This is a genomic window from Enterococcus montenegrensis, from assembly GCF_029983095.1.
GTDB lineage: Bacteria > Bacillota > Bacilli > Lactobacillales > Enterococcaceae > Enterococcus_C > Enterococcus_C montenegrensis.
Window position 1 is genome coordinate 2,049,213 of record NZ_CP120467.1, and the last position, 115,343, is coordinate 2,164,555.

A 115,343-nucleotide genomic window follows, 5' to 3' on the forward strand; every position below is an offset into this window, starting at 1 on the left:
TTTAGTTCAATTAACAATACTCCTCGGAAATTGCGCATGACTAATAAATCCAACACTTCTTTTAAGGTTGGTACTTTAGTATTTTGATAGCTTTCAGAAAACCAACTACCGGCATTTAATTTTTTTATTTCAGCCAGGTTTTTTTCTCGAATCAAGCCTTTTCCATTTGTCGTTCGCTCAACGTCTTCATCATGCATCACAATTAAGTGACCGTCTTTTGACAAATGAACATCTAACTCAATCACGTCACTATCTGCCCGCACTGCTTCGGCAAAAGAAGGTAGTGTATTTTCCGGTCGGCTACCACTGGCACCGCGATGGGCTACGATTTGTGTCATCACCGTTGCCTCCTTATCTTTTTCTTCATTAGTAATTGTACCACTTCTATCTGTATTTTATGTACCAGACAGCTACTCTAACATGAAATAAATACCGCAAAAAAGATGAGAAGACACCTTGCATCAGCTTCTCATCTTTTTTTAAAATTATTACGCGCTAAAATAGGTCAACGTACTATCTGAAAGTCGCTTTAACTCTGTTTTTCTTTCATTGATCAATTCTGTTAAATCGTCGGAAAAATGCTCCATAATCACACGACCACCCTTATAAGCGTAACCTCCAACTTTAATCGTTTCATCTGGTGACAAAATAACTTTTCGTTGCGCAATATTTTTGAAAAATTCTTCTAAAATGTAGTTTGGTAAATAAAAATTATTTTGAGCTGCAAATGATTGCAAGTAAGCATAGTCATCAATTGTGATATAACAATCATCAAAGGCATCAAAGCTGACATATTCTTCCATTAAGACGCTACGCTTTTGTAAAATTTCATTGATTTTTTTATTTAATTGGTTTAAGGTTTCAATTTCTTTTACTTTGTGTTCCAAAGTTCGTCGTTTTTGCTCTTTTTTCTCGTCATAACGAATACGTAAATTAAAGGCAATGGTAACGATTAAAGCACCCACCAAAACACCAAAAAAACCGGCTGCTGCTACTGCTATCATATTTTTCCTCCTTAAATTCTCTTGTCTTTTATTTTAGCATAACTTCTGTGGGATTCGCATTTTTTAACTGTTTTTAGCCACCCTTTTGTTATCTATTTTGATCTGCTATTTTTGTTAGCAAAAAAATATTCATTCTCTGAGTTTTTCATTTGACCTATTTTGACCTATTGGTTATACTTCTTTTTAGAGGTTATCGCTTAAATGTGCTAAACTTGAGACGTACAATAATTAACGTCGATTTGATTAAAGGAGGACTTTACATTATGAATTTAATTCCAACAGTCATTGAACAATCATCCCGCGGCGAAAGAGCGTATGACATCTACTCACGTTTATTAAAAGACCGCATTATTATGCTAAGCGGTCAAGTTACTGACGACTTAGCAAACTCAATCATCGCCCAATTACTTTTCTTGGACGCACAAGATTCTGAAAAAGATATCTATGTATACATCAACTCACCCGGTGGTAGCGTAACAGCTGGGATGGCAATTTACGATACAATGAACTTTGTTAAAGCCGATGTGCAAACAATTGTAATGGGCATGGCTGCTTCAATGGGCTCATTTTTATTAACAGCTGGCGAAAAAGGCAAACGTTTTGCTTTGCCAAATGCCGAAATCATGATTCACCAACCATTAGGTGGTGCACAAGGCCAAGCAACTGAAATCGAAATTGCAGCGCGTCACATCTTACAAACCCGTGATCGTTTGAACCATATCTTAGCCGAACGCACAGGTCAACCACTAGAAGTCATTGAAAAAGATACTGATCGTGATAACTTTATGACCGCTGAACAAGCGAAAGAATACGGTTTGATTGACGAAATTATGGTGACAAAATAATTGATAAAAAAAGAATTGAGACTTTTGTCTCAATTCTTTTTTTGTTTACCTTTATTATAGTCACCAAAAATTCAATTTGTTAGATTACTTGTGCTGCTTTCTTTTTTTAATTAAAAGAGTGCCCTTTTATCATTTAGGATTGGGCGATAACGATTTTGCCAGCAGCTGGATGACCCGCAATTTTTTCGTGAGCCAAAATGACGCTGCGCAATTCAAAAGGCAAAACTTCTGCAATATTAACAACCAATTTGCCATCCCCATAAGCATTTAGCAAATATTCAAAAGCAGTTTGGTCCTGGTATTCTTTTTTAGGGGCAAAACTTAAATACGTCCCATCTTTACGATCTGCTGGATTTGGCAGTTCATTTAAAGCAACATATGTTCCGCCAGGTTTTAAAATTTTCAGACCAAGATCTGCACTTTTACTCCCTTTTGTCGCGTCAATTACAATATCCGCCTGTTCAAAAAATGTTTTTGCCGGACTCGCTGTATCATAGGCAACAAACTCATCTGCTCCCCAGTTTCTAATTTTCGCTTCATTTTTTTGGGCCGCACTTGCTAGAATATGATTTTTATTTTGATGCAACATTTGTACAAGTAAAGACCCCACTCCACCAGAAGCACCTAACACCATCACGGTTTGACTACTGTCAACCTGTAGGAGTTCAAAAAGTAAATTGTACGCTGTGATTCCGGTTGTAACTATGCTTGCTGCTTTGGGAAAACTCATTGTCTCAGGGATTTTTGCCGCTTTTTTATTTGGCAAAACGACCTCTTGCCCATAAGTTCCGCTAATTGGGTGAATCACTACGCGATCGCCAACAGCAAAATCTGTTTCGCCAGGAAAAATTTCTGTCACGATTCCAGCCGCATCATTGCCCATTACATAAGGAAATTTCAAACTGCGAAATTCTTGCTGCGCCCCACTTCGCAAAGAAATATCGTAAGGATTAACGGCAAAAGCCTGCACTGCTACCCGGATATGGCCTGGGGTAATTTCTCTTGGTTGGTCTGTAATCGTCTCAAATACATCATGGGGCTTTCCATAACCAGTTATAGCAAAACGTTTCATCAAAAATTCCTCCTTTTTACCTTTGTCTAAAGTGTAGCGAGGAAAGAAAAAAAGCGCAACGATTTGCGCTTTAACTGCTTTCACAAAACGATGAGTCAAATTTGATCTCCAAACTTGCAATAAGATCTCAGCTTTCGTTTAAATATTGAAACTTTGTTAAAAGAGCTCTTATCTTTACTGACTTACCTCTGAATATTTTCCTGCTTGAAATTCTTGGCCCAATTGACAATAGTGGGTGATATTGGCTTTATTTTTAGCAATTTCAGCTTGTGTTAAAGGGCGGATAACTTTGGCTGGTCGTCCAAAAGCCAAAACATTTGGTGGGATAACCGTTCCTTGCGTTACCAAAGAACCTGCGCCGATTAAACTATTTTCACCGATAACGGCGTGATTTAATACAATCGAACTCATGCCAATTAGTGCGCCTTGCTCAATTTTGCAGCCATGAAGCATGCATTGATGTCCCACTGTAACATCCTTTGCAATTTCTGTCGGTGCGTCATGGTCAACATGAATAATCGTACCGTCTTGAATATTGGTGCGATCACCAATCTTGATAAAATTACTATCCCCACGAATCACGCTGTTAAACCAAACAGTGACATCTTTGCCCAAGGTTACATCCCCAATGACAACAGCATTTTTTGCGATAAAGTTTTTCATAATTTTCTTGTCATCTCCAAAAATTTTTCTACATTATATCATAAGCAACTCCAGCTAACGCGAAAGATAATGAAAGCTTATATAAACCAAAAATAAGAGCAGGTCTACTTGCTTTACTTTTCAAATGACGCGATGAAAATCTATACATTTTTTATAAAAATACCGACCAGATTTCTCCAGTCGGTAGTGATCTAACGATGAGCATTCACTTCATGCTCTCATTTTTTATTTAATCGTAATCTCCATCTTCAGCAAACTGACTTTGATAGAGCTTGCTATAAAAGCCACCTTCAGCTAATAAGCTTTCATGGGTGCCTTTTTCAATAATTGAACCTTGGTTCATCACTAAAATTAAATCAGCATCACGAATAGTAGATAGACGGTGGGCAATAACAAAACTTGTGCGCCCTTCCATGACTTTGTCCATTGCCTTTTGAATTAAAGCTTCCAAACGGGTATCGACAGAACTTGTCGCTTCATCCAAAATTAAAATCTTCGGATCTGAAATAACTGCCCGCGCGATGGTTAACAATTGTTTTTGCCCCAAGGAAACATTATTTCCTTCTGCATTAATCATCATTTCATAACCGTCTGGCATCGTGCGGATAAAATGATCCACGTTGGCCGTCTTAGCGGCATCCACTATTTCATAATCCGTTGCATCTAATTTCCCAAAACGAATGTTTTCACCGATAGTTCCTTCATAAAGCCAAGCATCTTGCAATACCATCCCAAAAACCGAACGGACATCGCTACGCTTCATTTTTTGCGTATCGACACCGTCAATTTTGATGGCACCAGCATTTACATCATAAAAACGCATCAATAAATTAATTAGCGTTGTTTTCCCAGCTCCGGTTGGCCCAACAATTGCCACCGTTTGCCCTGCTTTTACAGTAAAATTCAAATCTTTAATCAACGGTTTATCTAAAGCGTAACTAAATGAAACATGGTCAAATTCCACATCACCTTTTACCACTGCTGGTAAAGGAATATCAGCATCATTTAATACTTCTTCTGCTTCATCTAAAATTTCAAAAACGCGGGTTGAAGCAGCTGATGCGCTTTGTAAAACAGAAGAAAGCTGTGTGATATTACCTAAAGGCTGACTGATTTGCCAAATATATTGAATAAAGGCTTGCAGTTGTCCAACAACAATTACACCGCCAATAACGTAATAGCTCCCTAAGACCGCCATTACAATATACGTGATATAGGCAGTCAGCGAAACAAGCGGCATCATAAGCCCCGAAATAAAGGACGCTTTAAACCCAAAATGTTTTAATCGGTGATTGACCGTTTTAAATCCGTCTAAGGTTTCTTTTTCCCGACCGTAGACTTTTAGCACACTAAAACCGGTCATATTTTCTTGGACGTAACCATTTAAATCTCCCAAAGCATTTTGCATTCCTTGGAAATATTTTTGAGACATTTTAATAATTCCTCGTGAAATCAGCATTGAAGCCGGAATCATAATAATCGATATCAGGGCCATTGGAACGTTGATGTAAAACATCATTGCAAGTGCCATTATAATTCCCAAAACCGCGTTGACAATTCCGATTAAGGCTTGTTGCATCGCACCACTAACCGCATCGACGTCATTGGTTACACGGGATAAAATATTTCCTTGTTGATTTTTATCAAAGTATGAAACTGGCAGACGATTAATTTTTTCATCAATATCTTGCCGCAGGTCATACATTGCACTTTGGACCACATTGGTTATCAGCAATCCTGACAGCAATTGGGCGATACAATAGCCCACCCCCACTGCAGTAATCCAAATCAAACATTTAAAGACATAATCAAAGTTAATCTTTTGTCCCTCTGCAATATTTTTAGCAACTTCTGTTGTGGGCAAACCTGCAACATAGGGCATTGCCGCATTTAAGGCCACCGTCAAGACGACAAAAAATAAAACTAAAAGAGCCGTAATTTTATAAGGACTCAAGTAACGAGCCAAACGTTTTAAAGAAGAGAATGATTTCATTGTGCCAATTCCTCCTCTGACAGCTGAGAAGCTGCAATATCATAATAAATACTGCAATTTTTCAGAAGTTCTTGGTGCGTTCCCATTCCAACAACATTGCCTTCATCTAAAACAATGATTTTGTCAGCATGCATAATTGTCCCAACTCGTTGCGCAACAATTAGAACTGTCGCGTGAGTCGTTTCTTTTTTCAAACGAGCCCGTAATTTGGCATCTGTTTGATAGTCCAGTGCCGAGAAACTATCGTCAAAAATATAAATTTCTGGATCGCGAATAATCGCGCGGGCAATCGCTAAACGTTGCTTTTGACCACCGGAAAAATTAGTGCCGCCTTCTGACAATTCGGCATCAAAGCCCTTTGGTGTTTGGCTAATAAAATCAGCAGCTTGCGCAATATCAACTGCCCGCTGCATATCAGCTTGGGTAGCGTCTAATTTTCCATAACGTAAGTTTTCAGCAATCGTTCCAGTAAATAAGAGCGCCTTTTGGGGAATGTAACCAATTTTTTGCCGTAAACTTTTTAAGCGGTAATCTTTTACATTGACCCCATCAATGACCACTTCTCCTTCACTTACATCGTAAAAACGCGGAATTAATTGAATTAAAGTGGATTTACCAGAACCAGTACTGCCGATAAAGGCGACTGTTTCACCGGGTTGTGCGGTAAAACTCACATTACGAATCACTGGGCTTTGGGCATGCCCCGGATAAGCAAAGGTAACATTTTTAAATTCGACATAACCCTTTGTTGCTGTTGTAGTAACGCCATCTTCTTTTTCAACAATTTCAGAAGTTGCATCTAACGCTTCTTGAATGCGGCGAGCAGAGACAGCTGCTCTTGGATACATCATAAAGACAGAAGCAAACAGCATGAAAGAAAATAAGGCATGGAAAATATATTCGATAAAAGCAATTAAGTCCCCAATTTGCAGACTGCCTTGGTCAATTTTGATTGTCCCATTCCAAATAATTAAAACCATCACGATATTAAATAAGAAGAAAAATCCTGGTTGTGCTACTGCCATTAAGCGAAACAAACTTTTTGAGCTAGATGCATAAGCCTTATTTACTTTTTTAAATCGATTTTCTTCAAATTTTTCATTAACAAAAGCACGAATTACCCGCAAACCAGACAAATTTTCTCGTAAAATAGCGTTGATTTTATCCAAATTCCCTTGTTGTTTTGTCGATAAGGGATCAGAGAATTTAGCAATTGCAATCACCGCTAAAAGTAAAATCGGTAAGGCCGCTAACACGTACCAGCTTAAAGATGGGCTCGTTCGAAAAATCATATATAAACTGACAATAAACATCATAGGTGTCATAAAACCAGTTCGCAAAATATTTTGCATGAATAACATAATTTGATAAGCGTCATTAGTCACTCTGGTAATTAAAGAAGACACCCCGATTTGTTCGTATTCATAATGGGAATATCCTTGTGTTTTTTCAAATAGATCATCGCGAATATCCGCCGTAATGTTGGTTGTAATACGGGTCGTGAAGTAGCCCAAGAGAATATTCATCACCACTCCCAACACAGTAATAATAACCATTAACAGCCCCAACTGCTGTACTTGACTAAAACTTTTGGCTGGAATAGCTGCATCAATCATCCGCGCTAAAATAGTTGGTAAACCCAGCTCAATGATAATAAAACCAAAGACACAGATGAAATCAAAAAGTAATAGTTTTTTGTAGCGCATTGTATAATGCCACATCAATTTCATTTCTTTTCCCCCTTTATTAAAATGAAGACAGGCACTGCCTGTAAACGCGTAAAATTAAAACAGATAGCTAATGAAAGAAAAATGGACACCCCTTTTAAAAACCTCAAAGAGTGTACCTGAGCATGAATAAATTTTCGCATTACCTTCACTATACCACAGTGAAATTTTTAATTGTAGATAAAATCAGCAGAAATTTACTGAATGTAACCCCTTTATGCCCTTTGCCTTTTCTATACTTATTGAAAAATCTATGCTAAAATATCAGTAATTGGGCGCAAAAAACGCCAAAGGAACGGTTGAATTAAAAAATAAGCGGAAAGTAAAGACGAGACTTTCTCTTTTTGAAAATCAGCTGATTTTCAAAAAGCATCCAAAATTTAGCGGAGAATTTGCTGACAATAAAAAGTTATTTGCTTTATCTATGCAAAAATTTTTTTCAAAAGTTGCTCCCTTATTTTTTGATTGCCATAATTCTCGTATTTGCCATCATTTAGATGCCATTTTTATACCGTTTAATTAATAATAAAGGAGTCAAACAGATGATCTACAAAATTTATTATCAAGAAACAAAAGTACGCAACCCAAAAAGAGAACAAACCCTATCGATTTACGTAGAGGCAGCCAATGAAGTCACTGCCCGCGCATTAGTTGAAGAACATACCCCATACAACATCGAATTTATTCAAGGGCTAGACGAAAATCATTTAGCTTATGAAAAAGAAAATGCCGACTTCAAATTGACGGAGTTTTAAAATGAAAGTCTCTTTGAAGAACAACGAAACCGGCGTCTTCGGAATCGGTGGTCTCGGTGAGATTGGAAAAAACTGTTATGGGGTACAATTCCAAGATGAAATCATCATCATTGACGCTGGAATCAAATTTCCAGAAGATGAATTACTTGGAATTGACTATGTCATTTCCGATTATAGTTACATCGTGCAAAACTTGCCAAAAGTTAAAGCCCTTGTAATTACTCACGGTCACGAAGACCATATTGGGGGAATCCCCTACTTATTGCGCCAAGCCAATATTCCAATATACGCTGGCCCACTTGCTTTAGCTTTAATTACCAACAAATTGGATGAACACGGACTACTGCGTGATGCCAAACTTCATGAAATTAATGAAGATACGATCATTCGTTTCCGTAAAACTTCCGTTAGTTTTTTCCGCACGACACATAGCATTCCAGATGCTTTAGGGATTGTAGTAAAAACACCATCTGGTAATATCGTTCAAACGGGTGATTTTAAGTTTGACTTTACACCCGTAGGAGAACCTGCAAACTTGCACAAAATGGCACGAATTGGGGAAGAAGGCGTTTTATGCCTTTTATCTGATAGTACCAATGCGGAAATTCCAACTTTTACCAAATCAGAGAAAATTATTGGCACTTCAATTTTAAAAATCTTTGAAAAAATTGAAGGACGAATCATTTTTGCCTCTTTTGCTTCCAACATTTTTCGACTGCAACAAGCTGCTGATGCTGCCGTTGCAACCGGACGCAAAATTGCAGTCTTTGGTCGGAGTATGGAAAATGCCATGATTAACGGTCAGAAATTAGGCTATATAAAAGTTCCCGATGGCACTTTTATTGATGCCCATGAAGTTAATCGCTTGCCAGCAAATGAAGTTTTAATTTTATGTACCGGCTCCCAAGGTGAACCCATGGCAGCTTTAAGTCGCATTGCCAATGGTACTCACCGACAAATTCAAATTCAGCCAGAGGATACCGTGATTTTTTCAAGTTCACCAATTCCAGGAAATACAACGAGTGTTAACCACTTAATCAACTTGTTGATGGAAGCTGGCGCAGAAGTAATTCATGGTAAAATCAACAACATTCATACTTCTGGTCATGGCGGCCAAGAAGAACAAAAATTAATGTTACGTTTAATGAAGCCAAAATACTTCATGCCTATTCATGGGGAATATCGGATGTTAAAAATCCATACGCAATTGGCTCAAGATACTGGCGTACCAAAAGAAAATTGTTTCTTAATGGAAAATGGTGATATGCTAGCTTTAACTGCAGACAGTGCCCGAATTTGTGGTCATTTCAACGCTGGAGATGTCTATGTTGACGGTAGTGGTATCGGTGATATCGGAAATGTTGTCTTGCGCGATCGCCATATCTTATCAGAAGAAGGATTAGTTTTAGCCGTTGCAACGGTTGATCTTGCTAAAAAAGAAATTTTAGCTGGTCCAGATATTTTATCCCGCGGTTTTGTTTATATGCGGGAATCCGGTGAAATGATTAACGAAGGTCAAACACTGCTTTTCAAAGCCTTAAGAGAAGCAATGAATCAGCCTGATTGTAATGAGTTCAAATTAAGAGAAGCAATGTCGAATGCTTTGCAACCTTATTTATTTGAAAAAACCGAGCGTCATCCGATGATTTTATCCATGATTATGACACCAGAAAATTAATTTAAAGTAACGACTACGGCACAGTTTAATATTTAAAATACCCCAGTACAAAAGAAAGAGCAAAGCTTAACACAGCTTATTCTTCTTTTAGTACTGGGGTATTTTTATTTAGCCTTAAAATAAGCGTTCCAACTCACCATTATTAAATAAAAAAATCCTCAGAATAAATTCTGAGGATAAAATGCCTATTTAAAAATAGTTTAGGCTTTTTCTACGTTAGTAGCTTGAGGACCGCGGTCTGATTCTTCAACGTCGAAAGTCACTGCTTGACCTTCTTCTAAAGTTTTGAAACCGTCGCCTTGGATTGCAGAGAAATGTACGAATACATCGCTGCCATCTTCACGTGAAATGAAGCCAAAACCTTTTTCTGCGTTAAACCATTTTACTGTACCATGTTCCATGGGTGAAAACCTCCTTGTGCTTTGCACGAATTGATGTGTAACGTTGTTGGCAAAGAATAGAGGTGACCCAAATGTTTCAACTTCTATCGCTAAACCGCTAAACAAAATTACACTAATATTTTACACTTGCCCGATTTTTTTTGCAAGCCTGCTAATTCCATAACCCTTCTTCCCGCAAGCTAATGTATTCGCTACCACCAATCACCAAATGATCCAATAATTCAATCCCCATCATTTCACCACATTCCTTTAGTCTTTTAGTAAAAACGATATCATTATGAGAAGGGGTTGGACTACCAGAAGGATGATTGTGGCAAATCACTATCCGGGCAGCCGCAATTTTTACTGCTATTTTAAAAATCTCACGGGGATGGGCAATCGATTGATTTAACGAGCCAATAAAAATTGTCTTTTTTTGTAAAATTTGATTTTTTGTATTTAAATAAATACACAATAAGTGTTCCTGCTCGTAATCTTTCATCTCCTCGGCTAACATACAACCCAATTCATAACTTGAAGAAACATGCCCGATTTTAGGACATGACGCTTTTCCTATTCGCTGTCCCAATTCAATTGCAGCCAGTAATTCTGCCGCCTTTGCTTCTCCAATTCCTGAAATTTTAGTTAATTCCTGTAGTTCTGCTCTTTTAAATTGATATAAATCACCAAAGTAATGCAATATTTCTGCAGCGAGCTCACCTGCAGTGGCTCCTTTATAACCTGTTCGCAAAATAATAGCTAATAATTCTTGTTCTGAAAGCACTTTTGCTCCTTTTTCCTTTAAACGTTCTCGTGGACGCATACTAAGTGGTAATACTTTTTTTCCCATCAAAAAACTCCTTTGCACTCTTTTAAATAAGATACGCAAAGGAGTTGTCATTCATTTTTAACTTAGATAGTTTTTTACTTCATGTAAAGAAGGTAAAACAGCGCGTGTCTTTGCTGCTAACACTTCATCTGGAGGAAGTAAATCCGGAATCATAATTACCGGAATATTCGCTTGAAATGCGGCTAAAACACCATTTTGTGAATCTTCTAAAACTAGTGTTTCTGCCTTTTTGGTCCCTAGAATAGCTTGTGCTGCTAAAAAAATTGCCGGATCAGGTTTAGCCCGCAGTACATCTTCACACGAGACAATCTTAGGAAAATGCTTGCTTAAATCGGCTCGAAACAATAATTCATCGATTACTTTACGTTGATTACTAGAAGCGATGATCCAGTCTATTTTTGCCGCTTGCAGATAAGCTAACAGCTCCATGACCCCCGGCTTTAAAACCGCCTGACCACTAGCAAACATCATTTTTGTATTCTCATAGGAAGCTGCAATAAAATCTGACACTTTTGTTTTACCGAATTTGTGATCAAACATTTCGTGATAGCGTTTTATTACCTCTTCATCTGAAATGCCGAGTAAATCTAGATACAAGTCTTTATCATAGGGAATGCCAAATTTATCAGCCGCTTTTTGGGCACCGGCATAATAAAGTTGCTCCGTATCAAAAATTAATCCGTCCATATCAAAGATAACACCTTTAACTTGCATGTGTGCCTCCCATTTCTAGCAATAAGCTTCTTACTTCTGAAACAAAATACAATGAGCCAGTTACAAGTAACAACGATTCATCATCCATTTTTTCTAAAATCTCGGCCAAGCCAAATTGCCATAAAGAAACAATCGACACCCGCTTATCATCGATATTGACAAAATCATCATCTAATTTGATTGCTCTGGGGTAATCAAATGTCGTTAAATAAATATGACCATTTTTTAGTTTTAGTAATTCTTGTAGCATTTCAGTGACATTTTTTGTCTCTAAAGCTGAAAACAAAATATGCAATTTGCGACCTTTGAATTCATCTTGCATGGATTCAACTAAGCGCTTCATAGCATGGGTATTATGTGCGCCATCTAAAATAATTAATGGTTCTGAGCTAAGTCGCTCCATGCGAGCTGGCCAAAACGTCTGTTGCAAAGCTTTTTTAATTTCTTTTTCCTGCCAATTAATCTTGTTTAATGCACAATACAATTCAAATAATTGAATTGCAACCCCCGCATTTTCCGGCTGATGACGTCCAATTAGCGCTGTTTTTAAATTTTTTAATTTTCCGTTTTGATTACGAAAATCAAACCATTCGCCCCAATTATCATCTGGATGCAAATAAGTGACCGCGTATTCTTTACCAAAGCGATAAATTTCGGCATTATTTTTTGTGGCGGTATCTATAATGACACCTAATGCATTATCTGCAATATTCCCTGTTACAACTGGAATGTTTGGTTTAATAATCCCGGCTTTTTGCGCTGCAATCTCCTCTAAGGTGTCTCCTAGAATTTCGGTATGGTCATAACCAATCGTCGTTATCCCAGTCAACATCGGCTCCACGATATTGGTAGAATCTAACAATCCGCCTAGACCTACTTCAATAATTGCAACATCGACTTTACCGACAAAGTAATCCAAAGCCAGCGCTGTTAATACTTCAAATTCCGTAATGCCGCTAACTGCTTCTTGCTGATCTAATTTTTCAACTAATGGTTGGTACTTATTTACCAATGTGACCAATTCTTCATCCGTGATAAATTTGCCATTAATGGCAATTCTTTCGTGGAAACTTTCAATATAAGGTGACGTGAAAGTGCCAACGACAATCCCTGCTTCTTGTAACATTTCTTTTAAATAGCTAACAGTTGAACCTTTCCCATTGGTACCGGCAATATGAATTGTTGGTACTTTTTTTTCAGGATGATCAACTAAAGCTAATAATGCTTTAACGCGCTCTAACCCTGGTCTTTGGCCAAAGGGTCTGCGACTGTGAATCCATTCAATTGCTTTACTTCCCGTTTCTACCATTTTTCCCACCTCACCGCTTCATTATAACAAACTCCTAGGTAAAGAAAAAAACAAATCGTTGCAATTAGAAAATACAGCTTAGTTTCATCTCACATTTTTACAACTAAAACCATTGCATCACCAGACACTTATTTTGTCTAATTTCATCACTGAACTTTCATTAACCATAGTGCTACTCCTTTTTAATCTCGATAAAAAAAGAGTAAGGACCTGTGCCCTTACTCTCTTATTTATTTGACGCCATATTTTTCGTTCTTTTAAAAATAAGCGATTTATTCAAATAGGTATAAAAATCACCTGAGCTTTTTTATTACTAAAACAAAACACTCATTTCTAATTTAGCTTGATAATACCAAGTGCTTTACTTAATCGTCCGCAATTGTTCAATTCGTTCACTAACTGCCTTTTGTTTATCCAAATAATCGGCTTCTTTGGCCCGCTCTTCTGCTACGACAGCCTCAGGAGCATTTGAAACAAAACGTTCGTTAGCAAGTTTACCTTGGACGCGTTTTACTTCATTGTTCCATTTTGACAATTCTTTTTCTAAACGTTGCAATTCTTCATCAATATTGATTAGACCTGTTAGTGGCAAGTAGATTTTTGCTCCCGTTAAAACAGCAGACATCGCAAGTTCTGGCGCGTCAACTTCACCTGAGATCACCAACTCTTCTGGGTTGCAGAAGCGTTCAATATAGTTTTTATTGGCAACTAGAAATTCATCAATTTCAGCATCTGTGGTATGAATTAACAAAGTAATTGGTTTAGATAATGGTGTATTCACCTCGGCGCGAATATTTCGTACCGCACGAATCAATTCAATTAAGAATTCCATGCCTTTTACAGCTGCTGCATCGTTAAATTCTGGTTGAACAACTGGATAAGCTGCTGTTACTAGTGACGCTCCTTCATGAGGTAATTTGCTCCAAATCTCTTCTGTTACAAATGGCATGATTGGGTGCAACAAACGCAAGATTTGATCTAGTGTGTAGACCAAAATACTCTTGTTCATTTGTTTAGAACCTTCATCTTCTCCGTATAAAACTTCTTTACTCATTTCAATATACCAATCACAGAAATCATCCCAAATGAAATTGTATAATTGACGACCAGCTTCACCAAATTCAAAGCGATCAAACAAGTCGGTTACTTTTTCAACTGTCTCATTTAAACGGGTTAAAATCCAGCGATCTGCCACTGTTTTTTCCCCATTTAGATTAATATCTGCAGCGGTCATGCCTTCGACATTCATCAAAACAAAACGAGCAGCATTCCAAATTTTATTGATAAAATTCCAGGCAGCATCCATTTTTTCATAACTAAAACGCACATCTTGACCAGGAGCAGAACCATTGGATAAGAACCAACGCAGGGCATCTGCCCCATATTTGTCAATGACATCCATTGGATCAATCCCGTTACCAAGTGACTTACTCATCTTCCGCCCTTGTTCATCCCGAATTAGCCCATGAATTAAAACGTTGTTAAATGGACGTTCACCAGTAAATTCCAAACTTTGGAAAATCATCCGGCTAACCCAGAAAAAGATAATATCATATCCGGTAACTAATGTATTGGTTGGGAAATAGCGCTTGTAATCTTCACTATCTGTATTAGGCCAACCCATAGTTGAAAATGGCCACAAAGCAGAAGAGAACCACGTGTCCAATACATCTGGATCTTGAACCCAGTTTTCACTATCGCTAGGTTCTTGCATACCGACATACATTTCTCCGGTTTCTTTGTGATACCAGGCTGGGATTTGATGTCCCCACCACAATTGGCGCGAAATTACCCAGTCATGAACATTATCCATCCAACGCAAGAATGTTTGATTAAAGCGTGGTGGGTAAAATTCAACGGCATCTTCTGTTGCTTGGTTTTCAATTGCTTCTTTGGCAAGAGGTGCCATCTTCACAAACCATTGTGTTGATAAGCGGGGTTCCACCACTACGCCGGTCCGTTCTGAATGCCCAACATTATGGTTCATTTTTTCAATTTTAACCAAGCGACCGATTTCTTCTAAATCTGAAACGATTAATTTTCGAGCAGCAAAACGATCCATCCCAGCATATTTTCCTGCTAAATCATTCATCGTCCCGTCATCGTTCATGACATTTACCCGTGGCAAGTCGTGACGATTTCCTACTTCAAAGTCATTGGGATCATGAGCTGGCGTAATTTTTACAACCCCAGTTCCAAATTCACGGTCAACATATTCATCGGCGATAATTGGAATTTCTTTATTCACTAATGGCAAAATAACGGTTTTGCCAATATATTGTTGGTACCGCTCATCTTCTGGGTGAACCGCAACCGCAGTGTCTCCTAACATAGTTTCAGGACGGGTTGTCGCAATTTCCAATTCACCTGTTCCATCACTTAAAGGATACGTCATATGATAAAAAGCACCTTCAATATCTTTATGAATCACTTCAATATCTGATAAGGCAGTGCGGGCTTGCGGGTCCCAGTTGATAATATATTCACCACGATAAATCAGATCTTTTTCGTATAAGGTAACAAAAACTTTGCGGACTGCTTCTGACAACCCTTCATCTAAAGTAAAACGTTCCCGAGAATAATCTAAAGAAAGACCCATTTTAGCCCATTGCTCACGAATATGATCGGCATATTCATCTTTCCATTCCCAAACGTTATCAATAAATTTTTCCCGACCCAAATCATAACGAGAGATTCCTTGTTCCCGCAATTTTTCTTCTACTTTGGCCTGCGTTGCAATACCGGCATGATCCATTCCTGGTAGCCATAACGTATCAAAACCTTGCATCCGTTTTTGGCGAATAATCATATCTTGCAAGGTTGTATCCCAAGCATGACCTAAGTGTAATTTTCCGGTAACATTTGGTGGTGGGATCACAATAGAATAAGGTTTTGCTTTTTTATCCCCACTTGGTTTAAATAAATCTTCGTCCAACCATTTTTGATAACGGCCTGCTTCCACTTCTTGTGGATTATACTTTGTTGATAAATTATCAGACATTTTTTTGCCCCCTTAAATTTAAAAAATTAACTAGCTTTTGCAAATCAAAACTTTAATCTCAACCGCCTGTAAACTAAACAATAAAAACTCCGCGCTTGATTTCTCGTATGAAAAATAATTTTTCATGCTAAACATCTTCGCTATAAAATGAATCCTTGCTACTTTAATAAACCAATAGAAATTATTCTTAAAACTTAAATCTGTTTAACAATAAAAAAAGTCCTAAGATGCCAAGCATCTTAGGACGTAAATTTACGCGGTACCACCTAATTTGTAGATCACTCTACCTCTTAAGCGTGAGTTAACGGTCACGAAACGTTTGATTTTACTAAAATTTCCAATCAAAGACTCCCAAGCTACCTTCACAAAACTTACGTGGAAATCTCCCAGCTGTGATTTCCTCTCTCAAACGCAGTCTTCTGCTACTCCTCTTGTTCAACGTCTGGGCTTATTCTACAATGAAGCATACCAAGTGTCAAATCAGAATTTTTAAATTAAACTTTTCGCCGCTGCTAGCGCTTTTTCATAATCTGGCTCTTGACTAATTTCTGGTACAATTTCTCGATATTGAATCACGCCTTCTTTATCCAAAACAAAAATAACGCGGGCATAGTGATTGGTTGCTGGAATTAATAAATGATAGTTTTCATCCATCGTATTATCCGGATCATGAAGCATTAACATATCTACGCCTTCTTGCCCACACCAAGCAGCTTGTTCTACTTTGGTATTATTTGAAATAGTGGCAAAATTAAGCTCTTTTATTTGGCTTGCTTCCATATTAAAACGTTTGGTTTGAATAGCACAAACACGGGTATCAATATCTGGCACAACACTTAAAATTGTTGGTTTATCTAAAAAATCGGTAACCGTATGTTTAACATCTTGCAAGTCTGCTAAAGTAAAAGCTGGCGCTTTTTCACCAACGGCTGGTTGTTCACCGGGTAATGTTACGGGTTGACCTTTTTTTGTTAATTCCATTTTATCTTCTCCTTTTACTGATGTCGTTAAATATCTTGCTACATTCAGTATAGATAAGGATCGGTAAAAAACCAAAGATACTGCTTAACTATTTGCCACCGCTGTTTTATCTTGATACGTTTGGTCAAAGAAAATCAACGTCTGTAATTCTGTCGTTAAGTCGATGTATTGCACATGCACATTTCCTGGTACGTCCACGCGGTCTGGTGCAAAATTTAAAATCGCCGTAATCCCCGCTTTTACAATCACATTTACTGCTTCTTGCGAGAACTGACTTGGCACAGTTGAAATTGCAACCGTCACACACTTTTCCCTGGCAATTGTATCAAATTCGGCCATGCTATAAATTTCATGACCATCAATCACTTTTCCGACTAAATCTGGATTATTATCAAAAACGGCAACAATATTCAAATTACTGTTACGCCGAAAATTGTTGTTTGCTAATGCTTTTCCTAGATTTCCAAAGCCAACTAAAGCAATTCTTTTTTCTTCATTGGTATCTAAAATACTATTAAAAACCTCAATCAAATAACTAACATCATAGCCATAACCACTTCGACCCAACTCCCCTAAATGGGAAAAATCGCGTCGAATAGTAGCAGAAGGAACTTGTGTGATCTCTGCAAATTCTTTTGATTTAATTCGTTTAATACCGGAGTCTTGTAACATATTTAAATAGCGTAAATATAAAGGCAAACGTTTCGCTGTTGCCTTAGGAATCTGTTTTAACTTACTATCTTCGACCATGATTGGCTCCTTTGTTCGTTTTTTCACATAGTCAGTGTATCATGCCACAGACATCCTCGCAAGTTATTTTGATAGCAAAACAAATTCACAAAATTTTTTTAATAACAAAAAATGATATATCTATCTGTTGGTCACAAAATTTAAAAAAAATATCAATTCAATTTGCCTCATATTTTTGCCTGAATCTCGCAGCAAGGCTTTTTTACGCAAAAAAAAGGAAAGCCGCAGCTTTCCTTTTTCAAGTATTAAATTTTATACTTCTTCGTTCACTTTAGATTTGCGGTACCAGATGAATGCACCTGCCATCAATGCCGCACCTACTGCTAGGAATGCGATGATACCAGTGCCACCAGTTGAAGGTAAAATACCTTTTTTAATATTTTCAACAGTTTTTTGATGGGTAGGGGAACCATTTTCTTCTAAATCTTTATACGTACCATGTGAAATTGTAAAGTTTACTGGAGCAGTAAGTGGTACATAATCTTCTTTTGCTGTAGTTTCATGCAATTTATAGGCACCTTTTAATAAACCACGGATCGTTAATTTACCACCTGCACCAGAAGTAATTTCAGTTGCTGCATCTTTACTTACTGCAAATCCATCGAATACCCATTCTTTAGAAGTTGCATCTTGCGTGAAGTTCACAAATTTCCCATCAGGCGCTTCAACTTTAAAGCCTACGCCTTCTAAAGTTTTTTCAGAATTTTTATCGATTTTTACAAAGTGGTAACCACCTGTATAACCATCAGGACCTTCTAAATCATGTACTTCGCTATCAAAGTTAATAGTCGCCTCATTGGTTGCAGGATCATCAGGAACAATTTCTTTTTCAACTGTCATTGTATAAGTGATTCGAACAGTTTTACCAACATATTTTTTTGCTTCAGCGATATCAAATTTAACCATAAAACCATTTTTATTATCGACTGCTTCATAGGTATTATTAGTGATTACACCCTTCTTGTCAGCAGTAATTGTGTATTTTTCAGAATTATAATTCTCATCTCCAACTTTAATGCTTTTCACTTCTTTAAATTTGAAACCATTTGTAGGAATATCGTTTACAAAGAAATGTGTTACTTTTCCAATTTTATCTGGAATTGGAACATCAATATGATATTGTAATAAATCTCCAACTGCTACATTTTTATGCTCTACCCCGCCAACGGTAAGTGTTGGCAAAGCTTTAACTGTAGTACCATCAACAATTCCATCTAATCCCTTTTCAGCATCAGCAATCAAGTTTTTAGGATAGATATGAATGTCTGTTAATGGGTTTTCATCTTTATCCAATAATGGTAAAGAAACCACCATCGGAGCGGCTCGACCTACAACATTTTTAGGTTGCGCCGTTTCAACGAATAAGAAAACACTGTCTTTTCCATTTGTTTTGCCAGGTAAATTCGCAAACTTAGCAATACCTTTTTCCTCACCAACAGTTGCTGTTGTTTTAGTATCTGCCAAGCTACCAAAATTAGCAAAAGTGCTAAAGCTTGTACCTTCTTCAGTTACAGGACCTTCACCATTTTGAATTTTAGTTGAAATTTCTACTACTTTTTTCACTGCCTCTTCAGCCGTTAATGAATCAGCAGTACGTGTAATCCACGAATAAACAATGTCTGTAATATTGTAGGCTTCAAATGTTACATCGTTTAAACCGGGGACATTTGCAAATTGATTCATCACTTCCCCATCATTTTTTATTGGTTCTTCTGGTAGAGTCGTAAATTCTTTTTTATGCAAAGTAATATCAACATTACCATCTGTTGCAGCCCCTCCAACAATTCCACCAACAAACATTGGTACTAACATCGTAATAATTGCCAACAGTCCAAACAACTTCGATTTGTGTTTCATTTTGTTTCCCTCCCTCTTTCTTTTAGCTAGACTTCATCATCTCTTCTTTTTGGATTTCTAACCTAAATTAATCATATCAGAGGATTTTATAGGGGGCAAAGTTTAGCCAAATGGTGATTCATCAACTGTTTTAAGCGCTTGCGTGTTTTTTTACAAAGAAAAAAAGAGGCGGGACGCCTCTTTCATCATTTTCTAATTGTTATTTAATTTTAGATAAATATCATTTCAAGCAAAATCAAGGAAAAATATTTCTAACTTTGATTGAAAATAACGTCATTTTTGCTGACATAATTTTTTATTGTTTCAAATAAAAATCACGCATTAACGCACTTTTTCGTACTTTTTACCTATAATAGATCAGCAAATTCTGCTTCTTTTTCACTGGTGGCATTAGGGGTGATTTCTTCAAATTTAAGACCGTTTAATGCGCGTAGAATCATACCATCAATATCTAATGCTTTCTCATAATGATGAACTTTATCTAAATTCGGACGCGTTTTCGGTTGGGGTGGGGCAAAAATTGTACAGCAGTCTTCAAAAGGTTGAATCGCCAATTCAAAGGTGTCGATTGCTTGTGCGATTTCAATGATCTCTAATTTATCCATTGTAACAACTGGACGAATAATCGGCGTTATGGAGACTTCATTAATAGCCACCATACTTTGTAATGTTTGAGAAGCAACTTGTCCCAGTGATTCACCATTTATAATGACTAGCCCTTTACGCGCCTCACGAATTGCATCGGTTAAGCGTAACATCATTCGCCGCGTTAAAGTCATCCAGTAACCTTGTGGCACTTTTTTCTTGATTTCTTCTTGAATTTCAGTAAATGGTACTTCGATAAATTGAATATTACCGACATAAGGTGTCAATTTTTCGGTTAAGTCTTTGGCTTTTTGTAATGCCTGCTCACTTGTATAAGGCGGACTAGCAAAATGTACTGCTTCGATTTCAACGCCGCGTTTCATAGCTAGATAACCCGCCACTGGTGAATCAATTCCGCCAGAAAGCATCAACATTCCTTTGCCACTGGTTCCAACCGGTAAGCCGCCAGCACCTTTAATGGTTTCATAAGACAAGTAGACACCATCTAAGCGAATTTCCACCCGCAAATTAATATCTGGCATTTTCATTTGGACTTTAATATCCGGATATAATGAAAAAACATAGCTACCTAATGTTTGATTTAACTCATTACTTGTCAATTCAAAATCATGGTCTGAACGTTTGGCGTTAATTTTAAAAGTTTCACTGCCAGTGTAGGCATAGGCCATAATTTGCGCGATACCTGCTTTAATTGCAGCGATATTTTTTTCCACCCGCAAGCTCGGTGAAAAATTTTGAATACCAAAAACTTTTTGCAACCGCTCAATTACAGGTTGACTATCTTCGCCATTTAATAAAATGTGCATCCGGTCTCGTTGGGCATCAATTTTTAAATTGGGATAAGCAGCCAGGGCGCTTTTTACATTGTCTGCTAATTGCCGAATAAAGCTGCGGCGGTTTTTCCCTTTTGTGGAAAGTTCCCCGTACCGCACCATGATTTCTGTGTAGTTCACCTTAAAACTCCTATTCTATTAATTGATTTTACTGAATTTTTGATAAAGCTGATGGAAAACAATTAAAAATTGTTCCACTTCAGCCATTGTGTTGCTTTCATCTAGACTAACGCGAATCGCAGTAGTTGCCAAATTAGCAGGTACATTCATCGCGTGTAAAGTACTGCTTTCAACATGTTTACGACTTGAGCAGGCACTTGTAGTAGAAACAAAAATTTGTTTTTCTTCTAAAGCATGAACTAAAACTTCGCCACGAATGTCTTTAATTCCAAAACATAAGATATGCGGTGCGTAATTTTCTTCCCCACTAAAAATAGTTACCTTCTCATATTTTACTAAAGCTTCATATAAGTATTTACGTAATGTTGGCACGTGATCCGGCCGCTTAGCTTTTTGCTCCAATGTTAAGCGCAATGCTTTTGAAGCCGCAACAATTCCTGGCACGTTTTCTGTACCACTCCGTTGATTATTTTCTTGGCCGCCTCCTGTTAATAGTGGAGCGATTCTGCGACCTTTGCGCCAAAAGATAAAACCTACGCCACGAGGACCGTGAAATTTATGTGCCGAAAAAGTGGCGAAGTCTACTCTTGGTGTTAACCACTCTTCTTGAGAAACTTTTCCAATAGCCTGCACGGCATCTACATGAAAGTGAATTTTCGGATAATCTTTTAAAACTTCACTAATTGCTTGAATTGGCTGTATGGCACCAACTTCATTATTAACCGCCATAACAGAAACTAAAATTGTATCTTTGCGGATTAAATCTTTTAATTTTCTAACATCGACTAGTCCATCTTTTCCTACAGGAGCTACACTAACTTCAAACCCATTTTCTGCTAATTGAGCGGCCGTTTCACTAACAGCTGGATGTTCAACACTGGAAATAATAATATGGCGTCCAAAGTCCTTTTTATCCAAAGCGGTACCTTTTAAAACCCAATTATCTCCTTCTGTTCCCCCAGAAGTGAAATATATTTCATTAGCCTGCACTGCTAGTAGCTCAGCGATTTGCTTACGGGCTTGTTGCAGTAAACGATTTGCCTGATTGCCTAAATCGTGAAGACTTGAAGGATTTCCAATAATCCGTTGACTCGTCTTCAGATAGGCATCCAGCGCAAGTGGTGCGATGGCTGTCGTCGCACTGTTGTCAAAATATATCATGAAAAAAACTTCCCTTCTCAAATTCTTTCCTATTATAAACGGACATTCGTCTGGTTTCAAGGTAACGTACTTTATCTTTTCCTAAAGAAAGTAGTTTCGCTGTGCATGTTGCCATTTTTAATCGTTACTTTTTTATAAATATCTGATAAAACTTACTTTTTGCGCCAAGCCGTTGGTGTCATGCCCGTTTTTTGTCGGAATACATTGGAAAAATAATGCTCATCAGAAAAATTTAACCGCGCAGCAATTTCTTGGACACTTAATAGTGTTTCTTTTAGCAATAATTGCGCAGACTCAATTTTTTTACTTAGATAATAGGCATACGGCGTCTGCTGAAAGTAGCGCTTAAATTGCCGTATAAGCTGTGATGGCGATAAACTGGCTACATTTGCTAACTTGTCTAAGGTAATATTTTCTTGCAGATGATTATCTAAATATTCTTTGACTGCTTGTATGTTGCTTGGTACCAAATGGTGTTGGTGTGGTTGCCCTTCAGCTAAAATAAGTAGAATTTCATGAAATAGTAGTGCGCATGTAGCACTGCGTTCTTGTGTCGTACCTTTTTTTTCGCAGGCAGTGAGCATTCTTTGCAAAACATTAAAAGTATCCGTTTGAAAGAAAACATATTGTCTTTGTAATTGATAGGTTTGCATCAATTGCTGGCACAACGCTCCAGAAACATTCACCCAGATTTTATGAAAAGGTTCCTTATCATCAGACCAATAGCGATGTTGGTGCCCCAGTGGTAATAAAAAGCTATCCCCGGCCTTGACTTCGTGTAAAAGCCCATCTACTTCGATCATTCCCTTGCCGGCGATAACATATTCCAAGCTATAGAGTTTTGAATCAACGCGATTCACAAAATAGCCTTTAAAAGGAAAAGTAATGCCAGCCAGTTCAACTCGAAATTGATCAGGGTTGGAAAACTGACTGGGTAAAAAGCTCAAAATATATTCTTTCATTTGCGTGTATTCCTCACTTAATTAGCTCTATTCTGCATTTTTTTAAATTCTTATGATTGTATACTATACATAACACAATAAATCGTCAATGGAGGAAAAAAATGACTACAACAATCCCTAGACCAGAACATCCCAATCCACAAAAAATGCGGGAAAATTGGCGCAATCTAAACGGAACTTGGAATTTTGCCTTTGATTTTGGCCGCAGTGGCCGCGATCGTAATTGGCATAAAGTCACTAATGATACGAAAAATACCGTCTTAAATACAAATGAAAATATTTTTGAGAATTGGCAAAGTGCGCCAAATGAAAATCCTTTTACGCAGCAGATCACCGTTCCTTTTTGCCCTGAAAGTAGCCTTTCTGGCATTGGCTACCAAGATTTTATTCCTGCTTGCTGGTACCAACGAGAAATTATTTTAACGAAAGAAGAAGTCACAAAATGCTGTCATTTACATTTTGGTGCTGTCGATTATTTTTGCGAAGTATTCGTTAACGGACACTCAGTTGGAACCCATCAAGGCGGCTACGCTTCTTTTTATTTTGATATTTCAAAAGTGATGCACGCTGGGAAAAATACTATCGTTGTTTATGCTGAAGACAATATGAAGGAAAATCGTCAACCGGTTGGGAAACAAAGTCGCTTTTTTTACTCCCGCGGCTGTGATTACACCCGTACAACTGGCATTTGGCAAACGGTCTGGCTCGAATTTTTGCCACCAAAACATATTAAAACATTGCGCTACTTTCCTAATATTGCTGAAGGTAAAATTGCAATTGAAGTCATTACCAATGGCAGCGGCAAGTTAAACGCAACTGCTTTTTATCAAGGTGAAAAGATGGGAGAAGCTACTAGCGTTTTAACAGGTAACCAGACCATGCTTGAAATTTCCTTAGCAAAAACCCACTTGTGGGAACTAGGAGCTGGTCGGTTATATGATATTACTTTTACTTTTGAAGAAGATATTTTACAAAGTTATTTTGGACTGCGAGAAGTTGCTATGTCTGGCTATCGCTTTTTGTTAAACGGGCGTTCTGTTTTCCAGCGGACTGTCTTAGATCAAGGATTTTATCCAGCCGGAATTTATACTGCTCCTAGTGATGAGGATTTAAAAAAGGACATTGAACTTTCACTTGCTTGTGGTTTCAACGGCGCACGTCTGCACGAGAAAGCTTTTGAATCGCGCTTTTTATATCATTGTGATCGCGCTGGTTATCTCGTCTGGGGTGAGATGGCCAATTGGGGATTAGATTTATCTGAGTCTGAAGCTGTTTTCCACTTTTTACCGGAATGGCAAGAATTACTCCAGCGCGATTTTAATCATCCAGCTATTGTAACTTGGTGTCCTATGAATGAGACTTGGGATGTCAATGGGCGCAAACAACGTGACGAGATCGTTGAACTCATTTATCATACGACCAAACAATTTGATCCTACCCGTCCAATTGTTGACACCAGTGGAAATTATCATGTTGTAACCGACATTTATGACCTTCATGATTATTGCCAAGACCCGGCAGTATTTAAGGAACATTTCACTGGTTCACTACAAGAAAATGGCGAGTTTTGGGATGAGCATCACCTGCGTCAAAGTTATCAAGAAGGTCTGCCTTATTGCGTAAGTGAATACGGTGGTATCAAATGGGACCCAGATAATAAGCCAGAAAACGCTTGGGGATATGGCGATGCTCCCCAAACTGAAGAAGAATTTTTTGCACGCTATCGCGGATTAACCGATGTTTTGTTGCAACATGAAAAAATATTTGGTTTTTGTTATACCCAACTTTACGACGTTGAACAAGAACGTAACGGACTTTATTATTACGACCGAAAGCCAAAATTTGATGTACAAAAATTCAAAGAGATCAATTCCCAACATGCCAGAATTGAAGACTGAGCTGTTATATGACACCAGTAGCTTTCTCCTATTTTACTAAAAAACTTTTTACTAATAGATTTGAAAGTGACTAAAAGCAAGCGACAGGTGATTTGAATTTAATTTTATTTGTCAAAAAGAGCCAAGGAACAATGAAAATGTTCCTTGGCTCTTTAAATAGAAAAAATGCGAGTCACTTTTAGACTCGCATTTTTATTAGACTAAATCACGATTTTTAAAATAGAAGTTTTCGATTCGTTTAAAAGCACCAGGCTCAACTCGTTCTAAGGCTGCCCCGATTTCATCTAAAGCATCTTGATAACGATATTCTTTATTGAACAATTCCAAAGCACCTTCAATTGCAGCTTTAATTTCTGCATGTGAATGACGATATCTGTTTGCGTATTGCATCATTTGTTCTGTTAAAGCAGCTGCATCCACTAAATCATGAGTGTAGCTATCCAAATCTTTAATATCGGCTTCACAGTTTTTCATGATTTTATTAACTTCTTCCATGTTCACCCGGATTTTATTTAACGCTTTGCCTAAATCTTCGACCCGATCTGTTGCCATGAAGAAAGCTTCCAAGTAATCATTAGGTAAACCTGGTAAGCGTTGTTTTTCCACGAAGCGTTTTAAATTGCGTAATTGGAATTCAAATTGTTCCACTTTTTCTTGGGCAACTTTCTCGCCTTTGCGCAATTCACGTAATTCATGGTCAATTTCAACTTGTTGATTTTCCAAATCATCCAAAATTTTATAAGCATCTTTGTAGAAGGCTTGAATTTCAGAAAATGGCATTTCATGAGCTTCCATTTTAGGTTCCAAATCTTTGTTACGACGGATCAATTCGTCGATTTCAGTTTGGAAGCCACGGACACGTCCTAATTCATTATGATTTAAAGTATACGTTTGTGCAGTATGATCAATTTCAATCATCAATTGATGATTGTTACGATGAGCATGGGTAATATAATCTGCAATCACTGGTTTGTTTTTCACGACATAACGACGGGCATTGATTTCTCTTTCCATTACTGCATATAAAGAATCAATTCCACTAGCTGTATCGCGATTGGCAACTTCAACTGTATCCACCTCTGTTTTTTCCAAATCACCCATTGAAGTTTCAACGCGTTTTTTCACACGATCAATTTCAGCTTGGAAGTTTTCTTCAGGGAAAACGTAATGGTCTTCTAAAAGTTTTTTATAGCCATCTTGAATTTCTTTTAACTGATCTGGGAAAGTTTTGTTTAATTCTTCGTAAGCCGCTGGAATACGTTTCATGCGGTCATCTAATTCATACGTGTGTTGTTCAGCACTTTCTAGCACTTCTCTGGCTTCAACTGGATCACCAGATGTATTTAAGGTAACAAATTGAGTGAATTCAATTTCAATGTTTTTAATTTGCTTTTGTAACTCAGAATATGCTGGACCAAACTCTTCCCCTTGCTCCCGCAATTTTTTCTTTAAGTCTTCATAGATGTCTAAAGCCTTTTGAACTTCGAGTGAATTACGTTCTTCACTTTCACGTAATTCTTTTAGACCAGCGCGAATTTCTTCAACTTCTTTTTCCATCGTATCCATAGTTTGTTCTGCATCAACAATGGCATTTTTTGCTTTGAAAAAGCGGAAAGTTTCATTTAAACTTTCAACTTCAAAAATTTGACTTTCAAGTTCGGCAAATGAAGAAGTAGAGATGTCATTCCATTTCTGGCTCCACTCACGGAAAGTATTTTGGCTTTGACCAACCAAATGCATCTTCTTAACATCATCAACTTCTTCTAAGACCGGCAAATCAAACAAGTGCTCCCTGCGGTCTTCCAGTGCTTGCAATCTTTCCTGATTTTTCTTTCTCATGAAATAACTAATCAGATACAAGATCGCTGCCACAACGATGATGGCGATGACTATTCCAATGATTACATTACTACTTCCCATTGATGGTTCCTCCACTTTCAAAAATAAATATCCGTATAATATGCTGTCTAGCAGCTTTTTTTATCCATTGAATACTATTTTTCTTCTATAGTATTTAAAATAGTATTTAAAATTTATCCATCGGTCCACAAGACGTCTACGCTAGATTATAACACAAAGAAAAAAGACTGGCACTAAAGAATAGCAAAATCTTTACAATTTTTTTCAGAAGCTTATTTTCACAAGCCTCTATCAAAAAAACTCTTTATAAACTCTTAAAAAGCTTTTTACCAGCTTTGACTTTGTGATTTTTTAATAATAACCCTTGCTTTTTTTACAGTTTTTTGTACCCTTATAGGAAATAATCTCGGCGTAACAAAATAAAAGTAGGTTTTTCAGCCTGAAAATTGCAAAAAGGAGATACTATTATGAAAGTAGTGAAGTTTGGCGGAAGCTCTCTTGCTTCAGCAACCCAAGTTCAAAAAGTCATCGATATCATTACCGATGATCCAAAAAGAAAATTCGTGGTAGTATCTGCCCCAGGTAAACGGGATAAAGAAGATACAAAGGTTACTGATCACCTGATTGCATTTTATGAAGCAAAAATAAAAGATCAAGATGTCAGCGAGTTAATTGCAACCATTGCGGCACGTTATGCAGCTATTGCCAAAGGCTTTAATGTGGATGCCAAAATTATTGAAGACATTACCGCCCGCTTACAAAAACTAGCAGTACTTCCAGTTGAGGGCAACGACTTTTTAAAAGATGAAATTTTGGCAAGTGGTGAAGATAACAACGCCAGACTAGTCGCTGGTATTTTACAAGCACAAGGTGTAAACGCGCGCTATGTAAATCCCAAAGACTTTGGCATCATTGTCTCAAGTGAACCTGGCAATGCCCGAATTTTATTTAAGGCTTATCAAAAAATGAAAAAATGGGCTGACACAAAAGAAGTTTTAATTATCCCTGGTTTCTTTGGTTATACCGAAGGGGGTCAAGTTTGTACTTTTTCCCGTGGCGGTTCAGACATTACAGGTTCCATCGTTGCCGCTGGGGTGAAAGCTGAGTTATATGAAAACTTCACCGACGTCGACGGTATTTATGCCGCTCATCCAGGTTATATTCACAAACCAGAAATTATCAAGGAGCTAACTTATCGTGAAATGCGTGAACTTGCCTATGCTGGTTTTACCGTTTTCCATGATGAAGCCTTGATGCCTTCTTACCGCGCCAAAATTCCGGTGGTGATTAAAAATACAAATAATCCTCTTTGCCAAGGAACAAAAATTACGACTACTCGGGATGCAGTTGATGAACCAGTAGTGGGAATTGCTAGTGATGAAGGTTTCACTATGATTTACATTAGTAAGTACCTTATGAATAGAGAAATAGGTTTTACACGTCGCGTCTTGAGTATTTTGGAAGACTTTGGCTTGAGTTATGAACATATGCCTTCTGGAATTGACGATATTTCAATTGTTCTACGGGCCAATCAGCTAGACAAAACATTAGAAGAAGAACTTTTACGAACACTTGCCTATGAGATTGATCCCGATGAACTGCGCATCACCCATGATCTTTCGATGATTATGGTAGTTGGTGAAGGCATGCGTCAACGAGTTGGTTGTACCGCAGAAAGCACTGCTGCTTTAGCCCGTAAAAAAATCAACTTGGAAATGATTAACCAAGGTTCTTCTGAGGTCAGCATTATGTTTGGGATTCATAAAGAACAAGAAAAATTAGCGATTCGTACCCTTTATTACACATTCTTTGATTAGTAAATAAAAAAACGTAACCCAACAGGAATTAACTTCCTCTTTGGGTTACGTTTTTTTGCCGTTTCAGTTCTGCTTTTATTTTTTCTTCTGGAGCATAATTTTCTTGCCAACTTGCTGGTTTTAATACCTTGTTGGTGATGGGATCATAATGGGGTTTGCCATCTGGAAAAAGTTTATTCATATTGGCGTCGTGCACAATTTCCATCATCGGTTGCGGGTCAACTTTCATTAAAGCAAATGAGCCGTAAGTTAAATAAAGTAAATCAACCAATGCATCCACCTGGCCTACTAATGGATCTGAATCAGCTTGGGTTTTAGTAGCTCGTTTTTGCAATACTTTTTCTTGTGCCGCATCAATGGCTTCATGTAATTTCTCAATACTACTTACAAAGTCACTGGAATTATCCTTTGTACTTTCATAGAGAAATTCAACTAATTCTTCTATTTTAAAACCAGAGCGAAAAATTGCTTCCGTCGCTGTGAATGCCGTCGGTTTTGCGGGGATGCGGGGATCAAAAATTTGGTGAAATTCCGTTGCCATTTCATAGGGGTTTTTCATAATTTGTCTGCCTCACTTTAGCTATCTATTAAAAATCTTCTTACGAAATAATATGATAATAGCGCAATGCTTGCGCAATGCCATTGTGATTATTCGTATCAGTCACATAATTAGCAGCTTCTTTAGTAATTCGCTTGGCATTGCCCATCGCAACTCCGACTCCTGCGCCTTTGATCATAGAAATATCGTTGTAATGATCACCAAAAACCATCGCTTCAGAAAGCGCAATGCCTTTATGCTGCAAGAAAACTTCAATCCCTTTTAATTTTGAACCACCCTTTGGCACAATATCAACCGAAAAAGAATTGGAACGGTGAAAACCACAGTCAGGTAATTCTGTTTTTAAAAGTTCTGTTTCAGATTCTGGGCTCAACATCATACATTGATAGATTGGCTGATTTAAGATTGTCATTTTTTCATAGTGATCATCTTTTTTATAAAAGCTTAAAACCTGCATAACATTTTGCATCGCTTTAACGGGGAATTTGCTGGGAATAAAACGCGCCAAGCGCTGAACAACAGCTGACTGCCCCAAGCGCATAAGACGACTGCCAGATACAACATTGCGGGTCCCAAAATTAATCGAACGATTATGAGTGTCAGCAAAACGCGTCACTTGTTCTAAAACTTCTGGTTTAAAAGACTGGGCATAAATGGTTTGCTTCGGCGTATAAACTAATTGGCCATTATAGGTGACAAACATATCTAATCCAACATCACCTAATAATTCTTTGACTTTTACGGGATCACGTCCCGTTGCTACGCCAACATATATATTTTTTTCTTGCGCTTTTTTTATCGCATCTTTACTACTAGCCAAAACCTTTCCATTATCTGCTAATAGTGTTCCGTCAATATCAAAAAAAATTGCTTTAATCATCTTTTTTTCCTTTTCATTTTACTATGTTTTAGTTTACCATACTGCTTCAAAATTGCACCAATTCTTAGAAGAGGAAAATCTAATTTCTGACTAGTTTATCTCAAAACAATCAGCTACAATAAACACTGTAAATCTTTTATTACTATTTAAAGTAAGGAAGGAAAAATCATGAAGAAATTACTTGTTTTGCATACAGGTGGCACCATTGCCATGAAAGAAGACCATTTAACGGGCGGCGTTAGTCCTGATGTGGCGAATCCTTTAATGGATGCTAATTTAGAAATTCCTGCTGACGTAGAGTTAGTAGTAGAAGATATCTTTAATTTACCTAGCCCTCATGTAACACCAAATGAGATGTTACAACTAAAAGAAAGGATCCAAGATGCCAAACTTAGCGGTTTTGATGGTGCTGTTATTACCCATGGGACAGATACATTGGAGGAAACGGCATTTTTCTTAGATACCACAATTGGAAATTTACTACCCATTGTCATCACGGGTGCCATGCGTTCTAGTAACGAACTTGGTAGCGACGGCCTATATAATTTTTTTTCGGCTATTCGCGTAGCCGCATGCAAAGAAGCTAAAGAAAAAGGTGTCCTAGTGGTGATGAACGATGAAATTCATTCTGCTCGCTATGTTACAAAAACACATACAACCAATGTCGCTACTTTTCGAACCCCAACATTAGGTCCTGTCGGTTTAGTAACAAAAAGTCGGATTATTTTTATGCAAGAGGTTTTACCTGCCACCCATATTGATGTGGACAGCGTCACGGGGATGATTCCAATTGTTAAAGCTTACGCCGGCATGCACGGTGACTTATTTGAAGCATTGGCCCATAGTAATATTGATGGTTTAGTTATTGAAGCTCTTGGTGCAGGAAATTTGCCTCCCGACACGATTCCCCCCCTCAAAAAATTATTGGCGCAATCAATCCCAATTATTTTAGTCTCCCGCTGCTTTAATGGTATCGCCGAAGCGGTTTATGATTATGAAGGTGGTGGCGTTCAGTTACAAAAAATGGGCATTATTTTTGCTAATAGTATCAACTCGCAAAAAGCCCGCTTAAAATTACTTATTGCCAAAAACCGGCAGCTTACTACTGCCGAGTTAAAAAATTTTATTGAAAACTAATCCTCTTTAGGCAATAAAATACGTCAAACTTATTCTAGCAGTACATTTAAATAAAATTTTACTAACCCTAACTTTTACAGACACATAAGACCTGTGACAAAATTATTGCCACAGGTCTTTTTTTACTTTTATTTTTCTATCCAACTGATATTGGCTTCACAATAAAGTTGTGTACCAATTTTAATTTCGTGACGACTTTCAATTGTGTCTTCTGCAATAATTTCATAATGACTCATGACTTCATTGCCGTATTCTACTTCTTTGTCAAAGCGGATATTTACTACTTGTGGGACATGGGTAGTCAAAAAATCAAAGCCCAATACATCAATCATCCAGTTAAAATACATCGCGTTATTCACGTGTTGATTACTATCGATGTCGTAAAATCTGACTCGATAAGGCAGGCTCTGGCCATTCGTTACTTTTGTAATAGCTGGGAATCGTTTAATACGTTTAATTTTTTCACTTTCAAAAGGGGCAATAATTTCTTCTGGCACGCTAGCCATTTTACGATTTTTTATATCCATTAAGACAAATACCGATTCAATCATTAACAATTCGTTGCCTTTTTCATCGTAAAACCAAAAATTTCGATAACAAAAATACTTGTTATACTCCATTGCCTGTGTCGCAATTTGAATAACTTCTCCAACCTTTGGTAACCGATTGATTTTAAAATGATAATTGGTAATCACCCAAGTCAGTCCAAATTGATGAACAAATTCTGCACTACGATTCAATGTATCACTTTGTTCTTCTGATGTCTTAATCGCAACCCCAATCATTGCGGGAAATGTCATTGTTTGATTTACATCACACTCGTAATAAGCGACTTCATGAGTGCGCGTATATTTTACTGCCACAAAAAATTCCTCCTAAATTGAAACTAGCCTTAAAAGCGATAAATTTTAGTCCAAGTTATCTTCTAAAGGGAGTAAAACTTTTCCCTCTATAAAGTAGCGCTAACTTTAAAAATATAAATTCAGCGATTACGCGATTACTTGTACCTGATTGTTGAAACTTCTAAGTCAAAATTAATTTTTTCTCCGGTTTTAAAAAGCTTGTAAAATTTCATCTACTTGCTCACCATAACTTTCACCAAACTGATTTAAATGAACGAGTAAATAATATAGTTGATAAATCGGCTGTCGCTGTTGCCAGCCCTCCTCTAAGGGAAATAAATCTTCATACGTCGCGATAAACTCCTGACGAAAACCACCAAAAAGCTGGCTCATAGCAATGTCCATTTCCCTGTCTCCATAAGAGACTGCAGGATCAATAAAAACCGGCTTACCCGTGGTATCAAAAAAGTAATTGCCACTCCAAAAATCGCCATGTAATAAACTAGGCATAACCTCGCGTTTTTGCCACGCCTGGTAAATATGTTCTTTTAGGCGTAAGTAGTACTCTTCTCGTTTGAGATTCCAAACATTGTGCAATTTAGCCAACTCTACTTGTACATCTAACCGACAAGTTAAAAAATAATCAACCCAGTTATTTGTCTGGGCATTTACTTGTGGCAAGACGCCAATATAATTATCTTCGTAAAAACCAAATAATTCTTGCGTATGATGATGAATCATGCTTAAAGCAGCCGCTAATTCTTCTTGGGTACCTTCTCCTGGTTCAATCCATTCCATGACCAAATAAGAACCTTCTGCCGTCTGTCCCCAATTATACACTTGCGGCACACGGATGAAGTCTGTGAGTTCTTTTAAGCCATTGACTTCTGCTTGAAAAAAAGACTGGTCAACCCCAGGATGAAATTTTAAAAAGTAATTATTTTCCGCAGTAATAATCCGGTATGATTGATTGACATCCCCGCCGGCAATCGGAATCGCTTTACCATCTATAGCCAAGGAATCTAAGATTTCTTTTGGCAGCATCTTCATCGCCCCCTTTTTATTTGATTAAATACAATTTTTGTAAGTCTTTTATTTCCCCTTCAGTAAAACCAAGTCCTGTTTTGACGTAATTTTTTAAACTACCGTAATGTTCTCTGGCAGCTGTATAACTTTCCTTTAAATAAAGAGCATCAGCTTTCATCAAGTCTTTAATCCCAGCTACTAATAAGTCTGGCGCCCCTTGTTCTTTGGCTTTTTTTACCATAGCAGATATCCGCTCATTTAAATAGTGATTGGTGGCTAAATAATCTGCCATAATTGTCTGGGCATCTACTTCTAATAAATCCAATACTAATGCCGCACCAAATCCCGTCCGATCTTTACCGGCAGTACAATGAAACAAAACACTCGTATTTTCTGTGTCGTTTTCTAATAGAATTTGCAAAAACTTGCGGTATGCTGCTTGGGCATGCTCATCTTCAATAAAATGACGATAAACTTTAATCATTTGCGCTTTGGCGGTCATTCCCTGTTCCAATTGCTTTAATAACTCTTTGGGTGAAATGGAGACTTTGGTTTCATCATGACCAAAAACCGGTAAAAAATATTCTGCTGCTTGGGGAATTGTTTTATCCGGTGCTTCTGTGGCTTCACTCGGTGAGCGAAAATCCACGACATCTTTTACGCCGTATTGTTGCAATTTTTCTTGATCGTTGAATGACAATTCAGATAAACTTGCACTTCTGATGACCTTGTTCATTCGGACAATACCATTAATAGCCTTATAGCCACCTAAATCGCGGACATTGGCTGCTTTTTCTAATTGAATAATCTGTTCCATTTTTTTCTGCCTCCTCTAAAGACAGGGATTTCCCTTGCGTCTATTTAATAAAAAGTATAACAGAAAAATCAAAGTGGCGTATTTATTTTCCTTTCCGGTAAAAGAACTTCTGCTATAAAAGAAGTAATAAAGGTTCCTTCTTCTAGCTTTCATAACAAAAAGGACTTATGATTGCCAACAATTGTCCACAATCACAAGTCCTCTTCTACACTAATCGTAGCTTAGTCTTTGTTTAACACTTCTATGCAAGAAAATTACGCTTATGCCAAAGCGCCCATTGGGTCCCATGGTGCCAAAACAGTTGGTGCTTTTTCATAAGCGGCCAATTGTTCTGGTGATAATAAATCTTTGCGAACGACGATTTGATACGTGTATTCGTCCATCCATTCATCACTCATTACAAAAAAGCCCTTTGTTCCAACTTTTTCACCCCAGCTATTTTCAACTTTCCATTTTGTTGATTGGCCAGCTACTAAATCAACACCTGTTAAAACCATGGCATGCGTCATTAAGCTTTCGCCATAATCTAGGCGTTGGGCTTTTGTCATAGTAAAATCGATATCAAATAGATCATTCATATCATAGGCATCTAGTGCCATAATTCCAGAATCTCTTGTTGAAGATTGACCTACGTCACAGCCAAACCAGACAGACTCTCCTTGCTCTAATTGAGCAATTGCCAATTTTTTAAAAGTAGCCATATCAACGTTTAAATATTTTACTTCTTTGCCTGCCACTACGTTTCCTAACATTTCCACCGTATACGACTGGTTGTAGGGTTTATCTGCAGTTGGTGCATTGATAATGCTGACATAGTCATTTAAGTTAACCCCAACATATTTTTCATAAAAACTTTGGGGCGTTAAATTTTGATCCAGATGATAATTTTTTTCTTCATCACGGTATTCAAAATCAAATGTTTCTGGTGGATTTCCTAAAGAAATCGCCAAAAAGTTATAAACTTCTTCCAACATTTTTTCTTTAACACTTTTAATTTCTGCTGCATCTTTTCCTTGGGCTACCAAGTTGCGTAGCGTCACCGCATCTTTACGTAATTTTTTGTTTAAATAATTGTTCAAATCACGAGAATTAGAAGAATTGCTACTTTCAGGCATAGCTGTTTTAGGAACGACGCCGTATTTTTCAAAAATAGAAACGATCATATCCCATTGCCCACCATCTTGTTGTGGTGTTTGCAATAAAAAGGCCACTTTACGGCTATTTAAATCTTCTGTTGCAGTCGCTAAAATATTTTCATAAAAATAGTTTGCTTTTTCATACTTATCCCAGAAAAAAGTGTAGTTTTGGGATAATTCAAAATCTTTTAAATTAAAAGCATTCAACATTTTATGGCGGAAAGTGTTTAGTGCAGCAAACATCCAGCAACGTCCTGATTGCATTTGATTTGCAACTTTCCCAGTGGCAAGATCAACAGAAAAGACTGGCACGTTATTTACGTGCGCGCTCATATTTTCTGCTGAGGCACTGATCCCATTTTTTACTACACCTCGTTGTAATGCGTTTTGCTTATTATTTTCTTTAAAGGCAGCAGCAAATTTGGCTGTCAATTCTTTTTTAATCGCTGACATTTTCTTCATCCTCTCGATTGAAATAACATACTTTTTCATTCTACCCCTGACAATTGAAAATTACAACTGATGTGAAAATTCTGACAAATCAGTTTGCTTTTATGATACAAAAAAAGACAAAAGTTTCAACCTCCCTTCATTAAACACCAAATTGAATCCCGCAATCTTGGTCCTGTACATAGAGTACTTTGGTATTTTGCAAAGTAGAAGGGTAACTTTTGTCTTATTTTTTATTCGCACCTTTTAGCCGTATTTTTTTAACGCCTTCTTTTGAATTCCTACTTTAACTTTAAGGTACAACTGCTGCCATTTAGAAGCTGCAAGTAAAAATGTTAAAAGGATACTAAAAAGAAGTACCCCGATAAAACCCATAATTCCCAAATTAATATCCGCAATATTTAGTGCCCGCAGCCCTTTTACGATAAAACCTTGTAATAAATAGACAGTTAACGTGTTTTTCCCCAAATCTGTATAAAAGGTCCTTTGTCTTGGCACGAGTAAGAGAAAAGACAGGATCCCAACAAATCCCAATATCATTACTAATAAACGAACAAAAGCTCCCAGTTGGGGCGCACTTAAAAAATCTTCATAAGGTTTTGAACCAAAAACTAAATACTTATTAAAGGTTTCAAATTGATTGATAAAAGCAAAGATACTCCCAAAACCAATTAAAGCTATGGAATAGCGGTGGTGTTTTCGAATTGCAACTAGTTTTTCCCACGAGAAATAATGACCAATTAAAAAGAAGGGTAAAAAAACAAAGGTGCGCTGCATGGCAAGATTACGATCAATAAATGGTAAATATCCCACAATTAAAGCAAGTATGGTACCAATGGTGAGTGCCAACCAAGGAGGCATTTTATTAAACAAGCCCAATGAACACTGCCAACAAAAAAGGCTGACTAAAAACCACAATGACCAATTGGGGACAAGAACATCCCAGGAAAAACGATTTTCTAATCCTATTAAGGCATAATAACTGGAATAAACCAATTGAAAAATCAGGTACGGGAGTAACGTCTTTTTCATTACTTTCCCTACTTTTCCCTTTTGCAATCCTTTCGAAAAATAGCCCGCAATCAAAATAAAGGCAGGCATATGAAACATAAAAATAAAATAGTACAGATTGTGATAACCTTGCCAATCTTCAATAAAAGGTTCCAATAAATGGCTAAATACCACCAAAATCATCAAGATAAACTTCGCATTATCAAAAAAAGCCATACGCTGCTTCATAACGCTCTCCTTTTTTATTTCATAGCTTAATTGTAACCAAAACTTGATTTGTGATGCAATTAAAAGGATAGCAGAGAAAACTTAAAGTTATCTTCAATTTGAATATCATTTACTTAACAGCTTTTTTACGAAAAAGACAAATACTTTACCTATGTTTTCAACTGTGCCAACAGACAGAAATTAGCCAATGAAGAACAAAAAAACTCTCGATTAAAAAATCGAGAGTTAAACTCCGGCAGTAGGACTCGAACCTACGACATCATGATTAACAGTCATGCGCTACTACCAACTGAGCTATGCCGGAATAATGTAATATTATGATAGCAATACTTTTAAATTTACGCAAGATAATTTTAAAAAATTTCTCCAGTTTTTTTAAAATACTTTTCTTTTCGCTCAAAGACGAGTAAAATGAATTGAATTTTGGAGGTTGAATTATGCGCGGACGTCATTTTAAGAATAAGAAAAAAAGATTGATTTATCCTATATTATTTTTGTTAATCTTCACTTTATTAGGCTACTGGCTGTACGGCAATCGACATAATCTCTTTTTTGCTACGGCTAGTACCACCGAGGCTAGTAAAGAAGCAACAATTGAAAGTAGCACCACCGAGCAGCCTGACCCTGAAAATGATCCGACTATCACCACGCCTCTTGCTGCGAATGATTATCAAAATCTAGATAAAGATGTTTTACTTGCCAGCAGCGATAACTATGATAATAGTTTAAAACTGGGCAACTTTGTCGGGACGGCGCTGATTGTAAAAAATGGGCAGATTATCTTGCACCAAGGATATGGTTATCAAAACTTTGCTGAACAAAAACGAAATAGTATTCATTCACTTTACCAAATTGGTTCTGTTCAAAAAAGTTTTACCGCTACTCTGATTTATAAGCAAATTGAAGCGGGCCGCTTAAGTCTAGAGACACCTTTAAGTCAGTTTTTCCCGCAGGTTTTTGGCAGTGAAAATATCACAATTCGTCAAATGCTACATATGACGTCAGGACTTACATTGTCAGAAATTCCTTTGACTGTGACCAATGAAGCTGAAGTTGTAAATTTTGCTGTCAATGATGCACAGTTAAAATACAGTGGCCGTTTCTTCTATTCTCCGGTCAATTATGTCTTATTAGCTGGTATTTTACGCCAAATTACCCATACTAGCTATGCACAACTTGTTGAAAATACTTTTAAGAGTCAATTAGGCCTTAGACAATTAGTCACCTATCCAAATTGGTATCAAACTGCTAATCATACCGTTTCTTATGGCGGTAAAGATGCAGCTGATTATAATCAAATCGTGACAGAAAAGACTGGGCAATTTGTCCGTGAATTAGGTACAGGTAATCTGGGCATGACAGCTGGAGATTTATATTGGTACTATCATCAGTTACTATCCGGAAATTTAGTAACGCCAGATGTTTTGAATGCGGCATGGCAGAGAGAAACCAAAGCAACTTATACTGGTGGACAGTATGATAAGGGCATGTACCTGCGAGCAAATGGCATGATTGCCTCCCAACATTGCATGGTACTTATTAGTAAAGATGGCAATGATGCCGTTTTTCTTTTGAGTAATCACGGGAATGTAACAAACTATCAAACCTTGATCGCTAACCTCTACACTGACTTAACCGGCGTATCGGCTAAGTTTTAAAAATCTTATTTTTAATAGCTAACAGCAACTCTTCTACTGCATGAGTTGCTGTTAGCTTTTCTAATTTTGAAACATGTCATGACCTTAATAAACTTTATCGATTATACCCAATCACGTAGCGTGACTAATTTATCAGCAAAAATTATTGACTTTATGATTTTGCTTAGCTATAATATTTCTTGTGCTTGAAAGAAATAACAATTTTGCCGCCTTAGCTCAGCTGGTAGAGCACCACCATGGTAAGGTGGGGGTCGCCGGTTCAAGCCCGGCAGGTGGCTCTTCTAAGAACCTTGATATATCAGGGTTCTTTTTTTATTTACAATTCCTTCAAGCTAGATAAAATGACATAAACTAATAATAATTTATCCCGCAGAAAAATATAGTCTGTTAACTTTTTAATTTTTTTAGTTTTTATATAGTTAAATTGTCGCTATATTCACAATACTATTACAATTATAAAGTCTAATCATTGTCTGCTAATCTATTTGCTTTTTCTTTCACAAAGGCCTCGATTTTAATTGTAATCGTATACATTTATTGTTATGCTCAATTCGTAAAAAAGAATAAGAGGAGTGAAAAAAAATGTTCAAAACAAAATCGTTGAAGAAATTGGGAATAACTTTGGCAATAACGGCCGCATCCTTAGCCATCTCTTCAACAGCAAATGCTTGTACAACGGTTTTAGTAGGAAAAGATGCCAGTAACGATGGCTCAACAATGATCGCCCGCAATGAAGATATGGGGACTGCTTGGGCCAAACACTTTGTCATTCGTCAAGCTAACACAAATCCGACTAATTATGTTTCTAAGGGAAATAAATTTGCCCTTACACTACCAAGCAAACAATTAAAATATAGTGCCACACCCGAATGGGATACTAGTGAGGGCCTTTACGAGGAAGCTGGAATTAACAGTGCTAACGTTGCCATGAGTGGTACAGAATCTGCTACCACAAAAGAAAAAGTATTAAAACTAGACCCGTTAGTTGAAAACGGCATTGCAGAAGATTCAATTGTAACCGTTGTCTTGCCTTATATTACTTCTCCTAAAGAAGGTGTTGCACGCTTAGGGAAAATCGTTGAAGATAAAGGCGCTGCTGAGGTAAATGGGGTAATTTTTTCAAATAAAGAAGAAATTTGGTATATGGAGATTGTTTCTGGACATCATTGGGTAGCCGTTCGCGTACCAGATAATCAGTATGCTGTCATTGCCAATACCCTGACGATTGGGGACATCGATACAACAGATCAAGGAAACGTTCAAGTTTCAACCGGCTTAAAAAACTTTGTTGAGACGAATAAACTCGCAAAAAATTCCGAAAAATTCTCTGTCCGGGATATTTTTGCAGATACAAAAGAAGATGCCCAGTACAATTTACCACGAATGTGGGACGGACAACGGATGCTGACGCCATCTAAAAAGAAAAAAATCACCGATACAGATTTCAATCTATTTGAGAAACCAGATGAACCAATATCTTTTGCTAAAGTTGCATATATCCTAACCCTTCATTTCAACGGGACAAAATACGACACCATGACAGGCTCAAAAGCTGATAAATATCGGCCGATTTCAGTACCGAATACGATGGAGTCTCATATTTTACAATTTCGTAGTGATGTTCCTGAAGAATTAAGTGGTATTCATTGGTTGGCATTAGGTGTGACAGATACAAGTAATTATGTCCCATTTTATAGTGGTATTACCAAAACGCCTGCCTATTATCAAGCAGGGACTGATCTTCCAGATGGAAATTCTGCTTACTGGACTTATCGCGTAACAAATATTTTAACAAAAACAAACTATCAAGAATTTAAAACAAAAGAAACATTACCGCTACGCCAAGAAGTACGTGACTATTTGGCAAAACAGGTAGCAAAAACCGATACAGAAGCTAAACAAATTATAAAAGATACTCCTGATAATCTTCCAACTTATTTAAATGAGCAAACTGAAAAATTTGCGAAGTACTCTTTGGAGAAATACAAAGAATTAAATAAACAACTACTTGTTAAAATGACCGAACTAACCCCAACAAAACACAATGACAATCTCTAATACCAGATAGTTGTTTCTATTTACAATTTTACTATAAAAAAGCCAAGTCAAACTGACTTGGCTTAATATTTGCGTGGCGACGTCCTACTCTCACAAAGGGAAACCCTTCACTACAATCGGCGCTAAGAAGCTTAACTTCTGTGTTCGGCATGGTTACAGGTGTATCCTTCTCGCTATCGCCACCACACTATTTAATTAAGTGAATTTCATTCACTCAAAACTGGATCTTGAAGTTTTTCAAAACTCTTCCGAGTTTTCTTTTACTTTGGTTAAGTCCTCGATCGATTAGTATCAGTCCGCTCCATACATCACTGTACTTCCACTCCTGACCTATCTACCTGATCTTCTCTCAGGGATCTTACTTTCTTTAAGAAATGGGAAATCTCATCTTGAGGTGGGCTTCACACTTAGATGCTTTCAGCGTTTATCCCTTCCCTACATAGCTACCCAGCGATGCCTCTGGCGAGACAACTGGTACACCAGCGGTAAGTCCATCCCGGTCCTCTCGTACTAAGGACAGCTCCTCTCAAATTTCCAACGCCCGCGACGGATAGGGACCGAACTGTCTCACGACGTTCTGAACCCAGCTCGCGTGCCGCTTTAATGGGCGAACAGCCCAACCCTTGGGACCGACTACAGCCCCAGGATGCGACGAGCCGACATCGAGGTGCCAAACCTCCCCGTCGATGTGGACTCTTGGGGGAGATAAGCCTGTTATCCCCAGGGTAGCTTTTATCCGTTGAGCGATGGCCCTTCCATGCGGAACCACCGGATCACTAAGCCCGACTTTCGTCCCTGCTCGACTTGTAAGTCTCGCAGTCAAGCTCCCTTCTGCCTTTACACTCTGCGAATGATTTCCAACCATTCTGAGGGAACCTTTGGGCGCCTCCGTTACCTTTTAGGAGGCGACCGCCCCAGTCAAACTGCCCATCTGACACTGTCTCCCACCACGATTAGTGGTGCGGGTTAGAGTGGCCATAACACAAGGGTAGTATCCCACCATTGCCTCCTTCGAAACTAGCGTCCCGATCTCTACGGCTCCTACCTATCCTGTACATGTGGTACAGACACTCAATATCAAACTACAGTAAAGCTCCATGGGGTCTTTCCGTCCTGTCGCGGGTAACCTGCATCTTCACAGGTACTAAAATTTCACCGAGTCTCTCGTTGAGACAGTGCCCAAATCGTTACGCCTTTCGTGCGGGTCGGAACTTACCCGACAAGGAATTTCGCTACCTTAGGACCGTTATAGTTACGGCCGCCGTTTACTGGGGCTTCAATTCGTACCTTCGCTTACGCTAAGCACTCCTCTTAACCTTCCAGCACCGGGCAGGCGTCAGCCCCTATACTTCATCTTTCGATTTTGCAGAGACCTGTGTTTTTGATAAACAGTCGCTTGGGCCTATTCACTGCGGCTGACCTTGCGGTCAGCACCCCTTCTCCCGAAGTTACGGGGTCATTTTGCCGAGTTCCTTAACGAGAGTTCTCTCGCTCACCTTAGGATTCTCTCCTCGACTACCTGTGTCGGTTTGCGGTACGGGCCGTTGTCTTCTCACTAGAAGCTTTTCTCGGCAGTGTGACATCAGAAGCTTCGGTACTATTATTTCCCTCCTCATCACAGCTTGTCCTTATAGAAATAAGCATTTGACTCATCTCAAGACTTACTGCTTGAACAGACATATCCATCAGTCTGCACTTCTTAGCCTCCTGCGTCCCTCCATTGCTCAAACAAATACAACGGGTACAGGAATATCAACCTGTTGTCCATCGCCTACGCCTATCGGCCTCGGCTTAGGTCCCGACTAACCCTGGGCGGACGAGCCTTCCCCAGGAAACCTTAGTCATTCGGTGGACAGGATTCTCACCTGTCTTTCGCTACTCATACCGGCATTCTCACTTCTAAGCGCTCCAGCAGTCCTCACGATCTACCTTCAACGCCCTTAGAACGCTCTCCTACCAATACACCTTCGGTGTACTCCACAGCTTCGGTAGTATGTTTAGCCCCGGTACATTTTCGGCGCAGGGTCACTCGACTAGTGAGCTATTACGCACTCTTTAAATGGTGGCTGCTTCTGAGCCAACATCCTAGTTGTCTGTGCAACCCCACATCCTTTTCCACTTAACATACATTTTGGGACCTTAGCTGGTGGTCTGGGCTGTTTCCCTTTCGACTATGGATCTTATCACTCACAGTCTGACTGCCGAATATAAATGAATGGCATTCGGAGTTTATCTGAATTCGGTAACCCGAGATGGGCCCCTAGTCCAAACAGTGCTCTACCTCCATCATTCTTAACTTCGACGCTAGCCCTAAAGCTATTTCGGAGAGAACCAGCTATCTCCAAGTTCGTTTGGAATTTCTCCGCTACCCACACCTCATCCCCGCACTTTTCAACGTACGTGGGTTCGGTCCTCCAGTGCGTTTTACCGCACCTTCAACCTGGACATGGGTAGATCACATGGTTTCGGGTCTACGACTACATACTCATTCGCCCTATTCAGACTCGCTTTCGCTGCGGCTCCGTCTCTTCAACTTAACCTCGCATGCAATCGTAACTCGCCGGTTCATTCTACAAAAGGCACGCTATCACCCATTAACGGGCTCTAACTTGTTGTAGGCACACGGTTTCAGGATCTATTTCACTCCCCTTCCGGGGTGCTTTTCACCTTTCCCTCACGGTACTGGTTCACTATCGGTCACTAGGGAGTATTTAGCCTTGGGAGATGGTCCTCCCGGATTCCGACGGAATTCCTCGTGTTCCGCCGTACTCAGGATCCTCCTAGGTGCCTTCCAAATTTCGCCTACGGGGTTTTTACCCTCTTTGACTGACTTTTCCAAGTCATTCGACTATCTGAAAGAACTACCATATTGGAGTCCTACAACCCCAAGATGCAAGCATCTTGGTTTGGGCTGTTCCCTTTTCGCTCGCCGCTACTTGGGGAATCGATTTTTCTTTCTCTTCCTGCAGGTACTTAGATGTTTCAGTTCTCTGCGTCTACCTCGTATACGCTATGTATTCACGTATACGTAACATCCTATAAAAGATGTTGGGTTCCCCCATTCGGAAATCTCTGGATCATAGCTTACTTACAGCTCCCCAAAGCATATCGGTGTTAGTCCCGTCCTTCATCGGCTCCTAGTGCCAAGGCATCCACCGTGCGCCCTTATTCACTTAACCTTATAAGACCTTACGGTCTGGTTTTGAGCAGTTCTTCTAGCGATAGAAACTTACTCAAGAAAATAAGCAATTGAACTTATTAAAAAACTCATTCAACGCGGTGTTCTCGGTTTGTTTTGATTTTTTTCTTCAAGTATCCAGTTTTCAATGAACAAAATAAAATGTTTGAGAGTAAACCTCTCAAAACTGAACAAAGACAAGTTACAAACTGTGTAGTTTCCGTAATATTCCTTAGAAAGGAGGTGATCCAGCCGCACCTTCCGATACGGCTACCTTGTTACGACTTCACCCCAATCATCTATCCCACCTTAGGCGGCTGGCTCCATAAAGGTTACCTCACCGACTTCGGGTGTTACAAACTCTCGTGGTGTGACGGGCGGTGTGTACAAGGCCCGGGAACGTATTCACCGCGGCGTGCTGATCCGCGATTACTAGCGATTCCGGCTTCATGTAGGCGAGTTGCAGCCTACAATCCGAACTGAGAGAAGCTTTAAGAGATTAGCTTAGCCTCGCGACTTCGCAACTCGTTGTACTTCCCATTGTAGCACGTGTGTAGCCCAGGTCATAAGGGGCATGATGATTTGACGTCATCCCCACCTTCCTCCGGTTTGTCACCGGCAGTCTCGCTAGAGTGCCCAACTAAATGATGGCAACTAACAATAAGGGTTGCGCTCGTTGCGGGACTTAACCCAACATCTCACGACACGAGCTGACGACAACCATGCACCACCTGTCACTTTGCCCCCGAAGGGGAAGCTCTATCTCTAGAGTGGTCAAAGGATGTCAAGACCTGGTAAGGTTCTTCGCGTTGCTTCGAATTAAACCACATGCTCCACCGCTTGTGCGGGCCCCCGTCAATTCCTTTGAGTTTCAACCTTGCGGTCGTACTCCCCAGGCGGAGTGCTTAATGCGTTTGCTGCAGCACTGAAGGGCGGAAACCCTCCAACACTTAGCACTCATCGTTTACGGCGTGGACTACCAGGGTATCTAATCCTGTTTGCTCCCCACGCTTTCGAGCCTCAGCGTCAGTTACAGACCAGAGAGCCGCCTTCGCCACTGGTGTTCCTCCATATATCTACGCATTTCACCGCTACACATGGAATTCCACTCTCCTCTTCTGCACTCAAGTCTCCCAGTTTCCAATGACCCTCCCCGGTTGAGCCGGGGGCTTTCACATCAGACTTAAGAAACCGCCTGCGCTCGCTTTACGCCCAATAAATCCGGACAACGCTTGCCACCTACGTATTACCGCGGCTGCTGGCACGTAGTTAGCCGTGGCTTTCTGGTTAGATACCGTCAAGGGATGAACATTTTACTCTCATCCTTGTTCTTCTCTAACAACAGAGTTTTACGATCCGAAAACCTTCTTCACTCACGCGGCGTTGCTCGGTCAGACTTTCGTCCATTGCCGAAGATTCCCTACTGCTGCCTCCCGTAGGAGTCTGGGCCGTGTCTCAGTCCCAGTGTGGCCGATCACCCTCTCAGGTCGGCTATGCATCGTGGCCTTGGTGAGCCGTTACCTCACCAACTAGCTAATGCACCGCGGGTCCATCCTCAAGTGACGCAAAAGCGCCTTTCAAATACTAAACATGTGTTTGGTATTGTTATGCGGTATTAGCACCTGTTTCCAAGTGTTATCCCCCGCTTGAGGGTAGGTTACCCACGTGTTACTCACCCGTTCGCCACTCCTCTTTTTCCGGTGGAGCAAGCTCCGGTGGAAAAAGAAGCGTTCGACTTGCATGTATTAGGCACGCCGCCAGCGTTCGTCCTGAGCCAGGATCAAACTCTCATAAAAAGTGTTTGAACAGTCATAGACTGTTAAGCTCAAATAAAAATTAACTTTGCTAGCTATTGCTTGCATGTTGTTTGCTTCTATAAAAGAAGCGCCCTACACATTGGTTCGTTTGCTTGCTTTGTTCAGTTTTCAAAGGTCTACTTGCAAAGTTAAATGTATTTATCTAACTTGCAGTTGGTTGCTTTTTGAAATGTTTCAGCAACTCTTATATATTATCAGCTGACTTGATTTCTGTCAACTATTTTTTAAAAAGTTTTAAAAACTTTTTGAAATGATATTTCAGAAGTTCGCCGCTCATCAAGCAACTTCGTTAGTTTAACAGTCGTTGTAGCAACTGTCAACAACTTTTTTCAAAAATGTTTCAAGTTGTTTTCAATCGTGTGACTGCCTTGCCAACGTTGATTAATTTACCACTTTAAGAAGTTCAGGTCAACCAAAAAGTTTAGAAAAATAAAGGAAGACTAACATACAATTTCCATCAAGCGATTCAATCATTCGTATTTCAAATATCAAAAAGTGAATTTCACAAAAAAAATTATTATATTGATATTATTTACGAATTAAAATCCACCTTATTACTATTTTATCCGTTAAATATTTTTTGAGTATTTATTTTTTGTACAAAAAAAGGAGATTTTGATAATCTCCTTTTGGTCATTTAAAAATAAGGTACACCTTCAATATCATAATGCCTAATAATTTCCCGAAATCTTTGTGGTTCTTCCCAACGAAAATCTTCAGGTAAATCACCAACTAACTTTTCTTCACTCGTTTCAAAAACAAACAGTGGAACGTTCTCTTTTTCAATTTGACCATTCGTCAATTCTACTAAGTCAATATTTTTCACATCGAGCTTAACGCTTTCTTTTAATAAGCTCAAAATATTAGCCAAACCAGTACGTTCGTTTGAAAAATCAGTAGACGCCAACTCCATTGTATCTCCTACAGTATGAACTAAAAATCGTTTAGAGCCATTTTGTAAATGCAACATTACTGTTCCAGCAACTTTTTTATTAGTCACGATACCACCTCGGCTGTTTTATCTGCTTTTATGATAGCACATTTTCAGAAAACATGCATAATTATTTCGCGCGATTTTCAGAATGCAAATAGGCTACAGCCTCATCAATCCAGTCTGGTAATACTTTTTTAATTGAGGTAAAACCAATTTTTTTATTTTTATTTGTAAAGTAGCGTTTTTTGTAATTGCGATTTGGAACATAATTTTTTTCTAGCGTTCGTTTAGATAAACTGATTTTTTGTGAATATTCATCAATATCAATAATTTGGACCTTTACTTTTTCCCCAACGGACAAAATATCATGAATATTTTTAGTATAACCAGACTGTACTTCAGAAATATGTATCAGTCCTTGGGTTTTATCATCCAAAGAAACGAAGGCACCATAAGGCTGAATACCTGTAACTTGACCTTCAAGAATATCGCCGATTTTATAAGACATTTGGTTTCCACTCCTTGCTTTATTCATTATACTGTAATTAGAGTTAAAAAAGAAGTTTAGAAATTTAGGAGGTCTTTTTATGTCAAGTTTTGATCAACGCAACGAACGCCGTCACACAAATAGCGTCAAATGGGATAGTATTGCAACAACTTACCACAAAGATGATCTATTGCCGTTGTGGGTAGCAGATATGGATTTTACTGCACCACCTTCTGTTAAACAAGCACTGCTTTCTTATGTAGAACAGGGAATTTACGGCTATACACTTTTTGGAGATGATCTATATGCTGCTATTATAAATTGGCAAAAAAAACGTCATAATTATGATATAAAAAAAGAGGATATCTTATTTTCCCCTGGCGTCGTACCAAGTATTGCTGTCAGTATTGAGGCTTTCACATCCAAAGGTGACAGCGTGATGATACACGATCCTGTCTATCCCCCTTTTGCCCAAATGGTAGAAGAAAACAAACGAAAATTAATTCGAAGTCCACTTAAAGTAGTCAATGGGCACTTTGAAATGGACTTTATCACAATGGAAGCGCAAATGATTAAAGAAGATGTCAAACTTTTTATTTTATGTAATCCCCATAATCCAGGTGGACGCGTTTGGAGCAAGACCGAATTAAAACAATTAGGTGACTTATGTAAAAAACATCATTGTTTGGTTGTAAGTGATGAAATTCATCAAGATCTGATATTTGCGCCTTATCAACATGAAACTTTCCATAATATCGATCCAAGTTTTGCTGATTTTTCTATTGTGTTAACTGCTGCTACCAAAACTTTTAATTTGGCAGGCATTAAAAACTCGATGATTTTTGTGAAAAACGCCAAATTAAAAGCCGCTTTTACCGCTGTTCAAGCAAAAAGTGAACAAGATACGATTAATACATTTGGACTGATTGGTACTAAAGCTGCTTATGAGGGTGGCGAAACATGGTTAACTGAACTGTTAGACTATTTACAAAAAAACAGCGCCTTTACCATTGAATTTCTCCAAAAAAATCTGCCGCAAGTAAAGATCATGCCCCCAGAAGGTACTTATCTTTTCTGGTTAGACTTTTCTGCTTATAATTTAACGGATACTGCGTTAAACAAGAAGATGATTGATGAGGCTGGTGTTGTTTTAAATGGAGGTTTTACATTTGGACCTAATGGAAAACAACACATGCGTCTAAACATTGCTTGTCCTAAATCCACATTACAACAAGGATTAGAGCAAATAGCACGGGCATTTAAATAATAAAAACATTTTGACCGTATCTTTTGATGCGGTCTTTTCTTTTTCTTTCTTGTTTTTATTACATTTGCCATGAAAATTTTGTTACACTAAAATAAGACAATGATTAAAAATAGTATTTTACAGACTTTTTTTAAAAAAATTTCTCTGTAAAATAAAAAAGGAGGACAAAGATGCCTGATTTTGCAAAACGTTTCATTCAATATGTCCCTGGGATTTTCATTTTAGCCTTGGGAACTGTGCTTTTTTCAAGTTGCCAACTAGGTGTCAGTTCTTTAGTTTCAGTACCTTTTACGACAGCGACCATTACCGGTCTATCCCTAGGTAATGCCACGAGTTTAGTCTTTGGCTTATTGGTTATCGTTGAGATTATCCTGGTCAAAAGTTTGCCATTAAAAATTCTTTTGCAATTACCTTTTTCATTTCTTTTTGGTGCAGTGGTAGATTTTTACAATGTCGGTTTAGGTTTGAAAGATTTTGTCGTGACAAGTCTAATTGGCAAAATTGCACTTTTAATTGCAGCCGTAATCGCTACTAGTGTGGGAGCCTTTTTGATGGTGAACTCCAAACTGATCTTAAACCCACCTGATGGTTTAGTAGAAATTATTGCGTTAAAAAAAGAAAAGCGCTTTGGTCAAGTCAAGTTCTATTTTGATTTAACGATGATTACCCTCGCCTTTTTATTGGGAATGATTTTTTTGGGCCAACCAAACGGGATTGGCTTTGGGACATTCACAGCTCTTTTATGTGTTGGACGTCTCATTCATTTTATCGAAGTAAAAACCTCCAAACATCCAATTGAAGAAACCAACGAATATGCGCAAATGGTAGCCCCCGATGACCCAAGTGATGTTAAAACGCCTTAACAGACAAACAAATACCCGAATAAGACACTGTTAAAAAAAACATTGGCTTATTCGGGTATTATTTTAACTATTTTAAATTAATCGGCTAAAATTTCAACCGTTTCAATGACCACATCATGAACTGGTTTATCTTGCGGGCCTCTTTGAACATTCGCAATTTCATCTACGACATCCATGCCTTCAACCACATGACCAAAGACAGTATGACGGAAATCTAACCACGGTGTGCCGCCTTGTTTATACGCTTCAATAATTTCAGAAGGATAACCCGCACCTTCTAATTGTCCCAGCATATTCCCTGGAACATTTTGGTTGTTCACAATAAAGAATTGGCTACCATTAGTATTTGGTCCGGCATTGGCCATAGACAACGCTCCCCGAACGTTAAACAATTCTTTTGAAAATTCGTCTTCAAAATTCCCACCAAAACTGCTTTCACCACCCATACCAGTACCGGTTGGATCGCCGCCTTGAATCATGAAATCTGGAATGACACGGTGGAAAATAACACCATCATAATAGCCTTTATTGGCTAATGCTTCAAAGTTTTGGACTGTTTTTGGGGCTAATTCTGGAAATAGTTGTACTAAAATGTTGCCACGGTTTGTTTTGATTAGTGCTTTGTGGCCAGTTTGGTTTTCTAATGTTAATTGTGGAAAATCGCTCACGATAATTCCTCCTTCTATTTAATGGATTAATTTCATGATAGCAGACTTCGCCTATTTTGCCACGTATTCTTGATTTTATTTTGCGATATTTGCTATACTTGCTGGAAACTAAACGCTCTACCAGGAGGTGCACCAATGAAAATTCGTCTAATCGAAAAAACAGATGATAAAACAATCGCCAAGATTATTCGTACAAGTCTTGAAGACTGCAACTTAGCAATCCCAGGAACTGCTTATTTTGATTCCGAACTAGACCAACTGTCTACTTACTATGCTGCTTCACCTAAACGAAACTATTTTGTTATCACAGAAAAGGATGAAATTCTCGGAGGTGTCGGAATTGCCGAATTTTATCCTGAAAAAAATATTTGCGAGCTGCAAAAGTTATACTTAACCAAAAAAGCACAAGGAAAAGGCTACAGCAATGAATTAATGGTTGCCGCTTTAGCCTTTGCAACAAAGGCTGGGTATCGCGCAATCTATTTAGAGAGCCACCACAGTTTACAAGCAGCATTAAGCCTCTATCAAAAATTTGATTTCAAAATGCTTAAAACACCCTTACTTCCCACTGCTCACAATGCAATGGATTGCTTTTTACTAAGAGAACTTTAAAAGATTTAAAGGTGTGAAAGCTATAATGCCTTTTAATAGAAAAAACAACTCTTTGCCCTTATACTAGGAGCTATTGCAGTGGTTTACTGCGACAACATGCAAGGAGGAAACAAGATGGAAGTCTATGATATTACCATTATCGGTGCTGGTCCAGCGGGGATGTTCGCGGGTTTTTATGCAGGGATGCGCAATGCAAAAACAAAAATTATCGACAGTCTCCCCCAATTAGGCGGCCAGTTATCCACGCTTTATCCTGAAAAAAATATATACGATATTCCCGGTTACGTTCAAATAAAGGCCAATGACTTGGTGCAAGTTTTGGAAAAGAAGTTACAAACATTTCCCCATACTTATTGTTTAGGTGAAGAAGTGATTCACCTTGAAAAACAAGACGATGTCATTGTCATTACAACAGATAAAGATACCCACTACACCAAAGCCGCTATTTTAGCATTAGGAAACGGCTCGTTTCAGCCTCGTAAACTAACCGTGCCAAACGCCAAGACCTTTGAAAAGCGTGGTTTGGATTATTATGTCAATGATTTAATGAAATATGCTGGTAAAAAAGTCGCGTTAGCCGGCGGTGGCGATTCTGCCATTGACTGGGCCTTAATGTTAGAACCCATTGCCGCTGAAGTTCATTTGATTCATCGCCGCGACAAATTTCGTGCTTTAGAACACAGTGTTGAAAATCTTTACCAATCATCGGTTAATATTATGACGCCTTATGTGATTAACGACGTACACGGCGCCGACTTTTTAGATGGCGTAAGTCTGCAACACGTTAAGACTAAAGAAAAAATTGAGTTAGCGGTGGATCACCTTCTGGTAAACTACGGCTTTACTTCTAACCTAAATGTGAAAGATTGGAATTTGGCTGGAACAAGACAAACCATCACAGTCAATTCTGACATGAGTACTTCTATTCCGGGAATTTACGCCTGTGGTGATATTGCCGGTTATGAAGGCAAAGTAAAACTGATCGCAACCGGTTTTGGCGAAGCCCCAACTGCTGTGAACAACGCTTTGCATTTTATCGACCCTAAAAATCGAACCCAACCTGCTCATAGTACAAGTTTATTTTAAAATCAAAAGACCTAAAAATTTTACTGCCTTATACTAGTTGCAAGCTAGTATAAAGCAGTAAAAATTTTTAGGTCTCATTTATATCAGAAAGTACAAATTTTGGACTTATGCCTTAGAGCTGAAGGTTTCCTTTAGCTTTTTTTATTTAGCTATTTAAAAATCATCCCACTCCGAAATAGCACCTTTGACTTTACTTAAAAGCTCTGACATCGTATCAGCTACAATGACTTCTCCTTCAACTATAACAAATAATTTTTCGGCACATAATTCACACATACTTAAACAACTGGTAATTAAAAAATCTGCCTTTTCCTTTAGTTCTTCATCTTCTAATAAAAGGTTGCCCTGCCGGCTTAGGTTTTGTTCACAAAATTCGATTAAAGGTTTCATGACGGTCTTCCTTTTCTTTGCTTGATGCTTTCAGATAGTATAACATAAAAGATGAGCTAACCTTAGCAAGAAGAATTGGAGGGATTTGAATGGTAATTGAAACAAAAACACTCGAAGAAAAAGCCCGTGAATTATTGACAAGTCGTGGTGTTTCCCTAGATGAAATTGGCGAGTTGGTAATGTTTTTACAAAAAGATTATATCAAAGATATCACCTTGGAAAAATGTGTTGAAAGCGTCAATAGTGTCTTAACCAAACGAGAAGTCCACAATGCGATTATCACAGGTATTCAATTGGATATTTTAGCTGAAGAAGGAAAATTACTTGATCCTTTACAAGAAATTGTGGCAGATGACGAAGGTCTTTATGGTATTGATGAAATCTTGGCGCTGTCGATTGTTAACGTCTATGGTTCCATCGGTTTCACGAATTACGGCTATATCGACAAAGTAAAGCCTGGCATTTTAAAAGAATTAAACAGCCACGATGGCAAACATGTCCATACCTTTTTAGATGATATTGTCGGAGCTATTGCGGCTTCTGCTGCTAGTCGTTTAGCTCACCAAAATCCCGGTAAGTCCCATTACATCACCCAATAAGAAAAACTAAAAGAATCCTTCAGCTCTAAAACATAAGGCAAAAAGCTTGATGAATTGTGCTTCAAATTTCTTAAGATTTTTGCCTTATTGTCACCGAGAGTTAGTGCATGAAGCTAGACAATATGAAAAGCTAAAGGCACTTGATCAACTCGCCAGCAATAAGGCAAGTTAGTTCGGAAAATCAGGCGTGGATATTCTTGCTATCAGGCGTTTATTTCGCTGAAAAATTTATTCTTTTCTTATAGTCAAAAAAACAACGACCCTTAGCTAGGATCGTTGTTTTTTTTGCTTGAAACTTGTCCGTCCCCATAAAACGAAAGCTAAAAAGCACAATTCCAATAAAACAAACGCTAAAATAAAGCAGTGCATAAAAAAACTTTCCGGTAAAACATTAATGATTGGATCTGTTCTGGGGTCAAATAACCAGTCATCATTTTGGAAAAACAATTTGTGAAATGTCACAAAAAAACGATCAAACCCGGTTGCCATCACAAAGCCAAAAACCACTGGAATTACCATCCCCAGTTCAAAGGGCAAGATTAAGCGCCATAAACTTTGTTGTCTTTTCAACTTTACTAAAAAGATCAAAGAAGGAATGAAGGTTACAAGTAAAACAGCATAATTTAGCATAAATAACTTTTTAACATCGATAAAATGTCCCCGACCAGCTTCAGACATCGGAAAGTCCGGCAAAGCCAATTGACTTGCAAAGGGATTGTTTAAAAAAGCCATTAGTTTGTCAAAATTTTTTAACAATGTCGTTTTATCAACAACTGTATAATCGAGGATATTCAAATAATGAATATCAAAGACATATAAAGGCCGAAAGTTAATCGTTACTGTGATAACCAACGTGATAATCGTTAAAAAAAGGCTGAAAAAACCTAACCGTCTTTGCCAAGCTTTCATCATCTTTTTTGAACCTCAAAATCCCACTCATCTAATGAATCCAATACAAAAGTCGGTGCCTCAGGTAAGGTAGCAACCTCTGCTTTTTGAGTAAAACCTGACAGCACCAATAAGGTATCGATGCCATTATTTAGCCCAGAGCAAATATCCGTTTCGTAATTGTCGCCAACCATAATCACATCTTTTTTAGCTAAGCCAATTTTTTCCAGCGCTTTATCCATAATAATCGCTTCTGGTTTTCCAATGTAAATTGGTTTTGTTTGCGTGGCTGTTTCAACTAATGAAATCAATGAGCCCGCTCCAGGTAACAAACCGCGTTCAGTCGGAATGTTTTTATCTGGATTAGTCCCAATAAAAGTAGCACCTTTTTGAATGGCTAAAGTTGCCAATACAAATTTTTCATACGTTACATGATTATCCAACCCTACCACAACATAATCTGGGTTTTCTTCTTCCCAAGTAAAACCGGCCGCTAGTATTAAGTCAATCAGGCCTGCTTCACCAATGACAAAGACTTTATTACCGGCATTATCAGCTTTCATAAAATCAATGGTAGCCAAACTTGCTGTATAAATTGTTGCGGGCGCGACTTTGATATCAAATTCATTTTCCAAGCGCTCTGAAACTGTCTCAGGGCTACGGGTTGTATTATTCGTGACAAATAAAAACGGTAAATTACGGCGTTTTAATTCATCTACAAAGCGTTTTCCTGCTGGAATTGGTTCTTGACCACGATAAATCGTGCCATCTAAATCAATTAAGTATCCTTTGTACATTAATCTTCTCGCTTCCTAATGGTAAAGCCGCCTTTTCTTCCATCTTTTTTGACAGGTTTTGCAGCAGCTTCTGTTTTCTTAGTCGGCTGTTTTTCAACTTTTTTCTTTAATACCGGCTTTGTTTTTTTCTTTACCTCTGTTTTCTTTTCGGCAATATGTGCTTGTGCCGGCTGATTCGTGTAATTTTTCTTACGGCGTTTACGATTTTGTGTTTTCTCCCGCTTATTTCCTACGCGTTGGATCACAAAATAGGCACAGCCAAAATTACAGTATTCATATAAATAATCTTCTAAAGTATCAATGCGTTGTTCTGGTTGTGCTTTTTTATCATCAGCACTGAAAAAGCCTTTTAAGCGTAGCTGCTCATAGCCCCAGTCGCCAACAATATAATCATAACGAGCCAAAACCTCGCTGAAACGTTCCCCTAATTTTTCTGCGTCAAAGCCTTCCCGGTGGTCATAAACAAGCTTATACTGACGTTGTCCGATCATAAAATCAGTCTCATTAATCGGTGTCACAAGCTCACCTTTTTGCGGTTTTGCCACTTCTTCGGTTGCGACTTCCTCTAAAACCGTCGTTAATTCTTCGGTTAGATTTTTGTTCTCTTTTGTCATTCTTTCACCACCTGTTTTTCATTATACCTTGTTTTTATTTGCTTGGATAGTGAGTTTGCAAATACGTCCCTAACACGCTACGGATAAACTCTGGAAATAAAAATTCGTATTTACCAGCAATCTCAATTGTAGGAAAAAACGGGACAAACATAAAATGATCCACTGTCGTAAATGTGTAGTCTTTATCATCTTGCAGTTTTTCTTTTAACCAATAAACTTCATGGTTCACACTGTCATAAAAAATACCATCATACGTGATTACACCAAAGATCTTCCCGCGAAATCCCATCCCCAGCATGGGAAAATTCCGTAAAAAGTTACGATTTTTTTCCATCTCTAAAACTAAACGGCGGACGTCAGCACCTTTTAACGTGACCTTTAAAAGGTGCATTGGGTGGGGCAAAGTCGTATGGAGTTGATCTTGATTCACTTCACCCTTTGGCAATTCTTGCAAAAATAAACCACTATTTAAAATAGCCACATCTGTCTGCCCTCTTTTTTCTACCGCTTTTAATGTTGCATCGATCAGGCGGTGCTCGCCATTTAAATCCAGCGTTAAATCATAAGGTAAGTTCGCGACCTTTTGCGCTTTTAGTAAGTCATGCCCTTTTTGCAAATAGCCCTTAATTTCTTCTTCATCTTCTGGAAACGTCGTTAAAGTTGCAGTTTCAATGGTACGCGCCATTTTGGAAATAATTTTATGATTTTCGTCCAATTCCAGCCGAACCTCTCCAATATAATAGCCAAACTTTCCAGCGGCAGCTAATTGCACGCCATTGACCACTTTACCGGCTGGAAATAAATGGTGGGTATGGGACCCTAAAATCACATCGATTTCCGGCATTTCGCTGGCAATTAACTGATCGTCTTCAATTCCCAAATGACTCATTAATACCAAAACATCAACTTGCGGTCTTAAATGGGCAACTAAATTAGGCAAAATTTCTAATGGGTACCGAATATCCCAACCATTAGGACTATAGGTAAGAGGAAATGGTGCTGTCAGTGCAATTAGGCCAACTTTACTCCCAGCTTTTGTGGTGATAATTTTATACTCTTTGCTCCATTTGGGTGGTTGTAAAGTTTTTTTATCAAATAAATTGGCTAACAAAACATCAAAATTGGCTTCATCATACAGGTGATTTAAATCGTATTGGGAATTTCCGACCCCTTCATTATTTCCGATTGTAGCCGCATCATAATGAACGGCATTCATTAAAGCAACGTTTGCTTTGCCATTTGTCGCTTCTGACAAAGGATGCCAACGATCGACGAAATCACCTAAATCAACTGTAATAGCCCCATGACCTTTTTGGGCTAATTCTCGCTGGCGTTGTTCCAAATAGCGTCTGATTTTCGGCCAGTTTTCTAAATGGGAGTGTAAATCATTGGTATGCATAATGGTAATTTTTTCCATAATGAGGCCTCATTTCTAAAGGTAGGTAAATAAGCTAAACTTAGACTAGCACATTTTTTTCACAGCGTCTTATTTTGATACCCGGGTTTGAAATCTTTTACCCAATCACATGCATTTGCTAAAATAAAGCTAGCAGTAAAAAAGGAGGAACGCAGATGAAACACGCATTAAAAACCGAATGGGAAAAATTATTTAACAAAAAACACGACTTATCCCAATTAAAAAACCTTAATAAAAATGAAAAAGGACACTTTATTACACCAGATGGCGTCAAAACCGAAGTCTGGGAAAAGCATGATGAAGACGGTCTAAATGAATTAATGACTTCTGATTGGGAATCATTCTTAGATGGCAATGACGTTTTCAGCGAACTAAGTTTAGCCGAACAAAACGAATTAAAAGCTAACGCCCCTCGTTACGAAGACTACCACGAATAATTCTTTAGCTAGTAAAAAAAGCTATGCTTGTAGATTCAAAACATCTACGAGCATAGCTTTTTTATTCTTCAAAATCAGTCTCTTCATATTTCCCATACTCACCATAAAAGCGATTATACCGCCCTTTTAGTTTACGGAAGAAATAAATACATAAAACCTTTATCACAGCGTAAATAGGAATCCCAAAAATCAGACCAAACATCCCCATTAAATCTCCCATTACCAATAAGACTAAAACAATCGTAATTGGATGTACTAAAAGATGTTTGCCCATCACTGCTGGTTCAATCAGATGCCCATTGGACATTTGGACAATTACCCAAACCAGACACATTTTTACTAACATGCCAAAAGAAGACATCAATGCGACAATAAAAGCTGGGATAAAGGCAATAAATGGGCCAATATATGGAATGATAGCCGTCACACCAGTTAGTAAGGATAACGACCCGGCAAATGGCATACCAATAATTAAAAAGCCAATAAAGGTCAACAAGCCAATCGCAATACTAACTAAAACTTGTCCTTTCAAATATGCTCCTACTTGCGTATTCATGCTCCCTGCAATCGCTTTGGCATCTTTACGAAAACGAGGTGGAATCAACTTGGTAACATAACTAAAAAATTTGCGATCATCTTTTAATAAGAAAAAAGTAATGATTGGTGCCGTCCCAATAATTAATACTGTGCTGGTAATAGTTGAAACAACATTGGAAGCCCCTTTAATAACCCCTGATAAATAATCGGTTACTTGGCTAGAAAGTCCCTCAGACCAATTCTGCAATTTTTCCATTGTTTGATCCAACGGTTCTTCAAATGGTGAATTATCAAAAAGCTTCGTGATCATTTTTATCGTCTTATCCATGTAATCTGGAAAAGAAGAGACTAAAGAGAGAACTTGTTTTTGAATAATCGGACTAATTAAAACAACAGCAACTACGACTAAACTAATCAAAACAATAAATAAAGCTGCTACACTAATTACCCGCTTCACCCCTTTACCTTCCAGCCAATCAATAATGGGATTAAATAAATAATATAAGACCATTGTTAGAATAAGCGGGCCACTAATGGCTTTAAAAATTGTCACAAACGGATCAAATAAGAAATCTAACTGGGCAAAGAGCCACAAAACAGCGCCTAATAAAAGTAACGCTACTAAAGTAAAAATTAAATTTTTACCACCTAAAAATTTTATCCAGCGACTGGTTTTTTTCTCCATCGTCACCACCTCCTACTTTGATTGTAGCTGACTTCAAAAACGGTGTAAAAGAATACGGTACTTTAAGCTGTTATTAAGCTTGCAGAATTATAGTTTTGCCATACCCAATAATTTTTTTCATTTCTTCTTTTTCGATACCCTAGTAAAACTGCCAATTTTACTAGGGTACCTCTTTTGTCTCTTGTCAAAAAATGCTAAAATTTGGCGAGGTGAAAAATGTGGAAAAAAGCAGTAGCTTGGATACTTTAACAAAAGAAAAATATATGCTCTTGGCCTTAGAACAGGCAAAAAAAGCGCAAGCTATCGGAGAAGTACCGATTGGTGCCGTAGTTGTTTTAGACGGTAAAGTTATCGGTTATGGATACAACCGCCGCGAGGCAGATCAAGATGCAACTGCACATGCAGAAATGTTTGCCATTCGCGAGGCGTGTCAAAATATCGACAGTTGGCGTTTAGAACGCAGTCAACTATTTGTCACATTAGAACCCTGCCCCATGTGTAGCGGGGCGATGCAATTAGCCCGCGTAGAAGAAGTTTATTTTGGTGCTTATGATCCAAAAGGTGGCGCAGCTGGTTCATTATTGACAATTTTAACTGATGAACGCTTTAACCATTGGTCTTATGTTGAAGGCGGCATTTTACAAGCGGACTGTGGTCAGATCTTAACTGACTTTTTCCGGGCATTGCGGGCAAAAAACAAAGCCGAGAAAAAAATGCGTAAACTTACATTAGATCTTCCGACGGAATAAAACTTTAGAAAAAGACTAGCCAAATTTGACGAAATACGCTATACTAGTTCTTGCCGCAAGGCTAGGACAATGGCAGGCTTGTGAATTGTGTCAGATCTGGAAGGAAGCAGCACTAAGCAGGATCTGCCATGTGTCTGATTAAAAAGACCTTAAACGAGACTTCGGTTTCGGTTTTTTATTCCAAAAATTTACCAAAAGAAAGACACGTCATTCTGACGTGCCTTTCTTTTTACTTTTTAGACAATTTGATCAATCAAACCACTTAATTTGTCTTTTAAACTTTCGGTTGTTTCCTTTAAAGAATCGCCATAGACAGAAATTTGTTTGCGACCGGATTTGATTTTTTTCATAACATTCATCAATGAATCCAATTCATCGTCTGACAAATTATTCACCACTGACATTAACTTTTCGTTGCCGTCAAACTTATCATCAACAAATCGTTTTACCTTGCAGCGATCTTTTTTATGGCGAATTTTATTAATTACCGCATCCGAAGCAATTACAGCTGTTGTAATACCAGCCACCGCCGCAATACTTAGTCCAATCGTTACTTTTGTCTTATTTTTCATCCTTTTTCAGCCCCTCTTTTAAGAACTTTTTCTACTACTTCATCATAGCACAGAGAAAAAAATAGCAAAACCAAAAGGGCTTTCACCCTTGTAAAAGTTAGGTGCTTTGACTAGATACATAAAAGCCAAAACACCTCGGGCAACTTTTCAAAAATAATACAAAGACTGACAAGGTAGCTCTTTTACCTTTTCTGTCTCTTGTTTATTTCTTGTAGAAGTTAGGTGCTTTGACTAGACACGTAAAAGCCAAAAACGAGAAAGACTTAAACAATATTTTTTTGAAAAATGATTGCAAAAGCTAGTCTCCTTTTTTACCTTCTTATTTTTTGGTTAAAGAATTGACGATGGGATGGGTGATTTTTTGGTCAAAGAAACTGATAAACGGACCTGTTAAAAAGGCACTGATAAATGTTCCAATACCAATTGGTCCGCCAAAAACAAAGGCTACTACACTGAACGTAACATCTTGGATCACTCGAATAACCCGGTAAGGGGCTCCTGTTTTGTCCACAATTACTGGTGCAATTGCATCGTATGGCGCATTGCCTAATTCTGCCCCCATATATAATGATGCACCAAAACTAAAAAGCAAAATACCAATTACCAAAAAGAGCAATTGCATCAAAATATTGTGGGCAACTAAATTTAGACTGGTAAAAATTTCCGTGTAAAAATCAATGAAAAAACCTGCCAGCACCATATTGATGACGGTACCGATGCCAATGTATTTTTTCCCGAAAATAAAGATCAATACCAAAATGATAATATTTACCATCAGTTGATAGACGCCTAGTGATAAACCAAGTTTGCCCCAAGTGCAATATTTGTGGACGTATAAGGATCTAAACCAACTTTTCCCATGCGTAAAGTGGTCGCCCCTAATGCTAGTATCGCCACACCTATTAGCGCTACAAGAGAGCGGATACCAATTTCCTTTTTATTCATGTCGTGCCTCCAGCCTGATTTTAAAATAGCAATCGTTTCATTTAGTTATTATTTTGTCAAAATTATCGCAAAAGTGCAAAGATTTGCCTTATATCAAGTATCTTATCGGGTAAAAGCGCATAAAAAATACGTAACCAATCAAAGTCGGTTACGCATTTAAATTTAGCAATCTTAATCCCGCCGATTACCACCAAAAATTAAAATCAAGCGCAAGAGTTGCAAGAACGTTGCTACAGCGGCAGCAACATACGTTAAAGCAGCGGCAAATAAAACTTTCCGCGCCATCGGCAGCTCTTCTTCTGTTAACAAATTCCCGTTACTTAAAATCTTCAATGCTCGAGCTGAAGCATTGAATTCTACTGGTAATGTTACCAATTGGAAAAGTAGTGCCAATGAAAAAGCCCAAAGTCCAATCGTAACCAGTTTTGGCGCACTTAAGAAAAAGCCAATTAAAATAATCGGAAATGCCAAAGTTGAACCAAAATTTGCTACTGGTACAATGGCAGCGCGCAAACGCAACGGTACATAACTTTTTGCATCTTGAACCGCATGCCCACATTCATGGGCGGCTACAGCAATCGCGGCTACCGAGGTAGATTGCGCCGTTGCTTCTGATAGACTTAACATTTTTGTTTGAGAATTATAATTATCGGTCAAATTTCCGGCAATTTTTTGCACCCCGACGTCGTTAATGTCTTGATCATTCAAAATATACTGGGCAGCTTGTGTCCCTGTAACATTATTGCGGCTTTTCACTTCATCGTACTTTCTAAAGGTACTATTTACATAAGCTGATGCAATCCCTGATAACACCAACCCGATAATCACTAAAATCATTGTTGGATCAAAAAACGGCATAAAGCCATAACCCATTCCATACATCGTCGTTTCCTCCCTCACAGAATCAAATAAGACTTGTCTATCTTTATTTTACCATTTTACTCATGAAAATATTGTGAAGAGAATCAGAAGGAATTTTATAATTTTTTGACGAATTCTGACTTTAATTTCATTGGACCAAAACCATCCACTTTACAGTCAATATTATGATCCCCTTCAACTAAGCGGATATTTTTTACTTTTGTACCTTGTTTAATGGGATTTGAAGCCCCTTTAACTTTTAAATCTTTAATAACAGTGACACTGTCGCCATCTTGTAATAAATTGCCGTTTGCATCTTTTGCAACTACGCCCTCTGCTGGTGACTGTGTTTCTTTTGCTGCACTCCATTCATGACCACATTCAGGACAAACAAATAGGCCGCGATCTTCATAGGTATACTCAGACCCGCATTCTGGACATTTCGGTAATTGTGACATTTCATTTCTCCTTTAAAATTTTTTCGTAGCCTTTATTTTACCTAAAAAAACTGGTGGTGAAAAGACTTCATGAAAATTATCTCATCTGGAGAATGTCACTTTAGAAGGCCACTTCATTTTTAACTTTTAAACTTTTTAGCGGTATGGATTATATAAACCATAGCGTTCTTTTTCAGCACTGGAAAATTGCCGCATAGCAGCAACTACTTTAACTGCCTCAGGGCTCGTGTAAGTAGCCAATTTTTCATCTACTTCTTTTAGATTTTGCTGCAAACTTTCAATTTCAGCTAAAACATTTTGCCGATGTTGTGCTAAAAGGGCGCGTCGTTTGGGAATACTTTTTGTCCCTTCCATACAATAATCAATATAGACTTTAATCGTTTTAACTGGCATACCAGTATCTTTTAAACAACAAATAGTTTGAATAAAACCTAAATCCGATTCGGTAAACACACGGTACCCCGCTTCATTTTTTGAAACAAAAGGTAACAAGCCTGCTTTGTCATAATAACGCAAGGTATAAACAGATAAACCAAATAGTTCTGCGACTTCTTTAATGGAATACATTATTTTTACTCCTTTTTTGTGCAACTTACTTTTCCTAGAGTGCACTCTAGGGTTTACACTCACTATAGTAACAAGTTAAAACAGATGCAAGTCATTCAACTTAGGAGGAATACACATGTCAAAAAAGATTCTCGTTACAGGGGGAACTGGCTTTTTAGCCTCTCACATTATTTTTCAACTATTGCAACAAGGTTTTGCCGTCAAAACGACAATCCGTCAAAATAACAGCCAAGCGGCTATTCTTGCTACTATAAAAGCAAACGGTATTTACGATGCCTCACAACTGTCCTTTGCAGTAGCAGACTTAAATCAAGATGCCCATTGGGAAGAGGTTATGGCAGATTGCGATGGTGTGATTAGTGTCGCATCACCTGTCTTTTTTGGTAAAGTTTCCAACGAACAAGAAGTGATGAAACCAGCCCGTGATGGCATATTGCGGATTTTAAAAGCCGCCAGCAAAACCGGAGTCAAACGCGTTGTTATGACCTCAAATTTTGGTGCAGTGGGTTTTAGTAATTTGGATAAAAATAGTTGGAGCACCGAAGAAAATTGGACTGACGAAAATCAAGCCGGTCTCTCTTTATATGAAAAATCAAAATTATTAGCTGAAAAAGCTGCTTGGCAGTTTATGAAACGTGAAAACCCCAATTTTGATTTAGTTGTCATTAATCCGGTCGCTATTTTTGGTCCATCATTAAACGGCCATGTCTCCGGTAGTTTCGACTTATTAAAAATGTTATTGGCTGGGTCTACAAAACGCTATCCTAATTTACCTTTAAATGTTGTTGATGTTCGCGATGTTGCAGCAATTCACATTCTGGCAATGCTAACACCAGAAGCTGGCGGACAACGTTTTATTGCATCTGCAAATGGGATAATCACTATGGCTGAAATAGCTGCACTAATAAAAAAGGAACGGCCTGCATTAGCAGCAAAAGTCCCACAAAAGCAAATTCCAAATTTTTTAATCAAGTTAGCGTCTCACTTTAACACAACCGCCCAAGAAGGGGCTTTGTTCTTACAGATGAATCGCAATGTAAAAAATGATAAAGCAAAAAAACAATTAGGTTGGCAACCACTGGCAGATAGCAAAACTGCGGTCTTAGAGGCTGTTGATAGTTTGGTAGCACAAAAACACATCGAGTAGAAGACTTTTGCATTTTTTTAGTTGGTGATCTGTCGTTTTTATAAAAACAGCATAACCTTCTAAAGTATTTTCTTCACTAAAAAAACACTGAATAAAAGAGGACATCCCCCTTTTCAATCAGTGTTTTATTTCTTATAAATAAGAAAGGCGAAACGAATCCTTCAGCCCTGAAGCTGGCCCGTGCTAAAATTGGCAATCGCCGTTTTCACTTGTAAAAATTTAGCAGTAATTTTGTAAAAGTGCCTGCTTAATTTAAAGTTATCTGTGATGACCTAGCTTTTTTTATAAGTCTTCTAATCCGTCTTTATTCAAAAGCTTAATCTGATAGCCTTTTCGCAAAATCAGCTGTCTTTTTTCAAGCAACTTCATTTTGCGGGAAAGAGTTTCTGGCGTAGTTCCCAAAAAAGCCGCCAATTCTTTCATTTTCATAGGAATTGTAACCTCATCACTATTTTCGGCAATGCTCAAATCCAACAAGTAGACAGCCAAGCGTTCTTCAATTTTCTCCATCGTTAAAAATTGACTTTGCTGTTCTACTTTTGTCATTTTCTTGGCATTAATTTCTAAAAGTTTCAAGCTGAGCTTTGGATAATCTATCAGTAACTGTTTAAAATCGGCTTGTTTCAAGATGCAAACTTCTGTTTCTTGCAGTGCTTCGCTAAACAAGTTGTCATTGCTAGCTCCAAAAAGCAAGTTCTCACCTTCATAGCCCCCAGGTTCTACCACGCGCAATAATTGTTCTCTTCCAGCTGCTGATAGTTGATAAACTTTTAAATTACCACTGGCAACAATCACCAGTTGCGCTTCACCAGTCGGCGTTGTGATTTGTTCGCCTTTTTGAAAAACTTGATGATGCAGGAGTTGATTAATTCTAGCCTGATCTTCTTTATCTAAATGATTAAATAAAGGCACCAGTGTAACACATAAGTGATCAAAAACCACGAGCTCTCCTCCTTTTTGGAGCTAATTAAACGTTAGTCGTCGTCATCGTCATCTTCTAGCAGTAAACCTTCTAATGCGTCATGACCGATAAAACTTTGAAAAAGACGACTCTGTCCTTTTAACCAACCGTATAAATCTTGCAAAAATTGCATTAAAGCAAATTTTTCTTCTTTTTCAGCCAATTTTATCCCACGTACCACAAATAAATTTTGCGTATTAAAATCTTGCACTGCGGAAAATAAAATGGAATCTATTTCTTCATATTTTAATTGTCCGCTTTCTTCTAACATCGTATATTGCGTAAATTCGGCTGTTGTCGTGGGAATGACTTGACCTTCATCTAACAACAATTGATTTAAACGGTCAAATAATTCGTCTTCTTTTTTGATAATAGCGGCAATTTCAACACTAAAAGCTTTGCCAGGCCCTTTTAAATAGTAATTTATTTGACGTAATTTATTACGTTGGATAAACAAGTTAGCTAAGATGTGTCCACTCATGGCCCCCGCTGTTGGTGTATGGTGGTCTTTTTCACTTTGAATTAATTCTGCTTGATATTTTTCTGCTGCATTCATAATTTAGTCTTCCTTCACTTTAATAGATTGCACTTCATAGCCTAATTTTTCGATTGTATCTGCTAGTGCTTTGCCACTTACTGCTTTTGGATCAATTTCTGCTTTAACTTTGCTGGCGTTAAATAAAACTTTTACTTTTTTTACTCCTGCCTTTTGACTGACCGCACTTTCGATTTTTTGTAGACAAGATGGGCAAGTTAGCGCCCCTAATTGAATAATTACTTTTTCCATCAGACATTCTCCTTTTTATGTTTTATGGTACTTATTGTAAAACTTCTGTTGGATTAGAAACTTGATAGCTATCAAGTTTTCCTACTTTAAATGGTAATAGGCGCATACCATTTGCAATCACGACTAAAATACTTAATTCGTGAGCCAACATACCACTGGCCATGTAAATGTACCCAAAGATTAAACCGACTAATAAAAAAGCTACCGTTCCAATCGCAATGGCAATATTTTCCTTCATATTCCAAACTGTTTTTTTCGTTAAAGCATACGCATGAACTAGTTTGGTAAAATCAGAGTTCATTAAAACCACATCCGAAGTTTCAACAGCAACATCGGTCCCATTCCCCATTGCAATTCCAATATCTGCTAGGGCGATAGAAGGACTGTCATTAACCCCGTCTCCAACAAACGCCACCTTATGACCATTTTTTTGCAATTTGGTGATAAAATCTGCTTTTTCGGCTGGTAAGAGCTCGCCGTGAACTTCAGTGATTCCCAATTGTCTTCCTACAATCTCAGCCGCTTTTTTATTATCACCGGTCAACATGACTAAATTTTTTACCCCCATTTGCGTTAGCTGTGCAAGTGTTTTTTGGGCTTTCGGACGCACTTGATCTTTAATACCTAACAGCTGTGATAACTTTCCATCTTGTGCCAAATAAACTAATGAATGACCACTTTCTTGTAAATAACTTTGATCTTTTGCGGCTGCATCAATCCTTATCCCTGCTTCTTGTAGTAGTTGGGCGTTGCCGACTAACACCTCATGATTGTTTATCCTAGCTTTAATACCACGACCCTTTAAGACAACTGTTTTTTCCACCGGTAAATAACTTGCAAGAGCTGCAAACTGAATAACAGCTTGTCCTAGCGGGTGATCTGATTGTCTTTCAACGCTAGCTAATAGGCGCAAATTTTCTGCTTTATCACCATAATAGTTGTAAATCCCACTAACTGTGGGTTTTCCTGCCGTTAACGTGCCGGTTTTATCAAAAACAAAAGTATCTACTTTGCTAAAGGTATCTAAAACTTCGCCGCCTTTTAACAAGACCCCAAATTTGGCCCCATTGCCAATTCCAGCCACATTGGAAACAGGTACGCCAATGACTAATGCTCCCGGGCAGCCGAGTACTAAAATGGTAATAGCCAAGGATAAATTCCAGCTAATCAGTCCTACAACTAGAGCCAAAAGTAAAACAAATGGTGTATAAAACTTCGCAAAACGATCAATAAAGCGTTCGGCCTTTGACTTGGAATCTTGGGCTTCTTCGACTAATTCAATAATTTTGCCAAAGGTCGTATCTTCACCAATTTTTTGTGCTTCTATTTGCAACGTACCATTTTCTAAAAAGGTGCCGGCAAAAACAGTAGCTCCAGCTTCTTTGTGCACAAATTTAGCTTCGCCGGTGACACTGGCTTCATTTAAATAGCCCTCTCCTGAGGTGATAATGCCGTCAACAGGTACTTGACCTCCTGTTTTAACCAATAACTGATCAAAAATTTCAACGTCATCCACATCCACTTCGCTAATTTCATCATTTTTTATGACAAAAGCTGTCGTAGGTGCCATTTGCGTGAGTGTTTTAATCGCCAAACGGGTCTTAGCCAACGTTTTTTGTTCCAGCCAACTGCCAAATAAGAATAAAAACGTCACAATAGCCGACTCATTATATTCTCCAATCAAAAAAGCACCGATAACTGCTATTGACACCAATAAATCGATGCTAATGACTTTTACCCGCAATGCTTGATACGCAAGGATAAAAATTGGCAAACTGCCTATAATCGCAGCTAGTGCCATGAAAAGACTATAAGCGGTTGTAAAATGTGCGAGCTTACTAATAAAAGCCAGACTAATCAAAACGCCCCCTAAAAAAGCGAGTTGGTTTTTATGCTGCAAAACCTTTTGTTGATATTTCATACTCTCTCCTCCTATTTTGTCTTTTGTCAGCAAAAACTAAACAACTTCCGCCAAATTTCCTGATGATAGCTTGTTACAAGCGAAATTATAAAAGTGGCCCTAACTGACAAAAAAGTAAAATTTATTTTTTAACTTGCCCTTAGTTTAACGGTTAAAATCAACAGCGTACTTGATGGCAATCAAGTTATCTTACTTTTTTTAAATAAAACTATAATTTTTGAGCATAACCTTTTTATATAACAAGGGTTCTTGCTAAGATAACAACAACAAAGGAAATTATTTTTTCATAAATTTATATAGGAGTTGATTTTTTTGAAACAAACAAAAACTAGCAAAGAAAAGCAATGCAAAACTTTCACGCCTCGAAATGAATTTGAAGCACGTCTTTTCAAACGCTTTGAAAACTATGCTGCTGCAGAAAATACAAATAAAAATAACACCGTATCTATTAAACAAGAACGACAAAAATAAAAAACGTAAGAATCGGCTGCTTAGCTGATTTTTACGTTTTTTTACATCCTGTGGTGATACGTTTGTTTATTTATGGAATTTTTGATAAATTTTTTGACACTTCTCATAATCCAAGTCTGAAAATGTCGTGACGATAAAATCAGAAGCTAAGTCCAATTGGGGATAATCTGGATTGGCAAACCCAATTCCCACCATTCCAGCTTTTTTTACGGCAATGCTGCCATTGGGTGAGTCTTCTAGCGCTACACAATTTTGTGGTGTGACGGCTAAGCGTTTTGCTGCTAGTAAGTAAACATCTGGTTCGGGCTTAGAATATTCAACTTCTTCGCCACTTGTAATTACTTCAAAGTCCTGATAAATCCCAATTTCTGTCAACGATTTTTCTATCTCACTTAACGGTGAGGAAGATGCCACTGCTAACTTCACTTTTGCCGTTTTTAATCCTTTAACGAAGGCCGCAGCTCCTTTAATTGGCTTAGTACCATCTCGTTTTACTATTTCTTGCCGGCGCTTCACCATTTCAGCGCTATAATAAGCTGGGCTTTGTGGCAGTGCTAGTTCCTTTTTCATAGTTTCCCAAGTGTATTGGTAAGAAGTTCCCATGAATTTACTGTGATAGCTGCTGGGAACAGTGATTCCTTCATCTTTTAAAATACTGTCTTTGGCTTCAAAATAGCTATATTCTGAATCAATCAGTACGCCATCCATATCAAAAATAATTGCTTCTAACATATTCCACCAAATTTCTGTTTAAATTTTATCCGAACAAAGCGCTTCTTCACTTAATTCTCCTTTTGCGATCCAAGCTGCACCACCGGTTAGAAAAAGTTGCTTGGCTTGTACCTGCACTTCTAGCTTACCACCTAATGTTCTTAATGCAACCGGATTTTTAAACTGATTTTGCCGCTGTTTTACAACGTAGGCTACAGAAGCTGAACCTGTGCCGCAGGCTAAAGTAAAATCCTCTACCCCTCGTTCATAAGTACGAACAATTACCACATCTTCTACAATCTCATAAAAATTAACATTCGCACCTTTGGGCAATTCTTGCCAGTTACGCAGTTGTTTGGCTAATGGTCGCAAATCAGCTAAGTCTTTTTCAGCTAAATTAGAAACAGCCATCACCAAATGAGGAATAGCAGGATTGCCTAATTCAACATAATATACCGTCTTTTTAGCAAAGTTTTTTTCTTCAAATCTCGTTACATCATTTAATTGCACTTTATAGGTCGTTTTATTTAAGTGCCAAGCGGGTACCATTCCGGCCATCGTTTCAATTTTCATTTCTGCTGGAGCTAAATTTTCTTCATAAGCATATCGGGCAATACACCGGGCACCATTGCCACACATTTCTGCTTCAGTACCATCAGCATTGTAAAAACGCATGCGAAAATCGCCCCCTGCTTTGGCTTTGTCTACTGCCATGAGCGCATCTGCTCCTAATGAAAGATGCGCACGACATGCGCCTTTAGCAAGTTGGCTTAATTCGTTTTTACTTAAGTGTAGCGCAAGGTTATTGATGATGATAAAATCATTGCCCGCTCCTTGCATTTTGACAAAAGGAATTTCCATCTGCTTGCCCCCTTAGTTATCTTTTCACTTCATTTTGAATCATTTGAGCATAAGTTTGTCGTTTTACGACCACCTGTTCGTGGCCATCTTTAACAAAAACGACTGCGGGTAATGGTAATTTATTGTAATTACTCGCCATTGAATACCCGTAAGCTCCGGTTGTAAAGGTTGCAAAAATGTCGCCTGCAACAACTTCTGGAAGGGATAAATCTTTCACCAATAAATCTGTACTTTCACAGGCTTTACCAGAAATTGTTACTTTTTGGCTCAGTTTTTCGTCAACTTTATTGGCTACAATCCCCGTATACTCCGCTTCATAAAGTCCTGGGCGGATATTGTCGGTCATACCGCCATCGATACTGACATATTTTCTTAAACCAGGTAATTCTTTAATCGCGCCAATCGTATGCAATGTAATCCCCGCTTCGGCGACAATGCTACGACCGGGTTCAATTACGATTTCTGGGACGATTAAATTATTTTCCTGACAAAATTCTTTGGTCAATGCCATGACTGGATCTAAAAAGTAATGATAGGGTTTGCGCACATCTTTTTGGGTATAACAAACGCCAAACCCGCCGCCATAGTTCAACTCTTTAATTTGATAATCGTAGCGTTTTTTCACTTCAAGCATTAAATTCAAGGCAACTTTGCAAGCTGCGATATGAGCACTATTATCACTTAATTGACTTCCCACGTGAAAATGAAACCCGTAAAATTCCAACTCTTCTGAAGCGAACACTTTTTCAATTTGTGGGTATAAAATTTCTGGTGCTAAGGGAATCCCAAATTTAGAATCTTTTTGCCCAGTTGAAATAAAAGCGTGGGTCTTAACATTGACCTCTGGGGTAATGCGAAACATGATCTGTGCTTTCTTATGCAGCTTGCGGCAAATACTTTGAATCAAGTCCACTTCTTGTAAACTATCCACAATAATTCGCCCCACGCCATAATCAATCGCCATTTCTAATTCTGCCACTGACTTATTGTTTCCGTTAAATTCAATTTTTTCTGCTGGAAAATCAGCAGCGATTGCCGTGTATAATTCCCCCCCAGAAACCACATCTAAAGACAAATTTTCTTGATTGATTAATTGCAACATCGCAATCGTATTGAAGGCTTTACTCGCGTAGGCTACCCGCGTATGGGGATATTTATCTAAAAACTGTTCTTTTAGGGCCTGGCATTCTTTTAGAATTAGATTTTCGGAATAAACATATAACGGTGTGCCATACTTTTCAGCTAATTTAACCATGTCACAGCCATCCCAATAAAGATGACCATTTTTACTTGTACCTAGAAACATCTTTTCACGCCCCTTTTTCATTTAAAACCCTGATTAAATCCACGTAACATTGAATACCGCCTAATAAATTCTTTTCATCAAAACGCAATTTGTTACTATGCAGCGGATATATAGCATCTTTGGCTTCATTGCGAATACCGACAAAGAAAAAGAGACCGGGAATTTTTTGTTGGAACATTGAGAAATCTTCTGCTAATAAATAAGGTGCAGATTCAAGATAACTATCTCCTGCCACCACTTTTAAAGCATCCACCATTTGGGCGTCATTATCTACGACGCGATACATATGATTAAAATCAACTTCAGCTTGGCAATCATAAGCTTGTGCGATATCGTTCGCTAAAGTTGTGACCCGATTGGTTAATTTGTCATAGACTGTATCTGAAAATGCACGGGTTGTACCATGAAGTTCTACTTTTCCGGGAATAATATTCATTGCGTCTCCACCATGAATCTCGCCAAACGTTAAGACAGCTGAATCAAGTGGGCTTAAATTACGTGAAACAATTGAATGCAGGCCTTGAATGATTGCCGAAGCTGCTAAAATTGCATCAGCTCCTTGTTGCGGTTGGGCACCATGGGCACTTTTACCATAGACTGTGATATTAACTTCACCATTGCGGGCCATCATACCACCTTTTTTACACGCAATAACGCCTTCTTCAAAATCTGGAAAAACGTGTAAACCTACAATTTGTTCCACTTTAAATTTTTCCAAAACACCCGCGTCAATCATCAGCTGCGCACCACCAGGGCCTTCTTCAGCCGGTTGAAAAATCAAAACGATCGTTCCGATTATTTCATCTGGATGCTCACTTAAATACTTTGCAAAGCCTAACATCGTCGCCATATGACCATCATGGCCACACGCATGCATTCGTCCTTCGTGTTGGGAATAAAATGCGACGCCGCTTTCTTCTGTTATCGGCAATGCATCAATGTCTGTCCGAAAAGCTAAAGTTTTTCCTGGCTTGCCGCTACGAAAAACAGCCACTAAGCCCGTATCTAAAACTTCATGGACTTCCCTCACACCAAGACTAGCTAGTGCCCCTTTTAAATATTGACAGGTTTTAAATTCCTGTAAGCCCAATTCAGGGATTTGATGTAGATCTTGACGGAATTTCGTTACTTCTGGCAATAACGCTATGATTTCTTTACGGATTTCCATTTTGACTCACCCTCTTTTGAAGTTTTAAACCTGACTTTTAATCAAATCAATTCCACAGGTAGTTTTTTCATGATGAACTTACTCGTTCACATTTTTAACTGTATAAATCATTTTTGCAATTTTTATCAAAAATGGTCTAACAGCTTAATTTTGATCGCTGTTTTTTTATTTGGTAAAAATTCACGTCATAGCAACTTTTATTCTCTCTTTTTTAAAGAAATTGTTTTTCTGTCAATTTTCTTATTATTTACATTTGCAAAAATATTCATTATTTACAGAATAAACTTGGCTATTTCTTGCTATTATAGTATATTATTTTGTAAATAGTTGAAAATTCCGTATAAAAAATATTTTCTGAATATTTTCTTAATTTCTCTCTATTTTACCTAGAAAAAACTAGAAAGTAAATATTTTAAAAAAGGATGTGTTAATATGGCAATTTTTACAGGAGCTGGCGTTGCCCTTGTTACCCCAATGAAAGCAGATCAAACGGTAGATTTCGATAAGTTAAAACAACTCGTGGATTGGCAAATTGCACAGGGAATTGACGCGATCATTGCCTGTGGCACAACCGGTGAAGCCTCTACTCTGGTAGATGAAGAACATATTGCAGTAATTGAAACAGTTGTAAAACAAGCTGCCGGACGCGTCCCTGTTATTGGTGGTACTGGCTCAAATAATACGCAACATGGCATTCACTTATCAAAAGAAGCCCAGCGTGTAGGCGCAGATGGACTGCTTGTCGTTACGCCCTATTACAACAAAGCCACAGACAGTAGCCTAATAAAACATTATGAAGCAATTTGCAACAGCGTCGACATTCCGATTATTCTATATTCCATTGCGGCAAGAACAGGATTAAATTTAAGCCCTGCTATGGTAGCAAAATTAAAAGAACTTCCGAATGTTGTTGGCATTAAAGAAGCCAGTGGCAACATCTCTCAGGTGGTGGAAATTTGTGGTCTGGCCGATGATAACTTTGCCGTTTATTCGGGCAATGACGATCAAGTCTTACCGTTTTTATCGGTTGGCGGTTTAGGTGTCATTTCAACTATCGCCAATATTTTACCTGCTGAAACTTCCCAAATGGTACATGCCTTCTTAAAAGGGGATATAACAGCTGCTAAAAAAACCCAAATTGAGCAACTTCCTTTAATCCAAGCTATTTTTAAAGAAGTGAATCCTGTCCCTGTTAAGGCCGCCGTTAATCTTTTAGGAAAATGTGACCTGAATTATCGCCTTCCATTAGACAAACCCGAACCAGACACGTTAGAATTATTAAAGACCGAAATGAAAAACTACGGTTTACTTTAACATGTCGATTACCAATTAAAAAAGCTGTGCCTTTTGGTTCAGCTTTTCTTATTTCAAGCTTTAAGATTAAATGTTGAAGGGAGTTTTCCATGAAAAATGTGTTATTGAGTGGCTGTCACGGCAAAATGGGGCAAGTTTTGCAAAAATTAATTACAGCACATCCAGATTTACAAGTTGTCGCAGGTCTTGACCACACCTTAGATAAAGAGGCCGATTTTCCCGTTTATGCTGCTGCAGCTGATGTAGTCGAAAAAATAGATATCGTGATTGATTTTTCTCATTACAGCGCCGTGCCTGCTTTAATCAACAGCTGTGTTGCTAAAAATTTGCCCATCGTTATTGCTACAACCGGGCTAACAGATGATACAAAAGCCATGTTGCCTGTAGCAAGTCAAATTATTCCGGTGTTTTATTCTGCCAATATGTCGTTAGGGATCAATGTTTTAATTAAAGCCTTACAGTCTGTGGCCCCTGCTTTAGAAAACGATTTTAATATTGAAATCATCGAAAAACATCATAACCAGAAAAAAGATGCTCCTAGTGGTACAGCACTTTTACTCGCCGATAGTATTAATGATTCCTTAACTAAACCAAAGGACTATCTTTTTGGCAGAGCTGGCAATGATTTAGAAAATCCTTTAAGTCAAATGGGAATTCACGCTATCAGAGGTGGCAGTATTCCAGGTGAGCATACGGTAATTTTTGCCGGTTCAGATGAGATTTTAGAGTTTACACATACTGCCTTATCCCGCGACATTTTTGCTAACGGTGCCCTAAAAGCAGCGGAATTTTTATTAAAGCAAAGTGCGGGCTTATATAGTATGCAAGATTTATTGGCCTAAAAAATAATTTATTAGGAGGTTAAAAAATGTCAGATTTACACTTTACTGATCCTTATGCACTAGCTAAATATATTAAAGATGCCGAGAAAAAAACGCCGGTAAAAGCTTATGTTCGCGGTAATTTTGGTGGTTTAAGCCACGACAAAATAAAAATATTTGGTGATTATAATTCTTGGGTACTCATTGGGGATAATCAAGACATTCAGGAATTCTTGAAAAAATATCCTGAAAAAATTGAAGATCTCTACATTGAAAACGATCGGCGCAATTCTGCAGTCCCATTACTGGACTTAACCAAAGTTGATGCCCGAATCGAACCTGGTGCTTTTATTCGCGATGAGGCGGTAATTGAAAAAAATGCGGTAGTCATGATGGGGGCTGTAATTAATATTGGAGCTGTGGTCGGCGAAGAAACTATGATTGATATGGGCGCAATCTTAGGTGCCCGCGCAACTGTAGGAAAACGCGCGCATATTGGAGCTGGAGCTGTCTTAGCTGGTGTTTTAGAGCCACCTTCAGCAGATCCAGTTGTAATTGAAGACGATGTTTTGATTGGCGCAAACGCCGTTGTCTTAGAAGGCGTTCGCGTTGGCAAAGGGGCGGTTGTGGCAGCTGGTTCAGTCGTAACAGCAGATGTTCCAGCTATGAGCGTTGTTGCTGGTTCGCCTGCAAAAGTCATTAAAACAAAAGACGAAAAAACTGTCAGTAAAACCGAATTTCTCGATGATTTACGGGGATAAATCGCCCTGTTTTACTGCAATAAAAATTTCTGCACTTTATTATCAAAAAGACACGTTAGTTTGATAATAAAGTGTCTTTTTGTGTGCTTATCTTGTTTTATACTTAAAAATCCTTCGTTAATGTAATATTTCCTAACACAAACAGTAATTAATTTTCAGAAAATTTCTAAAATTGCCACAAAATACTGGAAATCAGTAAAATGACGTGTTACGATTTCTAACATAAAGAAATGGAGGAATGCAAATGAATACAGGAAATATTGCTTTTATCATTATTTGTACCGGTTTAGTTTTCATTATGACCCCTGCTTTAGCCTTTTTTTATGGTGGGCTTTCCCGTCAGAAGAATATTTTAAACACAATGATGATGTCGATTTGTACATTGGGACTAGCTTCAGTCATTTGGATTTTAATTGGTTACAGCCTTTCTTTTAGCGGCACTGGCCTTTTTATTGGAAATTTAGATAAACTATTTTTCCAGCATGTCTCCATGATAAAAGGTGACGGTATTCCAGAGGGTCTTTTCGCTGCGTTTCAAATGATGTTTGCTCTGATCACTTCAGCCATTTTAACAGGTTCCGTCGCAGGCAGAATGCGTTTTTCCGCTATCTTCTTATTTCTAGCTGTTTGGTTAGTTGTTGTTTACGCACCAATGGCTCATATGGTCTGGGGCGGTGGATTCTTAGATCAAATTGGCTCTGTTGATTTTGCTGGTGGGAATGTTGTTCATATCAGTTCTGGTATTTCTGGTTTAGTTTTAGCGATTGTTTTAGGTAAACGAAAGGAAGTCGAACATATTCCTCATAACATTCCATTTATTGTTTTAGGTACCGGCTTGTTATGGTTAGGCTGGTTTGGCTTTAACGCCGGTAGTGCTTTAGCAGCAGACGGCCTAGCAATTCACGCTTTATTAACCACCAACACGGCAGCTGCCGCTGCCATGCTTTCATGGATGGGATTAGAAAAATTGGTGAATGGCAAACCATCAATCGTAGGTGCATGTACCGGGGCTGTTGTCGGGCTTGTGGCTATTACCCCAGGTGCAGGTTTTATCTCCATGCAGTCGGCATTACTAACTGGCGTGTTAGTTAGCCCGGTTTGTTATTATGGTATTCGTTTTGTGAAAGAAAAACTTGGCTTTGACGATGCCTTAGATGCTTTTGGCTGTCATGGTATCGGAGGAATTTTTGGTGGAATTATAACAGGTATATTTGCTGACCCTAGTGTTGGCGGACGCAGCGGTTTAATTTTTGGCCAAACAGATTTATTCGTAGCACAACTTCTTAGTATTGTTATCACCATTGCCTTTGCAGGTACGATGAGCTTTATCATCATCAGTATTATCAAAAAATTCATCCCATTGCGGGTTTCTGAATTAGACGAGTTGCAGGGAATGGATCAATGTGAGCACAACGAAGAAGCTTACAATACGACTTTGGGATTAGATTTAGACTAATCAGCTAGCGCATATCAAAACTTTAAACAAAAAAATACACCTGCAACTTTTATCACTCGGCCATTTGGTACGTAGCGATAATTAGCAGGTGTATTTTTTATTTGTACTAAAAAGGAAGGTGATTCTTACTGTTTGATATACTTACGACAAGCAGCCTGAATTTCTTGATAAATTTCAGCAACTTCTGCTAAGTCTTTGGCGTTGGCACCGCTAGCTAGAGGATGCCCGCCACCGTGATGGCGTTTAGCGATTTCATTAATTACTGGACCTTTTGAACGTAAACGTACCCGATAATAGCCTTCTGGTTGTTGGACGAAAATCCCCCAAGCTAGCGTGACATCAATTGTTCCAGGTAAAGATACAACATGGGAAGTTTCTGAATCTACCACACTAAATTTATCTAATAACTCTTGGGGTAAAATAACCCGTCCTGCGCCGTTTTCATCCACTTCAATATTTTCATAAACATAGCCAGAAAGCTTGGCTACCTTCAGGGAAATTTGTTGCAACTCACGATTTAGCTTGGCTGCATCAAAACCAAAATCCAGTAATTTACCGGCAATTTCTAACGTATAAGAAGTGGTCGCTGGATATAAAAAGCGCCCAGTATCGCCAACGATTCCAGCATACAATAATCGTGCCGCTGCCACACTAATTTTTAACACGTCAGGAAATGAAAAAGCAAAATCTGCAATCATTTCACTACAACTGCTGGCCTTGGTATTGACCCAAACTAAATCTCCATAAGGCTCATCATTAGGATGATGATCGATTTTAATTAATTTTGCACCATTGGCATAACGCTGATCACTAACTCGCGGAGAATTGGCCGTATCAGTGACGATTACCAATGCCCCTTCATAAAGCGCATCTGCTACTTCATCCATTTCTGCCAAATAGTTCAACCCTTCAACCGGACCACCGGCTTGATAAATTTCTTTTGTCGGAAAACTGGCACGCAGAACTTCCGCCAAACCAACTTGTGACCCTAATGCATCGGGATCTGGTCGCATATGACGATGGATAATAATTCGATCGTATTCTTCAATTGCTTTTAAAATTTCATGTCTGATATTCATTTTCTCACCTTAACTTATGGTCGCTCTAAAACTTGGCAAGTAACGATCGCCAAGGCCGCCAATGTATTTTCTAAATAAACTTCAATTTCCAACTTCGCGCTCCGCCGCCCCAACTCTAACATGCGGGTATGAATCGCTATTTTACTCTCTAATTGGATTAGACGCAAATAATGCATATTCACTTGTTCAATCCAAGTGTTGCGCCGTTGTTGTTGCAACAAAGCACGCTTTGCTGTATTGGCAACAATTTCATTTAAAACGCCAAAAGAAATCGTTCCCACCTCATTGACCATTTGCGGCGTGACCGTAAAGGTATAATAGGGTTTGTCCAATTTATGGCCTTCATTATCTTGGTCTACTAACTGAATATCGCCGGTAATTTGATCTGAAATGGTATCGGCGATTTGTGGTTGCCGCTGCACAAGTTGCATCGCCTTCATGACATCTTGGCGGGAAACAAGCCCTACTAACCCTAAGTCATCAGATACAACCGGCATAACTTCTAGGCCGTCCCAAATCATTTGATGACTGACAGAAGCCACACTCATCTCCCGCTTAACGTAACTGATTTCTTTTGTCATGACCCGTTCAATCGCTTGATTATCTTGTTTTTCCAAGATATCTTTTGGCGTAACAATCCCCACCAAGCGCATATTTTTATTAACGACTGGAAAACGAGAATGCGTTGTACTTTCGGCTAAACGCTTATAATCTTTAACCGTCGCAGTGATATCTAAATAAGATGTTTTTTCTAGTGGCGTGAAAATATCACTCACTAACATAATATCTTTTTTAATCAATTGATCACTTAAAGCACGATTAATCATCGCTGCCACAGTAAAAGTATCATAAGTTGTCCGCAAGATTGGCATTTCCACCTCATCAGCTAGCCGACAAATCTCACTTGTAGTATCAAAGCCACCGGTAATTAAAACGGCCGCACCTTCTTTTAAGGCCAAACGATGCACACCTTCGCGATTACCAACAATCATCAAAGAACCCGGCGTGATATAACGGGCCATCGCATCTTCTTTCATGGCACCAATCACAAACTTATGTAAAACCTTATTTAAACCGGCTTTACCGCCTAAAACATCCCCTTCAATAATTTGGACAACTTCACCAAAGGTTAAGCGTTCAATGTTTTTCTTTAATTTCCGTTCAATTCTAATGGTACCAACTCGTTGAATCGTTGAAACTAAACCGATATTTTCAGCATCTTTGATCGCCCGATAGGCAGTTCCTTCACTAACATTTAGTGCTTTGGCAATCCCGCGGACAGAAATTCTGTCCCCCACTGGCAAGCTTTCAATATGAGCCAAAATTAAATCATGTTTTGTCGCCATTTTCCCACTCCTAGTTACGGTGTAAAATTTTCTACACAGCGCTTATTAACCTCTTTGTCATTTCTTATAAAGTCATACTTTCTCCCACTTCAAGCACCTTGCCCACTCCAGCTGGTAAAAGAGCTGCAAAGGCTTTAGGATCTTGTTCAATCAACGGAAAAGTATTGTAATGAATCGGCACTACTTGTTTGGCATTTAATCGTTTCGCCGCCGACGCTGCCTCAGTAGGCCCCATCGTGAAATTGTCCCCAATGGGTAAAAAAGCGACATCTATTGAAAAAGCGGCCCCAAAAAGTGCCATATCGCCAAAGTTTGAAGTATCTCCTGCATGATAGATCGTTTTACCTTCTGCTTGAACAATAAAGCCCGCCGCTTCCCCCAAGTAAAGCATTTGGCCGTCAACTTCATAACCGGAACTATGTTGGGCGTGGACCATCTTCACCCGACCAAAAGGAAAATCAAATTTGCCACCAATATTCATACCGTGCGTGTGCTTTACACCATTCTTTTTGGCAAAAGCACATAACTCCACCATGCCAATAATAGTCGCATCTGAATTTTTTGCTATCGGTACCATATCTCCGATGTGATCTTCGTGTCCATGAGTTACCAAAATATAATCTGTTTGTACTTTTTCTGCTACTAAATCTGTTTTAGGATTACCAGTAATAAATGGGTCAAATAATAAATCCGTACCATCCTCTAGTTTGACAGCGATTACGGAATGACCGTGATAGGTGATTTTCATCGTTTCTCCCCCTTACTTTGCAAAATAAAACTAATACAGTTTTTACTTTTCTATTGTAACAGACTTAAACAGAAAAAGGCATGAAAAAAAATCGGAATTAGCAGAAATAGTCCTTTTGCATTCCGATTTTTTAAACTGAGAAAAGATCAGCTCTATGACCAAAGCCTTCTTGCCCCTTAAAAGAGATAAAAAATTTTATCTGGCTTATAAAAAAGTACCACTCTAATCGCAAAACCAATAAAAAATATACGTCATCATTTTATTATCTGCTGTATTGCTGCGCTAATGTAAAATTACCCCTAATTAATCCTTCAAGCTAAAAATTACCCTAACTGCATGAGTAAGTAATTTTCTACCTAGCTTATTCCTCTAGCCAAATTATGCCGCAAACTTTACGAAAGTATTTCAACTTAATGATGGCTATTTTCAGCTTTTTTTTCAATCGTTTCAACAAATTGTACTAATACTGCGACAAAACTTTCATCTGCATCCAGCATCGCATTTTGAAAATAACCTAACTGGCTCAAACTAACATAGCCATGAAGAAGACTACGAAATCCTCGACTTTCCATCAAGACTTCTTCTTCAGATAATCCAAAAGAAGAAAGGAGCTGGGACAATAAGACTGTATTTTTCCGCCCTGCTAAAAGGAGTGCGTCATTATTGAAGCTTGGAATCGTATTTAACAATTCATAAACCGCTTGATACTTCAAAGCAAAAGTCCGATAAGACTCACCATAGGTTAATAAGGCTGCTTCTTTTGTCTTGCCCATCAATTGCGTGATCAAATATTCATGTAATTTTTCATGGAGAAAAATCGCAGTATGAACTTTTAAGTCCGTTAAATTCTTAAAATGATTGTATAAAGATGGTGGTTTAATCCCTAACGCTTCAGCTAAGCGGGGAAATGTTACTTGGGCTAAGCCCATCTTTTCTGCTAATGCAATATAGCTCAAAATGATTTTTTTCGGTGTTAAATCCCGCCGTTTCATAAAAGCCCCTCCTCGCGGCTATTTTACCATAAAGCTGTTTAAACTACTAACGATAGTTGACAAACTACGAATCGTAGTTTAATCTATGGAACGAAAGTGAAGTGACTGTTTTGACAAAATTTAAAAATTATTTTGCCAGTGGTGAGCTCTGGCAACGCAACCTCCTTATTTTATGGTTCGGTAGTTTTATGACTGGAATTGGCTCTAGTTTAATTTCACCTTTTTTATCATTATACGTAGATACTCTAGGAGTCTTCACAAAAAAGGAATTAAGTTTCCAATCTGGTTTAATTTTTGCTAGCACGTTTATTACCATGGCGATTGTTTCACCTTTATGGGGCAAGCTAGCCGATCAAAAAGGGCGCAAACCCATGTTACTTCGCGCTAGTTTAGGTATGGCCATTATGATTTTTTCCATGGGCTTTGTCACGAAGGCTTGGCAATTACTGATTTTACGCCTTTTATTAGGTGCTTTTTCTGGATACACCAGTAATTCAGTTGCCTTAATGGCTATTATTACCCCAAAAGAGCATTCTGGTCGTGTACTTGGTACTCTTTCAACCGGGACTGTAGCCGGCACCTTATTAGGTCCGTTGTTTGGTGGTGTTGTGGTTGCCCATGCCGGTTATAAGATGACTTTTTGGATTACTGGTATCATTATGTTTTTTGTTTTCTTATTGACCGTCTTTTTTGTCAAAGAACATTTTACGCCAAAACCAAAAGACAAAGTTTTAAGTGCTAAAGCGTTAACCCAAGTGATTGACCATCCTAAAGTAATCATTGCCATGCTTTTGACTACGACGATTTTGCAATTAACCGATAAATCCATTAGCCCAATTTTAAGTCTTTATGTTCGTCAGCTCGTACATAATCCACACCTTGTTACCATTTACAGCGGTATCGTTGCCTCTGCTCCAGGGGTCGTCATGTTGTTTTTTGCTCCTTTATTCGGACGTTTAGGTGACAAAATTGGCCAATATAAAATTTTACTTTTTGGCCTTGTCTTATCTTTTACCATCTATTTGACATTAGGTTTTAGCCACGCAATTTGGCAAGTTATCTTGCTACGGCTGTTTATCGGTGTGAGCGATTCGGCACTAGCCCCTAGTGTGCAAATTATTTTGTCGCAAAATAGCCCCCAAGAAGCAACCGGACGGATTTTTAGTTATAACCAAACGATGCAGTCTATTGGCGCTATTGGCGGACCTTTAATCGGTTCGACTGTATCAGCTTACTTTGATTATCGCTATGTCTTTTTTGTATCTGCCTTATTCATCGTTTTAAATATTTTGAACTATGCAACAAATTTCTCCCAATTAAAAGAAAGCAGGTATTAATATGATTGAAACCCTCAATTTAAAAAAATGCGCTTTTGTCGCGATTGATTTGCAAAAAGGAATTTTAAACAGCGGCACTTTAACTCCTTATTTGGCTAGTGAAGTTCTTCAAAAAAATGAGCAACTAGTAGCTACGTTGCTTGAAAAACTTGGCTTGGTCGCTTTGGTTAAAGTAGACGCCACTACTTTTGGTTACTTGAATTTTGATTTAAAAAAGCGCCAACCTTTAACATTAGCCAAAGATTATGACGAACTTGCTCTTAAAATAGAAAATTCAACTAAAGCAAATGTCGTTACCATTACCAAACACAATCCGGGGGCATTTTTTGGCACAGATTTGGATTTGCAATTACGCCGACGGGGCATTGATACCTTAATTCTAACTGGCGTTGCAACAGAAAATGGTGTTTACGCTACCGCTTTAGATGCGTATCAATTCGGCTATCGTGTCATCGTAGTAGAGGATGCTTGCAGTAGCCGCGATGAAGAATTACATCGCATCTTCATGACAAAACTTTATCCCAAAATAAGCCTCGTCACTTCTAGCACCGAGCTATTGGGCACATTTGCCTAAAAAAGTTGCGTCACGAAATTGATTTTTAAACTTCCAAAAAAATAGACGGGATAATCAATTTTGTGTAGCTAAATAGAAATCAATTTGTGCAACAAAACTAGCTACTATAAGAAAAAGGAAAAGCTAAAAGAATCTTTCAGTCCTAGACATCAAACTAAGATTTTGGCTCATGTCATTAAGAGCTTATGCGTAAAGTATGGCACTTAGAAAGTGGCAGGCAGTGTTAAGGCAGTCAAATCAGTGTTTTTCTTAGGGAAATTTATACTTCCTTTCTAGATGACAAAAAGACCAGAAAATCCGAAAGTTATTTTTCAAGCTTTCGAAATTTCTGGTCTTTTACTTGTAGCTGCATACTTCTCTCAGATATTTTTAGGCAGCTAACCTTTTTATAATTTAACCGGTGTTGCAGTTGCTTGGAGTACTTCGTTTAATTCTTCAATATTTTTACGGCCTTGTGTTTGCATCCATTCTCTAGCTGCATCTTCTCCACCTGTGATAAAAGGTTCTACGCCATTTGCCCAAGTCGCGCGACCACATAAAACACCGTTAAATGTTGAGCCTGCTTCTTTGGCGAATTTCAATGTTTCTTGGAACAATTCAGCTGTAACACCAGCTGATAAGAAGATAAATGGTAAGTCAGTTGCTTCTGATTGTTCTTTGAAGTAAGCCATAGCTTCTGCTTTTGTATACGCCACTTCACCTTTTGCGTAACCTTCTACATAGTTCATATTAACCGGAACTTCCATTTTTAAAACATCAACGCCGTAACGTGGTTTTGAAAATTCTTTCATCATTTCGATAACTTTATGTGGTTTTTTAACCGCGTATTCTTTGGTGCTGGTATCTGCGTCATTGGCATCATAAGAAACCAATTCCAAGAAGAAAGGTAAATCTTCTGCGGCACATTCAGAACCAATTCGTTCCATGAAGGATTTCTTTTGATCGTTGATTTCATCACTTTCATCTACATCGTAGTAAAGTAAGAATTTACATGCATCTGCGCCTGCTTCTTTTAGACGTTTCACTGACCAGATAGACAAAATGTCTGGTAAGCGTCCTGGGGTTGAAGCATCGTAGCCTGTTTTTTCATAGGCCAACAATAACCCTGCGTTTTCGTCGCGAACTTTAGCAGCTGGTAAGCCATATTCTGGGTCTAATAAAATAGATGAAGCATATTGGGTTAATTCAGAAGACACGATTTTTTTGAAGTCTTCGATTTGAACTGCTTGTGCTTGTGTATCTTGGTATTTATTAATCATTTTCTTTAAAGCACCACGTTGGTCGATCGCAAGGGCAGAGATCACACCATTTTTGTCACTTAATTGTTTGATAAAGGCTTTTTTTGCTTCTGTTGTCATGAAATACGCTCCTTAATTTTCGGCTAATTTACTATTTAAGAGATTGGCAATTTCTTCAGGTGTTGCCGCTGCTTTTAATCCTTTGGTTACATCTTGATGCATCAAAAGACGCGCGACACTGGATAAAAGTTTTAAATGCGTGGTTCCAGCTTCAGAATCTGGAATAAATAAGGCAATAATAAAATCTGTCGGACTGCCATCTAAACTTTGCCAGTCAACAGGATTAACTAAGCTGACAATTATAATATCCGCGGCTGTAATAGTCGTATCTTTAGCATGGGGAATCGCAAAACCATCCATCATACCAGTTGTTCCTTCTGCTTCACGTTCTAATAATTTAGCATAAACTTTGTTTTCATCATTTGAAAGACCAAGAGAAACTGCCTGATCAGCTAAAAAGTGCATGACTTCATCTTGGGATGTAAAATTTTCTTTTAAAAAAATATGGTCTGTTTTAATTAGTGCCATGATTTTCACCTTTCTTAAAAAAAGCTGCAGCAGTATTTTTTACTTACTACAGCTTTTACTTTTTATGCTTGTACTTCGATTTTTGTTTCAGTTGTTTCTTTTGTTGCGGCTTTTGTCACACGATTTTTCTGAATGAACCCTAAAATGACACCACCGACAATGGAACCAACTAAAATAGCAAAGACCCATTGTAATTTACCATCCACCACTGGTAAGACCAAAAAGCCACCATGAGGCGCTGGTACTTTTACGCCAAACATATACGTTAAAACAGCTGCGATAGATGAGCCCAACATCATTGTTGGTAAAACCCGTAATGGATCTTTTGCCGCAAATGGAATCGCGCCTTCTGTAATATGGGTTGAACCTAAGATAAAGTTAACTAAACCGGCATTGCGATCATTTGTTTCGAAATATTTACCAAAGAATAATGTAGCAAAACCTGTAATTAGTGGCGGCGCGATACAAGCTGCTGAAACGCCTGCCATAAAACTACTATTACCTTGCGCTAATAATGCTGTCCCTGTCACATAAGCAGCCTTATTCACTGGACCACCCATATCAAAAGCACACATACAACCAACAATAATCCCTAATACTAATGGTGAAGAATTTTCAAAACCAGATAAGAAACTCATCATGCCTTCATTGACCGTTTTCATTGGCCCTGCAATCAAGGACATGATTGTCCCCACAACCGCTACTCCGATTACTGGATATAAGAAAATTGCCTTTAGACCATCCAATTGTTTTGGTAAAACTTTTAACAAACGTTGTAAAAGTAAAACGAAGTAACCGGCTAAGAAACCGGCAAAAATACCACCTAAGAAACCAGCACCACCAGAATTTGCTAATAAGCCTCCGACAAAACCAACGACTAAACCAGGACGTTTGGCGATTCCTTCTGCAATATAAGCTGCCATTACCGGTACCATCATTCCCATCGCCGCATCGCCGATTGATTTGAACATCGCCGAAGTGGCATTATATGTCGCATCGTTTGGATCAAAAGAATAAACACCCCAAATGGCAAAAGAAACGGCAATGATAACTCCGCCTGCTACTACAAAAGGTAACATGTGGGAAACACCATTCATCAAATTCTTATAAATACTACGTCCGATATTCATTTGTGATGCTTCTGTTGTAACTTCTTCGACAGTATTGGCGACTGCAGCAACTTGACCTTTACCTGCTAGGGCATCTTCAATTAATTGATCTGCTTCTTTAATCCCTTTACTAACCGATACGTCAATAATTCGTTTACCAGCAAAACGTTCTGCATGTACGTCTTTGTCTGCTGCGATAATAACCGCATCCGCATCTTTGATTTCTTCTTTTGATAACTCATTTTCTACCCCAACTTGTCCATGAGTTTCGACTTTAATCGTAATTCCTTTGCGCTTTGCCGCTTGTTCCAATGCCTCTTGAGCCATATACGTGTGGGCAATACCGGTCGGACAACCCGTTGCTGCAATAATTTGATATTTTGCCATTTTGACACTCCTCATTTCTTTGAATTTGTTTTTTTGAATCGATCATTAAGCTAAAATTTCGTCTTTGTTGCGCTGTTCTTCAATATTGATTTGCTCTTTAAGGTCACTAACATCAGAAAAATCTGTTAAACCTTTACGAAAAGCGGTTGAACTGCCAGCTGCAATAGCTAACTTTAAGCTTTCGGCTAAGGGTTGTTCTTTTAGTATTCCCGCAATAAAAGTGCCCAATAAAGTATCCCCCGCACAAGCTGTATTCACCACTTGTCCTTTTGGTGAATTGCCAACTAAGACAATATCTTCACTAATAAAGATTGCCCCCTCACCACCTAAAGAAAGTAAAACATTTTGTGCACCTTCTGCCAAAAGACGCTTGCCATAGGCTAGATAATCTTTTTTTGTCTTTAGTGTGACACCATACCAAGCTGCTAATTCTTCTTCATTTGGCTTTAGCAAAAACGGTTTGTAAAAAAGACAATCCAAAACTTCCTTATAACTGCTGTCAATAATCAGCTTTACTTTCTTTTCATGACAGATTTTACTAATGGCTACTAAAATTTCTGGTGCAACACCTTGGGGTAAACTACCAGAAACACATAAATAATCATCTTCTTGCAATAACTTTTCTAATTCAGTCAAAAATTCAGTTGTTTTTTCAGCTGGAATTTCAGGTCCTTTATTGACTAATTTAAATTCTTCTTTTGTTTCATTAACTTGGGTGAAGACATTGATACGTGTCATACCGGGAACTTCGATAAAATGAGTGCTAATTGCCTTTTTCGTTAAAAAATCGTTAATATATTGGCCCGTAAAACCAGCTTGAAAACCTAACGCTGTATTGTCTATTCCCAACTGTTTTAAAATCAATGAAACATTAACGCCTTTTCCATTGGCCTGGATATCATCATCTTTGGTTCTATTTACTACTTGTGGCTGCATTGTATCCGTTTCGATAAACAAATCAATAGCTAAGTTTAAGGTACAGGTATAAATCATCTTGTCCCCTCCTTTCATTTTTATTATGCACGAATAATTTATGTAAATGTTTTCAAATGAGAGCAAAATAGTTGAAAATTTTTTCACTTTCTGAACCCTCTGTACATCAAATTGGTAAAAAGTTACAATAATAACAAATATCAGTTGGAAAGGATAACATCATGGATGTAAAATTAAGCGAGTCAGAACAATATCTATGGGATTTCATACAAAAAAACATTACGAGTATCCCACATTATTCCATCGTTAAATTAAGTGAGTTGGCGAATGTTTCCACTGCTACGATCGTTCGAACAATGAAAAAGAAAGGGTATGAGGGCTTTACTGCGTTTAAACACTCCTTAAAGGAAAAAGAAAATACCAACATCAACTTCTCTCATCTAGATAAAATTGATGAAGGCATTAAAATGGCGATTTTAAAAAACGAACAAGAAGTGATTCGAACCATCAATATGATTGAAATTGGCAATATTGAAGATGCCATTCAACGTATTCATGCAGCCAAACGCATCATGATTTTTGCACGGGGGTTTTCTGAATTAATTGCACAAGAAATGATGGTGAAATTGCAATTAACAAATAAATATTGCGAACTTCATACCGATCCGAATATCATTCGCAACATCTCCCGTAAACTTACAAAAGACGACGTCGTAATTTTCGTTTCATTAAATGGCGAAACAGAAGAATTAGTGGTGGCTGCTAAAAACTGTTATGAAGCCGAAATTGGTACGGTTTTACTAACCGCTAGCCGATACTCTTCTATTATGGAGTATATCGAAATTCCTTTTATTGGCTTTAAATCAGAAGGCTCCTTCTTTCCTGATTACGAAGTGCGCTCTCGTTTACCTTTATCGATTATGGCTAGGATACTGTTAGATTCATACGCTCTGCGAACAGCCAAATAACTAAAAAACACAACGTTTATTGTGCTTATGCGTGTTTTTACTTGGTGTTTAGCAAATTTTTGGAAATTTCGCCTTATTTTTTGGAGAGCTAGTTTGTGTAACTAATTTGAGCATGCCCTGATTTAAAACGCTTTGTTCATGTTAAAACGTGATACTTTCCTTATAAAAAAAGCAGATACAAAGGTAGTTTAAAAACGACTACTTTTGTATCTGCTTTTTTAGGCTTACACAGCCAAAATATCTGCTTGAATTGGTTGAATCAATGCAATTAAATCTGCAACTTTAACTTTAACACTATGACCCAACTCGCCACTTGAGACAATAACTTCTTCGTGATTCAAAATACTCGTATCAAAAACTTGGCTATATTCTTTATGTTGCATGAAAATCCCGATTGGCGTATTGGCACCATGGGGATAACCAGTTGCATCCATTACATATTCCATCGGGGGAAAGCCGACTTTGCGGTTACCAGAAGCTTTCGCCGTCTTTTTATAATCTAGGCGTCCGTCAAGGGGAACTAAGGCAATCACCGTTCCCGTTTTATTGCCTTTTAAAACCAAGGTCTTATAAATGGTGGTAACAGCTAATTGTAATTTTTCTGCTTGGGCGCGCCCTTCATCTTCATCACTTACATCAAAAGTAAAACTTTCAAATTGCATCTGGTTTTTTGTTAAATATTCTTCCACTGCATTAGACATGTTTTCTGATGCCTCCTTGTTTTTTCACCCGATAAAGCGTTAAAAGTAATGCTGCTAAACAAAGTAAAAACGAACCTAAAAAAGTAATTTTCATTCCATAAATGAAAACATCTGGCCGCTTGGCAATGTACGTTGTCACCCGTTCTCCCATTTTCGAACTCATGGCGTTATACAAGATAGTTGTCGCTAGCGAAATCCCTACGACCATGCCCAAATTACGAGCAAAAGAGTTCAAACTGCCAGCAACCCCCAGATTTTCTTTGGTAACACTACTCATAACCATTGTATTGTTTGGTGATTGAAATAATGAATTGCCTAAACCCATGATAGCAGTTGCCACAACGTAATACCACAAAGGCGAATCCGCGTGCATAAACATATACATTAATTGGGTCACTGATAACATCACAAGCCCGATTAAAACTAAGATTTCTGGGCCCATTCTGTCAGTTAAATAGCCGCTTAAAGGCGAGCCGATTACCATTAAAAATGGAAAGACCATCATTAAAAGTCCAGCATAACTAGGTGAAAGGCCACGGGCACTTTGAAGGTAAAACGGAATAACGACATTGACAAAAAAGTTAGAAGAAAAAATCAATAAAGCCGTAACTAAACTCATAGTAAAAACTTTATTTTTGAAAATACTAAAGGTAATTAAAGGCAATTTCACTTTCTTTTCCACATATAAAAAGATGAAAAAACTAATGACGGCTAAGACAAACAAGGCTAACGGAATTGGGGTTAAAAAGCCGTGTTCTTGTCCTAAAAAGACACCGCCAAAAAAGGTCATAATCGTCGCTGCAACCGCGGCAAAGCCACCCATATCAATTTTTTCTGCGCTTAGTGTAATATCTTTTGGTAAGAATTTTTCACTAATTAACATGGTGATAATCCCAACTGGGACATTGATCCAAAAAATATACGCCCATGAAAAATGCGCCAAGATCAAGCCGCCTAAACCAGGGCCGGCAATTGAACCTAAAGATACAAAGGCACCAATCATCCCAAGCGCCCGTCCTCTTTCATTCATAGGGAAAACTTCGGTAATAATACCTGTGTTGGTCGCCATCGTCATCGCGGCTCCTAAAGCTTGGATAACGCGGGCAAACAGTAGAAAAGTTAACGAGTGATTAAAGCCACAAAGTAAAGATCCAATCACAAAAATCAAGGTTCCAATGCGATAAATTTTAATTTTCCCCCAGCTATCGCCAATTTTCCCAAATAATAACAAACACGCACAGACCATCATTAAATAAATGGAGACGATCCATTCTGACTGATTCATTGGTACTTGCATATCCTTTGAAATAGTTGGCAACGCGATATTTACAATACTACCATCTAAAGTAGACATAAAGGTAAACATCGAGACTGCAACCAATATCCACCAACGATTTTTTTGAACAACCTTATCTTCTTGGTATGTATGCATACAAAACTTCCTTTCGTAAAAGAATAAAAACTCTTTTAATAAACCATTATTCTATTTTATTTTTCCATTTTGACAAGTCCTTATTGCGATTGTCCTTTGCCAAAAATAGACACTAAAATAGTATAATCGTTTTTCAGAAAGATTTCATATGTTTTGTTTAAAAAATATAAAATAGACTACAGCTTAACTTGTATGACACTTTTTTCAAAGCGATGACCTGCTAAAGGCAAAAAATTGGCAAAAAATCCGTGGGCGCAAATAGCTAAAATTTATTTATTACAAAAAAAAGACACCAAAACGAAAAGTTTTCGTCTTGGTGTCTTTGGCCTATTTTCTTTTTTGTCGTTGGGATGACTCCATAATAACTGGCAAAATAACCGGTCGACGCTTTGTTTGTTCAAACAAGTAACGGCTTAAACGATCGCGGATATCTTGTTTTAATTTACTCCATTCAAACTCTTCGTCTTGTAAATGTTTTTCAACAATTTCACTCACCATTTCAGCACTTTCCCGAATTAAATCACGGCTCGCCTTTACATAAACGAAACCACGGGAAGTGATTTGTGGCGGAGATACAATCTTTTTCTCACGGCGATTAATTGTAACCACTGCGATGAAAATGCCATCTTCTGATAAAACTTTGCGATCTCGCAGCACGATATTGCCGATGTCGCCAACACCAATACCATCAATCAAAACATTTTCCGCCGGTACAGAACCAGCTTGAGACATTTGACCGTTTTTATATTCCAAAATATCACCACGAGCTGTGATAAAGATATTCTTCAACGGAATTCCAGTTAATTGAGCCAGTTGCGCATGGGCCGCTAATTGACGGTATTCCCCCTGAATTGGAATTAAATATTTTGGTTTTAATAAATTTAACATTAATTGTAAATCATCGGGATTGGCATGACCTGAAACCCGCATATTATCAGAAATTTGTTTTACGACGCCACCAGCACGAAAGACAATATCTTCGGTTTTGGCAACCGTGGTTTCCATTGCGGTAGTTGGCGTAGTCGTGATATACACTAAATCCCCTTCTTGAATGCGCAATGTGCGGTGGGAACCATTAGCCATCCGTTGTAGTGATTTAATCGGTTCACCCATTCGACCTGTCTCTAAAACGATAATTTCTTCTGGTGGATAGTTTTTCATTTCTTTTTGTGTGATGAATAAATCTTCATCTGGCAATTCTAATTTGTTTAATTTCATTGCCGTCCGAATAATTCGGCCAAAATCTTGCCCAGTTAAAACGACTTTCCGGTTGCAACGATATGCAGCATTTAAAACTTGCTGCACCCGTTGTAAATTACTTGCTACCCCGGCGACAATAATGCGGCCTTCCCAATACTTAATGGTATCGTAAACTTCATCGGCAATTTGCCGTTCTGAAGCGACTGGCGTCGGATTTTCAGCATTACTAGAAGTACTTAATAGCGCTAAGACACCTTCTTTACCAATTTCAGCAATCCGCGCAAAATCGGTTTGATACATTGGCACAGCAGCCTGATCAAACTTAAAATCACCAGTATAGACAATATTGCCTACTTTGGTTTTCAAAGTGATCCCTACCGAATCTGGAATTGAGTGGGTAGTTCTAAAAAAGCCGACTGTCGTTGTCCCAAAATCAATCTCCGTATGTTCATCAATAATATGAAAATCCCGGAATTTTTTGGTGGCATCATTTTTATGAACGCCAATTTTTGCCAACTCAATTGTTAGCTTTGTTCCAAAGACAGGTACATCAACTTTTTCCAAAAAGTAAGGTAACGCCCCAATGGCATCCGCATGTCCGTGGGTCAAAAAGACACCGACAACACGATCTGCATTTTCTACTAAATAAGTAAAATCAGGAATAACTGTGTCAATTCCCAATAATTCATTTTCTGGGTATTTCAACCCACAATCTAATACATAAATATCATCTTCCACTTCAGCGATGTACATGTTTTTACCGTTTTCACGGACGCCGCCTAATGGAATGATTTTGATGTTACTCAAAAACATTCACCTCTCAAATTTTTTCTATATAAATATAATATTTTCTTTTCTGTGCCCAACTAGCCACTGTCCATTATACACTAAAAAGTGGCAAAAAGCGGCGACGAACTGCTAATTTATCATGGAAGCGGTTTGCAGCAAAAAATCTTTTAGTAAAATTAACGAATTTAAGTGCCCGCTATAAAAAAACTGCACGAACTCGGTTTACTTTTAAGCATTAAGGTAGAATTGCAATAAATCGTTTTCCTTTGACTTATTGCACAGCGCATTATTTGAAAGGCTGACTATAAAAAAGTTAGATAAGCTACACACTCCTAAAAATGAAAGTACGATTTTTAAAACACGCACTGCATTTTAAGGCTCAATAAAAAGTACACAAAAAAACGTTCCAAGTTTACCTGCATAAAGTCTAAAAGCAAAAAGCTTTAACACGTTATCAGTTACTTGCAACGTTTTTTAAATTTTTCAAAACAACTTTATTTGGGTATGCGAACTAAGTCCATCTCATGCAAGGTTTCTGCAATTTGTACGGAATTCCAGGCCGCACCTTTTAGCAAGTTATCCGATACGACCCACATGTGTAACCCAGTTTTGACATCTAAATCGCGGCGAATCCGACCGACAAATGTATCTTTTTTATCAACGCTGTTTAACGCTTGGGGATAAATTTGTTGGCTTGGATCATCTTCTAGTGTCACACCGGGTGATTTTGCTAATAGATCTTTAACTGCTTGGGGTGACATTTCTTTTTTTGTTTCAATATAAACAGATTCAGAATGTCCACTGACTACAGGAATCCGAACACAAGTTGCAGCAACTTTTATAGCATCGTCTTCCATAATTTTATGGGTTTCATTGATCATTTTCCACTCTTCATACGTGTAATCATCCTCAGCAAAAACGTCGATTTGTGGCAGCGCATTAAAAGCGATTGGATAGTGTTTTTTATCACTTCCGGCTGGCAAAATTTGTGGATCCAATTCATCTTTTGATTTTCCGGCTAAGAATTCTTTGGCTTCTCGTTTTAATTCTTCAACCGCTTTTGCCCCTGCCCCTGAAACTGCTTGATAGGTGGATACGATGATCCGGTTTAGCCCGGCTTCTTTGCGAATTGGCTCTAATGCTACCATCATTTGAATTGTTGAACAATTGGGATTTGCGATTATTCCTTTGTGCCGTTTTAAAGCAGCCGGATTTACTTCTGGTACCACCAATGGCACTTCTTTATCCATGCGAAAATAACTCGTATTATCCACCACAACTGCTCCGCGTTTCACCGCTTCTGGCGCGTAAATTTTTGAAATCCCCCCACCCGCAGAAAACAAAGCAATATCTACATCGTTAAAAGAATCAGGCACTAATTCTTCAATTGTTAAGGTTACACCATTAAATACTCTGGTTTTTCCAGCCGAACGTTTTGAAGCCAGCAGTTTGATACTTTCAATTGGTAAAGTGGTTTCTTCCAACATCTCGATCATTTTTGTTCCTACAGCTCCTGTTGCGCCCACAACAGCAATGCGATACCCTTTTTCCATCAGCTACACCCCTATGACTAAATTTGAACCTGTCTGCGACAAGAATTTGATATTTTTGCTATTTTAGCACAATCTGAAATAAATTTCAGTAAATACTAGAAAATGATTCAGAAAATTACGACAATTATCCAAAAAAACTGAATAAAGTTAAACGATGTAAAACTGTCCAAACTCTATTGACACAAAAAAATAAGGAGGAAATTTTCAAAAATTGTTTTTCGCTTTTAGCTTCATGCACAAAAGAGCTATTCAAAAAAATCCGACAATCATGATCTTAAATCACAAGAACTCCTGCAAAAAAAATTATTCTCCCTTTGAATATAAAAAAGCAGCCCGCAGTCAATCCGTCGAAATTTACCTAAAACTGTTCAAACATTTCTTTAAAATTTTTCCTTATGACGTAAGGCTGACTATTTTTATTTTAAAATCTTTTTTACATTGGGAGCTGGTGAAGCCAATTTCGGGCCTGGTTTACTTCATCTGCGGTTAATTGATGACCTTGCCTTGTTTGCTTAATCGTTAAATCTGCCCCCCGACTATCAAATGCTTCTGCAAGTTCGTTAAAAGATTCAGGCGAAACAATTGGATCGCCCTGACCAAAAGAAAGCCAGATTCGTTTATCTTTTAGCTCAAATTGTTTTTCATGCACTCCCAGTGACATGGGATGAAAAAATAAGCCTTGGGTTAATGGCGTTTGCCGCTCTAATAACAGATGGGCCGCAATGTTAGCACCATTGGAATACCCTACTAAAACCCAGTCACTTAAAGGCACATTTTTCTCTGCGCTAATTCGTTTGATTTCTTCATATAAATTATCTGTTTCTTTTTCCAAACTAGCTAAATCAAATTGATTTAAGCCATTGCGCTTGAAAAAGCGATTCATCCCGTCTTCTTCTACTTCCCCGCGAAAAGATAAAACCGCACATCCCCCATCTAAAAAACGGGCAATATCCACTAAAGAATTTTCATCTCCGCCCGTACCATGTAATAATAATAACTTCTTACTACCTGCAGTTCCAGCATCGTATAAGTATTTCATTATTCTCCCTCCGTTTTAGCCATTTTAATAGCGTGCTTAAAAATAAGTTTAAGATAAAAAATTCTATTTGTGTCGTATCCAGCAAAAATCACCTGAAGCATTCGATTAACCGCTCATAATGAATAACGCTTTACCTTAAAAGTTTTTTTGCATGTCTAGCATCATAAAGGACCTTGTGGCACAATAAGTCAAATTTTGAACAAATCTAAAAATCCCTTTAGCAAAATTCTGCCTTATAGCTGGCCTATAACCAGTTGTTTTTTCTAATTAGACTCAAAAAAATTGCAATAAATCTCAAAGTGCTTACAACTTACTATTTGTAAGTATAGTAGCAAATAAATTCATTTCCTTCAATTATTTTATTCTTTTTCGGAAAGTCACTTTATTTAACTTTATCTTCATCCTATACTATAATAAATTCAAAGGAAATTTTGGGGAAGATTTCCGACAGCGTGTAGGGGAGAGTGTTATTCCTTACGTTATTATGGCTAGAATCTTAGCAAAAATAAGACTTGGATGAATTCATCCAAGTCTTATTTTTTTATTTTATTCCACCGTGTGCTGTTATTTTTCCTAAAGCTAGATATCCTTTTTTTCCTTTAGCTCGCGGTTGCACACCCCATAAATAACCTTGGTTTAAAATAATATCATCAAATTTTATCTGGTCGCCTTTTTGAAGTAAGGCAATCACACCAGCTTTAGTGTCTGCTTTTTCTCGCAAGTAGACAGCCGTATTTAAAGTAAATGTTTTCAATTTTTTTAATCCTCCTGAAACTGAATTAGTTGGTGGTAAGGTTGGCTTTTGGTCTTCAAGCAATTTTGTATCAAAAAGTACTCCAAAATCTTTACTGCCAGTTAGCCGATTTAAATCCATTGCTCCTTTGTAGCCAGAAATGCGACCATTTGACGTATATTGATGCAGATCATACCGCGTGGTACAAGTCGGGTTAAAGCCTTCATAACGGCCATTATTCTGACCATAAGTTGGAATCCAAATAGCATCGAATTTTTCGACAGCTAAATTAAATTGATGATATAAGTGATTGGCAATATAGACACCCACCTTTTTTGCTCCCAAACGCTTCAACTCTTGACGGTAACTTTCACAGCCATTACGCATATCAGAATATGATTTTTCTTCTACATCTAACCACCAAAAAGTTGGTTGAAACTTCTTAGCGCGTTGATAGAAATCGCGGGCTTCTTGTTTCATGTCGGAGATACTGGTACCTCTCACCCATGCATAAACTGCCACCGGAACTTTGTATTCCTGCAATTTTTTAAGATGTGTTTCAAAATGCACATCCCGATGTAATGAACCGTATTGTACCCGAACAATCGCTCCGGCAATATTTTTTGCTAAGATATTGTAATCAATCGCCTCTGGTAGTTGCCATTCACTAATGTCAATGATCACTGGTTTTAAAATCATAATAGCCTCCTTCTTGTAAAAAAATGTAAAAAAGACTGCACCAAAGTTTTACTAAGGCCTAGGCTGGGACATAACTTCAGCTATCCTTTACTTTTTAGCGCAGTCTTTTTACCTAACGATGTTTATCCTTCTGTATCAAAAAGCTCTGTTTCAATGGTTTCAACATATTTTGCACTAGCTGGGGCAACAAACAATGTTACTCCATTTTTGACAAACAAAGCCGACCCACTGATTTCTTCCATTACTTGCTGAATTTTTGTGGCATCCAAATTTTCATTTGCAACCCGGGGAATCATTTTGTGTTTTTTCCCCTCACTATTAAAAAAAGTCAAATGCAGTTTTTTCATCTTGTTTTTCTCCTTTCAAAATTTCAATTTTCTAGACTCTCTTGCCTACTATTTATTACGCGGTATATTCGATTTCTTTTGTCTCTACGACACTGTTATAACTAACATCAGTTGGTAACAACTGACTAAAGGCGCGCCCGAAAGCTAACACGTCAACTTCAAGGGGATTTTCCACGCTATTTGAAAACTTCTGTTTTGTCAGACTTTCTTTCCCCGGTTCTAAAAATGTAACTGTTAAATTTGTGCTAACATGTGTTTTCATTTTGTTGCCTCCTTATAATTAATAATTTGATTGGCAAACTACCTTTTTACGGCCGTTTCAAAAGCAGTTTTTTGATTTAGTATCGTAAGTAGCGCCCTTACACTTTAACAACGAAACTTCACGGGAAAATGTCAAAGGCTTTTGAAAAAAATTTTAAATAAATTTTTCGTTATTTCATTTTGAGTATTTGTGATTATTTTCACTTAACTACTTTGTTAGTATTTTTTTAAATTAACAATTGCGTGTTGTTTATTTGCAATTTTCTGAAAAATTACTTTAAAAGCTGAAATTCATCTGTTACAATAGGCGATAACTCATTTAGAGTTAAAATTACTTTTTCAAAGGAGAGAATAGTTATGACTGTTTACAATTTTTCAGCCGGTCCTGCCGTATTACCTACACCCGTTTTGGAGCAGGCCCAATCCGAATTTACGGATTACAAAGGTAGCGGCATGTCCGTGATGGAGTTGAGTCATCGTTCCTCCCTTTTTGATGCGATAATTAAAGACGCCGAAAAACGCTTGCGGGAATTAATGAATATTCCGGACAACTACCATGTTTTATTCTTACAAGGTGGCGCGAGTTTACAGTTTTCAATGGTGCCATTAAATTTAGCGCAAAATAAAAAAGCCCTGTATGTTAATACCGGCTCATGGTCTAAAAAAGCAATTGCAGCTGCCAAAGAATTAGGCAACGTTGAAGTTGAAGTGATTGCTTCTTCAGCAAAAGACAACTTTACCTATATTCCAGAAATTACCCCTGATATGATTGATCAAGATGCTGCTTACTTGCACATTACAACCAACAATACCATTGTCGGAACAGCTTATAAAAGTATTCCCAATGCCGGGAATGTCCCGATTGTAGCCGACATGTCCTCAAATATTTTAGCCAATGACTACGATGTAAAAGACTTTGGTATCATCTACGCCGGCGCACAAAAAAATATCGGCCCTGCTGGTTTAACTGTTGTGATTATTCGCGATGATTTGCTAGGTTTGTATGAAGTAAACGAGCCCATGTTAGATTACAAAACGCAAGCAGCGGCAAACTCTTTATACAATACGCCCCCAACCTTTGCCATTTACATTGCGCAATTGGTTTTCAAATGGTTGCAAGAGCTTGGTGGTCTACCTGAAATCTTAAAGCAAGATCAAGAAAAGGCTCAATTACTTTACGATGCAATCGAAAAATCGCATTTATTTACCAGTCCAGTGCGCCCAGATAGCCGTTCTCTGACAAATATTCCGTTTGTAACCGGCAATGCCAAATTGGATCAAAAATTTAATGTAGAAGCATTGGCAGCAGGCTTTGAAAACTTAAAAGGCCATCGCTCAGTTGGCGGTATGCGGGCAAGCCTATACAATGCCTTTCCAAAAGAAGGCGTACAAGCGCTCGTGACTTTCATGGAAAAATTCGAAAAAGAAAATGGAGGACTGTAAGATGTTCCATATTAAAACATTTAACGCGATTGCCCCTGAAGGCATGAATCGCTTTGATAAAGATAATTACGCCATTAACGAAAGCAAAACTCCTGATGGTATTATTTTACGCAGTCAAAAATTACACGATTACGCTTTTCCTGAAAGTGTCGTCGCTGTTGCCAGAGCAGGTGCGGGTACCAACAATGTGCCGGTTACACAATGTACCAAACAAGGGATTGTGGTCTTCAATACCCCAGGCGCAAATGCCAATGCCGTCAAAGAATTGGTCATCGCCAGCTTATTGTTATCCGTGCGCCCAATTTTACAAGGCGCCCAGTGGATTCAAACCTTGACCGGTGCTGATGTGGAAGAACAAGCCGAAGCAAATAAAAAGCAATTTGCGGGCCATGAATTAGAAGGAAAAAAATTAGGTGTCATCGGCCTTGGGGCTATTGGTGCTATGATTGCAAACGACGCTTACCGATTAGGCATGGAAGTTGTGGGTTATGACCCTTACGTTTCTGTTGATACCGCTTGGAGTATTTCACGACGCGTGACCCGTGCCAATGAATTGGCAGATGTGTTGACAACTTGTGATTTTGTCACCGTCCATGTGCCGTTAACCGAGCAAACCAAAGGCATGATTGGTGAAGCACAGTTGGCAAAAATGAAAAGTTGTGCCAAACTATTTAACTTTGCTCGCGGTGGCATTGTTGATGATACTGCCGTCTTAAACGCATTGAAAGCAGGACAGCTGGCTGGTTATACAACCGACTTTGCGGATGAAAAATTATTACACAACGACAAAGTTTTAGTCTTGCCACATTTGGGTGCTTCAACCCAAGAAGCTGAAGTGAACTGTGCCAAAATGGCTGCTAGAACACTAAAACGCTTTTTAGAAGAAGGCACTATCAAACGCTCTGTTAACTTTCCAACCGTTGAGATGGCCTTTCACTCTCCTTATCGGATCACGATTATTAACAAAAATATTCCAAATATGTTAGGCCAAATCTCTTCAACCATCGCGGATATGAATATCAATATCGACAATATGGTCAATCGTGGTCGAGATGATTATGCCTATACTTTGGTGGACATTAATTGTGACGAGCAAGAAAATGCGCAAGCTGTTGCCGCGCGCTTAGAAGAAAATCCCGACATTATTCGCGTGCGGGTGATTAAAAACCCGGGGGTGGGGTATTAATGGTTGATATTCGTCCCTTTAAAGCAATTCGTCCGGCGGAAAACTTAAGCGCAAAAGTTGCCGCCTTACCTTATGATGTCATTAATAGTGAAGAAGCCCGGGTAATGGCTTTAGGAAATCCTTATAGCTATTTTCATATCGATCGCGCTGAAATTGACTTGCCACCAGAACTGTCACCTTATGATCCAGCCGTCTATCAAAAAGCTGCCACTAGTTTAGCCGACTTTTTAAAGAAAGGCTGGCTAAAAAAAGACGACGCACCTTATTTTTATCTCTATCAACTAACAATGAATGGTCGCAGCCAAACAGGTTTAGCCCTATGTGCTTCAATTGATGATTATGTCGCAGGTAAAATTAAAAAACATGAATTTACCCGCCCAGAAAAAGAAGTCGATCGGATTAACCACATCAAAGCTTGTGATGCCAATACCAGCCCCATTTTCTTAGCTTATCGTCATGAAGACGAAATTCAAAAAATTATGAAAGCTTGGCAGGAAAATCACGAGCCTACTTATAATTTTGACAGCTACCACGATGTAAATCATAAAGTTTGGGTAATTGATGATACAGACAAAATTGCAGCCTTAACCAAATTATTTGCAGCAGTCCCGGCCCTTTATATTGCAGACGGTCATCACCGAACCGAATCAGCAGTTAAAGTTGGTTTAGAAAAACGGGCGCAAAAAAATAGTAATCCTGAAAGTGATCACTTTTTAGCTATCGTCTTTCCAGAAAATGAACTCGCCATTTGGGAATACAATCGTGTTGTCAATGTTCCTGTTACAGATACTTTTTTAGATCAGCTCAAGTCTAGTTTTACAATTGAAAAAACAACGAAAACAAAACCCGATGCACCAGGTCAAATTCAAATGTATTTAGCTAGACAATGGTATACGCTAAGTGCAAAAGAGACAATCAAAAACACCGATCCGGTAAAACGCTTGGACGTATCTTTATTGCAAGACAATGTTTTTGCCCCAATCTTTGGAATTAAAGATGTTAGAGTCGATAAACGAATTGACTTTATCGGCGGTATTCGCGGCCCTGAAGAATTAGTCAAATTAGTCGACAGTGGTGCTTGGCAAGTCGCCTTCTCCTTATACCCGACAGCTATGACAGATCTTTTAGATGTTGCTGACGCTGGGAAAATCATGCCGCCAAAATCAACCTGGTTTGAACCAAAATTATTAAGTGGTCTCTTCTTACATGATCTAGAAACAAAATAAGTTGTTAATTTTTTTGTTAGCCAGTTGTGCCCCCCTCTTCAACTGGCTAACAAAAAATGAAGCATATAAAAAGCGACTGTTGGCACGTCTAAAAGACGCCACCAACAGTCGCTTTTACTTTTTAAAATTACTTCACCATGAGTACCGTACAGGGCGCATGATTTACAATATATTGAATGGTTGAGCCCACTTTTTCTCGCGTTAAGGAGCCTTTTCCTGTCGCACCAGCAACGATTAAATCAAGCTCATAATTTTTAGGAATTGTTTGAGTAATGTAGTTTTTTGGCTCACCCACTTCTAAAATCTCTTCAACATTTTCAATCCCAGCATTGCGAGCCTGCCCCACTAAATCAGCTAATACCATCTTTGCCTTGCTTTGCTCTTCTTTTAAAATTTTCGAAACAGCAAATGAACTCGTAGACAGTGATGCCTCATCAATAATCCAAGCCAGATACAACTTGCTATTGTTTGCTTTGGCTAAAGCAACAGCTTCAGTAAAAGCCTTCTCCGCATTTTTTGAACCGTCAATCGCTACTAAAATATTTTGGTAATGACTCATTTTATCCCCTCCTAAGCACTCTTAAATAAAAAAGCATTCATATAAAACCCTTTTCTTTAATTCAAAAGTACCATAAAAGCGGCTATAAAACCAACGAGAAGCCAGAAAATAGAAATTGGCTAAAGCCATAAAAATACTGACACCCAAAAGTTAGATTTTTGATCTAACTTTTGGAAATCAGTACAAAATACAACTCTAGCCAATTATTTTTTTAAATATTTTCGCCTTTACGCCCCATTAACAAGTTCTGAATATACAATACAATCAAAATTCCCAAATGAAGAACAAAGAATAATAAAACAAATTCCAATTTTTTCTGTGACCACTGCAAAAAAACAATATCGAAAACTTTTAATGGATCGGTCAGAAAATAGATAGAATGTAAGCGCGGCGGAAATCTCCCCGCATAAATTCCCATCGAAGAAAGAAAACAAATCGCACCAACGATAAAGCGAATTACATACCGGTGCAAGTTCAGTCTATCTTTGAAATAACGGGCCAGCTTTAATAACTCAGAGAATCCCCACAAATTAAAAGCAAAAATTACTAAAAACAAAGCAATTAACAACGCCCACAACCGCACACTTGGCAAACTGCTACCATCAGCATAATTATATAACTGCAACATATCCGAGTGCACAATATCGGTCACTAAATAGGGAATGTTTGGAAAAAATAGTAACCAAACACAGCCTAAAATAACTTGTACCACCGACGAACGGGTATCTTTTATATGAAAAGATAACTCTAATGGAATATAGGCCAGCAAGGGACTTATTAATGCTTGTTACTCGTTTTATCTGGGCATCTGCATAAGAAAGATACTCTTTTACTAGCTTCGTCCAATCACTTTCTTGAACAAAACCTAGCCGTTCTCGCACGGCACCGACATCTGTATCTTTTACTTTAGCTTTAATAACGACATTATTTTGTGCTTTTTGCCAATCGGTAACTGGTTTTTCAAATAAGTCATTCACATTATTTTGAATGGCAAACTTACTTTCGGCATCTGACATTTGCTTGTTTAATGTTTCTTTTTCTTTAGCAATAGTTTTCATGTTTTTTGGCACATCGGTTTCTTCGATACCGAAATCATCTGCTGAAACTTTAACACCGTCCAACTTAGCACCAACTTGGGTTAATTCAGCGTCTTTCAAGTCCTTCTTCAAAAAAACTTTGTCCTTGTTTGAATAAAGTGATGTAAGATCACTATCCACTTCTTTTAATCGTTCTTGATCTTTTTCAACGGCAGTTTCAGCATAACTTACTTTTTGCTGATATTGTTTGTTGTTGTTTTCACGATAACCGACAAAACAAATCGCGACTGCACCGATTCCCACAGCTGCGACTGCGATCGTTTTAATAAGGGGGTTACCCATTGATACACACTCCTAACTAACTTTTCTATTATATAACACTTTTTTTCGCAAAATCTCTAGCTTATTATACGTTAAGAAGGCAACATTTTAAAGGGCTATTTAAAATGTTGCCTCTCTTCACAATCTAGAATAAAAAATTCTTTTTTAACAAAAAAGAGACTAGCTTATTTTTTTAATAACAAATACTATAAATTTGCAATAATTCAACTAAATAATGATTACCAGAAATGCGCCACGTGAAACTATTTTTTTCTTAAAAAGATGAAATTGGATAACATTTCAATAAAATCAAATTTTCTATACCTTTATAAAGAAAACGTTTTTTCAGTTTAAACAAATTTAGATTTTTTTATAAAAAATTTATAAATTTCATCATAATTCTATCAAAACAAGCAAGTCACGAGTTAAAAGATCGTAAAAAAAGGTACCAACACACGTTGATACCAGTTCTTACATTTTTATTTACGATTTTCGGTTTGTCACTAGAAAATTAACCTCGAATCGTCACTTGTACCTGACGACGGCCCCATTTTGTACATTGGGCAACTGTTGGAAAATGCACATCAATAATGTTTCCTTTAATTGCACCACCGGTATCTAGCGCTAACGCAACGCCGTAGCCTTGAACTTCAACTACAGTTCCCAGGGGAATCACGCTTGGATCAACGGCGACTGCTTGTGGATTTTGACGTAAATCTGTCCCACTGGCCGTTAGATAGCTAGCACCTGGTTCGGCATAGGAATATGCAGTTGATTCCATCATCATGGTACGGCCACCACTAGTGGAACTGCCAGTGTTGTTATTATCATTATTATTGGTAGCATCATTATTAGAATTATTAGTGGAGCTTGAATTATTCGTAGTATTATTAGTGTTTGTTTCAGAGCTACTATTGGTATTATTACCTGTAGATGAGCTTGCGGTATTTTCAGCCGCTTCTTTTTGTTTAGCAGCTTCAGCTTCTTTTGCTGCTTTTTCGGCGGCAGCTTTTTGCGCTGCTGCCTTTTCATCTGCTGCTTTTTGCGCTGTTAGACGGGCTTGTTCAACTTCTTTACTTTGGGCAATTTTTTGTAGGGTGCTTTGATTTTCAGCTAATTGATTTTTCAAGTTAGCAATTTTACTATCCAATTCCCCTGCTTCAGCCTCTAAACTGGTCTTATTTTCTTTTAGGCTTGCAGAGGTTTTCTGCGCCGTAAGCTCTAAGTTTTCCAATTTTTCTTTTTCTGTGTTTAAGTCGGCAACTTTTTGTTTTTGCGCATTCTGCAATAACGTCATGGCATAAGCACGGTTGATGAATTCTTGCAGATTGTCTGCGTCTAATAAGACGGACCAATCACGCTCTGCCCCACCGTTTACTTGAATTTCTTTTAAGCGTTCTGCCATGATTTCTTTTCTTTTCTCAATACTTTTTTGCGTGGTTGCAATATCTTGTTGTGCTTTTTTTAATGTTGCTTCATTTTCAGCAATTTTTGCTTTTGTCTTTTCTACCTGATCGTATTTGTCATTCACGTCGTTTAAGGCCAGTTGTACCTCAGCGCTGATTTGATTACTTTGACGTGTGATTGCAGACTCTTGCTCATTTAAAGAGCCCATTGATTCCGCAGCTGCAAATACCGGGCTGACAAGATTGATGGCTACAACAGCTGTCAAAACTGTCACCAATTTTTTTGCCTTCACAAAATCCACACCTTTCTTTTCTAATCTCCAATGCCACTTATTATACAAAGGAAAGGTGTATGTATCATTTCAGTTAGATTACATTTTGTTACAGATGCTGTGAAGGTAAATCGAATTTAACTATTTCTTAAAAGTTTTTAGCAACGAAAAAGCGAGGAAAATACTAGCTTCTCCTCGCTTACATTTTTCGTAATATTTTCGTAACATAAAGCTAATTTTTTTTTCGATTTGCCACGTAATGACGGACATCTTCTAAACTTTTTACATTGTCTAATTTCAACCCTTTAAAGTTTTTTAACAGTCTTCTTTGGTGAAAATTCAAGCGGGGAAAGGCATTTTCCGCTTCAGGATGCTCTTTAAAGTATTGGGATAAGGCCAGACGCTGCTGTACCGTATCTTTTTTTGTGTCAAAGCTGTCTTTTAATTCTTCTTTACGCTGATCTAACTCTGAGGCAATTTTTTTGGTCATACTTTGGAATGAAGCTAAGTTTGCTAAGGTATAGCCTAAATCAAACATCATCACACCAATTAAGACAACCGGTAGATAAAAACCAAAATGTGCCGCTAGCCAATTAACGCCGAGCATGACTTGGGGCTGAACTACTTTTACAATCAATACACATCCAACGCCCCAAAATAAAGAGACAGGAATTGCCACCCGACCATTAATATTTAACGGTACATCATGATAGTCCCACCATGAAGCATGGAACAATTTTTCTAATCCATAACTGGTGACATACTCTAAAATTGTCACCAGCACCGCTGCGAAGATATATAATAGTAGTAAATTATCATGAAACGGTCGTAAAAAGTACAAAACCATTAAAATACCAAACCCGTAAATTGGGGTTATCGGCCCCATTAAAAAGCCGCGATAGACAAATTTTTTGGCCTTAAGCGAACAAAATATCGTTTCCCATAACCAGCCGATAAAAGAATAACAAAAAAATAATAATACCACTGTAATAAATTCGTTCATTTCTTCACCTCTACTCATTTTCATTGGTAATTACCCTCATTGTACCAAACTTCGCCAGCTTTTCTAAAACTAAAGGGCCTGCCTTTTCTCAATATCTATCCTAGGTTACAATAATAAACATAAATTGAATTTTGAAAGTGGGAATACTTTTTTGTTTTTGTTAATTATCAGCTTATACTTCCAATTTTTTCTAACAATTAGTGGTATCATCCCGCCTGATTTTATTTTTTAATTATTATTTTATAGCAATCATTTACAAAAAGAATAGGAGTTTATCCATGTTTAAGTTATTGGTTTATGCAAAAAAATACCGCAAACAAATTATTTTGGGTCCTTTTTTCAAATTTTTAGAAGCCGTTTTTGAATTAATTTTGCCCTTACTAATGGCACAGTTAGTGGATATGGGCATTCGCCAAAATGATAACCAGGTTGTCTGGCAAATGACGGGTTGGATGGTTTTGATGTCGGTAGTTGGATTGCTATGTGCCGTGATTTGCCAATATTATGCCTCTGTGGCTTCCCAAAATTTTGGGACAGAGCTGCGCAATCAGGTTATGAAAAAAATTAATAGTTTTTCCCACGCTGAATTGAATTTATTTGGTACAGATACACTGATCACGCGCATGACAAGTGATATTAACCAGTTACAACTGGCCCTAGCGATGCTCATTCGCTTGGTGGTACGGGCACCTTTTTTAAGTATCGGCGCAGTTATTATGGCTTTTACCATTGACTGGCAGGCTGGAATCATCTTTTTGGTGACATTGCCACTATTTTGTTTAATATTATTTTTTATCATTAAAACCACTGTCCCCCTCTATCAAAAAGTACAACAAAAACTAGACGTCTTAAATGAACTTGTGAACCAAAATCTAAGTGGCGTGCGGGTTATTCGCGCTTTTTCGCGGCGTAATACTGAAATCACGCGTTTTTCAAACCGTACAGATGAGCTTTCCAGTGTTTATGTACGGGTAACAAATATTTCAGCTCTTCTGACACCGGCGACCACCTTGATTATGAATATTGGAATTTTAGCTCTCTTTTATTTAGGCGGCTTTAAAGTAAACACTGGCCACTTGGCACCAGGACAAATTTTAGCCTTAGTAAATTACATGAATCAGATGCTCTTGGCTTTAATTGTCGTTTCAAATTTGGTTATCATTTTTACACGTGCAGCCGCTTCTGCTAACCGCGTAAACGAAGTATTGGAAACCAAACCCAGTATCACTACATTTGGTGATACTAAAGCAGGTAATCCCCCAATTGCAGAAGATTCTTCTTTAAGCAGTAAAAAAGGCGCGATTGCTTTTCAACAAGTTGCTTTTCGCTTTGCGCCTGAATTTGGACTGGTTCTAGAAAATATTGATTTTAAAGTAGCTGCTGGAACAACGCTTGGTATTATCGGTCCCACTGGTAGTGGCAAGTCAACTTTATCTCAGCTTATTCTGCGTTTTTATGACGTCACAGCCGGCAGTGTTACCATTGACGGGCGCGATGTGCGCAAGTGGTCTTTAACAAAATTGCGCAGTGAAATTGCTATGGTCCCCCAAACAGCAGTTTTATTCAGCGGGACGATCAAAGAAAATCTACAATGGGGCAAAAAAGACGCCACCGACCAAGAGTGCTGGGCCGCACTTGAATTAGCACAAGCCAAAGAATTCGTAGCCGCATTACCTAAAGGCTTACAAACTCCAATTTTTGAAGGGGGTAAGAACTTTTCAGGCGGACAAAAGCAACGATTGACGATTGCGCGAGCTGTGATTGCAAAACCACGTATTTTAATCTTAGATGATTCTCTTAGCGCGCTGGATTACAAAACTGATTTAAATTTACGACAGGCGCTCCAAAATAAATTAGACGGTACTTTGATTATCATTTCTCAACGGGTACGCTCCATTCAAGATGCCCAGCAAATTTTAGTTTTAGATGCTGGCAAACAAGTCGGCCTAGGCAGACATGAAGAGTTATTAGTGAATTGCCCAGAATATCAAGCCATTGTTGCTTCACAAGCGGAGGTGTCCCATGAAGCCTAAAAAAATTGACTGGTCTGTTTTAAAACGCTATCTTCCATACTTATCAGCCTTCAAAAAAGAAATGAGCGGGGCAATTATTTTAGGTATTGCCTCAGGGGGCACCAGTGTCTATATTACTTATCAAATCGGTCAAGCAGTTGATCAAATGTTAGGGAAAAACGAAGTGAATTTTAGTGCTTTGTATCATATCCTTTTACTCTTTGCCAGCGTTGTTTTCATTACCGTCATTAGCCAACTTTTCATTCAACGTCTGTCTAACAAAATTGCTTATTTTTCCGCCGGACAATTACGTAAAGATGCTTTTACGCATTTAAACAAACTTCCGTTGAGTTATTACGATCAAACACCCCATGGAAATATCGTGAGTCGTTTCACTAATGATATGGACAATATTGCGATTGCCGCGGCGGCTGTTTTCAATCAGCTTTTCTCAGGCGTTGCCATTGTGTTAATTGCGCTAGTTGTAATGTTACGTTTAAGCATTGTTTTGACAATTGTTGTTTTAGTCGCCACACCTATTATATTTTTCGTTAGTTGGCTGGTTGCGACATACTCGCAAGCTAATTTTGCCCGCCAGCAAGAAATCGTGGGGGAAATTTCCGGTTTTGTCACAGAAATGGTAGGAAATCAAAAAATCGTTAAAGCCTTCCAGCAAGAAGACGTCAATCAACAAAAATTTGAAGCCATTAACCAAGAATTAAATGTACGGGGCCAAAAAGCACAATTTTCGTCTTCTTTAACAAACCCCATGTCACGTTTTGTCGATCATTTAGCCTATTTGGCGGTCGGTTTTGTAGGCGGTCTATTAGTTTTAAATGGTAGTCAGTTGGTGACAATTGGTGTCATTTCCAGCTTTACAATTTACGCGAGTCAATTTACCAAACCATTTATTGAACTTTCTGGAATTACAACTCAAATTCAAACGGCCATTGCCGGTTTAAACCGGACTTTTGAAATTTTAGATCAAAAAATTGAAACACCTGACGCTCCTGACGCAATTATTTTAAAAAACGTCAAAGGTGCTGTTCGTTTTTCTCAAGTGGATTTTAGCTATACGAAAGATCAACCGCTAATTCACGATTTCAACTTTGAGGCCGCTCCTGGTGAAACGGTCGCCATCGTAGGAAAAACCGGTGCTGGTAAATCCACACTGGTTAACTTATTAATGCGCTTTTATGAAGTGGATCACGGAAAAATAACGTTAGATGGTTATGATATTCGTCATTTGACTCGGGATAGTTTACGACAAAGTTTCGGTATGGTATTACAAGATACGTGGCTTTTTGATGCAAGCTTACGGGAAAACCTCACTTATGGTAATCCCAAGGCAGAAGATGAATTGATTTATGAAGCATTAAAGAAAACTTATATGTATGATTATGTCGCGCGTCTGCCACAAAAGCTCGATACGGTTATTGGAACAAGTGGTGTAAAAATTTCCGATGGTCAACGCCAATTGTTAACCATTGCCCGGACCATGATTTCCAAACCGCATCTTTTAATCTTGGATGAGGCAACAAGTTCTGTCGATACTTTAACGGAACGAAAAATTCAGGCAGCTTTTTTAGCCATGATGAAAGGAAAAACCAGTTTCGTAATTGCTCACCGCCTTGCTACTATCCAAGCTGCTGATAAAATTCTTGTAATGGATCACGGTCAAATTGTTGAACAAGGTACTCATGAAAGTTTACTAAAAAATAATGGCTATTACGCTGAACTTTATCACGCACAATTTGAACAATCCTAAAATAATAAAAACTGGCACAGCTACATTTTTTTGAGGGTAGCTGTGCCAATTTTTTCATGAGATTAGTCCTAAATTTTTCTTCCAGGTTAATACCCGCATAACGGCAGTATCCAACGCCTCTTCGGAATATTCCCCACTTTTAACAGCAGTTAATATTCTTGGAATTTGTACTTGATAGCTAGAGGACATGATTAAATCATTGCCTGCTTTTAGAGCAGCAAGTCCAGCATCTGCTTGGGAAATAAAATCTGCTAGCCCGGCCATATCCATATCATCAGTCATAATCACACCGTCAAAACGTAATTCATTTCGTAAAACATCATGAACTGCCTTTGAAATTGAAGCGGGCTTGGTTTTATCAATCCCATCAATAATATTATGAGAAACTAGCACGCTATCTGCTCCAGCTTTAATTCCAGCTTTAAAGGGCTTAAAATCAGTCTCACGCAATTCTTTTAAGCTTCTTGTATCACGGACAATTTCCACATGGGAATCACGATTATTCCCATAACCGGGAAAATGTTTTAACGTTGAACCACTTTTTTCTCCCTTAAGCGCCTTTACCACTGTCTCGACATACTCACTTGTTCCCTGTGCATCTAGCCCAATCGTCCGATCATAAATAAAAGCATTCGGATCTGTCGCCACGTCAGCAATAGGAAATAGTCCTGCATTAATGCCAAAGTCGTGCAAAACTTTTGCCTTATTAATTGTATCTGACTTAATCGCTGCAAAACCACCTGCGGCATAAAGTGCTTGGGGTGAGGCGAAAGGTTCAGCGACTAAATTAGCATTCTGACTTACCCGCGTGACAGTACCTCCTTCTTCATCTGACCCAATTAACAATGGTATTTTGCTAGCAGCTTGATAACTTGCAATTTTTTGTGTCAGACTTGTTTGGCTTTCATTTTCCATATCGCGGCCAAAAAGAACATAGCCACCTAAATGATAGGTTGTTATATCTTCTACCTGATTGACTTCTGGCACGCGAACGAAAAATAATTGCCCTACTTTTTCTTCCAAAGTCATGTTTGCCACTACTTCTTTTATCGGATCTTTTTTCTCACTACTTGAAGTTGTTGCAACACTTTCATCCACAGCTGTAGAACTAACGGAAGTTTTCTCATTTGTTTGATAATTTGTAAAACCAAAGAATAAATTCAAAATAAAAAAACCACCTAATACTAAAATAATTGCAACTAAAAGAATGATCAAAAATCGTTTCATAATTTCCTCCAAAGGATACGTATAATGTCATCTTTCATTTTAACATGTTAGCGAAAAATTTTTGGTGAAATATGCACAAAATCTTCGTTTCATCTTCTTTTTTATCCTTAGCAGTAAATCTTGGTAGCAATAAAGAAAGTATATTTGTAACATGACATGTTGCATTGATAATGCTTAAACGATTTTGCTTTAGTAGCATTTATAACCATCAAAAAAAAAACTGTAAAACTAGAAAATTTACTAGTCTTACAGTCTGCGCCCTGGGATGAAGGACGTTAGTGATTAATTTGAGTGTAGTTTTTTTGCCAAACGTTGATAAGGTAATGCTCGGCCTACGATATAGATAATCATCGTTTCTAAAGGAATCATGATCACCGCTTTAATCAAGCGGGTTGTCCATAATCCCGGATTAGTTAAATCAATGCCGTACATCAAAGATAACCACAGTGGTGTTAAGCAAAAACTAAAGACCACGGTGTTAACTAAGACACACAGAAAAGAATTTTTTAACGTAATTTCTTTTTTGTAAAAGAAAAAACCATAAATAAGTCCACCTAAAAAGGCATTAAACGTAAAGCCAATAAAAAATGGTGCTTTAGCCAATAAAGTATTTCCGATAACATCGGCGACTACTGCCCCAATTCCAGTCCAAAATGGACCAAATAAAGTCGCCATCACTACTTCTGGTACAAAGCTAAAAGTGATTTTTAATAATTGGGTTTCAAACCCGAAAACTTGCGATAAAACAACCATCAAAGCAATTAACATTGCCATGACCGCAATCTTATAGGCATCTAGTTTTCTTTTCATAACTCAGCATCTCCTTAATAGAGCTGCCGCATAAAATAATGCAGCGAATGCGAAAATAAAACCGCGAATTGCATGCAATCCTTCGTCCCAAGGGCAACATCCCATCCCTCAGACACTTAACGCTTTATTTCCTACTCTGTCATATTTGAGGTTTAAAAACCTCGCCTAAAATATAGCACGAATAAATTGCTACAACAAGCTAACGAGCTTCTGTGCTTAAAATTTTATAACGAACGTTAGGAATCTAACCGCTTGCAGTATTTAAAAGCTGAATAAACTGCCCTCAGCTCGTAAAAAATAAATAATAAATTTCCGGAAATTGTTCCTCAAATTTTTGGAAATTTTGTTTTATTTCTTGACGTGCTAGTTTATGAAGCTAGATATTTAAAAACTGAGAGCCCTGGGGCAACTCTTTAGCAATAAGACAGAATCTTGATAAATTGTTCCTCAAATTTCTCAAGATTTAGGCTTATTGTCGCTAAGAGTTAGTGCATGAAGTTAGATATTAAAAGCTGAATAAACTGCCCTCAGCTTATAAAAAAATAAAAAAATCCTGCCGTAAGTTTACGGCAGGAAAATTTTTTAGCTATTATCGGGCAGTTTTCACATTGCCAACAACTTCTTTTTGTAATTTCAGAGCTTTGGTAAAGACTGGAATGTCAAAGTGTTTACTTAAAGTCCCCGCAACAAAGTACGCAATATTGTAATCCACCAAACTGTGAATTACGCCACCAAATCCTAATAAGACAAAGTAGAAGTAAAAAACACCCCCATCATAGGTTCCTGGTGTACCCAAATTAATCATGTTAAAAGCTAAAACGACCACCACTTCTGCTGCCGCATGAATTAAACCTAAAACGACATTATACATTTGAAAACGGACATTGGCTAAAGTAAACCGGCCATTTTGCAACACGATTTGAGGATTTTTTTGCAGATATAATGCCCCAATTGTAGCAAAAATTACATGAGTTAAGGCCCGTAATGCAATTACAACAGGTAACCCAGAAACTAAAAACCCAAAAGTTGTTCCCAACGCAACTGCAATCGCTACAGCTGGCGAAAAGAACATCGCAATAAATAATGGCACATGGCTAGCTAATGTAAAAGATGCTGGTCCAATCACAATTTTAGGCATTACCATTGGAATCATGATCCCAAGGCCAATTAGTAAAGCAGCAATCGTTAAATGACGCACAGAATTATTTCTCATTTTTTCCTCCTCAAAAAACTCTAACATTTATTTTTTCGTACCTAACCAACGTGTCAAGACACTTGGGTCTTTTTCATTTTAGTGGTATTTATTTTAAGTGTCAAGACATATATTTTGTTTTTACGAAAAGAGTCTGAAAAATTTCACTTATTTTTTAAATGCAGTTAAATTCAGGTGATAGTTATGTACACCTTTATTAAAATTCTCCTCAAAAAAAGACCACTGCTCTATTCTATTACCTTTATTTTTTTCGCTAAACAAAACAAAATCAGAGGCTACGACAATTTTTCTGTCATAACCTCTGATTAAGATACATTTATTCTAATTTCAAACTGTGTTTTTTATTTACTGATTGTCATCATAGCATTGTTTAAAGCTGCAAATTCAGCTAACGATAATGTTTCCCCACGGCGTTTTGGATCAATGGCTGCACTCTCTAAGCTTTTTGTCAACCAAGCTTTGGTGGCATCATCTTTTCCATAAGCGTGCAGTAAGTTATTCCATAATGTCTTACGGCGCAATTGAAAAGCAGCCTTCGTTAATTTGAAAAATTCTTTTTCGCTAATAACCTCTACTGCTGGTTGACTGCGACGTGTTAATTTTAAAATTGCGGAATCAACATTTGGTTGTGGTACAAAGACGGTTTTGGGAACGATGAAGGCTAATTTGGCTTCCATAAAGTATTGCACCGCAATCGATAAAGAACCATAGGCTTTTGTGCCCGGCTCAGCTGAGATACGATCTGCCACTTCTTTTTGCATCATCACGACCATTTCAGCTACAGGTAAATCACTTTCCAAAAAGTGCATCATAATTGGCGTCGTAATGTAATAAGGTAAATTTGCGACAACTTTTAGCGGCAGCGAATTATCCGTAAAGTTTTCTGCTGTCAATTTCAGCAAGTCCGCTTTTAAAACATCTTGGTGAATGACGTTAACATTTTTATAGGTATGCAAGGTATCTGCTAAAACCGGAATGAGTCGCTCATCAATTTCAAAAGCTAAAACTTCTTTGGCAGACTTGGCTAATTGCTCTGTCAAAGCCCCAATCCCAGGTCCTACTTCAATGACGTTTGTTCGATCGTCAATTTCAGCAGTGGCAACAATTTTCCTTAAAATATTTGGTTCCGTTAAAAAATTTTGGCCTAAACTTTTTTTGAAGGTAAAGCCGTGTTTTTGTAAAATTTCTTTGGTCTTCGATGGCGTTGCAATATCACGTGTGTCTTTCAAGGTCGTCCTCCAGCTCTTTTTTAATTTCTAGCATCGCTGTGTCTAATTCTGCGGCGGTAATACGAAACATTGCCAGCCGTTTGGTTAATTGTTTACTGTTTGTATAGCCAATTCGCAATTTATCACCGAGTTTTTCCCGTAATAATTTGGCAGAAGCTCCCGCTATTAAACCATAGTCTATTAAACTTTGTCTACTGATTAATGGAATTTCTTCACTTGTAGTTACAGGCGTCACAACTTTTTTTAACGCCTCCAAAATTGCGGCATCACTCGCATGTTCTACTCCTAAAGAACCATGACTGCGATTAGGTGTCGCTTCTTTGCGTGGTAAAAAAGCATGCTTGGCAGCTGGCACGACTTCCATAATCGTTTTGCGAATTTTCTCACCGGAAAAATCTGGGTCCGTGAAAATAATGACTCCGCGTGTTTCTTGGGCATGTTCAATCTGGGTTAAAATGTCCTCATTGATGGCCGAGCCAATCGTTTCAATGGTGTCTGCTTTGACAACTTCTTGCAGGCGTCTTGTATCGTCTTTTCCTTCAACGACAATAATCTCTTCAATGACTGGCTTTTTCATCGATTAATTCCAAAGAGGCGATGTGCATTAGCCCGAGTAAGTGCTGCGACTTCTTCAAAGGGCATTTCTCGCAGTTCTGCAATTTTTTCTACGACATAACGGGTATAGCCCGGTTCATTGCGTTTACCCCGATAAGGTACCGGTGCTAAATAAGGCGCATCCGTTTCGACCAAAAGACGATCAAGGGGTACAACCGTTGCCGCTTCTTGCACATCAAGCGCCTTTTTGAACGTCACGACACCACTGAAGGAAACATGCATTCCCAGATCCAAAAAGCGTTTTGCCCACTCGCCACTACCGCTGAAACTATGCATAATCCCGCCGATGTCTGCTATTTTTTCATCTTTTAAAATACGATACGTGTCTTCAATAGCGTCCCGGGTATGAATGCTGATTGGTAAATGCATTTCTCTGGCGATGGCAATTTGGCGGCGAAAGATTCTTTCTTGCACTTCTTTTGAATCTTCCATCCAATAATAATCCAATCCAATTTCCCCTAAAGCTACCACTTTAGGTAAGGTTAGCTGTATTTGCAATTTTTCTTCAATTTCTTTTGTATAGCTACCTGCCTCAGTTGGATGCCAGCCAATAATGCTATATATGTCAGTATATTCTTGACTTAAAGCTAAGCTTTTGTCGATTGTTGGCGTATCAAATCCCACGACTGCCATTTCAGTGACGCCAAGTTCTTTGGCTCGTTGAATCGTTTCTGGGATATCTTCATTAAATTGTTCGGCATTTAAGTGTGTATGAGAATCAAAAATCACCAAGTTCACATCCTTCATTAATATCATTTCGTAAATTACGCTAAACAAACACAAGTGGTGACAGTCTACTGTAAAAATTTACCACTTGTTGTCATTTCATTAGTAACTTTAGCACAAAAGCGCTTGTGTCTAAAGTAAAGGCCCCGCAAAAAAATGACTTTTGTAAAAATTTAGTTTACTCGGCTGAAAAGAAAAAAATCTCCCACACCACAAAAGATTAAGTAAATGCCCACAATTCTTAAAATAGGGATAAAATGACTGGCCAATCTTCTGTTTTTAGCAATTCCATCTTTTTAGTAGGAGCGGTTGTAACATTGTCTCCTGCAATAAATCCGTCTTTGGTCCGATTTATAATTCTCATTACTCTTTATAATTAAAGTAGCTTTTTTATTAGAAATTAAGCTTACCAAAAATGATTTCCCCGCTTCACAAGTTACCAAACAAAGGTATCACAAAAATCATTTCATCGATTTTTTATCACTTACAACCTTGCTTTGAGAACTCTCTTACACCAACGTTTGATCGTTTATAAAAAAGGAGTTAAAACATGGAAAATTTCAACCATAAGTATCCGCAGTTGGCACAATATCTGCGCCAAAAGTATAAAAAAAATACCAAAGATCAAGTTTTGACTTGGAGCCATTTTGCTATTTTAGCTTTATTTGGTCTCTTATTAAAATTTAGTTTTACTGGACAACTGCTGTTAATTTTTAGCTTTATCGCCATTGCAGCACTTGTTAAAGGCCCCCTGATGCTTTTATATAGTTCAATTTATCTCTTTTTAACAAGTTTATTTCCGCCACTAGGAATTCTCTTATCGACTGTTTTATTCGTCTTATCCTTCCTAGAATTAAAACGCAATTGGCAGTTGAACCTCACCGCTTTTTTCTTTTACGGACTGCCGTTACTTACGACGCTCTTAGTAACGTTTGATTTTGGCAATCCCTTTTGGTTAAAAAATAGTTTGTTACTAATCGGGATAATTACGCTTCATTTCTTATTGCAAAACTTCTATCGTCAAGATTTCACAAGTTGGTCCCTAATGTGGTTTCTCATTGCCGCACCTTATGAAATGTTGTTATTTATCATTCCAAAAAAGAACAGCCGTTTGCGTCACAATCCTTCAAAAAAACTTCGGAAATTAAAGTGAGGTTGTGCTTTTTTAGATTTCAAATCATTTCAAGCGTCTCCTGTCAACGTTTCGGAGACGTTTATTTTATTTGTAACAAAAACGAAATAATTTTCATCTAAATTTAGCAAAATCTTATCTGATGTTCGATTGCTTTTTCTCAAACTATCTTATATTCTATACTAGTTAGCAGAATTTTAAAGGGGGCCGTTTTGTGCAGTTAATTCTAGGTATCATCGCTATTTTACTAGTATTTTCAATTTATGCATTTTTCATTGAACCTAGCAGGCTCAAACAACGGCATTACCTCATTCGCAAAAATAAACAACGGGTATTGGATATTTCAGATGCTTA

106 protein-coding genes, 2 tRNA genes, 3 rRNA genes, 1 other RNA gene, 2 pseudogenes, 1 riboswitch and 1 other annotated feature (2 of these 116 cut by a window edge) are annotated in these 115,343 nt (G+C 38.1%); of the genes and pseudogenes, 35 read left to right on the top strand and 79 right to left on the bottom strand.

What is annotated here, in order from left to right:
* Window positions 1-338 carry the 5' end (the start) of a glycerophosphodiester phosphodiesterase family protein gene (locus P3T75_RS09850; protein WP_282461471.1) on the bottom strand. Its footprint begins 409 nt before the window's first position, so the window shows 338 of its 747 coding nt (coding positions 1-338); it begins with the start codon at window positions 336-338; its stop codon lies off the left edge, out of view.
* Between the two features lie 150 nt (window positions 339-488).
* Window positions 489-1,001 (bottom strand): hypothetical protein, encoded by a 513-nt coding sequence (locus tag P3T75_RS09855; RefSeq protein ID WP_396140065.1) that lies wholly within the window; start codon window positions 999-1,001, stop codon window positions 489-491.
* A 266-nt stretch (window positions 1,002-1,267) separates the two neighbouring features.
* On the opposite strand from P3T75_RS09855, the gene clpP reads away from it, so the two are divergent.
* Window positions 1,268-1,849 carry an ATP-dependent Clp endopeptidase proteolytic subunit ClpP gene (clpP, locus tag P3T75_RS09860; RefSeq protein ID WP_206904265.1) on the top strand — a complete coding sequence of 194 codons (582 nt, stop codon included), beginning with the start codon at window positions 1,268-1,270 and terminating at the stop codon, window positions 1,847-1,849.
* 133 nt (window positions 1,850-1,982) lie between these two features.
* Here clpP and P3T75_RS09865 read toward each other — a convergent pair whose 3' ends face one another.
* The 4 genes from P3T75_RS09865 to P3T75_RS09880 all read right to left on the bottom strand — a co-directional run bounded on the left by P3T75_RS09865 (window position 1,983) and on the right by P3T75_RS09880 (window position 7,307).
* Window positions 1,983-2,921 (bottom strand): NADP-dependent oxidoreductase, encoded by a 939-nt coding sequence (locus tag P3T75_RS09865; RefSeq protein WP_282461472.1) that lies wholly within the window; start codon window positions 2,919-2,921, stop codon window positions 1,983-1,985.
* A 174-nt stretch (window positions 2,922-3,095) separates the two neighbouring features.
* The gene (locus tag P3T75_RS09870; RefSeq protein WP_230711367.1) at window positions 3,096-3,584 is read right to left on the bottom strand and encodes a gamma carbonic anhydrase family protein; all 489 of its coding nucleotides are present in this window, start codon (window positions 3,582-3,584) and stop codon (window positions 3,096-3,098) included.
* Between the two features lie 229 nt (window positions 3,585-3,813).
* Window positions 3,814-5,577 (bottom strand): ABC transporter ATP-binding protein, encoded by a 1,764-nt coding sequence (locus P3T75_RS09875; RefSeq protein WP_230711369.1) that lies wholly within the window; start codon window positions 5,575-5,577, stop codon window positions 3,814-3,816.
* On the bottom strand, window positions 5,574-7,307 hold the full coding sequence (locus P3T75_RS09880) for an ABC transporter ATP-binding protein (protein ID WP_282461473.1): 1,734 nt from the start codon (window positions 7,305-7,307) through the stop codon (window positions 5,574-5,576). The genes P3T75_RS09875 and P3T75_RS09880 overlap by 4 nt, the downstream gene beginning before the upstream one ends.
* A gap of 268 nt (window positions 7,308-7,575) precedes the next feature.
* Between P3T75_RS09880 and P3T75_RS09885 the strand changes: the two genes are divergently transcribed.
* The 3 genes from P3T75_RS09885 to rnjA are packed head-to-tail and all read left to right on the top strand — an operon-like array spanning window position 7,576 to window position 9,737.
* Window positions 7,576-7,827: a hypothetical protein gene (locus P3T75_RS09885; RefSeq protein WP_206904280.1), complete on the top strand. Its 252-nt coding sequence runs from the start codon at window positions 7,576-7,578 to the stop codon at window positions 7,825-7,827.
* 19 nt (window positions 7,828-7,846) lie between these two features.
* A complete protein-coding gene (locus P3T75_RS09890) occupies window positions 7,847-8,059 on the top strand; it encodes a DNA-directed RNA polymerase subunit epsilon (protein ID WP_282461474.1) in 213 nt (70 codons plus the stop codon).
* 1 nt (window position 8,060) lies between these two features.
* The gene (gene rnjA / locus P3T75_RS09895; protein ID WP_206904288.1) at window positions 8,061-9,737 is read left to right on the top strand and encodes a ribonuclease J1; all 1,677 of its coding nucleotides are present in this window, start codon (window positions 8,061-8,063) and stop codon (window positions 9,735-9,737) included.
* Between the two features lie 200 nt (window positions 9,738-9,937).
* Here the strand turns inward: rnjA and P3T75_RS09900 are convergent, their stop codons facing one another.
* The 11 genes from P3T75_RS09900 to P3T75_RS09950 form a co-directional block, all read right to left on the bottom strand.
* Window positions 9,938-10,138: a cold-shock protein gene (locus P3T75_RS09900; protein ID WP_016172708.1), complete on the bottom strand. Its 201-nt coding sequence runs from the start codon at window positions 10,136-10,138 to the stop codon at window positions 9,938-9,940.
* A gap of 151 nt (window positions 10,139-10,289) precedes the next feature.
* Window positions 10,290-10,967 carry a RadC family protein gene (gene radC, locus P3T75_RS09905; protein WP_206904289.1) on the bottom strand — a complete coding sequence of 226 codons (678 nt, stop codon included), beginning with the start codon at window positions 10,965-10,967 and terminating at the stop codon, window positions 10,290-10,292.
* A 57-nt stretch (window positions 10,968-11,024) separates the two neighbouring features.
* Window positions 11,025-11,681: an HAD family hydrolase gene (locus tag P3T75_RS09910; protein WP_206904292.1), complete on the bottom strand. Its 657-nt coding sequence runs from the start codon at window positions 11,679-11,681 to the stop codon at window positions 11,025-11,027.
* Complete coding sequence (locus tag P3T75_RS09915) at window positions 11,671-12,990, bottom strand: bifunctional folylpolyglutamate synthase/dihydrofolate synthase (RefSeq protein WP_282461475.1); 1,320 nt, start codon at window positions 12,988-12,990, stop codon at window positions 11,671-11,673. The genes P3T75_RS09910 and P3T75_RS09915 overlap by 11 nt, the downstream gene beginning before the upstream one ends.
* A 361-nt stretch (window positions 12,991-13,351) precedes the next feature.
* Window positions 13,352-15,991 (bottom strand): valine--tRNA ligase, encoded by a 2,640-nt coding sequence (locus P3T75_RS09920; protein ID WP_282461476.1) that lies wholly within the window; start codon window positions 15,989-15,991, stop codon window positions 13,352-13,354.
* Window positions 15,992-16,228: 237 nt separating this feature from the next.
* Window positions 16,229-16,439: a binding site (T-box leader), on the bottom strand.
* Window positions 16,440-16,480: 41 nt separating this feature from the next.
* Complete coding sequence (gene tpx / locus P3T75_RS09925) at window positions 16,481-16,972, bottom strand: thiol peroxidase (RefSeq protein WP_282461477.1); 492 nt, start codon at window positions 16,970-16,972, stop codon at window positions 16,481-16,483.
* Between the two features lie 84 nt (window positions 16,973-17,056).
* Window positions 17,057-17,722, bottom strand: a complete 666-nt coding sequence (locus P3T75_RS09930; RefSeq protein WP_282462595.1) for a redox-sensing transcriptional repressor Rex — start codon at window positions 17,720-17,722, stop codon at window positions 17,057-17,059.
* A 252-nt stretch (window positions 17,723-17,974) separates the two neighbouring features.
* A complete protein-coding gene (locus tag P3T75_RS09935; RefSeq protein ID WP_282461478.1) occupies window positions 17,975-19,579 on the bottom strand; it encodes a SpaH/EbpB family LPXTG-anchored major pilin in 1,605 nt (534 codons plus the stop codon).
* Between the two features lie 347 nt (window positions 19,580-19,926).
* Window positions 19,927-21,138 carry a tRNA uracil 4-sulfurtransferase ThiI gene (gene thiI, locus P3T75_RS09940; RefSeq protein ID WP_282461479.1) on the bottom strand — a complete coding sequence of 404 codons (1,212 nt, stop codon included), beginning with the start codon at window positions 21,136-21,138 and terminating at the stop codon, window positions 19,927-19,929.
* Window positions 21,139-21,156: 18 nt separating this feature from the next.
* Window positions 21,157-22,299 carry a cysteine desulfurase family protein gene (locus tag P3T75_RS09945; protein WP_230711379.1) on the bottom strand — a complete coding sequence of 381 codons (1,143 nt, stop codon included), beginning with the start codon at window positions 22,297-22,299 and terminating at the stop codon, window positions 21,157-21,159.
* A gap of 152 nt (window positions 22,300-22,451) precedes the next feature.
* Window positions 22,452-23,261, bottom strand: a complete 810-nt coding sequence (locus tag P3T75_RS09950; RefSeq protein WP_282461480.1) for an AraC family transcriptional regulator — start codon at window positions 23,259-23,261, stop codon at window positions 22,452-22,454.
* 101 nt (window positions 23,262-23,362) lie between these two features.
* On the opposite strand from P3T75_RS09950, the gene P3T75_RS09955 reads away from it, so the two are divergent.
* Window positions 23,363-25,159, top strand: coding sequence for a glycoside hydrolase family 2 protein (locus P3T75_RS09955; protein WP_282461481.1), 1,797 nt, complete (start codon window positions 23,363-23,365; stop codon window positions 25,157-25,159).
* Window positions 25,160-25,354: 195 nt separating this feature from the next.
* Here P3T75_RS09955 and ezrA read toward each other — a convergent pair whose 3' ends face one another.
* Complete coding sequence (gene ezrA / locus P3T75_RS09960) at window positions 25,355-27,079, bottom strand: septation ring formation regulator EzrA (RefSeq protein WP_206904317.1); 1,725 nt, start codon at window positions 27,077-27,079, stop codon at window positions 25,355-25,357.
* Window positions 27,080-27,486: 407 nt separating this feature from the next.
* Here ezrA and P3T75_RS09965 point away from each other — a divergent pair, with 407 nt between their 5' ends.
* Entirely contained in the window at window positions 27,487-28,836 is a 1,350-nt protein-coding gene (locus P3T75_RS09965; protein WP_282461482.1) for an aspartate kinase, read from the top strand.
* 28 nt (window positions 28,837-28,864) lie between these two features.
* Here P3T75_RS09965 and P3T75_RS09970 read toward each other — a convergent pair whose 3' ends face one another.
* Both P3T75_RS09970 and P3T75_RS09975 read right to left on the bottom strand, forming a co-directional pair.
* Window positions 28,865-29,395 carry a pyrophosphohydrolase domain-containing protein gene (locus tag P3T75_RS09970; RefSeq protein WP_206904319.1) on the bottom strand — a complete coding sequence of 177 codons (531 nt, stop codon included), beginning with the start codon at window positions 29,393-29,395 and terminating at the stop codon, window positions 28,865-28,867.
* Between the two features lie 40 nt (window positions 29,396-29,435).
* On the bottom strand, window positions 29,436-30,275 hold the full coding sequence (locus P3T75_RS09975) for a Cof-type HAD-IIB family hydrolase (RefSeq protein WP_230711386.1): 840 nt from the start codon (window positions 30,273-30,275) through the stop codon (window positions 29,436-29,438).
* 168 nt (window positions 30,276-30,443) lie between these two features.
* Here P3T75_RS09975 and P3T75_RS09980 point away from each other — a divergent pair, with 168 nt between their 5' ends.
* Window positions 30,444-31,412, top strand: a complete 969-nt coding sequence (locus P3T75_RS09980) for an asparaginase (RefSeq protein WP_282461483.1) — start codon at window positions 30,444-30,446, stop codon at window positions 31,410-31,412.
* 128 nt (window positions 31,413-31,540) lie between these two features.
* Here the strand turns inward: P3T75_RS09980 and P3T75_RS09985 are convergent, their stop codons facing one another.
* The 6 genes from P3T75_RS09985 to P3T75_RS10010 all read right to left on the bottom strand — a co-directional run bounded on the left by P3T75_RS09985 (window position 31,541) and on the right by P3T75_RS10010 (window position 37,226).
* A complete protein-coding gene (locus P3T75_RS09985) occupies window positions 31,541-32,275 on the bottom strand; it encodes an acyl-ACP thioesterase domain-containing protein (RefSeq protein WP_206904327.1) in 735 nt (244 codons plus the stop codon).
* A gap of 189 nt (window positions 32,276-32,464) precedes the next feature.
* Window positions 32,465-33,298: a fructosamine kinase family protein gene (locus tag P3T75_RS09990; RefSeq protein ID WP_282461484.1), complete on the bottom strand. Its 834-nt coding sequence runs from the start codon at window positions 33,296-33,298 to the stop codon at window positions 32,465-32,467.
* Between the two features lie 16 nt (window positions 33,299-33,314).
* Window positions 33,315-34,097: a tyrosine-protein phosphatase gene (locus P3T75_RS09995; protein ID WP_282461485.1), complete on the bottom strand. Its 783-nt coding sequence runs from the start codon at window positions 34,095-34,097 to the stop codon at window positions 33,315-33,317.
* Window positions 34,098-34,357: 260 nt separating this feature from the next.
* A complete protein-coding gene (locus P3T75_RS10000) occupies window positions 34,358-35,686 on the bottom strand; it encodes a C1 family peptidase (protein ID WP_282461486.1) in 1,329 nt (442 codons plus the stop codon).
* Between the two features lie 243 nt (window positions 35,687-35,929).
* The gene (locus P3T75_RS10005; protein WP_282461487.1) at window positions 35,930-36,922 is read right to left on the bottom strand and encodes an acyltransferase family protein; all 993 of its coding nucleotides are present in this window, start codon (window positions 36,920-36,922) and stop codon (window positions 35,930-35,932) included.
* A 230-nt stretch (window positions 36,923-37,152) separates the two neighbouring features.
* A tRNA-Asn gene (locus tag P3T75_RS10010) sits at window positions 37,153-37,226 on the bottom strand.
* A 133-nt stretch (window positions 37,227-37,359) separates the two neighbouring features.
* Between P3T75_RS10010 and P3T75_RS10015 the strand changes: the two genes are divergently transcribed.
* From P3T75_RS10015 to P3T75_RS10025, 3 genes are all read left to right on the top strand, one after another.
* Entirely contained in the window at window positions 37,360-38,580 is a 1,221-nt protein-coding gene (locus P3T75_RS10015; protein ID WP_282461488.1) for a serine hydrolase domain-containing protein, read from the top strand.
* A 205-nt stretch (window positions 38,581-38,785) separates the two neighbouring features.
* A tRNA-Thr gene (locus tag P3T75_RS10020) sits at window positions 38,786-38,858 on the top strand.
* Window positions 38,859-39,162: 304 nt separating this feature from the next.
* Window positions 39,163-40,638: a C69 family dipeptidase gene (locus P3T75_RS10025; protein ID WP_282461489.1), complete on the top strand. Its 1,476-nt coding sequence runs from the start codon at window positions 39,163-39,165 to the stop codon at window positions 40,636-40,638.
* Between the two features lie 71 nt (window positions 40,639-40,709).
* On the opposite strand, the gene rrf is transcribed toward P3T75_RS10025, so the two are convergent.
* From rrf to P3T75_RS10050, 5 genes are all read right to left on the bottom strand, one after another.
* Window positions 40,710-40,825, bottom strand: a 5S ribosomal RNA gene (gene rrf, locus P3T75_RS10030).
* A 78-nt stretch (window positions 40,826-40,903) separates the two neighbouring features.
* Window positions 40,904-43,817, bottom strand: a 23S ribosomal RNA gene (locus P3T75_RS10035).
* 235 nt (window positions 43,818-44,052) lie between these two features.
* Window positions 44,053-45,612 (bottom strand): 16S ribosomal RNA (locus tag P3T75_RS10040).
* The 16S, 23S and 5S rRNA genes sit together here, the layout of an rRNA operon.
* Window positions 45,613-46,270: 658 nt before the next feature.
* Window positions 46,271-46,633, bottom strand: coding sequence for a hypothetical protein (locus P3T75_RS10045; protein WP_206905881.1), 363 nt, complete (start codon window positions 46,631-46,633; stop codon window positions 46,271-46,273).
* Window positions 46,634-46,694: 61 nt separating this feature from the next.
* Entirely contained in the window at window positions 46,695-47,075 is a 381-nt protein-coding gene (locus tag P3T75_RS10050) for a CvfD/Ygs/GSP13 family RNA-binding post-transcriptional regulator (RefSeq protein WP_230709946.1), read from the bottom strand.
* A gap of 79 nt (window positions 47,076-47,154) precedes the next feature.
* Here P3T75_RS10050 and P3T75_RS10055 point away from each other — a divergent pair, with 79 nt between their 5' ends.
* Both P3T75_RS10055 and P3T75_RS10060 read left to right on the top strand, forming a co-directional pair.
* Complete coding sequence (locus tag P3T75_RS10055) at window positions 47,155-48,321, top strand: MalY/PatB family protein (RefSeq protein ID WP_282461490.1); 1,167 nt, start codon at window positions 47,155-47,157, stop codon at window positions 48,319-48,321.
* A 170-nt stretch (window positions 48,322-48,491) separates the two neighbouring features.
* On the top strand, window positions 48,492-49,184 hold the full coding sequence (locus P3T75_RS10060; RefSeq protein ID WP_282461491.1) for a YczE/YyaS/YitT family protein: 693 nt from the start codon (window positions 48,492-48,494) through the stop codon (window positions 49,182-49,184).
* Between the two features lie 77 nt (window positions 49,185-49,261).
* Here P3T75_RS10060 and P3T75_RS10065 read toward each other — a convergent pair whose 3' ends face one another.
* Window positions 49,262-49,852, bottom strand: coding sequence for a peptidylprolyl isomerase (locus P3T75_RS10065; protein ID WP_206905870.1), 591 nt, complete (start codon window positions 49,850-49,852; stop codon window positions 49,262-49,264).
* A 135-nt stretch (window positions 49,853-49,987) separates the two neighbouring features.
* Between P3T75_RS10065 and P3T75_RS10070 the strand changes: the two genes are divergently transcribed.
* Window positions 49,988-50,464, top strand: coding sequence for a GNAT family N-acetyltransferase (locus tag P3T75_RS10070; RefSeq protein WP_282461492.1), 477 nt, complete (start codon window positions 49,988-49,990; stop codon window positions 50,462-50,464).
* Window positions 50,465-50,578: 114 nt separating this feature from the next.
* On the top strand, window positions 50,579-51,550 hold the full coding sequence (locus P3T75_RS10075; protein WP_282461493.1) for an NAD(P)/FAD-dependent oxidoreductase: 972 nt from the start codon (window positions 50,579-50,581) through the stop codon (window positions 51,548-51,550).
* 153 nt (window positions 51,551-51,703) lie between these two features.
* On the opposite strand, the gene P3T75_RS10080 is transcribed toward P3T75_RS10075, so the two are convergent.
* On the bottom strand, window positions 51,704-51,940 hold the full coding sequence (locus P3T75_RS10080; RefSeq protein ID WP_282461494.1) for a DUF1450 domain-containing protein: 237 nt from the start codon (window positions 51,938-51,940) through the stop codon (window positions 51,704-51,706).
* 89 nt (window positions 51,941-52,029) lie between these two features.
* Here P3T75_RS10080 and P3T75_RS10085 point away from each other — a divergent pair, with 89 nt between their 5' ends.
* The gene (locus P3T75_RS10085; protein ID WP_206905862.1) at window positions 52,030-52,539 is read left to right on the top strand and encodes a phosphatidylglycerophosphatase A family protein; all 510 of its coding nucleotides are present in this window, start codon (window positions 52,030-52,032) and stop codon (window positions 52,537-52,539) included.
* A 267-nt stretch (window positions 52,540-52,806) separates the two neighbouring features.
* On the opposite strand, the gene P3T75_RS10090 is transcribed toward P3T75_RS10085, so the two are convergent.
* From P3T75_RS10090 to P3T75_RS10105, 4 genes are read right to left on the bottom strand one after another with little or no spacing between them, the layout of a single operon-like run.
* Window positions 52,807-53,451, bottom strand: a complete 645-nt coding sequence (locus tag P3T75_RS10090) for a TIGR01906 family membrane protein (RefSeq protein ID WP_282461495.1) — start codon at window positions 53,449-53,451, stop codon at window positions 52,807-52,809.
* A complete protein-coding gene (locus P3T75_RS10095; protein WP_206905858.1) occupies window positions 53,448-54,224 on the bottom strand; it encodes a TIGR01457 family HAD-type hydrolase in 777 nt (258 codons plus the stop codon). Before P3T75_RS10095 ends, P3T75_RS10090 begins: the two co-directional genes overlap by 4 nt.
* Complete coding sequence (locus P3T75_RS10100) at window positions 54,224-54,838, bottom strand: YutD family protein (RefSeq protein ID WP_206905856.1); 615 nt, start codon at window positions 54,836-54,838, stop codon at window positions 54,224-54,226. The genes P3T75_RS10095 and P3T75_RS10100 overlap by 1 nt, the downstream gene beginning before the upstream one ends.
* Window positions 54,839-54,872: 34 nt before the next feature.
* The gene (locus P3T75_RS10105) at window positions 54,873-56,255 is read right to left on the bottom strand and encodes a bifunctional metallophosphatase/5'-nucleotidase (RefSeq protein WP_282461496.1); all 1,383 of its coding nucleotides are present in this window, start codon (window positions 56,253-56,255) and stop codon (window positions 54,873-54,875) included.
* A 155-nt stretch (window positions 56,256-56,410) separates the two neighbouring features.
* On the opposite strand from P3T75_RS10105, the gene P3T75_RS10110 reads away from it, so the two are divergent.
* Window positions 56,411-56,692: a hypothetical protein gene (locus P3T75_RS10110; RefSeq protein WP_206905854.1), complete on the top strand. Its 282-nt coding sequence runs from the start codon at window positions 56,411-56,413 to the stop codon at window positions 56,690-56,692.
* Between the two features lie 61 nt (window positions 56,693-56,753).
* On the opposite strand, the gene P3T75_RS10115 is transcribed toward P3T75_RS10110, so the two are convergent.
* A complete protein-coding gene (locus P3T75_RS10115; RefSeq protein WP_206905852.1) occupies window positions 56,754-57,914 on the bottom strand; it encodes an AI-2E family transporter in 1,161 nt (386 codons plus the stop codon).
* Window positions 57,915-58,105: 191 nt separating this feature from the next.
* Here P3T75_RS10115 and tadA point away from each other — a divergent pair, with 191 nt between their 5' ends.
* Together tadA and ffs are read left to right on the top strand one after the other, a co-directional pair.
* The gene (gene tadA / locus P3T75_RS10120) at window positions 58,106-58,663 is read left to right on the top strand and encodes a tRNA adenosine(34) deaminase TadA (protein WP_206905851.1); all 558 of its coding nucleotides are present in this window, start codon (window positions 58,106-58,108) and stop codon (window positions 58,661-58,663) included.
* 58 nt (window positions 58,664-58,721) lie between these two features.
* Window positions 58,722-58,808, top strand: an RNA gene (gene ffs, locus P3T75_RS10125) — signal recognition particle sRNA small type.
* A 91-nt stretch (window positions 58,809-58,899) separates the two neighbouring features.
* Here the strand turns inward: ffs and P3T75_RS10130 are convergent.
* Window positions 58,900-59,235 carry a hypothetical protein gene (locus tag P3T75_RS10130; RefSeq protein ID WP_282461497.1) on the bottom strand — a complete coding sequence of 112 codons (336 nt, stop codon included), beginning with the start codon at window positions 59,233-59,235 and terminating at the stop codon, window positions 58,900-58,902.
* Window positions 59,236-59,554: 319 nt separating this feature from the next.
* Window positions 59,555-60,180: pseudogene (locus tag P3T75_RS10135) on the bottom strand (YczE/YyaS/YitT family protein).
* On the opposite strand from P3T75_RS10135, the gene P3T75_RS10140 reads away from it, so the two are divergent.
* Window positions 60,179-60,340, top strand: a complete 162-nt coding sequence (locus P3T75_RS10140; protein ID WP_282461498.1) for a hypothetical protein — start codon at window positions 60,179-60,181, stop codon at window positions 60,338-60,340. The pseudogene P3T75_RS10135 and the gene P3T75_RS10140 sit on opposite strands and share 2 nt — an antisense overlap.
* A gap of 11 nt (window positions 60,341-60,351) precedes the next feature.
* Here P3T75_RS10140 and P3T75_RS10145 read toward each other — a convergent pair whose 3' ends face one another.
* The 3 genes from P3T75_RS10145 to P3T75_RS10155 form a co-directional block, all read right to left on the bottom strand.
* Window positions 60,352-61,062 (bottom strand): zinc metallopeptidase, encoded by a 711-nt coding sequence (locus P3T75_RS10145; RefSeq protein ID WP_282461499.1) that lies wholly within the window; start codon window positions 61,060-61,062, stop codon window positions 60,352-60,354.
* A gap of 95 nt (window positions 61,063-61,157) precedes the next feature.
* Window positions 61,158-61,499, bottom strand: a complete 342-nt coding sequence (locus tag P3T75_RS10150) for a zinc ribbon domain-containing protein YjdM (protein ID WP_230709972.1) — start codon at window positions 61,497-61,499, stop codon at window positions 61,158-61,160.
* 135 nt (window positions 61,500-61,634) lie between these two features.
* On the bottom strand, window positions 61,635-62,069 hold the full coding sequence (locus P3T75_RS10155) for a MerR family transcriptional regulator (RefSeq protein WP_282462596.1): 435 nt from the start codon (window positions 62,067-62,069) through the stop codon (window positions 61,635-61,637).
* Between the two features lie 112 nt (window positions 62,070-62,181).
* Here P3T75_RS10155 and P3T75_RS10160 point away from each other — a divergent pair, with 112 nt between their 5' ends.
* Window positions 62,182-63,213, top strand: a complete 1,032-nt coding sequence (locus P3T75_RS10160) for an SDR family oxidoreductase (protein ID WP_282461500.1) — start codon at window positions 62,182-62,184, stop codon at window positions 63,211-63,213.
* 282 nt (window positions 63,214-63,495) lie between these two features.
* On the opposite strand, the gene P3T75_RS10165 is transcribed toward P3T75_RS10160, so the two are convergent.
* Genes P3T75_RS10165 through P3T75_RS10180 form a run of 4 tightly spaced genes read right to left on the bottom strand, consistent with a single transcriptional unit; the run spans window position 63,496 to window position 66,882 of the window.
* Window positions 63,496-64,155 (bottom strand): Crp/Fnr family transcriptional regulator, encoded by a 660-nt coding sequence (locus P3T75_RS10165; RefSeq protein ID WP_206905839.1) that lies wholly within the window; start codon window positions 64,153-64,155, stop codon window positions 63,496-63,498.
* A 32-nt stretch (window positions 64,156-64,187) separates the two neighbouring features.
* Window positions 64,188-64,730, bottom strand: a complete 543-nt coding sequence (locus tag P3T75_RS10170; RefSeq protein ID WP_282461501.1) for a ferritin-like domain-containing protein — start codon at window positions 64,728-64,730, stop codon at window positions 64,188-64,190.
* 3 nt (window positions 64,731-64,733) lie between these two features.
* Window positions 64,734-64,961 (bottom strand): heavy-metal-associated domain-containing protein, encoded by a 228-nt coding sequence (locus P3T75_RS10175; protein ID WP_206905834.1) that lies wholly within the window; start codon window positions 64,959-64,961, stop codon window positions 64,734-64,736.
* A gap of 31 nt (window positions 64,962-64,992) precedes the next feature.
* Window positions 64,993-66,882: a heavy metal translocating P-type ATPase gene (locus tag P3T75_RS10180; RefSeq protein ID WP_282461502.1), complete on the bottom strand. Its 1,890-nt coding sequence runs from the start codon at window positions 66,880-66,882 to the stop codon at window positions 64,993-64,995.
* A 312-nt stretch (window positions 66,883-67,194) separates the two neighbouring features.
* Between P3T75_RS10180 and P3T75_RS10185 the strand changes: the two genes are divergently transcribed.
* Entirely contained in the window at window positions 67,195-67,353 is a 159-nt protein-coding gene (locus P3T75_RS10185; RefSeq protein WP_282461503.1) for a hypothetical protein, read from the top strand.
* A gap of 66 nt (window positions 67,354-67,419) precedes the next feature.
* Here the strand turns inward: P3T75_RS10185 and P3T75_RS10190 are convergent, their stop codons facing one another.
* The 4 genes from P3T75_RS10190 to P3T75_RS10205 are packed head-to-tail and all read right to left on the bottom strand — an operon-like array spanning window position 67,420 to window position 71,399.
* On the bottom strand, window positions 67,420-68,085 hold the full coding sequence (locus P3T75_RS10190; RefSeq protein ID WP_206905826.1) for an HAD family hydrolase: 666 nt from the start codon (window positions 68,083-68,085) through the stop codon (window positions 67,420-67,422).
* Window positions 68,086-68,103: 18 nt separating this feature from the next.
* Window positions 68,104-68,925: a diaminopimelate epimerase gene (gene dapF, locus P3T75_RS10195; protein WP_282461504.1), complete on the bottom strand. Its 822-nt coding sequence runs from the start codon at window positions 68,923-68,925 to the stop codon at window positions 68,104-68,106.
* A gap of 16 nt (window positions 68,926-68,941) precedes the next feature.
* Window positions 68,942-70,231 carry a diaminopimelate decarboxylase gene (lysA, locus tag P3T75_RS10200; RefSeq protein WP_282461505.1) on the bottom strand — a complete coding sequence of 430 codons (1,290 nt, stop codon included), beginning with the start codon at window positions 70,229-70,231 and terminating at the stop codon, window positions 68,942-68,944.
* 4 nt (window positions 70,232-70,235) lie between these two features.
* A complete protein-coding gene (locus P3T75_RS10205) occupies window positions 70,236-71,399 on the bottom strand; it encodes a M20 metallopeptidase family protein (RefSeq protein ID WP_282461506.1) in 1,164 nt (387 codons plus the stop codon).
* A gap of 432 nt (window positions 71,400-71,831) precedes the next feature.
* Here P3T75_RS10205 and dapA point away from each other — a divergent pair, with 432 nt between their 5' ends.
* The 4 genes from dapA to P3T75_RS10225 all read left to right on the top strand — a co-directional run bounded on the left by dapA (window position 71,832) and on the right by P3T75_RS10225 (window position 75,751).
* A complete protein-coding gene (gene dapA, locus P3T75_RS10210) occupies window positions 71,832-72,713 on the top strand; it encodes a 4-hydroxy-tetrahydrodipicolinate synthase (protein ID WP_282461507.1) in 882 nt (293 codons plus the stop codon).
* 89 nt (window positions 72,714-72,802) lie between these two features.
* Window positions 72,803-73,555 (top strand): 4-hydroxy-tetrahydrodipicolinate reductase, encoded by a 753-nt coding sequence (gene dapB, locus P3T75_RS10215; protein ID WP_230709995.1) that lies wholly within the window; start codon window positions 72,803-72,805, stop codon window positions 73,553-73,555.
* 26 nt (window positions 73,556-73,581) lie between these two features.
* Entirely contained in the window at window positions 73,582-74,295 is a 714-nt protein-coding gene (dapD, locus tag P3T75_RS10220; RefSeq protein ID WP_206905808.1) for a 2,3,4,5-tetrahydropyridine-2,6-dicarboxylate N-acetyltransferase, read from the top strand.
* Window positions 74,296-74,539: 244 nt separating this feature from the next.
* Window positions 74,540-75,751, top strand: coding sequence for an ammonium transporter (locus P3T75_RS10225; protein WP_282461508.1), 1,212 nt, complete (start codon window positions 74,540-74,542; stop codon window positions 75,749-75,751).
* 125 nt (window positions 75,752-75,876) lie between these two features.
* Here P3T75_RS10225 and P3T75_RS10230 read toward each other — a convergent pair whose 3' ends face one another.
* The 4 genes from P3T75_RS10230 to P3T75_RS10245 form a co-directional block, all read right to left on the bottom strand.
* Entirely contained in the window at window positions 75,877-76,830 is a 954-nt protein-coding gene (locus tag P3T75_RS10230; RefSeq protein ID WP_206905804.1) for a DHH family phosphoesterase, read from the bottom strand.
* A 14-nt stretch (window positions 76,831-76,844) separates the two neighbouring features.
* A complete protein-coding gene (locus tag P3T75_RS10235) occupies window positions 76,845-78,176 on the bottom strand; it encodes a DRTGG domain-containing protein (protein WP_282461509.1) in 1,332 nt (443 codons plus the stop codon).
* Window positions 78,177-78,240: 64 nt separating this feature from the next.
* Window positions 78,241-78,924 carry a metal-dependent hydrolase gene (locus tag P3T75_RS10240; RefSeq protein ID WP_282461510.1) on the bottom strand — a complete coding sequence of 228 codons (684 nt, stop codon included), beginning with the start codon at window positions 78,922-78,924 and terminating at the stop codon, window positions 78,241-78,243.
* Window positions 78,925-79,334: 410 nt separating this feature from the next.
* Window positions 79,335-79,916, bottom strand: a complete 582-nt coding sequence (locus P3T75_RS10245) for a TetR/AcrR family transcriptional regulator (protein WP_282461511.1) — start codon at window positions 79,914-79,916, stop codon at window positions 79,335-79,337.
* Window positions 79,917-80,104: 188 nt separating this feature from the next.
* On the opposite strand from P3T75_RS10245, the gene P3T75_RS10250 reads away from it, so the two are divergent.
* A complete protein-coding gene (locus P3T75_RS10250; protein ID WP_282461512.1) occupies window positions 80,105-81,253 on the top strand; it encodes an MFS transporter in 1,149 nt (382 codons plus the stop codon).
* A 1-nt stretch (window position 81,254) separates the two neighbouring features.
* Complete coding sequence (locus P3T75_RS10255) at window positions 81,255-81,827, top strand: isochorismatase family protein (protein WP_282461513.1); 573 nt, start codon at window positions 81,255-81,257, stop codon at window positions 81,825-81,827.
* Window positions 81,828-82,213: 386 nt separating this feature from the next.
* Here P3T75_RS10255 and lacD read toward each other — a convergent pair whose 3' ends face one another.
* The 4 genes from lacD to pfkB form a co-directional block, all read right to left on the bottom strand.
* Window positions 82,214-83,185, bottom strand: a complete 972-nt coding sequence (gene lacD / locus P3T75_RS10260) for a tagatose-bisphosphate aldolase (RefSeq protein ID WP_282461514.1) — start codon at window positions 83,183-83,185, stop codon at window positions 82,214-82,216.
* Window positions 83,186-83,197: 12 nt separating this feature from the next.
* Window positions 83,198-83,653 carry a fructose PTS transporter subunit IIA gene (locus tag P3T75_RS10265; protein WP_282461515.1) on the bottom strand — a complete coding sequence of 152 codons (456 nt, stop codon included), beginning with the start codon at window positions 83,651-83,653 and terminating at the stop codon, window positions 83,198-83,200.
* A 62-nt stretch (window positions 83,654-83,715) separates the two neighbouring features.
* Window positions 83,716-85,149: a PTS fructose transporter subunit IIC gene (locus tag P3T75_RS10270; protein ID WP_282461516.1), complete on the bottom strand. Its 1,434-nt coding sequence runs from the start codon at window positions 85,147-85,149 to the stop codon at window positions 83,716-83,718.
* Window positions 85,150-85,194: 45 nt separating this feature from the next.
* On the bottom strand, window positions 85,195-86,142 hold the full coding sequence (pfkB, locus tag P3T75_RS10275; protein WP_282461517.1) for a 1-phosphofructokinase: 948 nt from the start codon (window positions 86,140-86,142) through the stop codon (window positions 85,195-85,197).
* A 161-nt stretch (window positions 86,143-86,303) separates the two neighbouring features.
* Between pfkB and P3T75_RS10280 the strand changes: the two genes are divergently transcribed.
* Complete coding sequence (locus P3T75_RS10280; RefSeq protein ID WP_206902399.1) at window positions 86,304-87,050, top strand: MurR/RpiR family transcriptional regulator; 747 nt, start codon at window positions 86,304-86,306, stop codon at window positions 87,048-87,050.
* A gap of 224 nt (window positions 87,051-87,274) precedes the next feature.
* Here the strand turns inward: P3T75_RS10280 and P3T75_RS10285 are convergent, their stop codons facing one another.
* The 8 genes from P3T75_RS10285 to P3T75_RS10320 all read right to left on the bottom strand — a co-directional run bounded on the left by P3T75_RS10285 (window position 87,275) and on the right by P3T75_RS10320 (window position 95,805).
* Complete coding sequence (locus P3T75_RS10285) at window positions 87,275-87,751, bottom strand: YbaK/EbsC family protein (RefSeq protein ID WP_282461518.1); 477 nt, start codon at window positions 87,749-87,751, stop codon at window positions 87,275-87,277.
* Complete coding sequence (locus tag P3T75_RS10290) at window positions 87,744-89,183, bottom strand: MFS transporter (RefSeq protein ID WP_282461519.1); 1,440 nt, start codon at window positions 89,181-89,183, stop codon at window positions 87,744-87,746. The genes P3T75_RS10285 and P3T75_RS10290 overlap by 8 nt, the downstream gene beginning before the upstream one ends.
* A gap of 327 nt (window positions 89,184-89,510) precedes the next feature.
* Window positions 89,511-91,190, bottom strand: coding sequence for a ribonuclease J (locus P3T75_RS10295; protein ID WP_282461520.1), 1,680 nt, complete (start codon window positions 91,188-91,190; stop codon window positions 89,511-89,513).
* A gap of 476 nt (window positions 91,191-91,666) precedes the next feature.
* Window positions 91,667-92,725 (bottom strand): aspartate-semialdehyde dehydrogenase, encoded by a 1,059-nt coding sequence (locus P3T75_RS10300; protein WP_282461521.1) that lies wholly within the window; start codon window positions 92,723-92,725, stop codon window positions 91,667-91,669.
* A gap of 433 nt (window positions 92,726-93,158) precedes the next feature.
* A complete protein-coding gene (locus P3T75_RS10305) occupies window positions 93,159-93,764 on the bottom strand; it encodes an alpha/beta hydrolase (RefSeq protein WP_282461522.1) in 606 nt (201 codons plus the stop codon).
* A gap of 541 nt (window positions 93,765-94,305) precedes the next feature.
* The gene (locus tag P3T75_RS10310; protein ID WP_206902392.1) at window positions 94,306-95,196 is read right to left on the bottom strand and encodes a GH25 family lysozyme; all 891 of its coding nucleotides are present in this window, start codon (window positions 95,194-95,196) and stop codon (window positions 94,306-94,308) included.
* A 122-nt stretch (window positions 95,197-95,318) separates the two neighbouring features.
* On the bottom strand, window positions 95,319-95,543 hold the full coding sequence (locus P3T75_RS10315; protein ID WP_282461523.1) for a DUF2922 domain-containing protein: 225 nt from the start codon (window positions 95,541-95,543) through the stop codon (window positions 95,319-95,321).
* Between the two features lie 55 nt (window positions 95,544-95,598).
* Window positions 95,599-95,805: a DUF1659 domain-containing protein gene (locus P3T75_RS10320; RefSeq protein ID WP_206902390.1), complete on the bottom strand. Its 207-nt coding sequence runs from the start codon at window positions 95,803-95,805 to the stop codon at window positions 95,599-95,601.
* Between the two features lie 356 nt (window positions 95,806-96,161).
* Between P3T75_RS10320 and serC the strand changes: the two genes are divergently transcribed.
* The 3 genes from serC to P3T75_RS10335 are packed head-to-tail and all read left to right on the top strand — an operon-like array spanning window position 96,162 to window position 99,659.
* Window positions 96,162-97,247, top strand: coding sequence for a 3-phosphoserine/phosphohydroxythreonine transaminase (gene serC, locus P3T75_RS10325; RefSeq protein ID WP_282461524.1), 1,086 nt, complete (start codon window positions 96,162-96,164; stop codon window positions 97,245-97,247).
* A 1-nt stretch (window position 97,248) separates the two neighbouring features.
* Complete coding sequence (locus P3T75_RS10330) at window positions 97,249-98,433, top strand: phosphoglycerate dehydrogenase (RefSeq protein ID WP_282461525.1); 1,185 nt, start codon at window positions 97,249-97,251, stop codon at window positions 98,431-98,433.
* On the top strand, window positions 98,433-99,659 hold the full coding sequence (locus P3T75_RS10335; RefSeq protein ID WP_282461526.1) for a DUF1015 domain-containing protein: 1,227 nt from the start codon (window positions 98,433-98,435) through the stop codon (window positions 99,657-99,659). Before P3T75_RS10330 ends, P3T75_RS10335 begins: the two co-directional genes overlap by 1 nt.
* Before the next feature lie 127 nt (window positions 99,660-99,786).
* Here the strand turns inward: P3T75_RS10335 and P3T75_RS10340 are convergent, their stop codons facing one another.
* From P3T75_RS10340 to P3T75_RS10360, 5 genes are all read right to left on the bottom strand, one after another.
* A complete protein-coding gene (locus P3T75_RS10340) occupies window positions 99,787-100,218 on the bottom strand; it encodes a universal stress protein (RefSeq protein WP_206902386.1) in 432 nt (143 codons plus the stop codon).
* A gap of 211 nt (window positions 100,219-100,429) precedes the next feature.
* The gene (locus tag P3T75_RS10345; RefSeq protein ID WP_282461527.1) at window positions 100,430-100,930 is read right to left on the bottom strand and encodes a DUF1361 domain-containing protein; all 501 of its coding nucleotides are present in this window, start codon (window positions 100,928-100,930) and stop codon (window positions 100,430-100,432) included.
* Window positions 100,830-101,597: a hypothetical protein gene (locus P3T75_RS10350; protein WP_282461528.1), complete on the bottom strand. Its 768-nt coding sequence runs from the start codon at window positions 101,595-101,597 to the stop codon at window positions 100,830-100,832. The genes P3T75_RS10345 and P3T75_RS10350 overlap by 101 nt, the downstream gene beginning before the upstream one ends.
* Window positions 101,598-102,087: 490 nt before the next feature.
* On the bottom strand, window positions 102,088-103,275 hold the full coding sequence (locus tag P3T75_RS10355) for a 3D domain-containing protein (RefSeq protein ID WP_282461529.1): 1,188 nt from the start codon (window positions 103,273-103,275) through the stop codon (window positions 102,088-102,090).
* Between the two features lie 211 nt (window positions 103,276-103,486).
* Window positions 103,487-104,257 carry a putative ABC transporter permease gene (locus tag P3T75_RS10360; RefSeq protein ID WP_282462597.1) on the bottom strand — a complete coding sequence of 257 codons (771 nt, stop codon included), beginning with the start codon at window positions 104,255-104,257 and terminating at the stop codon, window positions 103,487-103,489.
* A 278-nt stretch (window positions 104,258-104,535) separates the two neighbouring features.
* Between P3T75_RS10360 and P3T75_RS10365 the strand changes: the two genes are divergently transcribed.
* Window positions 104,536-106,290, top strand: a complete 1,755-nt coding sequence (locus tag P3T75_RS10365; protein WP_282461530.1) for an ABC transporter ATP-binding protein — start codon at window positions 104,536-104,538, stop codon at window positions 106,288-106,290.
* Window positions 106,280-108,037: an ABC transporter ATP-binding protein gene (locus tag P3T75_RS10370; RefSeq protein WP_282461531.1), complete on the top strand. Its 1,758-nt coding sequence runs from the start codon at window positions 106,280-106,282 to the stop codon at window positions 108,035-108,037. The genes P3T75_RS10365 and P3T75_RS10370 overlap by 11 nt, the downstream gene beginning before the upstream one ends.
* A gap of 54 nt (window positions 108,038-108,091) precedes the next feature.
* On the opposite strand, the gene P3T75_RS10375 is transcribed toward P3T75_RS10370, so the two are convergent.
* The 7 genes from P3T75_RS10375 to P3T75_RS10405 all read right to left on the bottom strand — a co-directional run bounded on the left by P3T75_RS10375 (window position 108,092) and on the right by P3T75_RS10405 (window position 114,221).
* Window positions 108,092-109,264, bottom strand: coding sequence for a glycoside hydrolase family 3 protein (locus P3T75_RS10375; protein ID WP_230710093.1), 1,173 nt, complete (start codon window positions 109,262-109,264; stop codon window positions 108,092-108,094).
* 282 nt (window positions 109,265-109,546) lie between these two features.
* Window positions 109,547-110,074, bottom strand: coding sequence for a folate family ECF transporter S component (locus tag P3T75_RS10380; RefSeq protein WP_282461532.1), 528 nt, complete (start codon window positions 110,072-110,074; stop codon window positions 109,547-109,549).
* A gap of 39 nt (window positions 110,075-110,113) precedes the next feature.
* A riboswitch (THF riboswitch) is annotated at window positions 110,114-110,215 on the bottom strand.
* A 448-nt stretch (window positions 110,216-110,663) separates the two neighbouring features.
* On the bottom strand, window positions 110,664-111,287 hold the full coding sequence (locus tag P3T75_RS10385) for a hypothetical protein (RefSeq protein ID WP_282461533.1): 624 nt from the start codon (window positions 111,285-111,287) through the stop codon (window positions 110,664-110,666).
* A gap of 341 nt (window positions 111,288-111,628) precedes the next feature.
* A complete protein-coding gene (gene rsmA / locus P3T75_RS10390; RefSeq protein ID WP_282461534.1) occupies window positions 111,629-112,516 on the bottom strand; it encodes a 16S rRNA (adenine(1518)-N(6)/adenine(1519)-N(6))-dimethyltransferase RsmA in 888 nt (295 codons plus the stop codon).
* Window positions 112,500-113,093: a ribonuclease M5 gene (rnmV, locus tag P3T75_RS10395; RefSeq protein ID WP_206902362.1), complete on the bottom strand. Its 594-nt coding sequence runs from the start codon at window positions 113,091-113,093 to the stop codon at window positions 112,500-112,502. Before rnmV ends, rsmA begins: the two co-directional genes overlap by 17 nt.
* Window positions 113,090-113,860: a TatD family hydrolase gene (locus tag P3T75_RS10400; protein ID WP_282462598.1), complete on the bottom strand. Its 771-nt coding sequence runs from the start codon at window positions 113,858-113,860 to the stop codon at window positions 113,090-113,092. Before P3T75_RS10400 ends, rnmV begins: the two co-directional genes overlap by 4 nt.
* A 238-nt stretch (window positions 113,861-114,098) precedes the next feature.
* The gene (locus tag P3T75_RS10405) at window positions 114,099-114,221 is read right to left on the bottom strand and encodes a hypothetical protein (RefSeq protein WP_282461535.1); all 123 of its coding nucleotides are present in this window, start codon (window positions 114,219-114,221) and stop codon (window positions 114,099-114,101) included.
* Between the two features lie 186 nt (window positions 114,222-114,407).
* On the opposite strand from P3T75_RS10405, the gene P3T75_RS10410 reads away from it, so the two are divergent.
* Both P3T75_RS10410 and P3T75_RS10415 read left to right on the top strand, forming a co-directional pair.
* On the top strand, window positions 114,408-115,010 hold the full coding sequence (locus P3T75_RS10410; protein WP_282461536.1) for a hypothetical protein: 603 nt from the start codon (window positions 114,408-114,410) through the stop codon (window positions 115,008-115,010).
* Between the two features lie 193 nt (window positions 115,011-115,203).
* A pseudogene (locus tag P3T75_RS10415) lies at window positions 115,204-115,343 on the top strand (metallophosphoesterase); its annotated part runs 712 nt beyond the window's last position; the annotation flags it as partial.

Excerpts from the sequence above, each read along its gene's own strand:
- P3T75_RS10320 (WP_206902390.1), bottom strand. The coding sequence starts at position 95,805 with ATGAAAACACATGTTAGCACAAATTTAACAGTTACATTTTTAGAACCG.
- serC (WP_282461524.1), top strand. The coding sequence starts at position 96,162 with ATGACTGTTTACAATTTTTCAGCCGGTCCTGCCGTATTACCTACACCC.
- P3T75_RS10225 (WP_282461508.1), top strand. The coding sequence starts at position 74,540 with ATGAATACAGGAAATATTGCTTTTATCATTATTTGTACCGGTTTAGTT.
- P3T75_RS10115 (WP_206905852.1), bottom strand. The coding sequence starts at position 57,914 with ATGGAGAAAAAAACCAGTCGCTGGATAAAATTTTTAGGTGGTAAAAAT.
- P3T75_RS09975 (WP_230711386.1), bottom strand. The coding sequence starts at position 30,275 with ATGATTAAAGCAATTTTTTTTGATATTGACGGAACACTATTAGCAGAT.
- P3T75_RS09955 (WP_282461481.1), top strand. The coding sequence starts at position 23,363 with ATGACTACAACAATCCCTAGACCAGAACATCCCAATCCACAAAAAATG.
- P3T75_RS10105 (WP_282461496.1), bottom strand. The coding sequence starts at position 56,255 with ATGGAAAAAATTACCATTATGCATACCAATGATTTACACTCCCATTTA.
- P3T75_RS09880 (WP_282461473.1), bottom strand. The coding sequence starts at position 7,307 with ATGAAATTGATGTGGCATTATACAATGCGCTACAAAAAACTATTACTT.
- P3T75_RS09865 (WP_282461472.1), bottom strand. The coding sequence starts at position 2,921 with ATGAAACGTTTTGCTATAACTGGTTATGGAAAGCCCCATGATGTATTT.
- P3T75_RS10080 (WP_282461494.1), bottom strand. The coding sequence starts at position 51,940 with ATGAAACCTTTAATCGAATTTTGTGAACAAAACCTAAGCCGGCAGGGC.
- P3T75_RS09935 (WP_282461478.1), bottom strand. The coding sequence starts at position 19,579 with ATGAAACACAAATCGAAGTTGTTTGGACTGTTGGCAATTATTACGATG.
- rnmV (WP_206902362.1), bottom strand. The coding sequence starts at position 113,093 with ATGAAAAAGCCAGTCATTGAAGAGATTATTGTCGTTGAAGGAAAAGAC.
- P3T75_RS10160 (WP_282461500.1), top strand. The coding sequence starts at position 62,182 with ATGTCAAAAAAGATTCTCGTTACAGGGGGAACTGGCTTTTTAGCCTCT.
- P3T75_RS10350 (WP_282461528.1), bottom strand. The coding sequence starts at position 101,597 with ATGGGTAACCCCCTTATTAAAACGATCGCAGTCGCAGCTGTGGGAATC.
- P3T75_RS10230 (WP_206905804.1), bottom strand. The coding sequence starts at position 76,830 with ATGAATATCAGACATGAAATTTTAAAAGCAATTGAAGAATACGATCGA.
- ezrA (WP_206904317.1), bottom strand. The coding sequence starts at position 27,079 with ATGGGAAGTAGTAATGTAATCATTGGAATAGTCATCGCCATCATCGTT.
- P3T75_RS10280 (WP_206902399.1), top strand. The coding sequence starts at position 86,304 with ATGGATGTAAAATTAAGCGAGTCAGAACAATATCTATGGGATTTCATA.
- P3T75_RS10150 (WP_230709972.1), bottom strand. The coding sequence starts at position 61,499 with ATGTCACAATTACCGAAATGTCCAGAATGCGGGTCTGAGTATACCTAT.
- P3T75_RS09915 (WP_282461475.1), bottom strand. The coding sequence starts at position 12,990 with ATGGTAGAAACGGGAAGTAAAGCAATTGAATGGATTCACAGTCGCAGA.
- P3T75_RS10360 (WP_282462597.1), bottom strand. The coding sequence starts at position 104,257 with ATGAACGAATTTATTACAGTGGTATTATTATTTTTTTGTTATTCTTTT.
- P3T75_RS10385 (WP_282461533.1), bottom strand. The coding sequence starts at position 111,287 with ATGAGAAATAATTCTGTGCGTCATTTAACGATTGCTGCTTTACTAATT.
- P3T75_RS09900 (WP_016172708.1), bottom strand. The coding sequence starts at position 10,138 with ATGGAACATGGTACAGTAAAATGGTTTAACGCAGAAAAAGGTTTTGGC.
- P3T75_RS10310 (WP_206902392.1), bottom strand. The coding sequence starts at position 95,196 with ATGATTTTAAAACCAGTGATCATTGACATTAGTGAATGGCAACTACCA.
- lacD (WP_282461514.1), bottom strand. The coding sequence starts at position 83,185 with ATGACAACAGAAGCAAAAAAAGCCTTTATCAAACAATTAAGTGACAAA.
- P3T75_RS10095 (WP_206905858.1), bottom strand. The coding sequence starts at position 54,224 with ATGTACAAAGGATACTTAATTGATTTAGATGGCACGATTTATCGTGGT.
- P3T75_RS10235 (WP_282461509.1), bottom strand. The coding sequence starts at position 78,176 with ATGGCGACAAAACATGATTTAATTTTGGCTCATATTGAAAGCTTGCCA.
- P3T75_RS09870 (WP_230711367.1), bottom strand. The coding sequence starts at position 3,584 with ATGAAAAACTTTATCGCAAAAAATGCTGTTGTCATTGGGGATGTAACC.
- P3T75_RS09965 (WP_282461482.1), top strand. The coding sequence starts at position 27,487 with ATGAAAGTAGTGAAGTTTGGCGGAAGCTCTCTTGCTTCAGCAACCCAA.
- P3T75_RS09990 (WP_282461484.1), bottom strand. The coding sequence starts at position 33,298 with ATGCTGCCAAAAGAAATCTTAGATTCCTTGGCTATAGATGGTAAAGCG.
- P3T75_RS10340 (WP_206902386.1), bottom strand. The coding sequence starts at position 100,218 with ATGAGTCATTACCAAAATATTTTAGTAGCGATTGACGGTTCAAAAAAT.
- P3T75_RS10375 (WP_230710093.1), bottom strand. The coding sequence starts at position 109,264 with ATGAAACGATTTTTGATCATTCTTTTAGTTGCAATTATTTTAGTATTA.
- P3T75_RS09970 (WP_206904319.1), bottom strand. The coding sequence starts at position 29,395 with ATGAAAAACCCCTATGAAATGGCAACGGAATTTCACCAAATTTTTGAT.
- P3T75_RS10270 (WP_282461516.1), bottom strand. The coding sequence starts at position 85,149 with ATGGCAAAATATCAAATTATTGCAGCAACGGGTTGTCCGACCGGTATT.
- P3T75_RS10025 (WP_282461489.1), top strand. The coding sequence starts at position 39,163 with ATGTTCAAAACAAAATCGTTGAAGAAATTGGGAATAACTTTGGCAATA.
- P3T75_RS10380 (WP_282461532.1), bottom strand. The coding sequence starts at position 110,074 with ATGAAAAGAAAACTAGATGCCTATAAGATTGCGGTCATGGCAATGTTA.
- P3T75_RS10050 (WP_230709946.1), bottom strand. The coding sequence starts at position 47,075 with ATGTCTTATAAAATCGGCGATATTCTTGAAGGTCAAGTTACAGGTATT.
- P3T75_RS09920 (WP_282461476.1), bottom strand. The coding sequence starts at position 15,991 with ATGTCTGATAATTTATCAACAAAGTATAATCCACAAGAAGTGGAAGCA.
- P3T75_RS10330 (WP_282461525.1), top strand. The coding sequence starts at position 97,249 with ATGTTCCATATTAAAACATTTAACGCGATTGCCCCTGAAGGCATGAAT.
- P3T75_RS10170 (WP_282461501.1), bottom strand. The coding sequence starts at position 64,730 with ATGAATGCAGCAGAAAAATATCAAGCAGAATTAATTCAAAGTGAAAAA.
- P3T75_RS10305 (WP_282461522.1), bottom strand. The coding sequence starts at position 93,764 with ATGAAATACTTATACGATGCTGGAACTGCAGGTAGTAAGAAGTTATTA.
- rnjA (WP_206904288.1), top strand. The coding sequence starts at position 8,061 with ATGAAAGTCTCTTTGAAGAACAACGAAACCGGCGTCTTCGGAATCGGT.
- P3T75_RS10100 (WP_206905856.1), bottom strand. The coding sequence starts at position 54,838 with ATGACAAAAGAGAACAAAAATCTAACCGAAGAATTAACGACGGTTTTA.
- P3T75_RS10410 (WP_282461536.1), top strand. The coding sequence starts at position 114,408 with ATGGAAAATTTCAACCATAAGTATCCGCAGTTGGCACAATATCTGCGC.
- tadA (WP_206905851.1), top strand. The coding sequence starts at position 58,106 with ATGCTAAAATTTGGCGAGGTGAAAAATGTGGAAAAAAGCAGTAGCTTG.
- P3T75_RS10015 (WP_282461488.1), top strand. The coding sequence starts at position 37,360 with ATGCGCGGACGTCATTTTAAGAATAAGAAAAAAAGATTGATTTATCCT.
- P3T75_RS10190 (WP_206905826.1), bottom strand. The coding sequence starts at position 68,085 with ATGTTAGAAGCAATTATTTTTGATATGGATGGCGTACTGATTGATTCA.
- P3T75_RS10255 (WP_282461513.1), top strand. The coding sequence starts at position 81,255 with ATGATTGAAACCCTCAATTTAAAAAAATGCGCTTTTGTCGCGATTGAT.
- P3T75_RS10075 (WP_282461493.1), top strand. The coding sequence starts at position 50,579 with ATGGAAGTCTATGATATTACCATTATCGGTGCTGGTCCAGCGGGGATG.
- P3T75_RS10005 (WP_282461487.1), bottom strand. The coding sequence starts at position 36,922 with ATGAAGCAGCGTATGGCTTTTTTTGATAATGCGAAGTTTATCTTGATG.
- P3T75_RS09890 (WP_282461474.1), top strand. The coding sequence starts at position 7,847 with ATGATCTACAAAATTTATTATCAAGAAACAAAAGTACGCAACCCAAAA.
- P3T75_RS10315 (WP_282461523.1), bottom strand. The coding sequence starts at position 95,543 with ATGAAAAAACTGCATTTGACTTTTTTTAATAGTGAGGGGAAAAAACAC.
- P3T75_RS10285 (WP_282461518.1), bottom strand. The coding sequence starts at position 87,751 with ATGTCTAATGCAGTGGAAGAATATTTAACAAAAAACCAGATGCAATTT.
- P3T75_RS10300 (WP_282461521.1), bottom strand. The coding sequence starts at position 92,725 with ATGGAAAAAGGGTATCGCATTGCTGTTGTGGGCGCAACAGGAGCTGTA.
- dapA (WP_282461507.1), top strand. The coding sequence starts at position 71,832 with ATGGCAATTTTTACAGGAGCTGGCGTTGCCCTTGTTACCCCAATGAAA.
- P3T75_RS10110 (WP_206905854.1), top strand. The coding sequence starts at position 56,411 with ATGAAACACGCATTAAAAACCGAATGGGAAAAATTATTTAACAAAAAA.
- P3T75_RS10265 (WP_282461515.1), bottom strand. The coding sequence starts at position 83,653 with ATGGCACTAATTAAAACAGACCATATTTTTTTAAAAGAAAATTTTACA.
- clpP (WP_206904265.1), top strand. The coding sequence starts at position 1,268 with ATGAATTTAATTCCAACAGTCATTGAACAATCATCCCGCGGCGAAAGA.
- P3T75_RS10175 (WP_206905834.1), bottom strand. The coding sequence starts at position 64,961 with ATGGAAAAAGTAATTATTCAATTAGGGGCGCTAACTTGCCCATCTTGT.
- radC (WP_206904289.1), bottom strand. The coding sequence starts at position 10,967 with ATGGGAAAAAAAGTATTACCACTTAGTATGCGTCCACGAGAACGTTTA.
- P3T75_RS09945 (WP_230711379.1), bottom strand. The coding sequence starts at position 22,299 with ATGATATATTTTGACAACAGTGCGACGACAGCCATCGCACCACTTGCG.
- P3T75_RS10000 (WP_282461486.1), bottom strand. The coding sequence starts at position 35,686 with ATGTCAGCGATTAAAAAAGAATTGACAGCCAAATTTGCTGCTGCCTTT.
- P3T75_RS10205 (WP_282461506.1), bottom strand. The coding sequence starts at position 71,399 with ATGGAAATCCGTAAAGAAATCATAGCGTTATTGCCAGAAGTAACGAAA.
- P3T75_RS10405 (WP_282461535.1), bottom strand. The coding sequence starts at position 114,221 with ATGAGAATTATAAATCGGACCAAAGACGGATTTATTGCAGGAGACAAT.
- P3T75_RS10060 (WP_282461491.1), top strand. The coding sequence starts at position 48,492 with ATGCCTGATTTTGCAAAACGTTTCATTCAATATGTCCCTGGGATTTTC.
- dapB (WP_230709995.1), top strand. The coding sequence starts at position 72,803 with ATGAAAAATGTGTTATTGAGTGGCTGTCACGGCAAAATGGGGCAAGTT.
- dapD (WP_206905808.1), top strand. The coding sequence starts at position 73,582 with ATGTCAGATTTACACTTTACTGATCCTTATGCACTAGCTAAATATATT.
- P3T75_RS10140 (WP_282461498.1), top strand. The coding sequence starts at position 60,179 with ATGTCGTGCCTCCAGCCTGATTTTAAAATAGCAATCGTTTCATTTAGT.
- P3T75_RS10290 (WP_282461519.1), bottom strand. The coding sequence starts at position 89,183 with ATGCATACATACCAAGAAGATAAGGTTGTTCAAAAAAATCGTTGGTGG.
- tpx (WP_282461477.1), bottom strand. The coding sequence starts at position 16,972 with ATGGAATTAACAAAAAAAGGTCAACCCGTAACATTACCCGGTGAACAA.
- P3T75_RS09950 (WP_282461480.1), bottom strand. The coding sequence starts at position 23,261 with ATGAAAGAATATATTTTGAGCTTTTTACCCAGTCAGTTTTCCAACCCT.
- P3T75_RS10070 (WP_282461492.1), top strand. The coding sequence starts at position 49,988 with ATGAAAATTCGTCTAATCGAAAAAACAGATGATAAAACAATCGCCAAG.
- P3T75_RS10370 (WP_282461531.1), top strand. The coding sequence starts at position 106,280 with ATGAAGCCTAAAAAAATTGACTGGTCTGTTTTAAAACGCTATCTTCCA.
- pfkB (WP_282461517.1), bottom strand. The coding sequence starts at position 86,142 with ATGATTTATACCTGTACCTTAAACTTAGCTATTGATTTGTTTATCGAA.
- P3T75_RS10180 (WP_282461502.1), bottom strand. The coding sequence starts at position 66,882 with ATGAAATATCAACAAAAGGTTTTGCAGCATAAAAACCAACTCGCTTTT.
- P3T75_RS10090 (WP_282461495.1), bottom strand. The coding sequence starts at position 53,451 with ATGATGAAAGCTTGGCAAAGACGGTTAGGTTTTTTCAGCCTTTTTTTA.
- P3T75_RS10335 (WP_282461526.1), top strand. The coding sequence starts at position 98,433 with ATGGTTGATATTCGTCCCTTTAAAGCAATTCGTCCGGCGGAAAACTTA.
- P3T75_RS10240 (WP_282461510.1), bottom strand. The coding sequence starts at position 78,924 with ATGAAAATCACCTATCACGGTCATTCCGTAATCGCTGTCAAACTAGAG.
- P3T75_RS10085 (WP_206905862.1), top strand. The coding sequence starts at position 52,030 with ATGGTAATTGAAACAAAAACACTCGAAGAAAAAGCCCGTGAATTATTG.
- P3T75_RS10365 (WP_282461530.1), top strand. The coding sequence starts at position 104,536 with ATGTTTAAGTTATTGGTTTATGCAAAAAAATACCGCAAACAAATTATT.
- P3T75_RS10250 (WP_282461512.1), top strand. The coding sequence starts at position 80,105 with ATGACTGGAATTGGCTCTAGTTTAATTTCACCTTTTTTATCATTATAC.
- P3T75_RS09995 (WP_282461485.1), bottom strand. The coding sequence starts at position 34,097 with ATGGAACAGATTATTCAATTAGAAAAAGCAGCCAATGTCCGCGATTTA.
- P3T75_RS10245 (WP_282461511.1), bottom strand. The coding sequence starts at position 79,916 with ATGAAACGGCGGGATTTAACACCGAAAAAAATCATTTTGAGCTATATT.
- P3T75_RS09930 (WP_282462595.1), bottom strand. The coding sequence starts at position 17,722 with ATGGTCGAAGATAGTAAGTTAAAACAGATTCCTAAGGCAACAGCGAAA.
- dapF (WP_282461504.1), bottom strand. The coding sequence starts at position 68,925 with ATGGAAATTCCTTTTGTCAAAATGCAAGGAGCGGGCAATGATTTTATC.
- P3T75_RS09875 (WP_230711369.1), bottom strand. The coding sequence starts at position 5,577 with ATGAAATCATTCTCTTCTTTAAAACGTTTGGCTCGTTACTTGAGTCCT.
- P3T75_RS09910 (WP_206904292.1), bottom strand. The coding sequence starts at position 11,681 with ATGCAAGTTAAAGGTGTTATCTTTGATATGGACGGATTAATTTTTGAT.
- P3T75_RS10145 (WP_282461499.1), bottom strand. The coding sequence starts at position 61,062 with ATGTATGGAATGGGTTATGGCTTTATGCCGTTTTTTGATCCAACAATG.
- P3T75_RS10130 (WP_282461497.1), bottom strand. The coding sequence starts at position 59,235 with ATGAAAAATAAGACAAAAGTAACGATTGGACTAAGTATTGCGGCGGTG.
- P3T75_RS09980 (WP_282461483.1), top strand. The coding sequence starts at position 30,444 with ATGAAGAAATTACTTGTTTTGCATACAGGTGGCACCATTGCCATGAAA.
- lysA (WP_282461505.1), bottom strand. The coding sequence starts at position 70,231 with ATGTTTCTAGGTACAAGTAAAAATGGTCATCTTTATTGGGATGGCTGT.
- P3T75_RS10055 (WP_282461490.1), top strand. The coding sequence starts at position 47,155 with ATGTCAAGTTTTGATCAACGCAACGAACGCCGTCACACAAATAGCGTC.